We start from the raw sequence: 115,343 nt of genomic DNA on the forward strand, positions 1-115,343 counted from the left end.
CCTCCAGCTATGTTTTCTACGCATTGCGTAGGCAACGAATAAAACTTTACTACGCTTTTGCGAAACGTGCAAGCCCTGGATGGGAAAAGTAACAGAAAGCACATTTGTGGTTGCTTGTGTCCTCGCTTTTGGACGAGGCGCAGGCGGAGCGGGCACGTAGTGCATATGACGGGTGCGAGCTACCCAGGTACCCGTTTTTGGGTAAAAAAAGACCTCCTACGCACCCGTCATAGCTCGAATACCCTTGCTACCTTCCGGTCCTGGGGGAGTTTTCCAAGATAACGCCACGTAAGAGGCAAGAACCAGTGTACCGGATTTTTGGGTTCTTGGGAATTCGGTGCGTCCGCGGTATTTCTGTGAGCGTACTTGCTACCCGGGTAAGCGTCCATAGTAGGTGTCACGGTGGCGGTGGTGCGGTGACGTGTTCGCCGGTGACTGTCGGCCACTCGGGCTGAGGGGTAAAGCGTCTAAAATGGTAGGGATTGTCCTATCCGCACCCCCGAGTTGAAGAGGTTGCCGTGAGCACTGCCCTTTATCGTCGTTATCGCCCCGAGACCTTTGCTGAGGTTATCGGGCAGGAGCACGTGACCGAACCTCTTATGGTCGCTTTGGAGAAGAACCGTGTGAATCACGCGTACCTGTTTTCGGGTCCGCGTGGTTGCGGTAAGACCACGTCGGCGCGTATTTTGGCGCGTTGTTTGAACTGTGCGCAGGGTCCGACTCCTACTCCGTGTGGTGTATGCGATTCGTGCCGTGAGCTCTCGCGTGATGGTGGCGGTTCTCTTGACGTGATTGAGATGGATGCGGCGAGCCACGGCGGCGTGGATCATGCCCGTGACCTGCGTGAGCGCGCTACTTTGGCGCCGGTGCGTGACCGTTACAAAATCTTCATTATTGATGAGGCGCATATGGTGACCCGTGAGGGTTTCAATGCGCTGCTGAAGATTGTGGAGGAGCCGCCGGAGCACGTGAAGTTTATCTTCGCGACGACTGAGCCGAATAAGGTGCTGGGTACGATTCGTTCGCGCACTCACCATTACCCGTTCCGTCTGGTTCCGCCGGAGGTTCTTCTGCCGTTCCTGCAGGGCCTGTGCGATCAGGAGCAGGTGGCTGTGGAGCCGGGTGTGCTGCAGCTGGTGATTCGTGCTGGCGGCGGTTCGGTGCGTGATTCGCTGTCGATTCTTGATCAGCTGATGGCTGGTGCGTCTTCGCAGAGCGGTATTGAGTATGACCGTGCGGTGGCGCTGCTGGGTTATACCCACGCGCAGCTTCTGGATGAGGTCATTGAGGCGTTGGGTGCGAAGGATGCGCCGACTCTCTTTGGCGCGGTGTCGCGTGTGGTGGCGACCGGTCAGGATCCTCGCCGTTTTGTGGAGGATCTGCTGGAGCGTCTGCGTGATTTGATTGTGGTGAAGGCTGTTCCGCAGGCTGCCGGCCAGATTTTGCAGGGTGTTCCGCAGGATCAGTTGGAGCGCCTGGGCCAGCAGGCTCAGGCTCTGGGTGAGCGTGAGCTGACGGTTGCTGCGGGTACGGTCAATGAGACTCTGAATGGTATGACGGGTGCGGCGAATCCGCAGCTTCAGCTGGAGTTGCTGTGTGCTCGTCTGCTTCTGCCTGCGGCGGAGGGTTCTGCCGGTGGCGCTGAGGTTGCGGCGTTGGCTTCTCGCCTGCAGGTTTTGGAGCGCCGCGTGGCTTCTGGTACTGCTGGTTCCTCGGGTTCCGCTGGTTCTGCCCCGGCGCAGGGCGGCATGTCTGCGGCTCGTGCGGCGGGTATGGCGGCGGCTGGTCTGACGCCTAAGACCCAGGCTTCTAGCGCCCCGGTTCAGGAGGCGGCTCAGCCCGCGCAGCAGGTAGCCCCTCAGCAGAGCGGCTCTCAGCAGGGCAGTTCTCAGCATGCCAGCGCAGGTGCTCCCCCGCTGGCTGGCGCGCCCCTTAGCGCCGCCCCCTTGGCACAGACCGCGCAGGCTCCTGCAACTCAGGCACCTGTAGCTCCGGCCGGTGCTCCCCTGGCGGGTAACGCCCCGGCGGCACCTCATGCTCCGGAGGCGCCTCATGCCCCGGCTTCTGCAGTAGCTGCGGCGGATACCCCCTCCGCGCCTCTGAAGCTTGACCCGAACGATCCGCTGGCGGCGGTTCAGGGTAATTGGCGTGCCATTCTTAACCGAATGAGCGTTCCCGGTGCGGCGGAGCAGCTGATGAAGGTTCGCCCCGCCTGCATGGACGGCGCGACCCTGTACGTGAGCGCCGACATTGCGACTTTGCGCGCGGTCAAGGGCTTTGTGCCCGAGCTGACCGCCCGCGTGAGTGAGTTCCTGCGCCGCCAGGTGACCATTCACGCTCAGGTGGCGAAGCCCGGCGAACAGGTCAAACCCGTAGCTCAGCCTGCTGCGCCCAGTGCTCCCGCAGCTCAGCCTGCAGTTCCGGCGGCTGTTGCCCCGCAGGCGCCTCAGCAACCCGTTCAGCAGACTCCCCCGCAGCCCGCTCAGCCGGCCCCGCTGGCTGATGGTCCGCGCGGCGGTGAGGATGCGTGGCGTCGCCACGGTCAGCCGCTGACCGGCGCAAACACCCCCGAGTCTACGAGCGTGGATGCGCCCCTGGGTGCGTGGGAGGTTGCCCCGATTCCGCAGAGCGCCCCCGAGGAAGCACCTCAGCAGGCTGCCCCGGCTGTACCGGCTACGCCGCAGGCACCGGCTGGTCCGCTTGCGCCTGAGCCCCCGGCAGCCCAGCAGGTTCCGGCTGGTCAACAAGTTCCGGCAGCCCAGCAGGTTCCGGTTGCTCCGGCGGGCGGTTTTGGTGAGCGTGATTCCTTTGCGGCCTCCGGTAGTGGAGTTCCGCAGCAGGAGAGCGCTACTGAACCCCAGCATGTACAAGAGCCCCCGTTCTCGCAGGAGCCCCCTCACATGGAGGAACCTCCGTATGAGGAGGAGCCCCCTTTTGAGGATGAGCCTGCCTACGCTGAACCGGTTGAGGCACCCACCGCGCCCGCAATGCCTGCTCAGCCTGTAGCACCGGCAGGCCCACTTGCTACTCCGGTTGAGCCTGCTGGTCCGCTCGCTACTCCGGTTGAGCCTGCTGGTCCGTTGGCAGAGGCACCGCAGGCGGCACCGGCTGATACTGCTCCGGCAAGCGATGAGAAGCCCGCAGCACAGGCTTCTAACGCACCTGCCACACCGACTCCTAATGCGCCGACTCCCAGCGCACCGGCGGCACCGGCTCACCCGGCACGCGCCGCGTCCGATGAGGACTACGTCTCTGAGGATGACGAGAAGGTCGAAAACAGCACCTTCATCGGTCTGCGCGCTATCGAAAAAATTATTGGTGGCACCGTCATCGACGAACGCCCCCTGCACCAGCCCTAATCCAGGGTTGTAGGTGCCGCGCCCGCCATCGCACCGATGGCGGGCGCACTCATTCCAGCCGCATACTCGCTACGCGAAACGCCCCTAAACTGTCAGGGTTTGGGTGCATACTCATAACGTCGCCCAAGAACAGCGCACCAACGCACCAGCACAACACACCGCACCTGAAGGAGAAGCCATGTACGAGGGAGCAGTTCAAAACCTCATTGATGAGCTCGGCCGCCTGCCGGGCGTGGGCCCCAAGTCGGCTCAGCGCATCGCTTTTCACATTCTGAATGCGGATGCTGCCGATATGGCGCGCCTAGCCAACGCCATTTCCACGGTGAAGACCAGCGTCAGCTTCTGTGAGGAGTGCGGTAACGTCTCCGAGACGAAGCTGTGCACAATCTGTCGTGATGAGCGCCGCGACCCGTCCGTGCTGTGTGTGGTCGAAGAATCGAAGGACGTGGTGGCGATTGAGCGCACCCGTTCCTTTACCGGCCGCTACCATGTGCTCGGCGGCGCTATTAACCCGCTGGCGGGTGTGGGCCCGGAGCAGCTGCGTATTCGTGAGCTAGTGTCCCGCCTGGCGGATGAGCGTATCCAAGAGATTATTCTGGCGATGGACCCGAATCTTGAGGGTGAGGCGACCGCAACCTACCTCTCGCGCATGCTCGTGCCACTGGGTGTGCGTCTGTCGCGTCTCGCGTCGGGTCTACCGGTCGGTGGCGACCTGGAGTACGCGGACGAGATTACCCTGGGCCGCGCGCTGGAGGGCCGCCGCGTCATTAGCGAGGGCACGGCGGTGGCTCATACTGCCGCCGAGGATTTTGAGCGCGTGAACCGTGAGGAGGAGCAGGAGCGTGAGCAGGCGGCTCAGGTTCAGGCTCAGGAGGCGAAGCAGAGTCGTCGCCGCTGGAATTCGAGCATGTTTGATGACCTGGATTCTGAGGATTCTGCAGGTTCCCGCACGGAGGCGCCCGCCGGCGTGCAAGGTACGGTGGATGAGCAGCTGATTGAGCGGGTCCTGCAGGAGGCTGAGGAATCCAGCGACAAGGAATCCGGCGCGGAAGAATCCCGCCGTGAGGGCTCCCCCACCGATTCTGGTGCGGGCTCTACACCTGAATTGGCAGAAGCAGAAGCAACCCCTGACTTGGGCGAAAACTCCGGCGAGGAGGCTCCGGCGAGCGCCGCCTCCGAACCCACTGAGGCACCCGCAACCGAGCAGGCGGAAGATGCGCCGGAGGTGTTCCGCACCCCCGACTATGAGGAGAAGATCCGCACTATTCAGAACGCCCCGTTGCGCACCCCGAAGCCGGATGTTCCGCCGCTGCCGGGTGTCACTTATGTGAACCCGTGGACCTAAAAACTCGCCTCCGCGGGCGTGCTGTACCCGCCTCCGCATCCCGCGTCACCACCGCGTAATACTACGTAATATTTCACGGGGCAATACATACGGGTGCACAGTTCGCCGCTTGCGCTGAACGCCGTTTACTATAAATGAGGAGCCGGCGCCTGCCGGTAGCACACAAGTAACTGACCTGGAGATATCAATGAGCCTGATCGTCCAAAAGTTCGGCGGTTCCTCCGTAGCTGATGCGGAGGGTGTAAAGCGCGTTGCCCGCCGCGTCGTGGACACTCAGAAGGCAGGTAACGATGTGGTCGTCGTGGTGTCCGCTATGGGTGACACCACCGATGAGTTGCTCGACCTTGCCGCAGAGGTCACCAGCAATGTCGTTCCCTCGCGTGAGCTGGACATGCTGCTGACCGCCGGTGAACGCATTTCGACCGCCGTCCTGTCGATGGCCATTAACGACCTGGGCGCTAAGGCGCAGTCCTTCACCGGTTCGCAGGCTGGCATGATTACCGACGGCGTGCACGGTTCGGCGCGCCTCGTGGAGGTTCGCCCCGATCGCATCCGTGAGTCCGTCGAGGCCGGAAATATCGCGATTGTGGCCGGTTTCCAGGGCATGAACCGTCAGAGCGGCGACATTACGACCCTGGGCCGCGGCGGCTCCGATACGACCGCCGTTGCGCTGGCCGCCGCGCTGAACGCCGATGTGTGCGAGATTTACTCGGACGTGGACGGCGTGTTCACCGCCGACCCGCGCATCGTGCCGACCGCGCACAAGCTGGATACCATCACCAGCGAGGAGATGCTGGAGATGGCGGCGAACGGTGCAAAGATTCTGCACCTGCGTAGCGTCGAGTATGCTCGTCGCTTTAACTTGAAGCTTCACGTGCGTTCTTCGTTCTCGGACCTTGAAGGCACTATCGTGGTTCCGGAGGAGTCCGCGGAACTGACCCCCATTCATCTGAAGGAGATTCCCTTGGAGCAGCCCCTGATTTCCGGTGTCGCGCACGATCGCACCCGCGCAAAGATTACCGTTGTTGGCGTTCCGGACGTTCCCGGTTCGGCCGCTAAGGTGTTCGGCCTGATTAACGAGGCGAAGGTAAACCTGGACATGATTGTTCAGAACGTTCCCACCGACCGCCCGAACGTGACCGACATTTCCTTCACTCTGGATCAGGCTCAGGGCGACGCTGCGCTGAAGGCGCTGAAGGCTGCGCAGGCTGAGTTGGGTTTCCAGGAGGTTATTTACAACGAGTCTGTGGGTAAGCTGTCGCTGGTTGGCGCGGGCATGAAGACCAACCCCGGCGTTTCGTTCACCTTCTTCGAGGCTCTGTCCTCGGCGGGCGTAAACATCGACATGATTTCGACCTCTGAGATCCGTATTTCGGTGATTACTGAGCTGAGCAAGCTGGATGAGGCTGTTCGCGCGGTGCACACTGCGTTCGGTCTGGATGCTGAGGGTGAGGCTACTGTTTACGGTGGTACTGGCCGCTAGAGTTTAGCTCGTTTGTGAGCTGTACGCTTCGGGAGGGGCGGTGCTGGTTTGGTCCGGCGCCGCCCCTCCCTTTTGTCGATGTATAGGTGAAATAACTGAAACACTTTACAGTTATTTCAGATAGGGGTAAGGTTGTGTCAACCGTGGATGAGCCTCCCCCGAATGACATACGCCCCATCGACGTGGTGTCTTCAGGCGCTTATTCACCCAACCCCAAGGAGAAGATGATGACCACCACCCTAACCACCCCTCTGGAGGAAGATACCCTCAACCAGGCTCGCGCAGAGGCGCGGGAGATTCTCAAGAACTCTGAAGAAACCACCATTGAGCTGACTGTTTCAGGTCGAGAAAGCCAGCAACTTGGTGATGCCCTTAACCAGGTCATTCAGCACGTTCTCCATGCCCTAGCGCAGGGTCAGAGTATTGACGTTCAGGTTGTCCCTCACGATTTGACGACGACCGTTGCGGCTCAGCGTATCGGTATTTCCCGCCCCACGCTTATGAAGGCTATTCGTTCTGGTGACCTTCCGGCGCATAAGGTGGGTAGCCACTTCCGTATCCGTACTGAGGACGCTGACGCTTTCCGCAAGACCCTTTTGGAGAAGACTATCGCGCAGAAGGAACAAGCTCTCAAAGATCTTTGGAAATTTGAGGAAGAGAACAATCTCAACGACATTATCGGAGGACCTGCGTGGTAAAAGAGAGCACATTATCAGATGCTGAATCTGTCCTACTGGATACGAACATTCTGATGTCTAAGACTCTTCGCGATTGGATTCTCCTTTTGACAAAGGAGAGTGACTACAGATTTTTCGCTCCATACGTATCCACCCGAATCATGGATGAGTTTGGATACCACACACGCCGAAAGGACCCAATGATTCATGATGCAAAAATTGAGAAATGGAAACAACAAATCCTGACATCCTGCAAGTCCCTAATCGCAGGTTCCCCTGTTGAACCAGTTGCTGGCTTTCCCGATATAAACGATCTTCATGTGCATGCTGCCGCCCAACACGGCGGCATGCACGCATTAGTCACCGATGACCGCAAACTGCTCGATTATGCTTCCACGGAAGAAGCTCAGAATATTCAAAATTATGAGACACTCAGCGCGGATGATTTTCTGATGTAATTCACCGAATACGCTCATCCCTCCTTATTTGCCGAGGTCTATCTTTCCCAGGAATCTTATGCTCACTCTAAGGGATTCACGGAGACTGATATTCCTCGCGCACTTGAACGAGCAGGAGCGGGTCAATTTGCCCGTTATCTTCGAACTGCAGTGATTAATAGCCCACAGTTTGACGATTATGAACGTGAGTTTAAAGCCCGGTCTTCTAGTAACTAGATAGACATTGCTACGTCCACTACCTTGTCACAGCATCGTTTAGGCTAGAAGCATGAGTAGTGTTGTGTTTTCCCAGGTGATGGATGCCCGCGAATGGCGTGCCGCCGCTGCCGCCCATGAGGCGCGTGCCGGCCGCTACGCCGACCCGTTTGCGCAGCGTCGCGCCCGCCACGAAGTGCACCCCGTGGAGGACTTCCTCTTCACCTACTACACGCTCAAGCCCGGCCAGTTTAAGCGCTGGCACCCCGGCGCCGGCATCATCCTGCTGGATGCGCCCGAGCGCGCCTCCTGGCGTTTTTACCGACCCGCCACCGAGCAGGAGCTCCTTGACGCTGGCTGCACCCTGCAGGTTGCGCGCGCCCAGGCGGATGCCGCCTCCGCCGTCACCGTGGACGTCACCGACTTCGTGGAGCGCCGCGCCACCGCCCTCGCCTTCACCCACGAGATCCTGCGTAACACGGCCGCAAAGAAGGGCCAGTTCGGTTGCTTCGGCATGCACGAGTGGGCGATGGCGTACAAGTCGGTGGAGAACAATATCCGCCACGACTACCTACAGCTGCGCCTGGGTGCGGAGGGCACGGACCGTGTGGTGGAGGAGCACCGCATCCGCTGCTCGCACTTTGATGCGTTCCGTTTCTTCATGCCGCAGGCGGCACCGATGAACGAACTGCAGCCGACCCGCGAGTTGCAGCGCGTCCTGGAGCAGCCCGCGTGCCTGCACGCGAATATGGACGTGTACAAGTGGGCGTATAAGTTGCTACCGCTGGTTGATTCGACCCTGGTCATGGATTGTTTCGACCTGGCGTGGGATGCGCGCGAACTGGATATGCGCGCAGCCCCCTACGATATTCGCAGCTGGGGGTACGAGCCGATTCCGGTGGAGACCACCGAGGGTAAGGCCGAATACGTGCGGATTCAGCGTGAGCTGTCGGAGCGTTCGATTGAGCTGCGTGAGCGCCTGTTGCAGGTGTGCGAGCGCTATCTTCCACCCCTCGAGGCGTAAAAGACGTGATTCGAGCCTCTTAGGGTATCCACCAACCGAACACATACCCCCGTTACGGTCGTTAGTACGGTAAGATGAGATACGGCTCATACAGAACCCACGCACCCAAGGAGTGCCCACACATGGCCCGTATTGTTGTTGATGTTATGCTCAAGCCCGAAATTCTTGACCCGCAGGGTAAGGCTATTTCTCACGAGCTGCCCCGTATCGGCGTTGATTCCTTCGTGGATGTTCGCCAGGGTAAGCGCTTCGAGCTGACCGTCGAGGGTGAGGCTACTGAGGAGCACCTCGCAGCTGCCCGCAAGGCTGCTGAAGAGCTGCTGTCGAACCCTGTCATCGAAGACGTTGTGAACGTTTCGGTTCTGGAGGACTAAGACTTATGGCTGAGTCCCTCGCACCTACTGAAGTCCCCCTGGTTGGCGACTTTTCTACTTATTCTCCGAACCCCGCTTTCGCTGATGCACGCGTTGGCGTGGTGACTTTCCCCGGCACCCTGGATGACCGTGACGCTGCACGTGCTGTCCGTCTGGCTGGCGGTACCGTCGTTGAGCTGTGGCACGACGACGCTGATTTGAAGAACGTTGATGCCGTCATTATTCCTGGCGGTTTCTCCTACGGTGACTACCTGCGTGCTGGCGCTATTGCTGCGAAGGCTCCTGTGATGCGTTCGGTGATTGATGCCGCTAACGCTGCTGGTACCTCCGGTTCCGCTCCCCTGCCTGTTCTGGGTATTTGCAATGGTTTCCAGATTCTGACTGAGTCTCACCTGCTGCCCGGTTCGATGATTAAGAACGATCACCGCAAGTTCATTTGCCGTGACCAGATTCTGCGCATTGAGAATAACTCCACCTCCTGGACGAGCAACTATGCTGCTGGCCAGGAGATTGTTGTCCCTCTGAAGAACCAGGACGGTCAGTATGTTGCTGACCAGAAGACTCTGGAGGCGCTGGAGGCTGAGGGTCGCGTGGTGTTCCGCTACGTTGGTTTCAACCCGAACGGTTCCCGTAACGACATTGCTGGTATCAGCAATGAGCGCGGTAACGTGGTCGGTCTGATGCCGCACCCGGAGCACGCTGTGGAGCCTGGCTTCGGTCCTTCCTCTTCTGGTTTTGGTGAGGTTTCTCTGCGCGGTGGCGCCGATGGTCTCGGCGTGTTCACCTCCGTTCTTGCCAACCTGATTAACGCCCGCTAACGCACGACAAGGATTCTAAGAAGTTATGAGCGAAAAGCAGTTTAACCTCGACACCGTCGAGCACGCGGCGGCAACCCCGGACACCGAACTCCCCTGGGCTGAGCTGGGCCTGAAGGAGAACGAGTTCGAGGATATTAAGGAGATTCTTGGTCGCCGTCCTACCGCGGCTGAGCTGGCAATGTACTCGGTCATGTGGTCCGAGCACTGCTCCTACAAGTCTTCTAAGGTTCATCTGAAGCAGTTCGGTGCGAAGGTCACCGATGAGATGAAGAAGGACCTGATGGTCGGTATCGGTGAGAACGCCGGTGTGACCGATATTGGTGACGGCTGGGCTGTTACCTTCAAGATTGAGTCCCACAACCACCCCTCGTACGTGGAGCCCTACCAGGGTGCTGCGACCGGTGTGGGCGGTATTGTGCGTGACATTATTTCCATGGGTGCACGCCCGATTGCTGTGATGGATCCGCTGCGTTTCGGCGCGATTGATCACCCGGACACCGCCCGCGTTATTGGCGGCGTGGTTGCCGGTATTGGTGGTTACGGTAACTCCCTGGGCCTGCCGAACATCGGCGGCGAGGTTGAGTTCGACTCCTGCTACCAGGCAAACCCGCTGGTCAACGCACTGGCTGTGGGCATTATGCGCCACGAGGATATCCGCCTGGCGAACGCATCGGGCGTGGGCAACAAGGTTGTTCTGTTCGGTGCGCGCACCGGTGGCGACGGCATCGGCGGTGCGTCGGTGCTGGCGTCCGAGTCTTTCGATGACACCAAGCCTTCGAAGCGTCCTGCCGTTCAGGTGGGCGACCCCTTCGCTGAGAAGGTTCTGATTGAGTGCTGCCTGGAGCTGTTCAAGGGCTCCGTGGTGGAGGGTATTCAGGACCTGGGTGCTGCGGGTATTTCCTGCGCAACCAGCGAGCTGGCTTCTAACGGTGAGGGCGGCATGCACGTGGACCTGACCAAGGTTCTGCTGCGTGACCCCACCCTGACCCCGGGCGAGATTCTGATGTCTGAGTCTCAGGAACGCATGATGGCTGTGGTCTCCCCCGAGAACGTGGAGCGCTTCGAAGCGATCATGAACAAGTGGGGCGTGGAGTACTCCTTCCTCGGTGAGGTCACCAACTCTGGCCGCCTGGTCATCGAGTGGGACGGCGAGGTCATCGTGGATGTTGACCCCCGCACTGTTGCACACGACGGCCCGACTTACGAGCGTCCTTACGCACGCCCGGAGTGGCAGGATGACGTTCAGGCTAACCACTTCACCGGTTCGGCTGCTGACGATTCCCGCCCGCGCGGTAAGGAGCTGGGCGAGGCAATCAAGGCGTTCATGGCGTCCCCGAACATGTGCTCCAAGTCCTGGATCACTAACCAGTACGACCGCTACGTTCAGGGCAACACCGCCCTGTCCATGCCGGACGACGGCGGTGTGGTGCGCGTGGACGAGAACACCAACCTCGGTGTTGCTCTGGCGACCGACGCCTCCCCTCGTTTCACCTACCTGGATCCGTACGAGGGTGCTCGCGCGTCCTTGGCTGAGGCGTACCGTAACGTTGCGACCGTTGGTGCACGCCCCGTGGCTGTGTCTGACTGCCTGAACTTCGGTTCTCCCGAGGATCCGGATGTCATGTGGCAGTTCGCTGAGGCTGTTCGCGGCCTGGCTGATGGCTGCATGGAGCTGGGTGTTCCGGTGACCGGCGGTAACGTGTCCCTGTACAACCAGACCGGTGGCAAGGCTATTAACCCGACCCCCGTGGTCGCGATGATGGGCGTGATGGATGACGTCACCCGCCGCACCCCGTCGGGTTGGGCTCCTGAGCATGACGGTCAGGCTATCTACCTGCTGGGTACCACTCGCGATGAGCTGGACGGCTCCGAGTGGGCTCGCTTCAAGGGTCACCTGGGCGGTCAGCCGCCGAAGGTTGATCTGGCTCTGGAGCGTCAGCTGGGTGACATGCTGGTGAACATGTCTCGTGACGGCATGATTGATGCTGCACACGACGTGGCTGCCGGCGGTCTGGCTGCAACTCTGGTTGAGGCTTGCCTGCGTTTCAACACCGGTGCCCGCATTGGTCTGGGTGAGGTTGCTGAGCGTGACGGTCTGGACCTGTTCACTCTGCTGTTCTCGGAGTCCCTGGGCCGCGTTGTGGTTTCGGTTCCGCGTTCTGAGGAGGTGCGCTTCAAGGATATGTGCACCGCTCGCCAGTTCCCCTTCGCACGTATTGGTGTGGTGGATGCTGAGTCGAACGCTCTGGACTTCCAGGATGAGGTTTCCATTGACCTGGATGAGTTGCGTGCAGCTCACGAGGGCACTCTTGCAGCTCACTTCGGTGAGGTTGCGAAGGGCTAGTTTTCGACTCGTTTGAGACTAACGCCGAAAGGGGCGGATGCTTGTGAAAGCATCCGCCCCTTTTGTTATGCCCGCTGGCTTGTGCGTTGAGCGGTGAGAGGTTGTGCGTTGAGGCGTTCCTGTTTATGCGCGTTCTGGGTTTATGCCTCGGCGACCTTGCGGCCCAGCTGCGCGAACAGGGAGGCGTTAATGCGGAAGCCTTCGATGCATTCTTCGATGAGGGCTTCGCGCTGTTCGTCGGTCAGGGGTGCGTTGTCGAGCAGTTCGCGGTAGCCGTCCTTAAAGACCTTGGGCTTGGGCAGTTCGGTGAAGCGGTACATGCTCAGCGCTTCGGCGGGGATGCCGTAGTGGCGGTTGACGAGCGCTGCGACTGCCTGGCCGCCGGAGAGGTCACCGAGGTAGCGCAGGTAGTGGTGTGCGAGGTAGCGTTCGGGGGAGTTGATGGTGGCGCGGATACGCTCTACGTATTCTGCGGTTGCGGGCAGGGGCGCGTCGATGTCGCCTTCCTGGCCGAGTGCGCGGATGTCTGCACGGATGTATTCTGCGCGGTCGAGGCCGGGGTGGGTGAAGGGTTCGGTGATGGGGCTGGGTTCTGCGCGGTAGTGTTCGGAGACTGCTTCGAGTGCTTCGTAGATGTGCACGTACTGGTTGATGAGGCGCAGGTATGCCTCGGTGTTGAGGGAGCCGCCCATGAGATCTTCCATGAAGGTGGAGTGTTCGGCGTTGTCGTGGACGTGCTTGGTGCTTTCCTTCAGGCGTGCGGAGAAGCGTTCCTGGGTGGTTTCGGGGGCGGTAATAGTCATTGTGAGTTCCTAAAGTGGCTTGTGGGTGAACAATAAATGTTTTAGTGACACCATGTCACCAAAACCTGTTAATGACATATTGTCACCAAAAACCGGTTTTGGCAATAGCTCTCGCAAAAAATTTGCTAAGGTAAACCTCATACACAAGTCACCCCAGGCATTAAGTTACACAAACATAGGCTAATAGGGCTAGACTTGATACGAACACCACAATCACAAAATTCAAGGAGACACCGAAATGTCTACCCCCTCTCTCACCAAGCGCACTTGGGCGTTCTTGGCTTCAGCAACCATCGGCCTCAGCGGCGTCGCTGGCGTACCCGCGGCCTTCGCAGCTGAAACCAACTCCCACGTCAGCGCCGGTGAGGTAGCCGCAGCCTCAGAGCAGAGCCTGCAGGACGTCACCGTCAACTGGGGCCTGAAGAAGTCCTTCCGTTCCTACATCAACGGTCCCTTCTCCCAGGGCTCCCAGGAACTGACCGGCGTCACCACCAACGAAGACGGCTCCTACCACTTCACCTCCGCCAAAGGCACCGTAGCCAACGGCGAATACTCGGTCACCTTCACCGGCTCCTCGATTCACTACACCGCTCACCACGGTCTGCTGGAAGTCATCATCTCCGACCTCTCCGTCACCATTAAGGACGGCGTGGGCACCGTGCGCGCCAACGTTCAGTCGCGCCCCTACAACGGCAACACCACCCCGAACGACCTGGTCGAAACCAAGAACATGACCCTCGGCACTTTCAATGCCTCCGGTCTGAAGGTTGAGGGTAACACCATCACCCTGCCCAGCGTTGACGAGGAAAACGGCACCCGCGTCAAGCTTTCCGAAGAGGCAACCGGCGCCTTCGCGGGCTTCTACAAGGCAGGTCAGGAGCTGGATGCGCTCGGCTTCTCCGCAACCATCGTGACCAAGGAAGCACCCGCGCCGAGCCCTGAGCCCAGCACTGAACCCAGCGCCGAGCCGAGTGCTGCGCCGACCGCAGAGCCCAGTAGCGAGCCCTCCTCCGCACCGACCAGCGAGGCACCCAAGCCCGCCGAGCCCACTTCTGCAGCACCGAGCGCAGCTCCCACCTCCGCGGCCCCCTCCTCCCCCGCCGCAACCACCGAGCCCAAGCGTGAAGAAAAGGTCACCGGCAACGTCGTCGAGTCCGGCACTCTCAGCTGGGATATCCGCGAGTCCTTCCTGAAGTACCTGACCGGCTTCGCGCACGGCTCCGTGAACGTTGAGGGCATGGAGAAGACCGCAGCTGGCGGCTTCAAGTACACTCAGGCATCCGGCGTGTACAACCCCGAGACCAAGACCGGTCAGATCAACTTCGCGGGCACCGCAGAGTTCACCGGCCACAACGGTCAGCTCAAGAGCACCATCAAGAACATGCGCCTGGTCGTCGTCAACGGCAAGGGCACCCTGGTCGCTGATGTTGACGCACTGACCCGCGACGGCAAGTCCGTTTCTAAGACCGGCCTGGCTATCGCCGAGGTGGACCTCTCCGGCGCGAGCGTGAAGGACGGCGTTTTCTCCGCACAGAACGCAGCAGTCGCGCTCACCGCTGAAGGTTCCGAGGTGCTCTTCGCGGGCCAGTACCGCGGTGCCGACAACGCTATGGCACCGCTGAGCTTCTCCGTAAAGCTCAGCGAGCAGACCGCGGAGAACACCGTTGAGGTTCCCCGCGTCTCTGAGAGCAAGTCCTCCGATAACAAGGGTTCTGAGAACGGCTCTTCCGATAACAGCTCCTCGAACTCCTCCGGTAACTCCGGCGCTAACGGCTCCGGTTCTAACGGTTCGGCAGGCACCTCCGGCAGCGTCTCTAACGGCGGTTCTTCCTCGAACGGCTCTGTCAGCAACAACCCGGCACAGCCGGTCTGCGTACCCGTCACCCGCACCCGCGAGGTGCAGGAGCAGGGCGCGTCCGACGGCACCATTAAGAGCGCAAACCTTGGCTGGGGCGTGCGTGATTCCTTCCGCAACTACGTGCGCGGCGGCATCGCGAACGGTAGCTGGGAGCTGAACGGCACCTCCTACTCTTCGGATGCGTTCAACTGGTCTAACGGTACCGGCACTTTCAAGGGCGGTAAGGGTTCCATCTCCTTCAGCGGTTCGGTTCGTTTCACCGGTCACCACGGCATTCTGGACACCACCATTGCGAACCCGCGCCTTGAGATTAACGGCAATTCCGGCACTCTCTACGCAACCATGAACAGCAATGACCCCTCCGGCAAGGCAACTAACTACGGTGAGGTGGCACTGCTGAAGGTGGATCTTTCGGGTCTGCAGAGCTCCTCTGACGCTGTGAGCGTCAACGGTGCGGCAACCACCCTGACCGCTGAGGGCGCGAAGGCGTTCGCTGGCTTCTACGATGCCGGTAAGGACATGGCTCCGCTGAGTTTCTCCGCGGCGATTAACGGCGCGAAGACCACCACCAAGACCGTGTCCGAGACCGTCTACGAGGGTGAGGGTTGCGACCCGGTCACCGGCAAGCCTCTGGCTTCCACCGGCGCCTCCGGTGTTGAGGGCACCCTAGTTGCAGGCTTCATCGCTGTTGCAGCCGGCGCGGGTACCGTCGTGTACACTCGCCGCCGCAAGAAGGCATAACGGTACCTCACGAGGATGCCCACACTGTCGGCTCGCCCGTGAGACTCAACCATGAGGTTCACCGGTAAGCCGACACGGCCCGTGCGGGGGTGCAGATTTTCACTGCACCCCCGCTTCAGGTGCCAGGTTTTACCCCGGCGCCTACCCCAGTTTTTCTAACTCCCTTTTTTCTGTGAGACGACGATGTTTTCTTCCCTTTCTTCTTCTGCCCTGAACCGCCGCGATGCAATGAAGTATGCAGCGTTCTCCATCACTTCCGCTTTTCTGCTGAGCTCTTGCGGTGTGGGTACTCAGAACCCGGCCGCTTCTTCAAGCACTTCGCAGGCTGTGGTGGATGAGCAGAGCACCCGCACCGTTTTGGAGAACCTTGCCGATCAGCTGCGTTCTTCTATTGCCCCTGATCAGAAGGCTCTGCGCGGCCCCAATAGCGCCGCAGATACCCCCGAAATTCAGCCGATGGTCGATACCCCCACTCCGGCTTTCCCCGTGACGTTCAAGGACTTCAACGGCACCGAGGTGACCGTTAAGTCTGCTGACCGCGTGCTGGCACTGGACCTGTACGGCACTCTGGCTCAGCAGATGATTGCGCTGGGTCTGGGCGGTCGTCTGGTCGGTCGTGTCACCTCCTCGACGGAGCAGTCGCTGGCTCACCTGCCGCTGGTGACCCAGAACGGTCACGACCTGAACGCTGAGGCGATTCTGGCGACCTCCCCGGACCTGGTGCTGTGGGATAAGAGCAACGGCCCGATTGAGATTGTGGATCAGCTACGCGCAGCGGGCGTGACCGTGGTGGTCTTCGATCATGAGCGTCGTATGGATAAGATCATTCCGCAGCTCAAGGCTGTTGCGCAGGCGCTGGGTGTTCCGGAGGCGGGCGAGCAGGTTGCTGCCCGCGTGCAGAAGGACCTGGATTATGCCCTGCAGGTACTCAAGGACGTCGCCCCGAAGGGTGCACAGCAGGTGTCGTTCGCGTTCCTGTACGTGCGCGGTACCGCTGGCGTGTTCTTCGTGCTCGGCAAGGGTTCGGGCGCTGACGATTTGATTCAGGCTATTGGCGGCAAAGATGTGGCGTCTGAGCAGAACGCGACGAATATTATTCCGGCGACCAGTGAAGCGCTGGTGAAGCTGAACCCGGACGTCATTCTGACCATGAGCGGCGGCATTAAATCCACCGGCGGTTTGGATGGTTTCTTGGCTCGCCCGGGTGTGGGTGAGACGAATGCCGGTAAGAATAAGCGCATTATCGATATGGGTGACGGCCAGATTCTGTCCTATGGCCCGAATACTCCGGCAGTGTTGCTCTCGCTCGCTAAGGCTGCGTACTCCACTCCTGCGGGGGGCCAGTAGTGGCTGCCGTGAAGAGTGCGGCGGGTGCGCGGGATTATCGTGCTTCGCGTCGGCGTCGTGCCGGTCTGACGTTTACGTTTTTGGCGGTGGCACTGTGCGTTGTGATGGTGCTGTCTGCGGGTTTGGGTCAGTACAATATCCCGACTGATCAGGTGGTTGCTTCTGTGGGCCGCCGCCTGGGTCTTGCGCCGGAGAACCCGGCGATGCAGCTGGCGGATAGCACTCTGTGGAATATCCGTTTCCCGCGTGTGCTGTTGGGCGTGCTGGTGGGTGCCGCTTTGGGTACTTCCGGTGCGGTGATGCAGTCGGTGTTTGGTAACCCGTTGGCTGAGCCGGGCGTGATTGGTGTTTCCTCGGGTGCGGCGGTTGGCGCGTGTTTGTCGATTGTGTTGAACCTGCAGTTCTTCGGTATTTTCACGACTCCTGCATTCGCGTTTGTGGGTGCGTTGGCGGCTACTGCGCTGGTGTATTTCCTGTCGCGTTCTTCGGGTCGTGCGAAGGTCCTGTCGATGATTTTGACGGGTATTGCGGTGACCGCGGTGGCGAATGCGATTATTGCGTTCCTCATGTTCATTGCTGATACGACGAGCCGCGATCAGATTGTGTTCTGGCAGATGGGTTCGCTGAACGGCGCCACGTGGAAGGCTGTTGCGAGCGTGTGGCCGGTTATTCTGATTGGCTTGGTGGCGTGTTTTGTGATGGCTTCTTCGCTGGATGTTCTGGCGTTGGGTGAGCGTGCGGCGCAGCATTCGGGCGTGAACGTGGAGCGTCTGCGTGCGGTGTCTATTGCGGCGACGGCTTTGTTGACGGGTGCTGCGGTGGCGTATGCGGGCATTATTGCGTTTATTGGCCTGATTATTCCTCACCTGTTGCGCATGATTTTGGGTCCGTCGAATCGTGTGTTGTTGCCGGCTTCGGCATTGGGTGGCGCGCTGTTGATTGCGCTGTCTGATTTGGGTGCGCGTACGCTGGTGCCTTTTGCTGATTTGCCGATTGGTATTTTTACGGCTTTGGTGGGCGGCCCGACGTTCTTCGTGTTGTTGCGTCGTTCCCTGGGTCAGGGCGGAGGTGCTTCGTGAGTGAGTTGTTGAGCCTGTCCGGTGTGTGTTTTAACGCTGGTGGGCGTCAGATTTTGAATGACGTGTCTCTGTCGGTTGCTGCGGGCGAGGTTGTGTCGCTGATTGGTCCTAATGGTGCCGGTAAGTCGACTCTGTTGGGTGTGATTGCTGGTGATATTGCGCCCAGTGGCGGTGAGATTCTGTTGGATGGCGCCCCTCTGGGTTCGATTCCTGCCCGTCAGATGGCGCGTCAGCGTGCGATGCTGCTGCAGAAGTTGAATGTGGCGTTTTCGTACACGGTGTATGAGGTGGTTCAGATGGGCCGTACCCCGTGGAAGGGCACGGAGCGCGCTGAAGAGGATGACGCCGTGGTTGCTTCGATGATGGAGCGTACGTCGGTGACTCATTTGTCAGATCGCGATATTACGACTCTGTCCGGTGGTGAGAGCGGTCGTGCGCATTTGGCGCGTGTGTTTGCTCAGCAGACTCCGCTGATTCTTTTGGATGAGCCGACTGCGGCGTTGGATATTACGCATCAGGAGCAGACGTTGCGGGTGAGCCGTGAGTTGGCTGCTGAGGGTGCTGCGGTGTTGACGGTGCTTCATGACTTGGATGTTGCGGCTGCGTATTCTGACCGTATGGTGTTGTTGCGTGGTGGCGAGGTGGTTGCTTCGGGCGCCCCTGAGCAGGTGTGTTCGGCGGAGTTGTTGTCTGAGGTGTATCAGCATCCGATTGAGGTGTTGAGGCATCCGGTGACGAATCGTTTGTTGATTCTGCCAGAACGCTGAGTCTGCTGGCGCGCTGATTTTACGGGGCGTTAGCGAACCATCCCGCAAACACTTTCCACATCAAAATATGCCAGTATTCGCATATATTAAATCTCCGTTCTGGAATGACTGTAAATATCAGTTCATTACAGGGCGGAGATTATCTTTATCCCCTCCTGCACGGATACACTGAAAGGTAGTGTCCGCAATACTGAACTCTATTCAGTTCAGCATTCCATCCATTCGAGAAAGAGACCCCCGCATGGATCCTCAGCAGAAAACGGCAGCGCCTGCCGTTGCCGGCTACATTCCCGAATATTCTGAAACACCGCATAGCGGATCTTTCGATATTGCCCAGCACGGTTTGAGCAGCGATGATGTTGCTCGCCTGACTGCTGAAGGTAGGGTCAATACCCAGAATAATAAGTCTTCTCGCACGCTGTGGAGCATTATGCGTGCGCACCTGTTCACGGTCTTCAACTTTGTGTTGGGTGCCTGTGGTGCCGTGGTGATCATGTACCAGCGTTGGGCTGATCTGCTCTTCCTGGGGGCTGTTATCGCTAACGTGGTGATTGGTTTTGTGCAGGAGTACAAGGCGAAGCTTGAGCTGGACCGCATCTCCCTGCTGGACCGCTCCCCCGCTACTGCCGTGCGTGACGGTAAGAGCGTTGAGGTTCCGATGGAGCAGCTGGTTGAGGGTGACGTTGTCATCCTCAAGCGCGGCGATCAGGTTCCGGCGGATGCTGTTGTGCTCACCTCCGATTCTTTGGAGCTGGACGAGTCCCTGCTGACCGGTGAGAACGACCCGATTGCTAAGCGCCCCGGCGATATGGTGCTGTCGGCGTCGAGTGTGCTGGGTGGTACCGGCCGCGTCCTACTCTCTCACGTGGGTGCGAATTCTCGTGCAAGTAAGATTTCTGATGAGGCGCGCCAGTTCTCGCGTATTCAGTCTGAGCTGCGTGATGCGCTGAACCGTGTGGTCCGCTGGATTACGGTGGGTCTTGCGGTCATTATTCCTGTGGTGTCGTGGGGTCAGATTCAGGCTGCTGGTGGCCTGGAGACCGTGCAGCAGAACCACCTGTGGGAGCAGGTTTCTATTGCTGTGGTGTCCTCGGTTGCTTCGATGATTCCGCAGGGTCTGGCGCTGATGACTACTCTGGCGTTTGCGGCGGCGGCTGTGGCGCTGGGCCGTAAGCACAACATCCTGGTGCAGGAGCAGCCTGCGGTTGAGGTTCTGGCTCGTGTGGATGTGGTCTGCTTCGATAAGACCGGCACCCTGACTGAGGGTGGCGTGATTTTTGATTCGGTGCGCCCGCTGGACACCGTTGCTGAGGCTGAGGGCCCGGATGCTGACTCGGCGGAGCACACTTCCTGGCGTGCTTCTCTGCCTGCCGGTTGGAATGAGGCGCTGGCGTGGTTTGGTCACGATGAGAACGCGAACCCGACCGCTGCGGCTCTGACCGGTGGTTTCCCGGATGCTTCTTCGGCGTCGGTGAGCGGTATTGTGCCGTTCTCGTCGGCTCTGCGTTTTAGCGCGATTGAGTTTAAGGATTCGGGTGCGTGGCTTCTGGGCGCTCCGGAGGCGCTTCTCGCCAAGGGTACCGCTGAGCGTGAGCGTGCCGCTGAGCTGGCGGCGCTGGGTCTGCGCACGATGGTTTTGGCGCATGCTTCTGCGGTGGTTCGCAATGAGAAGGATGAGCCGATCCAGAAGATCCCGTCCGATGCTGCCCCGGTTCTGTTCGTGATTTTCCGTGAGAATGTGCGTGCGGATGCGCCTGAAATTGTGGAGTATTTCCACCGTCAGGGTGTGACTCTGAAGGTCTTCTCGGGTGATAACCCGTTCACTGTGGCTGCGGCTGCGAAGACTGCGGGCATGGATACGTCTGCGGGTGCGGTTGATGCGTCGACTCTGCCTGAGGACGGTCCGGAGCTTGCTGAGGCTGCGGCTACTCACAATATTTTCGGTCGTGTGTCGCCCGAGCAGAAGAAGAACATGGTGATTGCCCTGAAGGAGCGCGGCCATGTGGTGGCGATGACCGGTGACGGCATTAATGACGCTCTGGCGCTTAAGCATGCAAGCTTGGGTATTGCGATGGGTAACGCTGCTCCGGCAACGAAGGCTGTTTCTCGCCTGGTTCTTCTGGACGGTAAGTTCTCGTCCCTGCCGGCTGCGTTGGAGCAGGGCCGTCAGGTCATTACGAACATTGAGATGGTGGCAAACCTGTTCTTGACGAAGACTGGTTTCGCGATTCTTCTGGGTGTTCTGTTCAGTATTTTCGGTTTGACCTTCCCGTTCTTGCCGCGTCAGTACTCGACTGCTGACTTCTTGATTGTGGGTGCGTCGTCCTTCGCGTTGACTCTGTTGCCGAATTCGCGCCGTTACGTGCCGGGCTTCTTGCGTCGCGTGCTGAATTACACGGTTCCGAACTCAATTATTGTGGTTGCGATGCTGTTGGCGGTGACGTTCACGGCTCGCGGCATGGGTGTTGAGGATATCCGTCAGGTTCAGACGGCTTCGTTCATCACCCTGGTGATGATGGGTCTGTGGAACTTGGCTGCGGTGGCTCGCCCGTTCAACCGTGCTCGTGTTCTGCTGTTTGGTGCGTTGCTGGCGGTGTTCTTCGCGGCGTTGTTCGTGCCGATTCTGGTGGAGTACCACCAGTTCGTTACTGTGCTTCCGCATCTGCTGTGGACGGCTCTGGGCGCCGGTGCTCTGGGTGCCGCGCTGATTGAGGTGAATGCGCATCGTAATCGCCGTTGGCAGAAGCGTAATTACCCTGAGCTGGAGGTTGCTCCGCTGAATTTCTTCCCGGCTAAGTAGTTAGTCGGAAGGTAGCTGCTTTGGTAGCGCGTGGGCCCCGTATCCTGTGGATGCGGGGCCCTTCCGCATCTTCGAAAGCACCCCTCCGTAGTGTTCCGGAACCAGCCGGAGTACTCCTACTAGCAGCACCGAGGGTGTGTCTCAGCTATCACTTGGGTGAAACATTTAACAGCTTCTGATAGCTTTTGCCTCTCACCTTGCTCTTAACCTGGGAAAACCCTTAGAGTTACAGGGAACTATTTGAGAAGGGAAACCTTCTTCAGGGTTGTTACTGGTTTGGCAGGCAAGACCTGAGTTACTCAACACCGTATGGGACGGCAGCATATATCTGCCGAGAATCCCCTCTATTTGCTGTACCGAAGCTCCATAGCGGGCACGAGTGTAGTGCTTCCGGTGGTCGAGAGACTCGGGTCTTTTGTGTTTTCTGGACGTGTTTTCCGGGGCTTTTTCGGCTACCGCAACGTCAGGTAGGCACAGCCTCCGGCAACAACCGTATAGACATTGACCGCATATCTAAGGAAGTATCGTGAATAACCGCGAACTTGGCGAGAAGATTCTTGACGGCCTGGGTGGCCCCGAGAACATCGCGCACATTACTCACTGTGCAACCCGCCTTCGTGTCACTCCTGTGTCTAACGATGCAGTGCAGAACAAGAAGATTGAGGGCCTGCCCGGCGTTCTCTCTGTGATTGAGCAGTCCGGCCAGACTCAGGTTGTTCTGGGCGAGCGCGTTGAGGCTGTGTACAACGAGATCAACGCTCTGCCTTCTATGTCCGGCCACGCTGAGGGTGACACCAAGGTTGAGGCTGAGGGCAAGAAGTCCGGCTGGCTTACCAACGTCTTCGACGTTCTGTCTGACTCCTTCCGTCCTCTGCTGTGGGCACTTCTGGGTACCTCGATGATTCTGACCCTGATTGTGTTCATGCAGCAGCTGGGCTTCTTCGGCCAGTACACTGACTTGACCGGTCAGAGCGTGAACATCGACATCATTAACGGTGCTCGTGTGGCTGACCCGGAGGAAGCTAAGGCTCTGAACACCCAGTGGATGCAGCAGTTTGCTTTCTGGTACATCCTGAAGGCTGCTTCGCTGTCTGTTCTGAACTTCATGCCCATCATGCTGGGTGCTACCGCTGCTAAGCGTCTGGGCGCGAACATGTGGGTTGGTGCAGCTATCCCCGCTGCACTGATGACCGGTACCTTCACCGATCTGACTGCTCTTGCTGACCCCGCCACCAAGGTTCTGAACGTTCCGTTCTTCGGTCTGGATCTGCCGCTGTACGCATTCAGCTACACCGGCCAGGTCTTCCCCCCGCTGCTTGCTGTTGCTCTGCTGGCTCCGCTTGAGCGCTTCCTGAAGAAGGTTATTCCTTCGATGCTGCAGATGGTGTTCGTGCCGATGATTTCGGTCATCATTCTGGTTCCGATGACCGCGTTCCTGGTTGGCCCCATCGGTATTGGTGTGGCTATGGGTATCTCTGACTTCCTGAAGATGGTTAACGACCAGGCTCCGGCTCTGGTTGGTGCTCTGATTGCTGGCCTGTACCTGTTCATGGTTCCGCTGGGTCTGCACTGGCCGCTGAACGCTGTCATGATTAACAACCTGCAGACCATGGGTACTGACTTCATTCAGTCCCCCATGGGTGCTTACAACTTCGCTGTGTTCGGCCTGGTCACCGGTGTGGCTATTAAGGCTAAGCACGACCGCGAGCTGCGCCAGACCGCTGTTGGTGCGTCGATGTCCGGTCTGCTCGGTGGTATTTCTGAGCCGTCCCTGTACGGTGTTGTGCTCCGCTACAAGCGCGTGATCCCGATTATTCTGGTTCCCGCTGTTATTGGTGGCGCTACCATTTCCTTCCTGGGCGTTAAGTCCTACGCATTCGCGTTCACCTCGCTGCTGTCGATTCCGGCTATGCAGCCTTCCTACCTGTACGTGATTGGTCTGGCTATTGCGTTCTTCGGCGCTATGACCGGTGTTCTGATTTTCGGTTACGAGTCGAAGGCTGACGCTGTAAGGCACGCTGCGGAGCGTAAGGCTGAGGCTGCTGAGGACGCTCCCAAGGCTGAGGCTGTTGCCGTTAAGGCTGCTCCGGCTGCTGCCGCTACTGCGACCGCCGCTGCTGCACCCGCTACTTCCGCTGGTGAGGTCATTGAGCTGCACGCTCCGATTGAGGGTACTGCTGTTGCTCTGTCTGATGTTCCGGACCCGATTTTCGCTGCAGGCAAGCTGGGCGAGGGTGTGGCGATTGAGCCGACCGGTACCACTGTTGTTGCTCCCGCAGCCGGTAAGGTTGCTGCAACCTACCCCTCGGGCCACGCTGTGGGTCTGAAGCTGGAGAACGGCATTGAGCTGCTGATTCACGTTGGTCTGGATACCGTGAACCTGGACGGTAAGGGCTTCAGCGTGAAGGTTGCTAAGGGCGATGTTGTTGCTGCTGGCGACGCTCTGATTGAGTTCGATCCTGAGGTTATCAAGGAGGCGGGTTACCCGCTGATTACCCCGGTTATCGTGACCAACACCCGCAAGTTCGCTGAGGTTAAGGGTCTGCCGGGCGTTGCTCACCAGAACCTGAGCACTGTCCTGAAGGTGACCACTAAGTAGTTCCCTTTATAGGCTCTAAGGGGCCCCACCATTGTGGTGGGGCCCCTTTCCTTATGCCCTGTTTCCTTATGCCCTGTTTCCTGATGTGCTGATTCTTTGAGCCGGGTTTGCTGGGCAGGGTTTGCTGGGGTTTAGGCACTACCCTGGGGTATTTCTGCTAATGTAAGAATACGCTCAACAAGGAAGTTCTCAAGTGATAGGGAGTACGATGATGTCTTCTGATACTAGGACATGGGATACCGGAGCGTGGGAAGAGCAGCAAAAAGAGCTACGCGCTCTTTCTCCTGTTCGGCGGCTGATGCGCCGGCTCAATCTTGAGGCGCTCGTCTATGAGTCCGCGCCGTTTCCGGTTCTGTTGCGTAAGCTCTCCGCGCTGATTCCAGCCTGCCTTCTGTGGTGGGTTATCTACGAGCCGCACCGGCTTGCTTCCTCCACCAGCCTCCCCGAGGGTACTCACGCTATTACACTGCTCCCCGGAGCCTGGGGTGACCCCGCTACGGGGGCTTATGGAGGTCTTCCTGAGCTACCGGGGGTCCTCGTGCGCTGGGTGCTGTGCATCGCGGCAATGGTGGCTGTCGTTCATGTCTGCGGCGTCAAGGCGAAGGGTCAGAGCTTCACCATTCCTCACGATGCCCGTTCACGGCTGATTGCTCTGATGCAGGCTCTCGGCATTTTCGGTGCCTTCGCTCTGGTGGTCTGGATTGAGTACATGATGACTCCGCTGACCCTCATGTTTGAAACCGTGTACGCTGGCCCGACCGCCGTCTATAGCGGCGACGGCGTGATTCCCCTGCACCTGTTCCTATCTTCGTCGTTGAGCGCTATTTTCTTGGGCTATTTTTGTGTGAACATTCTTGCCTCGCTGAATATCCCCGGGTACCTGGGCATCCCCGCAATTATTTACGTGGGGGCGCTCCCTTGGGCTCAGGCGGAGCGGCACCAGTTCACGTTGGCGCTGGCGTGGGTTATTGCGGTGGCGCTGGTGAGTTGGCTCGTGCGCGGCATGTGGGGCACTCTGCTCGCCTGCGTGGGCTATTCTCTCTGGATTGTGCTGGTGGCAACCAGCGGTGATCCTTTTGACCTGTCCGCCAATATGAGCCGTGTGCTCGTGATTTTGGGTTTCCCGCTGGCTTTCATCGTCGCTGGAGGCGGCATTTACCGTATCTTCTATCTGCGGCAGAACCCGAAGATGTTGAGGTACCTGCAGGAGCGCGCCCTGTACCTGGGCGAGTGGTAGCAGCCGGTTAGAGTGGCGCTTCCCTAGTTTTTGTAATTACATATCCCGCTAATGTATCCAGCTAAAGGACGCAGAACAAGCGGGACAGAAAAATCCCGGGCACTCTCTCGTGAGAGTACCCGGGATTCTGTTGTCCTACAGGACGGCTAGAGCGTTACCGCAAGCGGTACTACTCCTGCCAGCCAACGTTGACCCAGTAGTCAGCGCTGGTGTAGCTCTGCTTGAACAGGGACGGACCGTAGTTCGCAACCTTAGCCTTGACAGCGGCGTACATCGGGCCGTTTGCGTAGGGCAGGTACACTGCGACCTTCTCGTAGTAGAGCTTCTCCGCCTCGTTAGCGATCTTGATGCGCTCGTCTTCCTTCTCGGTGTTCTGCAGCTTCTCGATGAGCTTATCAACTTCGGGGTCGCCGACTCCGAACACCTCGGTGGTGAAGAAGTAGGGTGCCGAGGAAGCCAGGTCGGGCAGAACGCCCCAACCGGTGAAGATTGCTTCGTAGCTCTTCTGGCCGAGCACGGAGTTGGAGTTCGACTGCGGCTGGTTGTCAGCGCTCAGGCGGATACCTGCGGACTTCAGCTGCTGCTCCAGAATCTGGTAGACCGCCTGGTAGACCGCCTCGGAACCGAAAGAGGTCAGAGCGAAGCCAGCAACCTTGCCGTTCTTAGCGTAGTAGTCGCCGGACTTGGAGTAGCCTGCGGCCTCCAGAATCTTGCCAGCTGCCTGTGCACCGGTGTCACCAGCGTAGTTGTTCTGGTAACCCTTCTGGAACGGCATTGCGATGATGGAGCCGGGCAGCGGCTCGGTCCAGCCGAGCTGCGAGAAGTATGCCTTAGCGATCTGCTCGCGGTCCACAGAAGCAAGGATTGCGCGGCGCAGTGCCAGATCCTCGATGCGCTTGGGGTTCAGCTGAATGATGTTGACGTTGGTGTTCTGGCTCTGGCGAATCTCGGTGCCAGCCTGGCCCTTCACAGCGTTGTAGCTGGTTGCACCCACGAAGGTGAAGGCGTCCAGTTCGCCGTTCTTGAAGCTTGCACGGATTGCTTCGGAGTCCATCTGACGCCAGATGATGCGGTCCAGGATCGGCTTCTCGCCCCACCACTTGTCGTTCTTGACCAGGGTGAGCACCTTCTGGGAGGAGTTCCACTCGCCAACCTTGAAGGGGCCAGCCCAGTACTGGTCGAGGGGCTTGTCAACGAAGCCTTCGTTGAAGAGGTTGACGTCTTCCAGGGCGGGGTGGATTGCGAAGGCGCACAGACCCTCGGAGGGGTAATACGGAGCCTTCATGGTGACCTTGACGTGGAAGTTGTCGCCGTCCACAGCCTCGATGCTCTCAACCTGCTGCCACATGGTGTTATCGGTGATGTGGTAGGGGTTGTCGGTGACTGCGCTGTAGACCTTCCACATGGCGCGAACAGCGTTCACGTCCATGGGAGTGCCGTCGTTGAAGGCAGCCTTGGGGTTGATCTTGAAGGTCGCGGTCTGCACGCCATTGACGGTCTCGGTCTTGTGTTCGGTGCAGAACTCGGGGTTGAGGGTGCCTTCGCCTTCGGGGCTCATGGTGTAGAAGCCCATCACGGCGGGAATGTTGCAGGGTGCCAGAGCGTCCAGGTTGCTGGAGGTGTAGCCGCTCTGGGTCTGCAGGTTGAAGTTGGGGCCCAGGGCGGTAGCCGCGAGGGTCAGGGTGCCACCCTGCTTGAGGGAGGAACGGTCCTGCTTGTTGACCTGAAGGTTCTTCAGAATATCTTCAGCGTTGTTAGCGGCGCTACCGCCAACCTTTTCCTTCGAGCTGCCGCAGGCAGCCAGTAGACCAACGGTGCCGAGGGCAACGGTGCCGGTCAGGAGGGTACGGCGAGAGACAGACATGCTCTTCATGGAATTTCTCCTAGAGTATTCGCAGTGTTGTGGAGGCGGTACGCGAACGGTGCGTAACCCACACTCCAACCCGGCGGGAGGACAGTCTCTGCCGGGGTTGCGGGCAGAATGCCCACATTTGTTTTAAGTATATCCGTGCGACTCTCTTAGGAACGGGAAAGCGGCGTGCTACAGAAGGTTTTAATCCTTTTGTAACACGCCGCTGTAGCGCTTTTACCCCTTATGGAGTGTGTGAGCGGTGCTCAACGCTTAGTTTTGCTTCTCCCAACCGACGTTGATCCATACGTTCGGGTTGTAGTAGGGCAGGCCGAAGAGCATGGGGCCGTAGTTCGCCAGGCCCTTACGGCACGCCTTGAAGTTCGGGCCGTTGTGGGTGGGCACGTAGATGGCGACCTCGTCCAGGTGGCGCTTCTCCAGCTCGTTCATGATCTTGAGCTGTTCCTTCGGGTCCTCGGTGGACATCATGGTTGCTGCCAGCGAGTCCAGATCCTTACCGTGACCGTTGTTGGTCTCGGAGATGTAGAAGTAGTTCGCCGCATCCACCGGGGAGGTGGTGATGCCGTAGCCACCGGTCTTAATCGCGAAGTTCTTCGAGGAGATGATGCTCGACATTTCAGAGGCACCGTGGTTCTCGATGGTCAGTTCAACGCCGATTTCCTTCATCTGCTGAACGAGGAACTGCGCGGTGGAGCTGACAACCGGGTCGCTACCGAAGGTGATGACCGGGTAGGAGACCTTAGCGCCGTCCTTGGTGTAGTAGTCACCGGACTTGGTGTAGCCTGCGTCCTCAAGGATCTTGGTAGCGACGTCCTTGCCGAGCTTGGTCGGGTAGTTGTCCTGGTAGCCTTCCTGCATGGGCAGCATGCACATGGAGCCGGGCAGGGTTTCCTTCCAGCCGAGCTTCTCGTAGCGCAGCTTCTGCAGCTGCTCACGGTTCAGGGCTGCAACGAATGCGCGGCGGACGGGCAGGGGCACCTTTTCGGGGTTGATTTCGTAGTTGCCCACGCTGAGAGCGCTACCCTTGCGAATGTCGGTGTTTGCCACGCCGGAGAGCTCGTTGTAGGAGCTGAGGGTGCTGGCGTCCACATAGTCGATTTCGCCGTTCTTGTAAGCTGCCTGCTCTGCCTGGGAGCTCATTTCACGCCAGGTGATGCGCTCAAGAGCGGGCTTGGTGCCCCACCACTTCTCGTTGCGGACGACGGTGAGCACCTTGGAGGAGGAGTTCCACTCGCCGACCTTGAAGGGGCCTGCCCAGTACTGGTCGAGGGGCTTGTCGTTCAGGCCGTCGTTGAAGAACTTGGGCTCGACGAATACCGGGTGCAGGAACGAGGTGAAGCTGCCTTCGATGGGGTACCAGGGCTTGGACATGGTGACCTTCACGTGGCGGGTATCGCCGTCCACAGCCTCGACGCTTGCGACCTGCTCCCAGATGGGCGAGGGGGTGATCTGGTAGTCCGAACCGGATGCCGCGGCGGTGTAGATGGTCTGGTAGCTCTTGACGGCGTTCACGTCGATGGGGGTACCGTCGTTGAAGGCTGCCTTGGGGTTGATCTTGAAGGTCACGGTCTGCACGCCGTCAACGGTCTGCGCCTTGTATTCGGTGACGTAGTCCTTGTTCATGTGCGACTCGCCGCGGAAGTCAGCGTAGAAGCCGCCGGTGAAGGCAGAGTTGATAGCCGCCTGAATATTCAGGTTACCGGCGGTGTAGCCGTTGGTGTTGAGGATGTTGAAGTTCGGGCCGATGCCGTCAGCGCTCAGTCGCAGCTCGCCGCCGTCCTTGAGGGCGGAGCGGTCCTTCTCGTTGTAGGAGACTGCCTTGGAGAGGTCGTCGCCGGCGGAGAGAGCGCTGGTTTCGTTCTTGGAGGAGTTGCCGCCGCAGGCTGCGAGCAGGCCGACGGTACCCAGGGCAACGGTGCCGGTGAGCAGGGTACGACGGTTGAGGGTGAAAGTGGTCATTAGTTTTCCTCAGTTAGGTGGGATGCTGCTTTGCTGTACGCGGGGGAACACAACCCGCACACCTTTGTGACAGCACGCACATTTTGCATTGAGATTAGTATACACACATTTCCCACGCACTATGACCTAGTTCACCGTTTTAGGGAAAATATTTCAGCCAATCCCCGAAACCACCCCACCACAAACCCCCCATCAAAAACACAGAAAAGCCCCGCAGTACCCCGCCACTGAGGCGGAATACCGCGGGACTTTACCCTCCAGAGCCTTATACCGGCGCCTCCGAAAATTCAGCAACTACCGAATAGGAATCCAGAAAATTAACATGTGGCTTTAGTTCTGCCAACCCACATTGGTCCAGCGCTTGGGGTCGGTGTAACTGGTTGCGAAGAGGGAAGGACCGTAGTTAGCCAGCTTCTCCTTCACAGCTGCGTAGCTGGGGCCGTTAGCGTAGGGGAAGTAAATAGCGACCTTCTCCATGTGCTGCTTCTCAGCCTCAGCAGCCATCTTCAACTGCTCCTCGTGGGATTCCTTCTCGTAAATGGACGCGATGAACTTATCCAGCTCGGGATCGCCCACACCTTCGTTGATTTCGCTGGTGTAGAAGTACTGAACACTGTCTGCGGGGTCAGCACCAATACCCCAGCCGGAGAAGGCGCAGTCGTACTGCTTAGAGCCCATCACGGAGTTGAACTGGGACTGCGGCTGGTTGTCCTGCTCGAGCTTAATACCTGCTGCCTTGAGCTGCTGCTCGAGGTTCTGGAACTGAGCCAGGGAGGTTGCATCCGAACCGAAGTAGGTGATGGAGAAGCCTGCAGTCTTACCGTCCTTGGCGTAGTAGTCGCCATTCTTGGAGTAGCCTGCTGCTTCCAGGATCTTTGCCGCAGCCTCGGGGCCGGGGTTAGAAGGCATAGCGTCCTGGTAGCCCTTCTGGAAGGGCATAGCAATCATGGAGCCGGTCAGGGGCTCTTCCCAGTTGATCTGGCCGAACTTGACCTTAGCCAGCTGAGAGCGGTCAACCGCGGCGAAGACTGCACGGCGCAGGGCGGTGTCGGTCACGCGGGTCGGGTTGAACTGCAGGTTGATCACGCCGACGCTCTGGCCGGAGCGAATCTGGACACCGGGCTGACCCTTGACGGCGTTGTAGGTTGCCAGGCCAGCAAAGCCGATGCTGTCCAGCTCGCCGTTCTTGAACGCTGCGCGCTCTGCTTCGTCGCCCATTTCGCGCCAGATGATGCGATCCAGCAGAGGCTTCTCGCCCCACCACTTGTCGTTGGGCACGAGGGTGAGGGTCTTAGCCGAAGAGTTCCACTCGCCAATCTTGAAGGGGCCGGACCAGTACTGATCCATGGGCTTGTTCACGAAGCCGTTATTGAAGAGCTCCTTGTCGGTCAGTGCGGGGTGCAGACCGAGCAGGCCGAGGGTCTCAGCGGGGTACAGGGGCTTGGACATGACGATCTTGACGCGGGTCTTGTCGCCATCCACGGGGTCGATGGATGCTACCTGCTGCCAGAAGGGAGCGGCGATAACGTTGTAGCCGTCATCAGGGTTGCGGTAGACGGTCCACGCGGCGCGGATTGCCTCAACGTCAACGGGGGTGCCGTCATTGAAGACAGCCTTAGAGTTGAGCTTGAAGGTGATGGTCTGCACGCCGCCAACGGTCTCTGCCTTGTAGTCGCTGACATAGTCGTCGTTGAGGCTGTATTCGCCAGCAGGGCTTAGGGAGGTGAAGCCGATAGCGGAGGGGATGTTGCAGGCGCCACCGAATGCGGTGAGGTTCTCGGTGGTGTAGCCGCTCTGAGTCAGAATGTTGAAGTTCGGGCCGACTGCGGAGACGCTACCGCGGAACTCGCCACCCTGCTTGAGGGAGGAGCGGTCCTGCTTGTTGATTTCGAGGTTCTTGACGATTTCCTCGGTGCTTGATGCAGCCTTACCGCTGATCTTCTTGTCAGAGCCGCCGCCGCATGCAGCGAGCAGGCCGACGGTACCCAGGGCAACGGTGCCGGTCAGCAGGGTACGGCGATTAATACGTAGATGAGTCATGTATTCTCCTCATGCCGGAGGGCTCGGGTGCTATTCGATAAGCGCACCGTGTTGTGCGCTGATTTTTCGGGAGCGCCGAAGCTCCCGCCCATCACCTTTGTGAGAGCCCCCACATTGTTTGTGGTTGAAACACAGTATACCCCCAAAAGAAGCGACGCAGACCACAGTCCAATCCGTGGAAGAACTATACACCGTCTAAAAATCACGGGTTCAGCGCCTGAAACCGCATCATCATGCGGAAGCCGCGTGCGAAAACTAAAAAATGAAATATTATGTAGCATTGGCGCGCGAGCGCGTCACACCCGGTACTTTGAGAGTCGTTACAAGTTACAAGCACAGCGTCGGGGCAACTAAAGCGCGCTGAACCCTCCACAAGAAAAAGCTCCCCACCCCTATACGACACTGCGAAAACGTATAGGGGGCAGGGAGCTTAAAACTGCGGCTTATGCCATCCAGCCGACGGTAGACCAGTCGGTGGTCTTGAAGAGGAACGCACCGTAGTTAGCGAGCTTCGGGCGGCATGCCTTGAAGTCCGGGCCATTGAGGAAGGGGATGAAGAGGCAAACCTCGCTCATGTGCTTCTTCTCAATTTCGTTGCACTTCTCGGCGCGCTTAGCGTCATCGAGGATGGTGACCATCTCGTCGACCATAGCGTCGATTTCGGGGGTGCCGACGCCGTTCCAGTTCTTGGAGTGGTAGAAGTACTCGGCTGCACTGGTCGGCTCGGAGGTCACGCCGAAGCCCGAAATGCTTACGTCGTACTCGCGGTTACCAACAACCTTCGAGAATTCAGACTGTGCACGCGAATCGAGCTCGAAGTTAATGCCGATTTCCTTCATGCTCTGGATGAAGGTCTGTGCCTGGCCCTTGGTGGTGGCGTCATCACCGAAGGTGGTCAGCTTCAAGGTGATGGTCTTGCCGTCCTTCGCGTAGAAGTCGCCGGACTTGGTGTAGCCTGCCTTCTCCAGGACCTTGCGTGCTTCCTCCGGGTTACGTGCCGGGTAGTTGTCGCGGTAGTACTGGGAGGAACCCAACAGAAGCATCGAGCCGGGAACTTCTTCTTCGTAGGGCAGACCCTGGAAGCGAATCTTTGCCAGAGCACCACGGTCGATACCCAGGAAGATTGCCTTACGGACAGCAACATCGGTGATGTGCTGTGCGTTCAGGTTCATACCACCGGCGAAGAGGCGGCGACCGCGGCGGATTTCAGAGTTCGCAACGTCCTTCATCTCGTTGTAGGCGCTGAGGGTACGTGATTCCACGACGTCCAGTTCGCCGTTCTTGTAGGCGGCGCGTGCTGCGGCGTCTGCCATTTCACGCACGACGATGCGGTCCAGCTTGGGCTTGTCACCCCACCACTTGTCGTTGGGCACAGCAGTGAAGGTCTTCTCGGAGGAGTTCCAGCCGTTGGGTGCCAGGGTGAAGGGGCCGCAACCGAGCTCGGGGTGGGGGTTGTCCACGAAGCCTTCGTTGAAGAGGGTGACGTCGAGCATTGCCGGGTGCAGGATTCCACCAAAGAGCAGACCCTTGACGGGGTTGTGCGCAGTCTTGAAAACAACGCGTGCGTGGTAGCGGTCGCCATCGATAGCTTCAACGCTTTCGATGAATTCGTAGATACCCGCTGCGGCAATCTTGTATTCACCGTCGGGGTCACGCTGGATCTGCCAGGTTGCCTTGAGGGCGTCGATGTCGATGGGGGTTCCGTCGTTGAAGACTGCCTTGGGGTTCAGGCGAACCTCTGCGGTGATCTTGCCGTCTACTTCCTTAGCTTCGAAGCCGAGGCAGTAGTTGGGGTCGAGCTCGTCTTCACCCTTGAAGGTGCTGCGCCAGATGCCGGCACCGGCGATAACGCCCATGGTTTCGGAGACGGAGGTGCTCGAGCCGTTCTGGGAGAAGCGGTTGAAGTCCGGGCCCAGGGAGTAGGTGCTCAGGTTCAGGGTACCGCCCTGCTTGAGCTTCGAGGCATCCTGCTCGTTGATTTCATAGAACGGGGTTTCGCTTGCCTTGTGCTCGGTCTTGGGGGACGAGGAGCCACAAGCGCTCAGTACGCCGGCAGCAGCGACGGCGGTTGCGCCGCCGAACAGTACGCGGCGGCTCATGATCGGGTTGAATCCGGAGAGGGAGGGGATGGGGTGGGGGCTCATGACGGGCTCCTTGGGGGTGTGGACTGCACTGATGCAGTGTTTGCAGTGTAAAGTGGGTGGCTCGCGTGCTCTGGAGGCGGGGTTTCCGCCTACAGGAGCGTCTGCCATCTGCGGTGATGGGCGGGCAGGTCAAGCCATGCAAAATAATGTGACCTAAAGCTATGTTCTAAGCCACATTTAATATTTTTTAGTAGTGTACACCACACGCATCACCACAAGTGCGCAACACGATAAATATTTCTTAATTATTACGCCCGACCCTAAGGCCGCAGGCCTAAATCCATGTCGGCACAACCCCACCACCCTTCGCGCAACGTCCCTCCCCCACCTCAAGAAATAGCCAGCGGGCACAGCAAAGCGGGCCGAATGTGCACATACACATTCGACCCGCTCGTAGGGCAGGCGTCTTTTAGGAGTTCATCCAGCCCACAGCAGTCCAGTCCATCGACTTGTACAGGTGCGGGCCATAGTTAGCCAGGGTCTTCTTGACCATCACAAAGTCAGGGCCGTTCGTAATGGTACCCAGGAAGGCGAACTCAGCCATGTGCTTCTTCTCAATCTCGTTACAGGCAAGGTTACGTTCCTTGTCATCCTCAATGAGGGTCATGGCGTCGATGAGGGCATCGATTTCCTTGCTGCCGATACCTTCGTTGTTCTCGGAGTAGTAGAACTGCTTGGTACCCTCGGTTGCGTCAGCAGAGACCGAGTAGCCGCTGAAGGAAATATCGTAGTCCCAGTTGCCCAGAATGGTGGCGAACTCACTATCGGCGTGCTGATCGATCCGGATCTCAATGCCGACATCCTTCATCTGCTGAGTGAAGGTCTGAGCCTTACCCTTGTTGGTCGGATCGTCACCGAAGACCACCACTGCACAGCCAGCCTTCGTGCCGTCCTTCTCGTAGTAGTCGCCGTTCTTGGTGTAACCGGCGGCCTCCAGAATCTTCTGCGCCTCCGAGACACTGTTATTCGGGGTCGGGTAAGAATCCTGGTAGTAGGGCGAGAAGGGCATGTGAATCATCGAACCGGGGATAGCTTCCTCGTAGGGCAGACCCTGGAACTGAATCTTTGCGAGTGCTTCACGGTTGGTGCCGACGAAGATTGCCTTACGCAGGGCAGCGTCCTTGACGCGGCGGGGATTAATATCCAGGCCGCCGGCGTAGAGGCGGGTACCCTTACGCAGTTCGGTACCCGCAATGTTCTTCACCTCGGCATAGGTGGAGGAGGTGCTTGCACCGATAGCGTCAATTTCGTCATTCTTGAATGCGGCACGTGCAGCGCTGGACTCCATCTGGGTAAACACAATCTTGTCCAGCAGGGGCTTGGCGCCCCACCACTTGTCATTGGGTACAACACTGAAGGTCTTCGCAGTGGAGTCCCAGCCCTTATCCGCCAGAGTGAAGGGGCCAGCCCAGTACTCGGGGTGGGGCGCATCCACGAAGCCGTTATTGAAGAGCTCAACATCCTCCAGGGCGGGGTGCAGAATCTCAGAGAAGAGGCTCTGCAGCGGGTAGAAGGGCTTGGAGAAGGTGACGGTTGCACTGTAGTCGTCTTCGCCCTTTTCTACGGATTCAACGAATTCGTAGATGCCGCTGGAGACAATGTTGTAGCCGTTGTCCAGGCTCTTGAAGATATTCCAGGTGGACTGGAGCGCCTTGTAGGTGATGGGGGTGCCATCATTGAAGACAGCCTTGGGGTTGAGCTTGACGGCAACCTGAATCTTGTCGCCCTTCTTGCTGTGTTCGAAGGAGACAGCGAAGTCAGTGTTCAGCTTGTAGGTGCCATCAAAGTCGAGGTTCCACATGCCAGCCTGACTGATGGTGCTCATAACGTTGACGTTATCGCTGGTGTTACCGCTCTGGGTGTAGAAGTTGAAGTTCGGACCGATAGATCCGGCGGGCAGGCGTAGGATGCCGCCCTTCTTCAGGCTGTTCACGTCCTGAGCGTTGATATTGTAGAGGTCTTCGATATTGGCACCGGCACCGGCAGCCTTGGTCTTTTCAGAGCTTGCACTGCCGTTGCCGCAGGCGCTGAGCAGACCTACAGCTCCCAGAGCCGCAGTGCCGCCAATGAGGGCGCGGCGGCTGAAGCTGTTCTTGGTCGCTTCGTGGCTACTCGCGGTGTATGCGGTGTTGGCGGTCATGGGAGTGGTTTCCTTCTGTCTTGTGTGGGCGGGTGTATCCCGTATCCCCGAAGTAATGATTATTTATGCAGAGCACTGCATAATTTTGTATAACTCCACTGTAGCGCGCCTCGGGAGCAAAAACCAAGCATTTTTACAATATTTCTTAATATTTATCGTGTTTTTTGAATATTCATACCATGAATACGCTGTTTTTGTGCGAATTTTTCGGATTTTGCCGGATAGCTATGCCACCGCTCCCCTGCACCGGTACACAAAATGCCCAAAGCAATTCCTCCAGATATGCAAAAAGTGTCCACCCGGATAATCCGGGTGGACACTTTCAGTAGCTCTAGACTATTCACCTATTAGGTGAAGGGATAAGGACTTACTTAGCCCAACCAACCTTCTGCCAGTGAATACCGGTGCCCTGGAAGAGGGACACGCCGTAGTTGCGCAGACCCTTCTTCACGAACTTGTACTCGGGGCCGTTGATGAGCGGAATCAGCACTGCGAACTCAGCCAGGTGCTTCTTCTCGATCTCGCTGCAAGCCCGGTTGCGTTCCTTGTCGTCAGCAATGAGCTTCATCTTTGCAATCATCTCATTGATCTCATCGGAACCGGCTTCCTCGGGCTTACGACGCATGTAGAACTGCTCGGTAGCCTCGGTAGCATCCGGGGAGGTCGGAGCAAAACCGGAGGAGGTTGCGTCGTAATCCTTGGATGCCATGGTCTTGTTGAACTCGCTCACAGCACGGGAGTCGAGCTCAGCATTAATACCGACGGACTTCAGCTGCTGAACCAGGGTCTGACCGACAGCCTTGGCAGTGGGGTCCTCACCGAAGATGGAGAACTTGAAGGCAGCCTGCTTGCCGTCCTTCTCGTAGAACTCACCGTTCTTGGTGTAGCCTGCCTCTTCCAGAATCTTGGATGCAGCAGTAGCATCGTTGTTCGGGGTCGGGTAGTCGTCCTGGTAGTACTCGGTGAAGGGCATATGAATAACCGAGTTGGGGAGCTTCTCTTCGTAATCCAGACCCTGGAAACGAACCTTAGCGAGAGCCTCACGGTTCAGACCAACAACCACAGCGCGACGCAGAGCAACATCCTGCATGCGGGCGGGGTTCATGGTCAGACCGCCGGCGAAGAGGCGAGCACCGCGACGAATCTCGGTGTTAGCAACTTCCTTGAGCTCCTTGTATGCAGAAGCGGTGGTAGCGCCAATCGCGTCAAGCTCATCGTTCTTGAATGCCGCGCGCTCAGCAGCGGTATCCATCTGACGGAAGACGATGCGCTCCAGAACGGGCTTCTCGCCCCACCACTTCTCATTGCGGGTCAGGGTCAGGGTCTTCTCGGTGGAGTTCCAGCCACCTTCAGCAATGGTGAAGGGGCCAACCCAGTACTCGGGGTGCGGCTTGTCAACGAAACCAGTGTTGAAGAGTTCCTTGTCCAGCAGAGCCGGGTGCATAATGCCAGCGAAGAGGGTATCCAGCGGGTAGTAAGGTGCGGAGAAAGTTACCTTCACCTTGAAGTCATCACCGTCGCGCTCCACGGAAGCAATGCTGCTGTAGATGCCGCTGGTACCAATCTTGTAGCCGCCATCGGTGCTCTTGAGGACCTCCCAGGTAGCCTGCAGAGCCTTGTAGTCGATGGGGGTACCGTCGTTGAACTTAGCCTGGGGGTTCAGCTCAATGGAGACAACGGGCAGACCGTTTTCTTCGGAAACATCGAAGCTCTTCGCGAAATCGGGAGCCAGAGTGCGCTTACCCATGGGGTCACCCTGCCACAGGCCTGCGTAAGCCACGGGGCTCATAGCAGTCTGGGTGTACAGGGAGTTGCCGTCCGCGCTGAAAAGGTTGAAGTCCGGACCAATACCGGGAATAGCCAGGCGCAGAGTGCCGCCATCCTTCAGCTCAGATACAGCTGCCTCAGCAAGGTCATAAAGCTCCTTGGCATCGGTGCCCACGGTTGCACCCTGGGTGGTTGCCTTGGAGTCCTTGGACGAGCCGCACGCAGCCAGTACGCCCACGGTACCCAGTGCTGCAGCGCCACCGAGAACGGTACGACGGTTCAGGATGAAATTCTTCTCCATGAGAGTGTCCTCTTATACGTTTGACCCTCAATAATCCCGCAGGAAAGCGTCAAGGATTCCCTGCTCATGCGCCGCAATTAGGGTGCGGTGAGCGATGAATTAGTGCCGGTCTATGAATGTGTTCCTTGAGGCACGCCCCTAGCGGCGCACCCACAGGCTTAATTATGGCTTACCCGCGGTATAGAAGCTCGCCTATAAATATTCATATCTTGAATGGTGAGAAAGGTTACGCCTAGTCAGTGCAGTTTTTCCTGTTTTCTTGCTGGTTTCAGTGCCAAGCGCCACATTCTGAGGCTCCCGCCGTCTCACCAGGTGACAATCTCAAGCTGCACGCGCCTCACCAGTACCGGGCATTAAAAAACCCGAGGGGCGAATATTCAACGAATATTCGCCCCTCGGCACACATGCGACTTATTCAGCCGACTCTAGAGCTACACCGTAGCGGCCTCAGCCTCAGGGTAGTAGCAAGCATAACCGTGATCCTCACCCTCAACGGGGGTCAGCTCCGGCATCTCCTCCAGGCAACGACGCTTCTTGTCCTCAGGCAGCAGCTTGAAGACCGGGCAACGGCTCGAGAAGCCACAACCCTTAGGCGCGTTCACCGGAGTGGGCAGGTCGCCCTCAAGCATAATGCGGTGGCGCTTTGCCTCAACCTCGGGATCCGGAACCGGAATCGCCGAGAGCAGTGCACGGGTGTACGGGTGAATCGGGTTGTCGAACACCTGGTCGACGTCACCAATCTCAACAATACGACCCAGGTACATCACTGCAACGCGGTCGGATGCGTGGCGAATCACCGCGAGGTCGTGAGCAACCATCAGGTAGCTCAGGCCCAGGTTTGCACGCAGCTCCTCCAGCAGGTTGATCACACCAGCCTGGACGGACACGTCCAGTGCGGACACCGGCTCATCCAGAACCACGAGCTTGGGGTTCACGGCAAGCGCACGAGCAATACCGATACGCTGACGCTGACCACCAGAGAACTGGTTCGGGAAGCGGTTCACGTGGTCAGGCTGCAGACCCACAATGTGCATCAGCTCGATGACGCGCTTCTTGATGTCTGCCTTGTTCATGCCCTGGTTTTCCAGGGGCTCAGCAAGCACCTCGTAAACGGTGAAGCGCGGATCCAAAGCACCGGTGGGGTCCTGGAACACCATCTGCTGGTTCTTACGCAGCTCAAGAATCTCACCTGCGGACTTGCCGTCCTTGGTGGAGGTTCCGTTAATCAGAATCTCACCGTCGGTGTTCTTGTTGAACTCCATGATTTCCAGCAGGGTGGTGGTCTTACCACAACCGGACTCACCCACGATGGAGAAGCACTCGCCCTCACGAATATCGAAGGACAGGCCGTTCACAGCCTTCACAGTGCCCACGCGGCGCTTAATCAGCGCACCCTTCATGAGCGGGAAGTGCTTCTTGACGTTGCGGACCTCCAGGACGGGGGCACGCTCCTCACGCGGAATACCGTCGTACTTCGATACCGGGGGTTCCGGAACCGGGTACAGCTCGTCTGCGGTCTTACCGACCAGCTCCTGAGAGATGGTGCAGGAGGAGTAGTGGCCCTCGCCAACGCCTTCCAGCAGCTGCAGATCGGGCTCGCCGTTGGAGTCCTGGCAGCACTGGCCACCGCTCTTAGCGATGGGGCAACGCGGGCGGAAGGAGCACGCGGTCACCGGGTTAATCAGGTTCGGAGGGGTACCCTCAATCGGAACCAGGGAGACCTTCTCGGAACGGTCCACACGCGGGACCGCACCCAGCAGACCGATGGTGTACGGGTGGGAGGGATGCTTGTACAGGTCTTCTGCCTTCGCAATCTCCACCGGCTTACCGGCGTACATCACCAGAATGTCGTCAGCCATACCAGCCACAACACCGAGGTCGTGGGTAATCATGATGGTCGCTGCGCCGGTCTCTTCCTGGGCCTTCTGCATAACCTCCAACACCTGCGCCTGAATGGTCACATCCAGTGCGGTGGTGGGCTCATCGGCGATGAGCACGCGGGGGTCATTCGCAATCGCCATAGCGATCATGATGCGCTGACGCATACCACCGGAGAACTCGTGCGGGAAGGAACGCAGGCGGTCAGCCGGCGAAGGAATACCCACCATACGCATCAGCTCGATGGAGCGGTCCTTGATAGCCTGCTTGCTCATGCCCTTGTTGTGGACCTTGAGCACCTCAGCAATCTGATCACCAATGGTGTACACGGGGGTCAGCGAGGACAGCGGATCCTGGAAGATCATAGAGATCTCCTTGCCGCGGTATGCGCACATTTCCTTATCGCTCAAGCCCAGCAGCTCGGTGCCGTTGTACTTGACCGAACCGGTGATGTCAGCGGTAGTCGGGTGCAGACCCATAATCGCCATGGAGGCAACGGACTTACCGGAACCGGACTCACCCACAATACCCAGGGTCTTACCGGGGTACAGGTCAAAGTTCACACCGCGAACAGCATGCACGATGCCATTCTCAGTGTTGAAGCGGACGTTGAGGTCCTTAACGCTCAGAACGGGAGAGGTACTCATTAGTTCTTCGCCTCCTTTGCAGCGGCAGCAGGTGCCTCTGCCTTCTCGTTCTTCTTGGACTTCTTGATCTTACCGACCGACATCGAAGTCGGGTCGAATGCGTCACGCAGACCGTCGTTCATGAGGGCCAGCGGACCAACCAGCAGGAAGAAGAACAGAACCGGGAACCAGAACATGTGCGGCAGGGTGTTAATCTGCTGCGAAGCATCCGAAATCAGCGAGCCCAGCGAGTAGTTGGGGTACTTAATACCGATGCCGATGAAGGAGTAAGCGACCTCAGAGAGCACAGCGCCCATGATGCCGCTGGTGAAGTTCAGAACCAGCAGGGAGCCAATGTTCGGAACCAGGTGGCGCATCACAATCTTGAAGGGGTGCACACCCATGTAGCGTGCAGCCTTCACGAAGTCGCGGTTGATGAGGGACTGCGCCATTGCACGAATAACACGGGCGCTACCCATCCAGCCGAAGGCAATCAGCACTGCAGAGAGCAGAACCCAGGTGGGGACGCTCTTCTGAATCTGCTTACCAACCTGACCGTTAATCAGAATTGCCAGAATCAGCAGCGAGGGAACCATGATCAGGGTCTCGAGGATGAACAGCATAATCTTGTCAATCCAGCCACCGAAGTACGCCATCACACAACCGTAAACTGCGGAGATGAACACAGTGGCCAAACCGACGACCACACCAATCTGGAGAGAGGTCCAGACGGCCTCAGACATCATGGCGAACACGTCATTACCCGCGATGGTGGTACCGAACCAGTGCTCGGCCGAGGGGCCTTCACCCAGCGCCATGTAGTCAATGTCGTTGGGCTTGTACTTGGTCAGGTACTTACCGAACAGACCGAACAGACCCATGCCGATGAACACGCACAGACCGAAGACTGCAGCCTTGTTACGCAGGAAGCGGCGCAGAATAATAACGCTCTTGTTGATGACCTTGAAGTCACCGTTCTCCTGTACCACCGGTACGGAGGAAGTTGCAGTTACCTGACTCATGAGATCCTCACTCGGGGGTCGACGATGGTGGTAGCGATATCAGCGATGATCGCACCGACAGCGAACAGTGCAGAACCGTACGCGAGGGTCACGGTCGCAGCGTTCACGTCCTGCGCGGAAATGGAGTCAATCGACCACTTACCGATACCGGGCCATGCAAAGACGGTCTCGGCGAAGAATGCACCCGCAAAAATCATCGGAATCTGGTACGCGATGGACTGTGCCACGGGGATGAAGGAGACGCGCAGTGCGTGGCGAGTAATCGCCTGGTTACGGGTCAAGCCCTTAGCACGAGCGGTACGCACGAAGTCAGCGTTCACGTTATCGAGCAGGTACTGACGCTGTGCAATCTGGTAACCAGCCCAACCGAAGATGGTCATACAGAAGGTCGGCACGACGTAGTGCGCCGCCATATCCATGGTGATTTCCCAGAATCCGGTCAGACCCGGAGTCGAAATACCGGTCACATAGAAAATCTTCTCTCCACCATTAGCAACGGCGATGTTGTTGATAGTGGTCGCGCCCTGCTGCACCACGAAGTAAGCAACGGGAGCGGGGATGATGTAGACCAGGTAGGAGTAACCGGTGATAACACGGTCAGAGAACTTGTACTGGCGAGCTGCCGAGTACACACCCAGGGCAATACCAATCACAATCGAGAGAATGGTAGCCACCAGCAGCAGGCGGGTAGAAACCCACACGCGCTGGCCAAATTCCTGGTTAATGTACGCGCCGTTGGGGCTACGGCCCCAATCGAACTTGGTGACCACATTGGTCAGCCACTGAACGTAGCGGTCCCAGGGGTTCATTTCGGGATCGAGACCCAGGGATGCGAAGTTACGGTTCACCTGCTCGGGGCTAGGCTTCGGAACCTTTTCCTGCTCCAAGAGGGCAGGCTTCAGGGCAGTAACCGCTGCAAAGTAACCCATCGTGGTCGTAATAAAGACCATGACGAGGTACGTCAGCGATCGCTGGAGGATGTACCTAAACATGGGACGGTTCCCCTCCTTGTGTAGATGTCGGTGTTAAGGCATGTGTGTCATGCTGTCCTAGCGCACTGCTTCGTGATGACTGTCACTAGGAGCATATGTACTTTATCTTATATAGCCTGTAACACTTCCACCAAACCCACATTGGGCACTTTCACCCCTTAGAACAGCCTGTATGCAAGCTAAAAGGGAGCTGGGTAAAAAAATGCCCCGGAATACCGGGGAAAAGGGGCGGATTAACAATTTTTACGAAAATTTTACATCCGAAACAATTCTCTCGACATAGGGACGTAATAACCTTTTCGATAAGCGCTTTAACGGGGTAAAACACCACGTAAACCCACCATTTAGGGGACTAAACCAACACTTCCAACCCCTAAACCAAGCACTAAGGCACACCTCTTAAGCGCGCTATTTAAGGCAACTCAGCCAAAAACAGCGCCCCGACACGAGCACACGACTCGCACCGGGGCGCCACTTATATAGGAAGGCAACGCCTCCGCGTTTAGTGCTAAGACCCTAGCTCTTAGCGTTAGGCTCCGAATCAGGCGAAGCCTCCGAGCTCAACGACTCATCAATACGAGCACGAGCAGAGGCGTGCATGCTCTTCAGAGCCTGCGCATCCTTAGCCGCCATCTCCGGAGTAATCACCGGAATCGCACCGGTCGCCGCACGGGCAATATCAACAGCCGGCTCAGTCTCCAGGGTCGTCGCCAGCGCATCCTCACGAATGAAGAACAGAAGCAGCGTAGACACCAGGCCCAGCGGCACCAGGTACAGGAACAGCGGAATCAGCGCATCGTTATACGCATTCACAATGATGCCGTGCACCGGCTCCGGCAAAGACGCCACCAGCTCAGGAGTCAGAGACGAAGACGCATGGCTACCCGAAGACTGTAGCGCTTGCTGCGGCATACGCTCAGAAATCAGCGAGGTCAGACGCGAGGTAAACAGACCACCCACCAGCGAGGCACCCACAGTAGCACCCACCTGACGGAAGAAGTTATTCGACGCCGTCGCGGTACCAACCACACTCACCGGGAACGCATTCTGAACAATCAGAGTCAAGAACTGCATAGACATACCCAGACCGGCACCCATCACCGCGAGGTACACACAGAACAGCCAGGTCGGAGTCTCAACAGTCACAGTCGACAGCAGGAACAGGCCCAGCGCCACAATCGCGGTACCGCTCGTCACATAACGCTTATAGCGACCGGTCTTCGACACCACGCGGCCCGTCACAATCGACACCACCAGCATGACGCCCATCATCGGGATCATCAGCAGACCAGCCACCGTAGCGCTAACACCCAGCGCCATCTGCAGATAAGTCGGGATATACTCCACCGCACCGAACATTGCCACACCCAGCGCCAGCGAAGCACCCAGAGTCAGCAGGAAGTTACGATTCTTGAACAGGTACATGGGCATGACCGGCTCAGCCGCACGGTTCTCCACCGGGATAAACACCAGCGCAGCAACCACAGAGAAGACCAGCAGACCAATAATCTCGGGCGAAGTCCACTCGTACTGGTTGCCACCCCAAATCGTGGCAAGCACCAGCGCACTCGTACCCGCCATCAGAATCAGCGAACCAAGGTAGTCGATGCTGTGCTTCTCACGCTCACGGAACGGGCGGTGCGGCAGCAAGAAAATCACCGCAAGAATCGACAGGATAGCCAACGGCAGATTCAGCCAGAACGCCCAACGCCAACCCGGACCCTCAGTAATCCAGCCACCAATCAGCGGACCAGCCACCGACGAGAAAGCAAAAACGCCACCGATAATACCCATGTAGCGGCCACGGTCGCGGGGAGGAATCACATCAGCAATCACAGCCTGAGAAAGAATCATCAGACCGCCGCCGCCCAGACCCTGCAGGCCACGAGCAAAAATCAGCCAGTTCATGCTCTGCGCGAGCGCACCAACAATCGAACCCGCCATGAAAGCGACAATCGCAAAAATCAGGAAGGGCTTGCGTCCGAACTGGTCAGAAAGCTTGCCGTAGACCGGCATCGTAATCGTCGAAAGCAGGATGAAAATGGTAATCACCCAGCTCATGTGCTCCACGCCGTGAAGCTCACCCACAATCGTGGGCAGCGACGGCGCCAGAATCGTCTGGTTCAGCGAGGACATGAGCATCACAATGACCAGGCCCAGGAACATGGCGCGGATGCGGTTTTTACTTTCCTGCTTAGCCTCACCGGCTGGCGGCTGAGGTAGCTTCTTTTCCTCTGTACTCATCGTTTAATCCTTAGTTACGTTCAATATGTGTCTGTTGTGTGTCCGCCGGGTTCTTGATTCGGTTGCCCCGATTCAATCGCCCCGATTTGGTTGTTCCGTTTCAGGTCCGGCGGGCTTTGTCGTTTGCTGTAGCGAACCGCCGCTAGATTGCCGGTCGGTTCTGCTCAAAAAGCAGGAACTGGAAGGTCTTCACCGTCTGGCGGATATGGCGGGCAATATCCTCTTTATCTTCCAGGTCGCGGGCGAACTCCAGCTGACGAAGCACCGCGGAGGCAAGCTGGACCTTTGCGCGTGATCGCTCCCGGAAGTGATCGGTCAGCGGGTCAGCGGGGGTTCGGCGCGGGAAGGGGCCGCGGCGACCGGCCGCGTCAAAAGCCACCCAGTCAATAGTGTTCAGGTAATCGGTGAGCACCTGTTCGCACTTCATGTAGTGCATTTTCATTCGTTTCGCGGACTCGGGGAACTCCTGAAAGGGAGCTCGGGGGTCCTTGCCATTGGCGTAGTGGAAGCTCTGGAAAATGACCTCCCAGAGAAGGTGGGTTACACGAATGATGGTGTTGTCATCCTCGTGGGCGCGGTCTGTTTCGAGGATTTCCTCGCTGACCACCGGTTCGCGCAGACCCAGAACGGCGTCCTCTTTGGAGGGGAAGTAGTTGAAGAAGGTACGCGGGGAGACGCCCGCCTCCTGGGCGATTTCTTCAACGGTGGTTCCGCGCATCCCGTGTTCGCGGACGCGTTTGAGGGCTGCTTCGTGGATTGCCGTCCAGGTTTGTTCGCGGCGGCGTTCGCGAAGGCTCTGTTCCTTTTTCTGCATAACTGCAATTATTTCACCACTGCACACAATGCTCAAGTGCATTTTTAGCGTTAAGGCCCACAGCATAGCCAGCTAAGCTCCAGCCCCACACAAAACATCGGCATAATAGAGGGATGAACTTGTTTGCCCCCACCTCCCTCGATTTCCTGCCAGACTGGCTACGCCTCGCACTCGGCATCGCCGATATCCTCATCCGACTCGCAGCCCTCTGTTGGCTCCCCTACAACCGCAAACCCGTGGTTGCCCTGGGCTGGCTCATGGCCATCTTCTTCATCCCCTTCGTAGGGTTCATCGCATTCCTCGTCTTCGGCTCCTCGCGCCTGCCCGCCTACCGCCGCGCACGCCAACACGCCATGAACGACTTGATTCGCGAAGTCAGCGAGAACAAGCCCTTCCTCACCCGCACCGACGACCTCTCCGACCCCGCAAAGGCAGCCAGCCAGCTCAACTACACCCTGGGCTCACTCCCCCTGGTCGGCGGCAACCAATTCACCCTCCACACCGACAACCACGAGGCAATGGTCGCCATGGCGGAAGAAGTCGACCGCGCCACCAAATACGTGCACTTCGAGTTCTACATCACCGCCTACGACGAGGCGAGCGCAGTCCTCTGGGACGCCCTCTTCGCAGCCCACGAACGCGGTGTACAGGTGCGCGTACTCCTCGACCACATCGGCTCCTGCAAATACCCGTCCTATAAGAAACTCGTGAAAATGCTCAACGACTCGGGTATGCAGTGGCGCCTCATGCTGCCGCTCAAACCGTGGAAACTCAAGTGGCAGCGACCCGACCTGCGTAACCACCGCAAGGTCCTCGTCGTGGACGGACGCGTCGCGTTCTCCGGTTCGCAGAACGCTATTCACCGCTCCTACGACATGCCCGAAAACATTAAGAAGGGCTTGGAGTGGAAGGACCTGACCTTCTCCTGCACCGGCCCCATCGTTGAAGAGCTCAACGCCGTTTTCGTCTCCGACTGGTACTCCGAAACGAACCAGCTGATCCTGGCAGAAATTAACACCAATATCCCCTACTACAAGGATGGGATGCGCGCCCAGGTTGTGCCCTCCGGCCCCGGTTTTGAAACCGAAAACAACCTGCGCCTCATTAACTACCTGATCTACAACGCCGAGCGGCGTATTACCATCTGCTCGCCCTACTTCGTGCCCGAAGAGACCCTACTGCAGGCACTCACGAACGCCGCATACTCCGGTATTGAAACCACCGTGATTGTGTGCGAGAAGGGCGACCAGTTCCTGCCGAACATGGCGCAGCGTTCCTACTACGAGCAGCTGTTGCAGGCGGGTGTGCGTATTCTGCAGTACCCCAGCCCGACCGTGCTGCACTCCAAGTTCATGATGGTCGACGACGAAATCGCGTTCATTGGCTCGTCCAATATGGACCCGCGTTCCTTCTCACTGAACATGGAAGTGTCAACGTTCGTCATTGACCGCAAAATGGTGGCGATGCTGGATGAAGTATGCGCCGAATACGAGCAGGTCTGCACCGAGCTGCTGTACACCCAGTGGGCGGAGCGCCCGCGCCGCATCAAGATGACGGAGAACCTCTGCCGACTGTGGTCATCGCTCCTCTAAACTATTTTTCGCACACTCGCAGGGTCTGAGTTTTCATCCCCGCACTCGCCAAAGGACTATCGGTTGCCCCTTCTAATTCGTAAAGCACGGCGCAAATTCGCTGAACTCGATGCACACGATGTAGCCCACCGCATCTCCGCGTACACCTACGGTAATTTCTTGGTGCTGGCGGCTCTGCTGAGCGTCTACGACGCGAACGCTATCTTTGACGGCACCGCGATTCTCTACATTACGGGTACCGGTCTGACCACCTACATTGCCCACGTCATCGCAGAAATGCAGGAGTACCGGGTACTGCACGGCGGCACCCCGCCGCGAGAATTCGTCAAGCACGCGCTGGGCAACGCAAGCCCGATTCTGGGTACGACCGTATACCCCGTGCTGTTGCTGATTCTGGCGGCAATCCTACCGCCCGGCGCCACCTACGAGATCATTTTTGACTACACTATTCTCCTCTGTCTTGCGACCGTGGTGTGGCGTATTTTTAGCCTCAACTTCGCGATTGCTCGCTACCGCGGCGAACCGCTCTGCTGGCGTACCTTCCGAAGCGCTGTGTGGCTCACCCTCGCCGTTATTGTTCTTGCGATTGTGAAGATTATGTTCACTCACGCTGGTAAATAACCTCAAAGCTCCCCTGAAGCTCAGATTAACCGAGATCAGGGGAGCTTTTGTATGCACCATCGCTGGGATGCGCCGGGCCACATGCTAGAGCAGCGCTATACATTAGGACGGGGCTACCGGCTAGAGCCGCAGCTGGATGCTACATCGGTTCGCCCGGGCCCTTCAAATCGGCGGAGTACAAATACCACACGAAGAGCGCCACTGCAATGTAGAGAACCGTGCACAGGCTCAAAGTGATGATGTGGCGACGGCGAGTAATACTCAAATACCCAATAAACTCACGGATAAAAGCATTCACCGCAAAATACAGCTTCGTACGAGCCCCCGCACCCCAGCATTCCAGACCCAGCGAACGTGCCAACAGCAACGCACGGAACAGGTGGTAGCTGGTTGTTACCACAGCAACTTTCGGGGTTTTACCCTCGGCAACCTCCGGCATCAAGGCGTAAGAGAAGAGCAGGTTCTCGCGGGTGTTCACCGCGCGGTCCTCCACAATAATGTCCGCCTCGGGAATGCCGCGGGATACAGCGTAGCGAGTCATCGCCACGCCCTCGGGCACCTCCTCATCCGCGCCCTGACCGCCAGACATAATCAGCTTCGAGCCGGGGTTCTTACGGTAAATTTCAATGCCGCGATCGATACGACCCGCCAACAGCGGAGTCACCTGGTCACCAATAAGACCCGAACCAAGCACCACCACATAGTCAGCCTGCTGGCGGAAATTTACCAGGTTCAACGCTGCCGCCACAGTAAAGCCCACCGCGTAGATAGTGAAATAGGTCAGCACCAGCGAAAAATAGAAATAAATAGTGCCCCACACGCCGCCAAACGGAACATTCTCCACCGAACCGGGAACAAAGAACGGCCCCACAATAAGAGCGACACCGGCAGCCAATGCCAAAGAATTAGTGAGCGAAAAACCCTCACGAGCAATAAGGCGCACACCGCTATAAAGGAACAGACCGGTCAAACCCAGAGGCGTAAAAAGCGAAAGAATCACCGGAATGATAACAATGAGGAGCGCCAGCACCAGCAAAATCTGGTTCTCTGACACAACCGCCATTGCGCCCAGGCTCGTACCCAGCAACCCCACGGTCACAATCAGTAGCCAGCCGACAAACACGCTACGGCGTTCCCGCAGGTAGAGGCAGATAAAAAGCACCGGCGAAAGCGCCGTCAGCGCGTACAGCACCACCAGCGGGATATATAGAGAAGAACCGGGAGGAGGAAGAAACTGCATAAATTGGATCCCAAAGAATAAGTAAAGTGTGCGCCCGCTGAAAATCGGGAGAATCAAAAAAATTCTTCACACAATTCTATCCCCACCGCTGTACATCTATCGCTGCAGGCCCGCCGCACACAAGCGCATGCAGAAAAGGCAAAAGGGCAAAAAGAAACACGCGACACCTCCGACATCGCATACCCTCGTATGCGGCGAATGCATCGCGCGTTCATTTCTACCCTGGACTAGTTTAGCGCCATAAACGGTTTCCCGTGTGGATTGAAGAAGGTTTAATCTGCAACCACTCCGGCGCAAGCAGGCGAACAGCCTTCGCACAACCCGACAAAGCAGTAATAATCGACTCGCAACGCTGATTAAACTCGCTCTGGTGACGCTTATCCACAATCTGCCCCGGAAAATGGCGATGCATCTTCGACACAGAGTCGCTACTCTCCTGCAAACCGTGGCCCGTATGGCCCGGAACATGCTTCACCAGCACACGCTTCTCGCGGATAGCCTCCGTCAAAGCACGCATCTGAGCCACAACACGCTCATCCTGAATGCCCTCAGAAACCCAGGCTTCAAAAGCCCAACGGCTATGCGCCAAACGCAACACAAACGTCAACGCACCCAAAGAATCCGTATGAATAATCAGGCGGCGCGAACCGCTATGGAACACCGTATAAGCCGCCAACATTGCAGACAGCTCACCGGTCATAATGTTCACGCCATCATAGTGGGCATGAAAATAGAAGCCGTCCTCACTCACGCCGGCGATACCCATACGGCCGCCACGCTGATACTTCTTATTGTGAGTCGAACGGAACGAACAATCCGTGAAAACGCTATAGTCCTGCAGCTGAGCCAGCGGACGAGGGGTCAGTGCCTCCTCCACCATCTCATCCACAGCGGTACGTGCCGCACACACCTCAGCCTGCATCCGCTCATACGCGGGCGTGCCAGCAAGCTTCACATGCACTTCACCCAAAGAATGGTTATCGTACGGGTCCAGCACCTTCTCAAAGGCGCGGTACTCCATAATCCCCTTCAACTGGTCGCAATCACGGAAAAGATGCTTCAAATTCTTACGGTCAGCAGCAATCGTCACCAGGTTCTGACGGTACTGCTCAGGAACCACATCCCACGCAGAAAGCACGGCACGGCCCAGCAGACGCGGATGCACCTCATCACAGCACTCCATCAGGGAATGAACGTGAGTGAAAAGCATCAGCTCCTCATTCACCACCGTGCGGGTGCCGTCCTGCTTAGAAATAAAAACCACCGTCGACAACGCCGAATAGCAAAAACCCTGCGCCGTACGATGCTCCTGAGCCACCGCAATCACAGCAACGCCCTGATTCGTGTACCCGGCAGGGTACGAGGCGCTATAGTCGGGAGCCTCCCAAGTCAGGGTGCATCGTTTGATATGCGCCGGTGAAAATCCCATGAGTGTCACCCCCCATGTGTGCCATACCGCTTCTCCTTCCATTCATGCGGTGTATCGTCCTCATTCTTTTATAGGTCGAAAAGAAAGGGGCACGCAAATATAAAACACCTTTTTTACGGTGAGCGAATGGGCCAGCCGAAAATCCTCTCACCCGCCGCCACAGCGCAAGAAAACCACGACCAATGCCTCCCCGAACCGGGGGTGAAGGTGTACGGTAAAAGAGTCATATACAACGCGGCCTCACGCCGCCCACCCCATAAGGAGAGCCCCATGATTGGTGTTTACGCCGGAGTATCCGTCAAGCCCGAGCACGTCGAAGAATTCCTCAAGACCATCGAACCGCTCGTGACCGCAAGCCGCCAGGACGAAGGCAACGTCAGCTACGACTTCGGTGCCGTCTCCGACACCGACTTCGCATTCATCGAGCGATGGGAATCCCAGGAACTACTCGAAAAGCACATGGGCGCCGAGCACTTCCAGAAGGCTGTTGCCGCATGGGAGCCGCTGCTCTCCTCCGAGCTGGACGTTCGCATCGTCAACTTCCGCTAAGCGACGTTAAATACCGAAGGTGCCCGGCACCCCCTCTGTGAGGGGCGCCGGGCACCTTCGTATATCACCCTTGGAGACGAGCGCAGCTACTCGCGGCGCGCCTTTATGCTCGGTCTAGCGGCGTTCCAAACCGACCTCCACCGAATCAAGCGTGAAACCATTCGTCGCGCTCACGCAATGCACCTTACCGCTATTCACCGACTTGCAGGTGTAACCATACGCGGTCACCACCTGACCGGTCGGCAGTGCAGTAATACCCTCGGTATTCACCGGCTCCGGGGTGGCAGTCTGACCGACCAGGCTCACCTCAGGAGCCTGACCCTGCACCATGTGCACGCGCTGCTGCGCGGCACCGGAGGCGGCATCCCAACCCTCCAGGGTCACACCCACCAGCGCCTGGCAATCCACACCCGACGGGGTCACCGAGCACGCGACCTTAGAGTCCGGGCTGGTGAAACGCAGCGCCTCAACAGTCTTCGCCGAATCGCCCTGACCGAAAGTGCCGCCGCCGTACGCTTCAGCGAAAGTCAGCGTACCCGACAGCATGCGGGTCTGCGCCGGAATCAACGCCAGGCGAGGCTTCTCAACGCTACCGCCCTGCGTGAAGCAGGCACCCGTAATGTAGTCGCGGCCCTGCACCTTCGTGGCGCACTGATACCACTCAACACTCGCCGAACCGTCCTGGTTCTTGCGGCTGTTGAACAGACGCACCGCCTCCTGAGCCTTCGCACAATCCGAACCGTCATACACGTAAATACCGGCGGAACCACCCAGCAGGCTGGTCACGCCGCAGCGGGTGCCCGCATCAATAGTGTTCGCGGAGCCGCTTGCCGTAGCGTATGCCGCCTCATACTCAGCGTCCGTGCTCGGCTCATTGGTCGGGGTTGCTACAGCATCAAAAGTTGCCGGCGCATCCAGGCCGGCAGAAATCTGCACAGTATTCGGCTTCCAGGAGCCGTCCGCCGCTTTAAACAGGGTCTTCGCATCAACGGACGCTGAGGAAGTCGCGACCTTCATGGGAGTGGTTTCAGACTCATCAGCCTGCGGCTGAGCGGAGCAAGAGCTCAAAGCGAGCGCACCGATGCAGGCAAGAGCCGTCAGGGCACGACGAGTAAAAGCACGCTGTGCGCGTGCGGGCAGGGTAACCATGAATACGTCCTTGTGAGGGTTGCGAATTGCGTTGTGTCGAGTGGTTGTGCTGAGTCGGTGAAGCGGGTACCTAAATACCCTCTTACACCCTACTGCACCGCAACTGACAAGGCAATACGCCGCACCGGGTATCCCACGACGGCAGACGAAGACACGGACAAAGACGCGGACAAAGAACAGCGCCCCGCCCGCAGAAAAACCGCGGAACGGGGCGCCAGCCCATCAGGGCAAATATTAAATTCTCACACGATACGTGAGGGGCTTATGCGTCCTCGGGCAGGATGCGCACGCCGCCCTTATCAGCCGAAGCAGCCAGCATGCCGTACACCTTCAGGGCGTTCGACACCTGACGCTCACGCGGCTTCGTCGGACGCCACGGTGCAGCGCCCTTCGCCTCGCGGCGAGCAGCCAGCTCCTCATCCGAAACGTTCACACGCAGGATGCGGTTGTTCACGTCGATCTCAATCTCGTCACCGGTCTGCACCAGGCCGATAGCGCCGCCAGCAGCCGCCTCCGGGGAGACGTGACCAATCGAAATGCCCGAAGTACCGCCGGAGAAACGACCGTCAGTGATCAGTGCACACTTCTTGCCAAGGCCCAGACCCTTCAGGTAGGAGGTCGGGTACAGCATCTCCTGCATGCCGGGGCCACCCTTCGGACCCTCGTACTGGATGACGACAACGTCGCCTTCCTTCACGTTCTTCGACAGGATCTCGTACACAGCCTCGTCCTGCGACTCAACCACAAAAGCGCGGCCCTTGAAGTGGAACAGCTCCTCATCAATACCAGCGGACTTGATGATTGCGCCGTCCTGGGCGATGTTGCCGTACAGGACCGCCAGGCCGCCGTCCTTGGTGTACGCGTGCTCCACGGCGCGGATGCAGCCGTTCTCAGCGTCAGTCTCGTGGGACTCGTACTTGTTCGCGGTGGAGAACGCGTGGGTGGTGCGCACGCCACCGGGAGCAGCGAGGAACAGTTCCTTCGCCTTCTCGCTCGCCTTGCCGCTGCGGATATCCCACTCGTCCAGCCACTCGTCCAGCGAATCAGCGTGAACAGAATGAACGTTCTTGTGCAGCAGGCCGGCACGGTTCAGCTCACCCAGCAGGGCGGGAATACCACCGGCACGGTGCACGTGCTCAATGTGGTACTTGGTGGAGTTCGGGGCAACCTTCGCCAGGCAGGGAACCTGACGCGAAATGCGGTCAATATCCTTCAGGGTGAAGTCAGCACCCGCCTCGTGCGCAATCGCCAGGGTGTGCAGCACGGTGTTGGTCGAACCGCCCATCGCCACATCCAGCGCCATAGCGTTCTCGAACGCCTCCTTGGTCGCAATGGAGCGGGGCAGAACCGACTCGTCATCCTGCTCGTAGTAGCGCTTAGCCAGCTCAACGATGCGGCGGCCAGCATCCAGGAACAGCTCCTTACGAGCAACCTGAGTAGCCAGGGTGGTACCGTTACCGGGCAGCGCCAGACCAATCGCCTCATTCAGGCAGTTCATGGAGTTCGCGGTGAACATACCCGCACACGAACCGCAGGTCGGGCACGCATTCTTCTCAACCTGAGCGAGCGCAGCGTCACTGACGCTATCGTCAACAGCCATCACCATGGCGTCAATCAGGTCGAGGCGGTGCTCAACAATACCCTCAATGCCCTCGCCGGACTCCATGGGGCCGCCAGAGACAAAGATGGTGGGGATGTTCAGGCGCATAGCCGCCAGAAGCATACCGGGGGTGATCTTGTCACAGTTAGAGATGCAGACCAGCGCGTCGGCACGGTGCGCGTTGACCATGTACTCGACCGAGTCAGCAATCAGATCGCGGGAAGGCAGCGAGTAGAGCATACCGTCGTGACCCATCGCGATACCGTCATCAACAGCGATGGTGTTAAATTCCTTGGCGACACCGCCAGCCTCACGAATCGCGCCGGCGACCAGCTCACCCATGTCCTTCAGGTGCACGTGGCCGGGCACGAACTGGGTGAAGGAGTTCGCGATAGCAATAATGGGCTTGCCGAAGTCGTCATCGCCCATGCCGGTGGCACGCCACAGGGCGCGGGCACCAGCCATGTTACGGCCGTGAGTTGAAGTACGTGAACGCAGTTCTGGCATTGTTTTACCTTCCGTAGTGATGCAAGTACTGATTTTACGCGCGGCGTCCAACGCTCTTCAGCTCAGGGTCACTTTGGTTTCATGCATCGAAACGCGCACGAGCCTGCAACCGCCTATCGGTGGGAGGGTTGAGGCCACGGGGTTGTGCCGGATCTGCGGCAGATTTGCCCCCTTTGGGGTAGATGGGGGACATCACCCCATTATGCCCCCTAATCTGGAATGAGCCCAGGTTGCGGGCGGCGATATTCAATCGGCGAACGCACCGGGAGGCGGCGGGCTGCTGTGCCTGCCGCGTACGGGCCTCGCTGTGCATACGTAGCAGCACACGTAGCACCGGCGCGGTTCGTTTCCAACGCACTGATTTATACACACTGAACCCTGCATACGTTTCAGAAGGTTTCCATGACACAGGCACCCACCGCATCGCTCACCCTCACGCCGGCAATCAGCCCGGCAACCACCCCGGCAGGCGGCAAGGATTTCGCGTCCTCCGTCATCTACCAGGTGTACCCCAAGTCCTTCTACTCCTCGGCGGGTGGCGCCTACGGCGACCTGCGCGGCGTCATCGAGAAGGTGCCCTACATTGCCTCCCTGGGCGTGGACATGGTGTGGTTCAACCCGTTCTTCGCCTCCCCGCAGAACGACAATGGCTACGACATCTCCGACTACTACGCCATCAACCCCGACCTGGGCACCATGAAGGACGTCGAAGAGATGATTGCCGCCCTTGCCAAGCACGGTGTGGGCGTCATGTTCGACATGGTGCTCAACCATGTTTCGACCGAGCACGAGTGGTTCCAGCGTGCGCTCGCCGGTGAACGCGAGTACTGGGATTATTTCTACATTCGCCCCGGCAAATACGCCGAGGACGGTCAGCTGCGCGAACCGACCAACTGGGAATCGAAGTTCGGCGGCTCCTGCTGGTCCCGCTTTGGCGAGTACACGGATGAACACGGCACTCCCCTGTTCTACATGCACCTGTACGACCGCACCCAGGCTGACGTGAATTGGTACAACCCTGTTGTGCGCGACGAGCTGTTTAAGGTCGTGAACTTCTGGTACGAGAAGGGCGTGCGCGGCTTCCGTTTTGACGTCATTAACGTCATCGGCAAGGGTGAAGAGCTGCTCGACGCCCCCGAAGGCACCGTGGACAAGGCACAATACACCGACACCCCGATTGTGCACACCCGCATTCAGCAGCTGAACCGCGCCTCCTTCGGTCAGCATGATGACACCGTGACCGTGGGCGAAATGTCCTCGACCAGCATCGAGAACTGCGTGGGCTACTCCAACCCGGCGAACCACGAGCTGGATATGGTGTTCAGCTTCCACCACCTGAAGGTGGACTACGAGAACGGCGAGAAGTGGTCGAAGGTTCCGTTCCGTTTTGCCGAGTTGAAGCAGATTCTGAACGATTGGGCACTGGGTATGCAGGCCGGCGGCGGCTGGAACGCGCTGTTCTGGAATAACCACGACCAGCCGCGCGCGCTGAACCGTTTTGGTGACGTTGAGCGTTACCGTGCCGAGTCGGCAACCATGCTGGCGACCGTGATTCACCTGCTACGCGGCACCCCGTACGTGTACCAGGGTGAGGAAATCGGCATGATTGACCCGGTCTACTCCTCGATCGAGCAGTACGTGGATGTGGAGGCACACAACGCCTACGCGATGCTGCGTGAGCGCGGTCTGAGCGAGCAGCAGGCTCTGGAAATTGTGGCGTCGAAGGCTCGCGATAATTCGCGTGTGCCGATGCAGTGGACCGCGGATCCGGTGACTGCCGGTTTCGGCTCCGAGTCGCCGTGGCTGGCTCCCGGCCCGGTACGTGATGCGGCGACCGGCGCCGGTATTTCGGTGGAGGATGAGGAGCGCGACGGTGTGATTCTTCCGTACTACCGCAACCTGATTGCCCTGCGTAAGCAGTACCCGGTCATTTCTGTGGGTTCGTACGCGCCCTACGCGCTGAATCACGAGCGGGTTTTTGCGTACCTGCGTGAGCTGCCCGCTGAGGCTGGCTCCGAGGACGGTAGCCCAGCACAGCGTCTGCTGGTGCTGACGAACTTCTACGGTGAGCCGACCGAGGTTGAGGTTCCGGCTGAGTTCGTTCGTTCCGGTCGCGTGCTGGTGTGTAATTACAAGAATTCTACGGTCGATTCCGCTGCGGCGGATTCTGCTGTATCTGATTCAGCTGAGACGGTGACGCTGAGCCTGCGCCCCTACGAGGCTCTGGCGTTGCTGATTGAGGGCTAAAAGCTACTATATGCCCCTCCCCTAACGTGTGGGATAAGGGCAATATAAACCGACCTGGCAATATTCTATTTCTAGAATATTCCCAGGTCGGTTTTGTTTATAGACATTCCTATAGAGGAATTAATATGGAATATCAGGAAGAATCTTAGAAGCCGTGCTCGTTCAGCCAGGTAGCCGCCGCCTGCGCGGGCTCCTGCTTAGAGGTACCCGAAACACGGTCATTCAAAGTACGCAAATCAGCGGTAGTGAGCTTCGCCGAAACGCGGTTCAGAACCTCCGCCGCAGAGTCGGGAACTCGCGACGTATTGATAATGGGCAGCACCTGCTGAGCCAGAATCATGTTCTTCGGATCCTCCAGCACCACCAGCTGATTCTGCTCAATTGCGGGGGTGGTCGAGTAGAGGTCAACCACCTGCACGGTGTCATCCAGCAGGGCCTTGACGGTCAGCGCGCCGCCGCCATCCGAGAGGGGCACAAACTCGGCGGGGACGCATCCGTACTTCTCTTTTAGACCCGGGATGCCGTAGGCGCGCTCGGCGAACTCCGGGGCGGCGCCAAGCTTCAGATTCGTACAGCGGGAGGCGAGGTCCTCAAGGCTTCGCAGACCGTACTTCTGGGCGGTCTGCTCGGTAACGACGAGCGAGTCCTTATCCTCCGCCTCGGAGGCGTTCAGGGCGCGGATTTCAGCCCCGGAGCCACCCGTGGTGAGGGTGCCGAGGGCGGCGGGTAGCGCCTGCAGAATCTCCTGCGCAGTGTTAGCTGTAGCCTTCGGGTCGAGGTAAAGCAGCAGGTTGCCGGAGTAGTCCGGGATAACGTCCACCGCACCGGAGGCGAGTGCCCCCAGGTACGCCTCGCGGGCGCCGATGCTCAGCTGGGTGCGGGCGTTGAATCCCGCTCGGGCGAGGGCTCCGGCGTAGATTTCGGCGAGGATTTGGGATTCGGCGAAGGCCGCTGAGCCGACGATGATTCCTTCGTGTTCGCCGCTGAAGACTTTGTCGCCGCTGAGCCCGCAGGCGCTGAGAATACCCGCCATGCCGAGCGCTCCGGCGGCGGTTAGGGCAGTGCGACGAGATACGGTAGGGCGCGTGAAGGTTTGATGCGTCTGATTCATCGGGTTCATGCCTTCTTCCGGTTGATGGTGAGCCCCGCGGGGGTGAGCGCACGCTGCACAAGGCCCATGAGCGCATCCACGGCGAAGGCGAGAAGCGCCACGAGCAGGGTTGCGACGAGCATGCGCGGGTAGTCGCGCACGGCGAGCCCGTCGAAGAGGTACCTGCCGAGGGTTCCGCCGCTCAGGTAGGCGACGATGGTCGCGGTTGCGATGACCTGCACGAGTGCGGAGCGGAGTCCGCCGAGCATCATGTTGGCGGCGAGCGGGATTTCGAGGCGGGTCAGAATCTGCCATTCGGTCAGGCCTTGGGCGCGGGCTGCGTCCACGAGATCTTCGGGTACGGCGGCGAGGCCTTCAAGAACTCCTGCGAGCAGAGGTGCCGCCGCAATAATAATGAGCACGATGAGGGCAGGCAGGGTTGAGACGCCCAGCCAGAGCGCCAGGATGGTGAGCAGACCGAGCGCGGGTAGCGCGCGGGTGGCGGCTACGGCGCTCATGAGCAGGTTGCTGCGGCGGCGGTTAGTGCCGTCGGAGGATCGGTGGTGCCCAGCCCAGAGGCCGAGGGGCACGACGATGAGTGCCGCGCAGGCGGTGGCGAGGGCGGTGACGCTCAGGTGTTCGAGCAGACGCACGAGGATTCCGCCGCTTCCCTGCCAATTGGAGCCGTCCATGAGGTAGGCGAAGGTTCGTTCTATGACGTTCACGGGTTATGCCTTCCTTTCGGGGCTGTGGCGGTTCGCAACCGTAGCCGCCTGCCAGGGCGTAAGTGCCCTCGTCAGAAGGATAAGGAGCAGGTCGAGGACCAGTGCCAGCATCAGGCTAAGGATCACGCCAGCCAGGATTTCCGAAGGGATATTACGCGCGAGCCCGTCGGTGAAGAGCGTGCCGAGCGAGGGCACACCGATGAGAGCACCCACGGACACCATCGCAATATTTGCCACGGTTGCCACGCGGATTCCCGCCATAATGACGGGCGTAGCGAGGGGCAGGTAGAGCTCCATCAGCGCCTGTCGGGGCGTGTATCCGAGGGCGCGTGCAGATTCGTGCACGCTATCGGGTACGGAGTCGAAGGCATCCACACCGGAGCGCACCATGAGCGAGAAGGAGTATACGCTCAGGGCGACGAGCACGTTCAGCGGGGAAATAATGGAGGTTCCCAGAATGAGCGGCATCAGCACGAACAGTGCGATCGAGGGAATGGTGTACAGCAGCGAGGAGAGGTGCATGAGGGTTCGCGCACCGATGCGGTGTTCGGAACCGCGGTCACGGCGACGGCTCGCGTAGTAGGCGACCGGTAGCGCGACGAGGGTGCCAATCACGACGGGTACAACGCCCTGGTAGAGGTGGCTGAGGGTTAGCTCGAGGATGCGCTGACTATTGGTGGCGACCCACTCCCAGTGCATATCGCTTGCGGCGAGGGGTGATGCCACTAGGGGATGCGCGGCGAGAGGTGGTTCCGCGAGCACAATATTTTCCAGAAGACTCATTCGCTTTTCTCGCCTTCTGCCGCACTATTCTGCGCTTCTCGGGAGACGGCAAGTCGGCGTGCGCGCGCTTGGCGTACCGTCTGCTCATCCAGCAGACCGGCAACGGAGCGGCTCACGAAGGAGCGCACAAAATCATCGGCGGGGCTGTAGAGAATCTCTTCGGGAGTACCGAACTGTGCGAGGCGACCGCCCTCCGCGAAGACGGCGATTGTATCGCCGAGCAGAAGCGCCTCATCAATGTCGTGGGTGACGAACACGATCGTCTTGGCGAGTTGCCCCTGTAGGCGCAGCAGCTCTTTCTGTAGGTCGGTACGCACCACCGGATCCACCGCGGAGAACGGCTCGTCCATCAGCAGGACGGGCGCATCGGCGGCGAGAGCACGCGCCACACCAACGCGCTGGACCTGACCGCCCGAAAGCTGGGAGGGGTAGCGCTTGGCGTACGAAGAATCCAGACCGACCACGTTGAGCAGTTCGAGGGCGCGTGCCTGCGCCTCCTTGCGGGAGGCACCGAGCAGGCGCGGTACGGTGGCAATATTCTGCGCGACAGTGCGGTGCGGCATGAGCCCGCCCTGCTGCATCACGTAGCCAATGCCGCGGCGCAACTCGTAGGGGTTCTTCTCGTGCACGTTCACGCCGTCAATGGTGATGGTTCCGCTATTGGGCTCCACCATGCGGTTAATCATGCGTAGACTAGTGGTTTTACCGCAGCCGGAGGGGCCGACGAACACGGTAATCTGCCCGGCGGGAATATGCAGGTTCAGGTTCTGCAGCACCGTGGTGGGTTCACCGGTACGGCTCGGGTAGCTCTTGGTGATGTTCTCGAAGCGAATTCCGCCCGCCTGCACGCTACCAGTGGCAGGATTTTTTGCCCAGGGAATCTGAGGCGAGTCCTCTTGGTGCGGGTGAGTTGAATTTTGGGCGGCTGAATTTTGGGCGGTCATGGGTCGGTGGTGCTTTCTGCAGTGACTATAGGGCAGGTGCCTCTGTATACAATCTGTATACAAAAAGGCGGCACCTCGGGGTTTTATTCCCAAGATACCGCCTTTTCGACGGGCTTGCAGTATCTGCAACCGCAAAGTTTTTTTAAAAACAAAACCCGCCCCACTGTAGAAGCCTGGAGGCGGATTTCGTGGCTCCGACCGGCGTCGATCCGGTGACCTTACGATTTTCAGTCGTACGCTCTACCAACTGAGCTACAGAGCCTTGCGTATTTACTTTTAGATACGCAATGACCGCGTCTTCGGATGAATAATCATCTGAACTTACGCGGCCAGAGCGACCCCGACGGGACTTGAACCCGCGACCTCCGCCGTGACAGGGCGGCGCGCTAACCAACTGCGCTACGGGGCCTTGTTGGAATCAACAGAAGTAAATTCTATATCATCTAACTTGGCTTTGCAAATCGTAAGATTTGCAAGTACCCCCAACGGGATTTGAACCCGTGCTACCGCCGTGAAAGGGCGGCGTCCTAGGCCGCTAGACGATGGGGGCCTAGTCGATCGAACAGGTTCCGTTTTCTTCATCCCGTCGTTCGAACCTCCACTAGTCTATGACAGGTTTGCGGAGGCGTGCAAACCGTTTTGTTCGATTTTGCCCGATTTTGACCCCCATTTTCGACCATTTATAGCCTGGCACATATGTATTTAAGCTAGTCAATGACGATTCAGAAAAACTTCAAAAAATTTTAAAATTTCTTCACAACACCCCATATCAGGAGCTTTTGGAGGGGTTTTAGCGACTTTTGGGCACCCGCAGAGGCCTCGAAGAAGCCCTATTTCCCGCTCTGATTTCTACAGATTTTCTACAAACTCCTCCGAAACTCCTCCGAAATTTTGTTTCGAAGATGCCGGCATCAGTCCCGCAAGAATTCCGAAAACCCACCTTCACATCTCTTATACACCCCTCTTATGCGCATCGCAGCGGCCAAAAAACTCCACAATATCTCCAAAAAATTTTCGACAACTTTCTACGCGCTTATATAGGACATGCAGGCAAGACGCTACCCTGGGCGCAAATATCTGCAAGAGAGTGCACAGCAACACCTCTCTAGAGGGTTCACCCCAGCACCCCCGGAACCCTCAAAAATGTGCCGCGCAAAGCAACTACAGGCCAGAATGCACGTAGATGCAAATATTCATTCTTGGGAATACAATAAACCTGCTTGTCAGACGCTTATTTTTCTCTCAGTGCAGATATCTACGCAATTATGACGACGCAGAAATATAAAGATTTGATAAACCTCTAGCGATTGACAAGGAGAGATGAAAGCTGGCTGAAAATACCCCCTGAAATAGCTTGAAGCCCCCTCTTTGAGCACCGTACTATAGAGGGCGTGAGGTCACTTCCGGACCTTGCACGGGGCCACTTCCGGAGCCCCAGACGTAAAGTCACCGCACATTACAGCACCGATAAACCGCATAGAGATCCAAAGGGGGATCCAGTGTCCGCAACGATGAATCGCCGCATGGCATTCCGTGCACTCGGCGTAGGCACCGCAACCATCGCTCTCGGCTGTGTAGCTGCACCCGCAGCGCAGGCACAGCAGATGGCGCACCCGCAGAAGGCAATGACTGCCGACCAGCAGCTCAAGCTGATCCTGCGCCGCCTAGAGCAGGTACCTGCCCGTTTGAAGTATGCGAAGCCTGGATCCTCCAACCGCGTTAATAGCGGCATTGAGAGCGCACTGGGCAACCTGACCACCGTCCAGGGCACTGACGCAGGCCGTCAGATTGCAAGCGCTAAGGCCGCTGTTCGTAAGTCTGATGGACGCGCCCACGCAGCTCTCTCCCCCGTTGGTGTTATTGCCTGCGTTGTCAGTATTGCAAAGTTTGTCATTCAGCTGGGCATCGCCATTTACAAGCTTATTAAGGCACTCGTTAACGCCTTCAAGCAGTGGAAGACCTTCAAGAACATCGTGAAGGCCGTCATTTCTGGTGAAGCCCGCAAGAAGCTGGGTACTGAAACTGAAACCGTACTCAAGGCCATTTTGGGCATTGAAGACGTCCTCAAAAAGTGTGCATAGTCTACACACCGTACGGCTATGCGCTTGTTTAGAGAGCTAATCTTGGTGTTTCTTTAGCTTTCTAGACCCCGTTAAGGGATGCGCCGCACGTGGAGTCACTGCATGGGCTCGCTGCGCGTCCGGGTAGCCGGAGGGTATGTCCTCGAGTGTCTTCGGCGCCTACCCAGCCCACCCCGCATGACCTCATGGTGCGGGGTGGGTTTCTTTAACCGCTCTTTCGACGGCTCTTCCGGGCGAGCGCTTCTTGAGCTTCCTCCCCCGCTACTCCCCTACTTCTTATTACCTCCTTATATATAGACAAAAATCGACCCCGCACCGGTTCACGGTACGGGTCGATTTCTATACTCTACGTACTCAACGTAAGGATTACTCGCCGCGGGAGACGTTAATCATCTCGTCGCGGTCCACAACCTTCACACGGGCGCGAGGCTCACCGGCTGCATCCTTGGATGCGGCGCCCAGTGCCTTCTCGTGGTCGTCCAGACGGTGCCAGCCTTCCCAGGTGGTGTACTTGATGCCCTTGGAGTCCAGGTAGGCGCTGAATGCCTCTGCCTCCGGCTCGGGTGCGGTGTAGAGGTTCTCGCGGTCCTCGAGCAGGTGGGTGATGGTCTCGAGTGCATCAGACTTGGTGGAGCCGATCAGGCCGACGGGGCCGCGCTTAATCCAACCGGATGCGTACAGGCCGGGAACGACCTCGCCGTTCTCGTCCACGACGCGACCCTCAACGTTGGTGATGACGCCGCGCTTGTCGTCGTAACCGATTTCGGGCAGTTCGGAACCGAAGTAGCCGATTGCGCGGTAGACAGCCTGTACGGGGTAGTCCACGTACTCGCCGGTGCCGATGATGCCGCCGTTGCCGTCGAGCTTGTTGCGTTCCATGCGCAGGCCCACGACCTTGCCGTCTTCGCCGAGGATCTCGTGCGGGGACTGCAGGAAGTGCAGGTGCAGGCGGCGGGATGCGGTCTGCTCATTGGTCTTCTGGTCTTCCAGCCAGCCGCGCAGGGTCTTCATCATGACCTTGGTCTGTGCGTTCTTCTCCATTGCTTCTTCGGAAGCAGCGTCGAACTGGAAGTCCTCTTCGTACAGGACGATGTCCACGTCGCGGGAGTGTGCGAGTTCGCGCAGCTCGAGCGGGGTGAACTTCATCTGTGCGGGGCCGCGGCGACCGAAGACGTGCACGTCGGTCACGGGGGAAGCCTTCAGACCCTCGTAGACGTTGTCGGGGATTTCGGTGACGAGCAGGTCGTCAGCGTGCTTGGAGAGGATGCGGGAGACGTCCAGAGCGACGTTGCCGTTACCGAGCACTGCAACCTGCTCAGCTTCGAGCGGCCAGGTGCGGGGGTAGTCGGGGTGGCCGTCGTACCAGGAGACGAAGTCTGCTGCGCCGTAGGAGCCGTCCAGGTCGATGCCCTTAATGTTCAGGGGTGCATCAAAAATCGCGCCGGTTGCGAAGATGATGGCGTCGTAGTGTTCGCGCAGGTCGGCGAGGGTCAGGTCCTTGCCGTATTCAACGTTGCCGAAGAAACGGATGTCGCCGCGGTCCAAGACCTTGTGCAGCGCGGTGATGATGCCCTTGATGCGGGGGTGATCCGGTGCCACACCGTAGCGGATCAGGCCGAAGGGGGCGGGGTAGCGGTCGAAGATGTCGATGGCGACCTCGACGGCGCCGGTGCGGACCTCTTCAGACTTGGTGAGGATGTCGGCGGTGTAAATACCGGCGGGACCTGCACCAATAACGGCGACGCGCAGGGGGCGTGCTGCTTCAGACACGAAAATCTTCCTTTCGAAGTTCACCGTCCGGCGCCCGGTGCGGCGCGAACAGGCGGTGAGCTTAGTGTTCACTTCTTGCCTATTTTACCGGGGATTGACGGGTGTTCGGGGGCTTATATGTCTTCGCCCACTAAATAGGACAATTTTCTGTCACCTAATCCGGGCGGGGTCACTTATTTCAGGAGGGGTGGCGCTTCCGGCCCCGGGCACCTCCGCACGCAGCGGGCATAGAACTGCCCCGCCCTCCGAGGTGCAGGAGGGCGGGGCAGGGTAACGAAGACTAGAAAGCAGGGACTAGGAGGCGGGTACCGCCTCGAAGGTTACGACCAGTTCGTCACGCTCACCGAAGCGGACCAGGTGGCGATCCAGCACATCCGCCAGACCAGCAGCCAACTCGTCGCTTTCAGCGCGCACCTCCAGGACGAGGGCACCGTCGGTTTCACGCAGGTCACCGTAGCCGCGGAAAATACCGTCGCGGTTGAAGGTGAGGCGCAGTCCGTCGGGCAGTTCTGCGGTGCCGAGCTTGCGGCCCATGTGCGAGCCGAGCTGTTTGATGTATCGGGCGGGGCGGTCGGTTGCTACGATGGCGCGCTGGCGTACCGGCAGGGATTCTGCGGCGGGATAGTTCTCAACAGTGTTTTCTTGGGGAGTTTCAGTCACGGTGGGTTCCTTCTCATCTATGCCGAATTCTCATCTATGCCGAAAAAGGCTCACCACACAGAACCTGGCATCCGGCGACACTTTGTTTCACCTCGAATATAGCAGGAACTTAGGGTTCACTAACCTAATAAACTATTATTGTTCGCGCAGAGGCGAGAGATAGTTACCGCTATTACGCCTCCCACAAAAAATCTCTGAACGAAAGCTGGGAATTTCCTGGATTAACGCTTAGAGAAACTTTAACCGTAGAATATTTCGGTACAACAGTGTCACCTCCCCAACACACCGGGAAGTGGCACTTTTTTATGCGGGCTCGGAACCCCGAGTCACGCCCCGACTATGAGTATCTACGGATTTTCACGAATGTCTTCTGAGAACACCGCGGCTCCCCAGACCCCCAAGGCAGAAGCCAAGGGCGCACTGGACCGTTACTTCAAAATCACTGAGCGAGGCTCCACCATCGCCGCAGAATTCCGCGGCGGCCTCGCCACCTTCTTCGCGATGAGCTACATCGTCGTGCTGAACCCCCTCATCATCGGCCTCGGCAAGGACGCATCCGGCAACGCCCTCGGCGTACCGCAGGTCGCAGCAATGACCGCACTGGTCGCAGGCGTCATGACCATCCTCATGGGCGTCATCGCCAAGCAGCCCTTCGCCATGGCGGCAGGCCTCGGCGTGAACGCGCTGCTGGCAACCACCATCGCCTCCACCCCCAACCTGACCTGGCCCGCCATCATGGGCCTCGTCGTCTGGGCTGGTGTGCTGATGACCATCCTCGTGCTGACCGGCTTCCGCACCGCAGTGTTCAACGCGGTTCCCGAATCGCTCAAGGTTGCAATCGTCGTCGGTATCGGCTTCTTCATCGCCTTCATCGGCCTCGTTAACGCAGGCATCATCCGCCGTATGCCCGACGCAGCCGGCACCACCGTGCCCGTCTCCTTCGGCGTGAGCGGCCACCTGCTCGGCTGGCCCACCCTGGTCTTCCTGTTCGGCCTGTTCCTCACCATTGCGCTGTTCATCCGTAATGTGAAGGGTGCAATCCTCTACGGTGTGCTCGCCTCCACCGCCCTCTCCATCATCCTGGAGAAGGTCGTGCCCTCCGGCAGCTCGCTTCAGTCCCCCACCGGCTGGTCTCTGAACGTCCCCGTCTGGGACTCCAACACCAGCAAGCTGCCCGACTTCTCCCTGTTCGGCTCCGCTGACCTGTTTGGCGCCTTCGGCACCCTCGGCGGCATGGCTGCAGTTCTGCTGATCTTCACCATCCTCATCTCCGCGTTCTTCGACGCAATGGGCACCTCCGTCGGTCTCGCAACCGAAGCAGGCACCATCAAGGACGGCCAGATCGAGAACGTCGACAAGGTCCTGCTCGTGGACGCTCTCGGCTCCGTAGCCGGCGGTGGCACCTCCTCCTCCGCAAGCCAGATCTTCGTGGAGTCCGCAACCGGTATCGGCGCGGGCGCACGCACCGGCTTCGCGAACGTCGTCACCGGCGCACTGTTCCTCGTCGCGATCTTCCTGTCCCCGCTGGTCACCATCGTGCCCTTCGAAGCTGTTGCACCCGCAATGGTGTTCGTTGGCTTCCTGATGATCCGCCAGGCAGTGAACATCGACTGGAACGACTGGGGTCTGGGTATCCCCGCGTTCATGACCATCATCTTCATGCCGCTGGCATACTCCATCGCGGACGGTATCGGTGCAGGCTTCCTGTCCTACGTCTTCATCCGCCTGGTGCAGGGTCGCGGCAAGGAAGTTCACTGGCTCATGTACGTGGTTTCCGCAGTGTTCCTCATCTTCTTCGCTAACGGCCTGATTACCGGCTGGATGCACTAAATACATCGGGTGCCTCACCCTCCACACGTGGAGGAGCGGGCGCCATCAGGGCGGGGTATCGGCACCTTCGGGTTGCCGGTACCCCGCCCTGCGCTATTCTTCCCTCTACCCCAACTACCCAATTCTGGTTGCAGGGGTCGGGGAAACACCACATCACCGACTGAACCGCCGCACACAACGCGTTTCAACGGCACAAGCTAAGCGGCGGCGCCTACAATGGTTGAACCATCGTGGCGCCCAACCCGAGACTTACCCGCGAGCCTAGCCCGTGAAATTTACCTGCGAGCTTTACCCGCGAAACCGGCGGCGCAACAGTACACACCGAACAACATCAACGGATCCTCACATGTCTGAACCCCAGAAGGCGGCAGCGCCCACCAGCGCACTCGACCGCTACTTCAAGATTTCCGAACGCGGCTCCTCCATCGCCGCAGAATTCCGCGGCGGCCTCGCCGCATTCTTCGCCATGAGCTACATCGTGGTGCTGAACCCCCTCGTCATCGGCCTCGGCAAGGACGCATCCGAACGCACCCTCGGTATCGCACCCGTCGCGGCTGTGACCGCGCTGGTTGCCGGCGTGATGACCATCCTCATGGGTGTTATCGCCAAGCAGCCCTTCGCCATGGCGGCTGGCCTGGGCGTGAACGCGCTGCTCGCCTCCACCATTGCCACCACCCCGAACCTGACCTGGGCAGACATCATGGGCCTGGTCGTTCTTGCCGGTCTGATCATGACCGTTCTGGTGCTGACCGGCTTCCGCACCGCGGTGTTTGAAGCGGTCCCCGAGTCGCTCAAGACCGCGATTGTGGTCGGTATCGGCTTCTTCATTTCCTTCATCGGTCTGGTCGACTCCGGCATTATCCGCCGCATGCCTGACGCAGCTGGCACCACCGTTCCGGTGAGCCTCGGCGCGGGCGGTCACCTGCTCGGCTGGCCCACCCTCGTCTTCCTGTTCGGCCTGTTCCTCACCATTGCGCTGTTCATCCGCAACGTGAAGGGCGCAATCCTGTGGGGTGTGCTCGCTTCCACCGCGCTGTCCCTGATTCTGGAGGCGGTTGTCCCCTCCGGTTCCGTGAAGGAGGCGGCGACCGGCTGGTCCCTGAACGTGCCTTCCCTGGCGGACATGGAGTTCACCACCCCGAACTTCTCCCTCATCGGTTCCGCTGACCTGTTCGGCGCGTTCACCCACATCGGTCCGCTGGCCGCATCGCTGCTGGTGTTCACCATTCTGCTGTCCGTGTTCTTTGACGCGATGGGCGTTTCGGTTGGCCTTGCCGCCGAGGCTGGCACCATGAAGGACGGCAAGGTTGAGGACATTGACAAGGTCCTGCTCGTGGACGCTTTCGGTTCCGTTGTCGGTGGTGGCGCGTCCGGTTCGGCGAACCAGATTTTCGTGGAATCCGCTACCGGTATTGGTGCGGGTGCACGCACCGGCTTTGCGAACATTGTGACCGGTGTGCTGTTCCTGCTGGCGATTTTCATTTCGCCGCTGGTCACCATCGTTCCTTTCGAGGCGGTTGCTCCGGCGCTGGTCGTGGTCGGCTTCCTGATGATTCGCCAGGCCGTGAATATTGACTGGACCGATTGGGGTCTGGGTATTCCGGCGTTCTTGACCATTATTTTCATGCCGCTGTCGTACTCGATTGCGAACGGTATTGGTGCCGGCTTCGTGGCGTACACTTTCATTCGCCTGGTGCAGGGCCGCGGTAAGGACGTGCACTGGCTGATGTACCTGGTGTCTGCGGTGTTCGTGATCTACTTCGGTATGGGCATCATTAACGGCTGGACTAGCTAAGTCCAACAGTCCCGATAGTTAGCCTCGTTGAGAGGCGTCAACAAAGAATGGCAGAATCGTTCCGGTTTCGGAATGATTCTGCCATTTCTTCTATGCCCACACTCTGCACGTATGAGAGGCAGGGAAAGTTACGAGATTTAGCGGACGTCTCCATCCACATAGAGCCAGGTGCCGCCCACCTTCTCAAAGCGCGACAGCTCATGCATGCTGCCCTTCACCCGCTCCTCCGCAGGGACACCCGGCACCGAACGGTAATACGCAACGAACTCCACCGTACCGGACGCATCAAACGGGCCACCCGAAGCACCCAGAATATCCAGGCGATACCAGCGGATATCATCCTCCAACTCCAAGGTAGCCGGGCGAGTACTCGGATGCCAGCTCGCCAGCAGGTACGCCGCATCCCCGGTCGCAAACGCGGTAAAACGCGAGCGCATCAGCTGCTCCGGCGCGGGAGCAGTCAGCGTGCCGGAGGCGGCAAACTCGCCCAGGAACCTGCCGCAGCAGGTGCCGTACACCTCGCCGCTCGAGCAGGGGCAGCGGTCATCATGGTTAAGTTCAATCATGCCAACCAGTATAAAGAAAGCGCCGCGTCAAGAAGGTGCCCTGTATCAAGAAAGCGACGGCGGCACAGCGCAAAGAAACGCCCGCCCTGCCGGGGATACAAATCCTCCAGCAGAACGGGCGTTCTTGTTTTCAATCGTTAAGTTTGAGCGAACCTACACGGCACGCTTCAGCGGCAACGCTTATTCAGCGATCGCGCGAGCCGGGGTGTCAGCAGCCGAAGGCTTACCCACGTATGCGCCGCGGTACTTAGCAGCCGGGTGGGAGTCAGCAACCTTGGTGTGGCCCTTACCGAAGATGTTCTCACGCAGGGTGTTGCCCTCGTACTCGGTGCGGTAGCGGCCGCGCTTCTGCAGCTCGGGAACAACGTACTCGATGAAGTCCTCGAAGGAACCCGGGGAGACGTGGTACGCCAGGTTGATGCCGTCCAGGCCACCCTCGTCGATCCAGCGCTCAAGCTCGTCAGCAACCTGAACCGGGTCACCAACAATGACATCGCCCATGCCGCCGAGGGTGGTGTGCTCAGCGATGGCCTTGCGGGTCCACTTCTTGTCCTTCGCCTGCAGGGTGAAGGGGGTCAGGAAGGACTGAATCGACTCGGTCTGCACGTAGTTCAGAACCTCGTCCTCGTCGAACTGGGACAGGTCAACACCGGACCAGCCGCCGATGATAGCCTGTGCAGAGTCGAGGTTGATGTACTTCTTGTACTCCTCGTACTTTGCCTTTGCCTTCTCCTCGGTCTCATCCACGATGACGGAGAGCATTGCGAGGATCTTGACGTCGTCGCGGCTACGGCCCTGCTCCTCTGCAGCGGCGCGAATACGGTCGGTCACAACGCGGGTCAGGTCCGGGCGCAGGGCGCTGATGAACACAGCCTCAGCGTGCTTGCCGGAGAACTGCTGGCCGCGGCTGGATGCGCCAGCCTGGAAGATCACGGGGGTGCGCTGCGGGCTCGGCTCAGTCAGGGAGATGCCGGGCACGGAGAAGTACTTGCCCTTGTGGCCAATCGGGTGGACCTTGGAGGGGTCAGCGTACACGCCGCGCTCGCGGTCCTTGACTACTGCGCCGTCTTCCCAGGAGCCTTCCCACAGCTTGTAGCAGACGTCCAGGAACTCGTCGGCGATCTCGTAGCGCTCGTCGTGCGGAATCTGGGTGGGCAGACCCTGGTTCTCAGCAGCCGAAGGCAGGTAAGAAGTCACAACGTTGAAGCCGACGCGGCCCTCAGTGAGGTGGTCGAGGGAGGCGTAGCGGCGAGCCAGGGTGTAGGGCTGCTCGAAAGTAGCGGCAGCAGTCACACCGAAGCCGAGGTGCTCGGTCACTGCAGCCATTGCAGAAATCTGGGTTGCGGGGTCATTCACGGGAACCTGAGCGGCACCCTCAATGGCGGGAGCGGCAGAGTTCTTGTACACGTCGTAGATGCCGACCACGTCAGCGATGAACACGGCGTCGAACAGGCCGCGCTCAAGGGTCTTAGCCAGGTCAGTCCAGTACTTGATGGTGTTGTACTCGGTTGCGCGGGAGCGCGGGTGACGCCAGAGGTCGAAGCTCTGGTGACCGATGCAGGTCATCTCGAATGCGTTAACTACGATGCGCTTCTTCTGCTCAGCCATCGATTTTCCTTTCGCGAATGATCGGGGACGATCGGGTTTGTACCCTGCACCCCGCGCGCCGCCTCCTGATGCCTTCTGCGTTCGGTGGTGGCCTTCGTGCAGGTGGCGCGTTCGCGCCGTACTTGCCTCTTTCCGTTGAGGCCAGATCATCATCTGGGGCACCCCGCTACGGGAGAGGGTTGCCGCCCGGCTAGCCAGAGCTTAGCGCCGGGACTCATGATCTCGTGGTTTGAGTGTACGGGGCGCGCGGGAGGGAGGTCACGTTTGTGACGAAAAAATCTTTTTGTGACGTAGAACCGAAATATTTCGTGATAAATGCGAAATATACGGTCATAGAAATTCATACGCGCCCGCAGGGTTGATTGAGGCACACCACAGCCCATAGGGTGGGAGAAGCAAACCATCCAGAGCGACTGAGAGACCTGGCTCCACGACGTCGCAGCAACCGGCACGGATTCTTCCGCCCCCGGTGCTAACGCCAGGAACGATGGAAGTGACATGACACTCAACAGTGCAGTAACTGACGTACCCACCAGTGAAAAGAACGGCCGCCGTGCCGTATCCACCGCCGCCGTCCCCTTGAGCTTTGAAGACGTCGGACAATCTTTCCCCGTGCCCGGCGGAACCCACGAAGTTCTTCGCGGAGTCTCCTTCACCGCAGCCCCCGGCGAGATTATCTCCGTCATCGGCTCCTCCGGATGCGGCAAATCCACCCTCCTGCGTGCAGCGGCAGGCCTGAACCGCATCACCGCAGGTACCGTGCGTATCGGCGAGAAGGCAGTGACCGGCCTCGACCCCCGCGTAGCTATCGGCTTTCAGGAACCGCGCCTGCTCCCCTGGCGCACCGTCGCCGACAACGTGGCGCTCGGACTGCCGCAGGGCACCAAAAAATCTGAAGGCGCAGCATCCGTAGCGAGCCTGCTCGACCTGGTCGGCCTGGGCGAATACGCAACCCACCGTCCCAAGGAAATTTCAGGCGGTATGGCTCAGCGCGTGTCCCTGGCACGAGCGCTCGCACGCAACCCCGGCGTGCTGCTGCTCGACGAGCCCTTCGGTGCTCTGGATGCGCTGACCCGCATCAACATGCAGGATTTGCTGTTGGACGTGCACCGTCAAGACCCGACCACGATTCTGCTGGTCACCCACGATGTGGAAGAGGCGCTGTACCTCTCTGACCGGGTGATTGTCCTCGGTAAGGACACCCCGGAGGCGCCCGCCACCATCCAGCGCATCGTGACCGTTGACCGTTCTCACCCGCGTGACCGCGCCGATGCAGAGATCACGGCGCTGCGTAGCGAACTGTTGGCTGAGCTCGGCGTGGAAGATAACGCCTAAAGCCGCCACGAAACGCATTTCTTACACATCACATCATCATCTTCAGAAGCGAAAAGATTTCATCATGACTTACTCCCCGTCTCGCCGTACCGCCCTCAAGTCCCTTGCCGCAGCCGCCGCTTTTGCTACTCTGCTCAGCGCCTGCGCCGGTGAAGGGTCCGGTTCCGCTAACGCCTCCGGTGCTGCCGGTGGTGGCGACCAGAACACCGTGACCATTGACTACGCGACCTACAACCCGCTGTCCCTGATTATCCGCAAGAAGGGTTGGCTTGAGACTGCCCTCGCCGCGGAGGGTAAGAAGGTTGAGTGGGTCAAGTCGGCCGGTTCGAACAAGGCGAATGAGGCGCTGCGTAGCGGCAATATTGATGTCGGCTCGACCGCCGGTTCGGCGGCGCTGCTGGCACGTGCTAATGGCTCTCCCATCAAGGTCATTAGCCTCTACTCGCAGCCGGAGTGGTCGGCTCTGGTGACCCGCAAGGATTCGGGCATCACTAAGGTTGCGGATTTGAAGGGTAAGACCGTTGCCGTGACCAAGGGTACCGACCCGTACTTCCTGCTGCTGCAGGCACTCAAGCAGGAGGGTATCTCTGCTTCGGACCTGACCATTCAGAACCTGCAGCACGCTGACGGCCGCACCGCCCTGGATAACGGTCAGGTCAACGCGTGGAGCGGCCTGGACCCGATCATGGCTGCCGCCGAGGTGGAAAGCGGCGACGTGCTCTTCTACCGCAACCTGAACTTCAACACCTACGGCTTCCTGAACGCCACCGAGAAGTTCATTCAGTCCAACCCGACCGCCGCACAGACCATCGTGGACGTGTACGAGTACGCTCGCGCCTGGGCTAAGAAGAACCCCGAAGAGGCTGTGAAGATTGTCGAGGAGGAGTCCGGCATTAAGCACGAGACCGCCCAGGTCGTCATGGAGCGCACCCACCTGGATATCGACCCGGTTCCGGGCGCTAAGCAGGTTGAGGTTCTCAAGGGTGTCGGCCCGATCCTGGTGGAGTCCGGCGACGTTCCCTCCCAGTCCGACGTGGACAAGGCACTGAACAGCATTGTGGACGACCAGTTCGCAAAGAAGGCTGACAGCGCAGCCGTTGAGAAGATCGCAAAGGTGGTTGAGAAGTAATGACCGCCGCAACGATTACCGCCGCCTCCAGCGCTCGCGCTGAGCGTGCCGAGAAGCGTGTCTCTTCCGTGAAGCTGCCGTCGAACCCGTTCGCCGGTAAGCAGTACCTGGGCCTGATTCTTCCCCTGGCGCTGATTGCCCTCTGGTACATCCTGAGCACCAACGGCGTGTTCACCCAGGTTCAGTTGCCCTCCCCCGACCGTGTGGTCAATGCCGGTATTGAGCTGGCGCAGCGCGGCGAGTTGGGCCGCCACGTGGCGATTTCTACTCAGCGTGTGCTGATTGGTTTCGGTATTGGTGCCGTACTCGGCCTGGTGCTGGGTGCGCTGATTGGCTTGTCTGCACCGGTGCGTCTGATTGCCGCACCGACCATTGGTGCGCTGCGTGCCGTGCCCTCCCTGGCGTGGGTTCCGCTGCTTCTGCTGTGGATTGGTATTGGTGAGAATTCCAAGGTGACCCTGGTTGCTATTGGTGCGTTCTTCCCGGTGTACACCACGGTTTCTGCGGCTCTGGCGCACGTTGACCCGAAGCTCGTGGAGGCGGCACGCGCCTTCGGCCTGAAGGGTCTGCGCCTGTTCACCACGGTTCAGCTTCCCGCGGTTCTGCCGTCGGTTGTTTCGGGTCTGCGTCTGGCGCTGGCTCAGGCGTGGCTGTTCCTGGTCGCCGCTGAGCTGCTGGGTGCATCCATGGGTCTGGGTTACCTGCTGACCGACTCGCAGAACAACGGCCGCACCGACCGCCTGCTGCTGGCTATTGTGGCGCTGGCGGTGCTCGGTAAGATTACCGACGCGCTGGTGGGCGTGTTCGAGCGCTGGGTGAAGGCGAAGTACCCCAGCAACTAACGCCACCAGCAACTAGCACCACAGCTAAACGTAACACTCAGCACGCGCTGAGTTTTAGGAGAGATGTCCGCCGCGTGGCTGCTCCCCAAAGGTGAGCTAATCATCGCTACGCGCCGGAGAAAGAAGTCGGCGGGGAAACCTGTCGCCTACTGAATGATGATGATGAATCCCGCCCCGCGCCCCACAGCAGTGAGCGCGGGGCGGGGTCTTTAAATATGTCGTTATATTACGAACTGGTACTCACCATTCCGAATATGACGGTCCCCTTTGCGTCCACCCCCTCGAGCGCGCTTTACTAAGAAGGCAAACCATCCAGAGCGACCGAGAGACCTGGCTCCGTGACGTCGCAGCAACCCCCTCGCCAACGCACACACAGACCCCACGGTCACACAGACAGCGGCGCGGCGAGCAAGGGTGCTAATGCCAGCAACCGATGGGAGAATAATGGGACTGCCCACCCCCTACTCGTTCACCGACCCGCTGAACCCCACTCCGAACCCCGCGCTCGAATCTGACGAGGCACGCGTCGAGTTCTGGGAGAAGCAGGCGCAGCGCCTCACCTGGGCTGAGCCCTGGCACACCGCGCACCGCTTCGAGAAGCCGAAGTCCCTCGGCTTCGATGAGGACGGCATCGAACAGTTCACGATTCCCGAAATTAAGTGGTTCGAGGGCGGTAAGCTGAACGTCGCCTACAACTGCGTAGACCGCCACGTGGAGGCAGGCCGCGGCGACAAGGTAGCCCTCTACTTCGAGGGTGAGCCCGGCGACCGTGAGGTCATCACCTACTCCGAACTGCAGCGCCGCATCGCGAAAGCAGCAAACGGCCTGCTGTCCCTGGGCGTGCGCAAGGGTGACCGTGTGGTCATCTACCTGCCCGTCATCCCCGAAACCATTATTTTCACCCTCGCCTGCGCGCGTATTGGCGCGATCCACTCCCTCGTCTTCGGTGGTTTCTCCGCCGAGGCGCTGAAGTTCCGTGTGGAAGACACCGGCGCGAAGGTTCTCATCACCACCGATGGCCAGAACCGCCGCGGCAAGGTCGTTCCCGTGAAGGTCAACGCCGACGAAGCATGCTCCGGTGAGAACAATATTGAGCACGTAATCGTGGTGGACCGCACCAGCGCCTCCGACCCGGTAGCGCACGCCGCTGTGCCGTGGACTGAGGGCCGCGACGTCTGGTACCACGACCTGGTGGACGACCAGCCGGACACCCACGCCTACGAACTGCACGACGCAGAAGATCCGCTGTTCATTATTTACACCTCCGGCACGACCGGTAAGCCCAAGGGCCTGGTGCACACCATGGCTGGATACCTGGTGCAGACCGCGTACACCCACGCGCTGCTCTACGATCTGCTGCCGGATTACGTGGACGAGAACGGCGTGTTGCGCCCCGACGAGCTGTCGGCTGTTAATGACCCGGAAAAGGTTGAGTCCACCGTTCACTGGTGCACCGCTGACCTCGCTTGGGTGACCGCACACACCTACGAAATTTACGGCCCGCTGGTCAACGGCGTGTCCGAGGTGATTTACGAGGGTACCCCGAACACCCCGCACTACGGTCGCCACTTCGAGGTCATCGAACGCTACGGCGTGACCAACTACTACACCGCGCCGACCCTGATTCGTTCCCTCATGGGTGCGTTCCCGAACGGCCCGGAGCCCGGCAAGTACGACTTCTCGACCGTGCGTCTGCTCGGCTCGGTGGGCGAGTCCATTAACCCGGAGGCGTGGCGTTGGCTGCGTCAGCACGTGGGCGGCGGCACCGCGGCGTTCATCGACACCTGGTGGCAGTCGGAGACCGGCTCGACCGTGTGCTCCCCGCGCCCGCACGACCCCGCGTTCGCACCCGAGGGCACCTACCCGGAGGGTACCCCGCACTGCACTCCCCTGCCCGGTTGCGCTACCCGCGCTGTTCCCGGCGTGTCCACCCGCGTGGTGGATGAGCACGGCGACCCGGTCGAGCCCGGTAAGCAGGGCTTCATCGTGGTCGATAAGATTGGCCCCTCGATGGCTCGTACCGTGTGGCAGAACCCGCAGCGTTTCCTGGATTCTTATTGGCGTCACTACGGCGAGCGCGGCTGGTTCCTGGCCGGCGACGGCGCGAAGGAAGACGAAGAGGGTAACGTGTACATCCTCGGCCGTATTGATGACGTGATTAACATTTCGGGTCACCGCCTGTCCACGATTGAGATTGAGTCGGCTCTGGTGACTCACCCGGCTGTGGTTGAGGCTGGTGTCTGCCCCGTGGAGGATGAGCTGACCGGTCACCAGGCGGTCGCTTACGTGACGCTCACCGATGAGGGTAAGGGCCTGACTGAGGATGAGCTGAAGGCGGCGCTGACCGCACACGTGCGTGAGCACATTGGCCCGATTGCTAAGCCGAAGGACGTTGTGGCGGTTGCCGATATCCCGAAGACCCGTTCGGGTAAGATTACTCGCCGTCTGCTCGGTGAGCTGTACCAGGGCCGTTCTTTGGGTGATGTTTCTTCGCTGCAGAATGAGGAGGCGCTGGGCCACATTGCGCAGGTGCTGGTGGATACCGGCCGCGTGAGCGAGGCTGTCTAGGCTCTGTTGCTGAGCTGAGCACTGTGCCGAGCTGCACGCTGCGCTGAGCTGAAAGCTACATAGAGTAAAGGTGCGGATACCGAATGATGATTCGGTATCCGCACCTTTTGCTATGCCATTTTACTGAGCTGACAAGGCTCTCTGTTGGCGTTGCGCCACCTATTCAGCCTACTTAATCAGGCCCAGCGAACGAGCGTGTTCGGCGGTAATACCGCTCGGCTCAATGTGCTCGGGGCCCTTGTCCTTCTCGGGGTGCTCGGTCGCCTGGAAGCGGATCATCTTCACATCGTTTGCGGCACCCAGGTTCGTGATCATGCCGTCACCGTTCAGGTCCACGGACACCGGCTCGGTGTCGATTTTGCCGTTGCCGTTGAAGTCAATCGGCTGGTTGGCGGGCTTGCCCTTGTACAGGAAGCCAGCCGCGCGGGGACCGAAGCCACGCGCCTCGTACAGCTTCGCCTCGTTGAGCATGCGGTATTCGGCGGTGGAGTAGCCGAAGTAGCGGCTACCGTCAGCCATGGGCACGCCGGTGAGGGTGTACTGGTAGTTCATGACGCTGTAGTAGTTGGGCTTGTAGTTGATTTCGTCCCAGCCGCCGTGGCTCAGTGCGAGGTTGTGGCCGAGCTCGTGCACGAACACTGCCACGCGGATGTTGCTGCTTGCCTCGCCCCAGAAGGTCGGGCCGACGGTGACCATAAAGTTACGACCGCCAAAGTTAGCGATACCGGAGGAGTAGCTGTTGTCGTAGTAGTCGCCCCAGATCATGTAGTGGAAGGTGCCTTCGCGGGCGGGGTTGAACTTACCTTCGGTTGCCTTGATTCGGTGGAGCGCCTTGAATTCGCTGTCGAGTGCCTGGTAGCTGATTTCGTTGCCGCCGCCCAGGTTGTACTTGGCGCTGCGGGCGCTACCGGCGTCCAGGTGGATGTTCACGCCGGTAGTGCCGTCGGGGTTGCGCAGGGGCAGGTCGGCATAAATCTTGGTGATGCGGTCCAGTTCGTCTTCGCTGGGCAACAGGCCTGCCATGTAGTCCATCTCGACGAAGATGTCCTTGTGGTTGGGGTCTGCGCCCATTGCGGGGAAGTCGACGTCGATTTTGCCGTCGCCGTCGGCGTCGTAGCCCTTCAGTTCCCAGGTATTGGGGATGCCGTCGCCGTCGATGTCGGGGCTGTAGGCGTTTGCTGCGGGGGCTGCGATAGTGCCCAGGCAGAGCACTGCGAGGGAGGCAAGCGTGACGCGTGCGCTCTTCAGAAATGCCATGTTGTGTTCCTTAAGTGTGTGGTGACCGGTGGTGTTTCTGTGGAGTTTTCCGGGAGGGCGTTCTCCACGGTTTCCATGATGCTCCCATTTCACCCGTTAGGTGAGCTGGGTGCCGCAATGTACATACATTGAAGTAAAAGTTGAGATAATTTTGAAGATGAGCTGAATTACATTAGAGTATCAGTAATTCAAATCACATGCATCACCACATTTTTCACAACAAGAGAGATCCCATGACTTCTTCCTCGAACACCACTAACGGTCTGAACCGCCGCGCACTCATCAAGGGTGCCGCATGGAGCACCCCCGTCATCGCAACCGCCGCAGCGGTACCCGCCTACGCGGCATCCACCGACGCGCAGGAAACCCCGACCCTGAAGTTCGGTGTCTTCACCCAGGCGTTCAACTCGAACCCCTCCAACGACTTTGATACCCGCTACGGTCTGGACTCCTACACCGTGCAGGTTCCCAACATCAGCGCAACCTCCACCACCCCGCAGAGCCGCGGCGGCGGCACCTTCACCCCCGGAGGTAGCGTCGGTGCCGGCCTGTACGGTGGCGCGGGTCTGTGGATTTCCGCACCCATCAACTCCAAGGGCGAGTTCCAGGGCAGCTCCTGGCTGTACCCTCAGGCGCATCTGCAGGTGACCTTCGAGTTCACTTTCCCCACCGCCGAGGATGTCACCGACCCGCTGCTGTGGGATGTCGATAACGACGTTGAGATCCCGGCACTCGCCAAGAGTGCGGGCGGCGCAAAGACCAACAACCCCGCCGTGGCGGCGTTCAACGGCATCGCATACACTGCGAAGTTCTACGAGCCGGTCATCGAGGACAACGTCTGGACCGGCGTGCTGGATATCCGCACCTCCGACTACCTGGAAGCCACCGCGAAGGACGGCGTGAGCTACGCGCAGGTGCTGGCTTCGCTGGTTCCGGTGTACTTTACCAAGGTGACCTCCAGCTACACCCTGACCACCACCGCTCAGATCACCAGCGGTAGCGTCGCAATGCAGCTGACCGAGGGTGGCGAGTACACCTTCAAGGATCTGGCTGGTTTGCGCGCTTCGGCGACCATCACCCGCTAAAGTACCGAGCATAAACAAGGGGGCCCGGCATCCATAACGGATGCCGGGCCCCTCGCCGTGTTTAAGGCTTGGACTATCGGGCACCGCCGGTAGCTGCTAGAGGCTAGTCCTTCGCGGGAACCAGACCCTCAGCTGGTAGCAATAGTTCATGACGCTCAGGTAGTTCGGCTTGTCGTTCACGTCATCGGTGCCGCCGGGCAATAAAAACCTAGCACTTCATCATAACGCCGTCTTGAGCCCCGCACGAGAATTCTCATCATGCGGTACTGTTTGAGCGCATCAGCACAGGGAATGCGGGTATCTGTCGTTCTCGGGAAGCATAAGAAAAACCATAGACGTTGCGGCACAGCAAGCCTATTCTGGATATACAAGTATTTTTCAACATACAGGAGGATACGATGGCTAACGTTACGATCATTGGCGGGCACGGCAAGGTTGCTCTTCTGGCCGAGCCGCTGCTGGTGGAGCGCGGGCATGCGGTCAATGCGCTTATTCGCAGGCCGGAGCAGTCAGAGGATATTGTCACGCGCGGGGCGAACCCTGTGGTCGCTGACATTACCGCGTTGAGCACCGAGGAGATGGCGAAGCTCTTCAAGGATTTACATACAGAAGTGCTGGTGTGGTCCGCGGGTGCGGGCGGTGTAGGTGGCCCCGAACGCACCTATGCGATTGACCGTGACGCTGCGATCCGGTCGATGGATGCGGCGCGGCTGGCCGGTATTAAACGGTACGTGATGGTATCGTACCTGGGCGCGGGTTCCGGGCACAGCATCGACCCTGATGACAGTTTTTACGCCTACGCCGAGTCGAAGACGATCGCCGATGAGCACCTGCGCGGCTCGGGGCTGGATTACACGATTCTGGGGCCGGGGACGCTCACCCTTGAGGAGGCAGGCGGCATTACTCTGGGGATTGAGCCCGCCCACACGCCCGGCGCCGAATCTAATACTCCGCGGGCCACCGTTGCCCAGGTGCTGGCGGCGGTTCTTGAGGACCCGTCCACGGTTGGGAAGGCGCTCCCGTTTATTGGCGGGCCCACCCCGATAGCTCAGGCTCTCGCATCGGCGCCTAACAGCAATAAGCTGCGCTAGGGTTTGCCGGATGCACCCGCCCCGGCTGAGTGCGGACGCGTCCCGAGCCTCTTCACGGGTTTGGGGCGTGTTTTTCTCTCACGCAAGGTTGGTGCCGCATCGCTCAGTATCCTAAAGTACCATGTATTTTTAGAGCAACTGCAAGAGGTTCCCGTGGGATTCTTCGATCTCTTCGCCGACAAAACCCCGGACGAGCCCGCCGAGGCGTAGCTTACCAGGACATTTCTGGTCTGACTGCTTCGGCGACCATTACCCGCTAAGGGGCATGAGCCGCTAAGACAGCGAATTTAAAACACCAGGGGCCCGGCATCCATATTGGATGCCGGGCCCCTTTGCTTTCGGGCTCAGCCTATCGGCTGCCGCCGAGGTAAATTGTCGCAAAAAGTAGTTCCCAAAAAAAGAGAACTGTATTACAATGTATATATAGTCTTTAGGAACGAGGTACCAACTATGGAAAACCTAGTAATTTCAGTCTTTAACACCGAAAGCGAAGCTTATCAGTCCTTTGCAGATTTGAAGGCTTTCCGCCAAACTCAGACGACCAAGGTTGCTCAAATCGCCCTGGTCAAAAATGAAAACGGTCATATCGTTGAAAAAGAACGCTATGATTTTGAAGATTCAACGACGGATGCAACCCTAAAAGGTGGCTTGCTCGGTGCAGTTATCGGGCTTTTGGGTGGTCCTATCGGCGTCTTGTTTGGTTATGGTATTGGTAGCCTCAATGGTTTGGTTGCTGGTGCTACCGTTGATACGGCAGAAGCTGGCCTGATTGACGTTGTTTCTCAAAAATTGACTAACGGTGAAACAGCCGTTGTTGCCTTGGTGCAAGAAGACAACGAAGCAGTCATCGATGCTTACTTCACCAAGTACGACACCCAAATCGTGCGTTGGGATGTAGCAACCGTCGTAGCCGAAATCGAAGCAGCTCTGCAAGTCCAAGAAGACCTCTACAACCAGGCGCGTGCACAGATGAAGGCTGAACGTAAAGCCGAACGCAAGGCTAAGCTTGAAGAATTCAAGGCGAATGTCAAAGCAAAGTTTGACAAATTGAAAGCGTAAGCACCCAAGCATCTCATAAAAAATAGGCTATCTACTTCTGGTAGATAGCCTATTTTTTTAAAAACTAGATTTTAGAAAGAGGAAGTGAGGATTTTGGCTCAAGATCTTGAACAAATCAAGGAAGACAATGGCAAAAATACCAAACTCAAGGTGGGGATTTTAGCCATCTCTCTTTCTCCAGGTGGATGTTGATGCCGGTGGTGCCGTTCGGGTTGCGGAGGGGAAGCTGGGCGAAGGATTCGGTGATGCGGTCGAGCTCTTCTTCGCTAGCGAGCAGGCCCGGCATGTAATCCATCTCCACGAAGATGTCCTTCTACAGCGGGTTATTGCGCTCTCACGAGGTTTCAACACCTCAGGGCAACAATAACCCGCTTCATCATACACAGAGTGCATATAGATTTTCTCCGGTATAGCACCATATCTCAGGTTATGCACCGCTTATGCCGTAAAAGCGCTCTGATAAGCCTTCTACTTGGTGGTCTCCACCCCAGCGTTCTGCGCGGCAGCCTTCGCCTCGGAGGTCTTCTTGGAGGCATAGAACAGGCACACGACCGCGCCCACCGCCGCGGCAACCAGGGGCAGCATCATGGAATCAGCCATTGCCGCCGCGTAGGGTTCACGCAGGACCTGCGGAAGCACGCCTCCAGCAGCGCTGCCGTGAGAGCTACCGCCCGCTGCGGCAGCCGGACCCAACGCGGACAGGTGCGAGGTAATCGCAGAAGCCATAATCGTCGTAATCGCAGCCGAACCCAGCACCGACGCCATCTGGCGGGTCTCGTTGTACACGCCCGAACCGGCACCGGCACGCTGCGGCGGCAGGTTACGGGTCGCAGACACCGACAGCGGACCCCAAATGCAGGAGTTCGCCGCACCCAGAATAATCATCGGACCAACCATCAGCCACAGGTTGCCTTCCGCAACCATCGTCGGGCGGAGCAGAGCAAAACCAACAACCATCAGCGTAAAGCCAATCACGGCAATCCACTTCGGGTCGTTACGGTTCAGACGCGCACCCACCACCGGCGCCAACGCGCCCGAGAACAACGCCATCGGGGCGGTCATCAGCGCAGCCTGGGTCGGGTCCAGGCCCTCCACCTGCTGCAGGTACAGGGTCAGCGGGAATGCCATGCTGATAGCGACCACACCCATAGCGGAGATAGCCACATTCGACACGGAGAAGTTACGGTCACTGAACAGGCTCAGCGGAACCAGCGGCTCACGCGGGTTAATAGCCTGCCAACCAATGAACAGACCCAGCACCAGAATGCCGGCAATAATCAGACCCCACACGCTCACCGCAATACCGGTGCCCAGGAACGAATCGGTCATGGTGCCCCAGTCGTAGGTGGCACCTTCCTGAATACCGAAAACTAGCAGGAACAGACCGACCGCCGAAAGCACCACGCCCAACCAGTCGAAGCTGTGCTTCTTCTGCTCAAACACCGGCACGTTACGCCACGCCAAGAACAGACCGACCAAACCCACCGGAATGTTCACGAAGAAAATCCAGCTCCAATTCAGGGCATCCACGAGCACGCCGCCCAGAATCGGGCCAACCAGCGAGGCGACACCCGCCGTCGCACCCCAAATACTCATCGCAACACCGCGCGCATTCGGCGGGAACATCAGCGTAATCAGAGACATGGTCTGCGGGGTCATCAGCGACGCACCCAGGCCCTGCACCACGCGGGCAGTAATCAGCGATTCAACGTTCGGTGCCAGACCACACCACAGGGAGGCGAGCGTAAAAATAGCCATACCGATCATGTACAGGTTCTTCTGACCGAAGCGGTCACCCATACGGCCGGTAATGAGCAGCGGCACCGCATACGCCAGCAGGTAGGCGCTCGTCACCCACATGCCCGCCGACAGCGACGCATCCAAATCCTGCAGCATGTGCGGCAGGGCGATGGTGACAATATTGCCGTCCACCAGAATCATGAAGAAGCCAACAACCAGGGACCAGAGAGCAGGCCAGGGCTTGTACGGTGCCTTCGCCGGGTTACCGACGAGGGGCTCTTTCTTGGGGCGGGAATTCATGATCCTCCAGTGGATGAGCGTTGCGGGTACAGTCTGCGTGTTCAGCGTTGCCGCTAATAAATATCACCCCATCTTACTCCCCTTGTGGGCACGGCTCCGGTTGCTCTACCCTAATTCAGCTGTTCACGACGCGTGCGCGAGGCAACCAGGCAACAGGCGCCCTGATGCCACCCCGAAGCACTCTGAACCCACTAGACTGAAGCTATAGAAACTGACAGGGCGCCGCCAATGCTGGCGCGCCCCCCATCAGACCACCCTCAACGAGACGACCACGGGAGGACCCATGGGTTTCTTTGATTTCTTCACCGACCGCACCCCGGCAGAACCCGCCGAAATCCGCCTCGTCGCTTTCGTCAGCGGCAAAGTGCAGGGTGTCGGTTTCCGTTGGTGGTGCGCCGGAACCGCCAAGCCCATGGGCCTAACCGGCTACGCCGAGAACCTCGACGACGGGCGCGTGAAGGTCGTTGCGGAAGGTACTGCCGCCTCCTGCGCACGCCTGGTGGATGTGCTGCGCGGTGACGACACCGCCGGGCGCGTGGATGAGGTTCTCGTCGAGTGGGAGGAGCCGAACGGCTCGTTCCGCGGCTTCGGCATCAGGTAGCGCGGACTAAAGTAGCGCGGTTTAGCTAGCCCAGAGCTAGTCAGACCAGAGCGCCGCGAACTGGGCGCGGGTCATATCGGCGCGGCGCACCCGATGCTGCACCGGGTGGCCGTTCTCGTCGGGGCGGCCGGAGCTCGGGTCAATATCGTCGTAGATGCCGGTGAAACCCGCCTTAACCGCCACCCGTTCCGAGGGCTCGTTACCCGCCAGGGCGGTCCAGCGCACACTCTCAAGACCCAAGCCAAGCGGGTCGAAAGCGTAGCCGAGGACGGCACGCAGCGCCTCGGTCATGTAGCCCTTGCCGCGCACTTTCGGGGCGGCATAATAGCCCAGTTCGGCGCGGGTTCCGGGGCTTTCGGGGGTGCCCTCGGGCAGGCGCAGTTCAATGGTCCCGGCAAACACGCCGGAGGCGTCAATCGCCCAGCGTTGAATCTGCCCGGCGGCAATCTGGCGGGCGGTGGTGAGCAGGTAGTCTTCGGCGTCGGCGCGCGTGTAGTTCAACGGGAGGCGGGTGTAGCGGAGGGTTTCTTCGTCGCGGCAGGATTCCACGATGTCGGGGATGTCCGCCTCGCACAGGTGGCGGAGGGTGAGGCGCTCGGTAATGAGTTCGGGCTGGTTGGGCTCTACGTGTTCGCTGTGCTCAGAAAAGTCGCTGTGTTCGGGGGTCATGGTTCGAGCTTAAACCCTCGGGTTTGTGCGTCGGAAAAGCTTTTGTGAACATCCCAGAATATTCAGTGACGCAAATCACGACTTAATACTCGCATTTTCACCCGTCATCACTTGATTATTATGAATTATTCATAATAGAATAGTCATCGAGCCCGCCCATTGGGCACCACTTAGAACAAGCGCCGCGCAACGAATCAGCGCGGCACGAAATAGAAAGAAGAACACCATGGCAGTTCTGACCATCGGCGACCAGTTCCCCGCATACGAGCTCACCGGCGTTGTCCCCGGTAAGCTGGCTGACATCGAAGCAACCAAGCCCGAAGACTACTTCACCACCGTCTCCTCCGAGGGTCTGGACGAAGGCACCTGGCGCGTCGTCTTCTTCTGGCCGAAGGACTTCACCTTCGTTTGCCCCACCGAGATTGCAGCATTCGGCAAGCTCGCTGACGAGTTCGAGGCGCGCGACACCCAGGTAGTCGGTGTTTCCGTTGACAACGAGTACACCCACTACGCATGGCGCCGCTCCCACGAAGAGCTCCTGGACCTGCCCATCGTCATGGCATCCGACCTCAAGCGTGAGCTGGTCAGCGCACTGGGCATCCTGAACAAGGAAGGCGTTGCAGACCGCGCAACCTTCATCATCGACCCCCACAACACCATCCAGTCGGTCTCCATTACCGCTGACTCCGTCGGCCGTAACACCGACGAGGTGCTCCGCCAGCTGGACGCACTGCAGTCCGACGAGCTGTGCGCATGCAACTGGCAGAAGGGTGCAGCAACCATCGACGCATTCAAGGAGATGAAGTAATCCATGAGCATCGATAACCTGCGTTCCGCTCTGCCTTCCTACGCGAAGGACATGAACCTCAACCTGTCCTCCCTGCCCCGCATCACCTCCCTGACCGAGCAGCAGCTCTGGGGCGCAATCCTCGCAACCGCAGCAGCAACCAAGGTTGACTCTGTTGTTGTTGAGATTGCTGCAGAGGCTAAGGAGCACCTGAGCGACACCGCTTACGAGGCTGCTCTGGGTGCTGCGACCATCATGGGCATGAACAACATCTTCTACCGCACCCGTGGCTTCCTGCACGGTGCATACGATGACCAGCGTGCAAACCTGCGCATGCAGATTATCGGTAAGAACGGCGGCATTGAGAAGATGGACTTCGAAATGTTCGCGCTGGCAGTGTCCGCAGTCAACGGCTGCTCCCACTGCGTTGAGGCTCACGAGCACACCGTGCGTGAAGAGGGCGCAACCAAGGAGCAGGTCAACGACCTGATCCGTATTGCTGCAACCCTCGGTGGCGTGGCACAGGGCATTCAGCTGGCTGAGGCACTGGGCTAAACCCGCTAAGCGTTAGAGCACACACAGAAGCGGCGCATCCTTCCCTTCACGGGTCGGATGCGCCGCTTTTATGTGCGCGTCAAGCCCCGCAACGTGTTGGGCGGCAGTTTCCTAACTCCTCCGATTTGGCGCTATACAATGCCTGTATGCGGTACTGTATTTTGGGCTCCACCAGCCCCCTTCCCAGCGTGGAAGAACTCACTGAGCTTTACGATTCTGTCGGCTGGAGCGCCTATACCAAAACGCCCGAACGCCTCCTCCCGATGCTGGAAGGCTCACGCTATCTCTACACCGCACGAGAGACAACGCCTGAAGGAACGGGACGGCTCATCGGGCTAGTACGCGCCGTCGGAGACGGTCAATCTATCGCCTACATTCAGGACCTTCTGGTACATCCGCACGCCCAGCGTCAGGGCATTGGTTCTGCGCTTCTAAAGCGTGCCATTGATGACTTTGACCGAGAAGACATCCGACAGCGACTCATTACCACCGACGTTGCTAGTGAACACGCCATTGCGCTCTACAAACGCTACGGTTACGCCCCCGTAGAGGCGGCAGGATGCATCACCCTTGCATACTATCGATAAGGCAATATCGCATGCGGCTTGATACGGATTGACTCGTTCAAGCTGGCTGAGACGCTGGGCTAAACCCACTAAGCGTCAGAGCTTACACAGAAGCGGCACATCCTTCCCTTTTCGGGTCGGATGCGCCGCTTTGTTGTACCTGCTTTTGTTTCAGCTGGTCGCCGAGCCAGTGCGCAGGGCGGTATCCCAGCTACTCGCCAGGCGCGTCGCCGCGGCAACCAGAGACGCCAGGTCCTCGGCGTACACCGGGGTCGAGCGCACGCCCGCGCACCAGTCAATTGTGCCCAAACCCAGCCAGGGCTTACCCGGAAAGAACTCGCGGCGTAGCGCCACGCGGCGCTTACCCAGGGCGCGGCGACCGGGCACGTACCCGCCGCGGCTGATGAACAGCGCCTCGCGGCCCTCGGACTCCACTAGAGCCTCCAGTGCCCTCAACGCGGGAACCCAGCTCGGCTCCCCCACGCTCGCCAGGTCGGCCGACTCGGGGTATTCACTCTTGTGCTCGGCCACGCTCACGCCCAGGATGTACTGGTAACGCACTTGCCCGAGCTCCTGCGGCAGGCCGCGGTCGGCGGTCTGAATCGTGCCGCACAGGTGGCGGGCGACCGGCTTACCCTCGACAGTCACGCCGGCCAGGGGCTCGCCGTCCCGGTAGATTGCGGGGCCGTCCAGGTAGAGCCCCACCGCGCCGGTACCCGTGATGTTGGGGCGCACCGACCAGCCGGGAAGCGCCTCCTCCAGACGGGGTACAATCCCCTGCAGGACCCCGAAAACTTCGCCGCGAGATACCGCCACAGCGGCTCCTTTCACCTTACGCAGATTTCGTCTAGTCCCAGCTTAGCGAGCGTTCCGGCTACGCGATGGCAACCACACCATGAGCGCCGACAGCGCCGTGCCAGCAATGGCACACCATGTGGCGCCAAGCGCAAAAACAATCCTGACAGCATTGGGGGTGGAGATTCACTCATTCTACGCCCATCTTTTAGCACGTCCACAGGCTTCTTAGTTCCGTCTCAGAGCTCGTCATGAGCACCTTTCAAATAGGAGTAGGAGCGGCGGCGGGTCTACAATAAATCGGTGCCAATTCAGGTACGCGCACAGGCAAACAGAGCCGGATGCGGTGATAACGTCGTCACCCGACCCCCCCCCCGTTGCGCGCGCCTCCCCCTACCGGCACCCGTAGCACACGCATCACGTACGCAGGAGAACGCCCATGCACGAGCTCTTTGACCCAGATCAGGTATTCCGCATCGTCGACATTGCCGCCGTTGTTGCTAACGGCCTGCTCGGCGGTGCTGTGGCGCGCGCCTTCCGATTCGACATCGTGGGCTTCCTGCTGCTCGCGGTCGCCTGCGGCATGGGTGGTGGTATGATCCGTGACATCCTGCTGAACTCTGGTCTGCCCGTGGCGCTCACCGACGGCGGCTACTGGGTGGGTGCTATCGGCTCCTCGATTCTGGCGTACAGTATCGATTTGAGTGCCCGCTGGGCGACCCGAACCATGCTCATCATTGACTTCATCGGTATGGGCGCGTGGGCGGCAACCGGCACCATTAAGTCCCTGAACCTGGGTCTGCACTGGCTGCCCGCTATCGCGCTGGGTGTGACCACCGCGGTCGGTGGCGGCGTTATTCGTGACATCATGGTCAACCGTATTCCGGCAATCTTTGGTGGTAACTCTCTGTACGCTACTGTGGCGTTTGTGGGTGCCGCTGAGACCGCCCTCGTGACCGGCCTATTCCACCGCCCGAACCTGGCGATGGGTCTGTCCATTCTGCTGTGTTTGGTGCTGGGTGTGCTCGCCCATATGAAGAATTGGCAGCTGCCGACCACTCCGGCTGAGCTTCGTGTGCCTCGCCCGCGCCTCTTCAATTTTGGTAAGCAGGAGGACCGCACCGTTGCTAATGAGGGCTGGTCGCCCGGTGAGCCGCTCACTGAGCAGCTTGAGGTTATTAACGCTGAGCAGCTGGAGGAGTACCGCCGCTCTAAGGGGCTTTCGGAATAAAAGCCAATATATGCTGAATATAGAATATGGGCTGGTTTCCGCTGGTTAGATGCTTATCTGACGGGCAGAAACCAGCCCATATTTACTATGTACAGTACAACTAAATCGTGTACTCAGTGCTGTCGTACACGGTCAGGAACTTGCGGATACGCTCATCGTCCGAGGCGAAGAAGCCATTCGGCTCACCGTTATAGCGCAGGGTACCGTTCTCCAGGAACACGATGCGGTCCGCGACCTTCTTCGCAAACGCCATATTGTGCGTCACGATGACCAGAGAGCGGCCCTCCTTCGCCAGCTGCATGAGCACGCGAATCACCTCGGCCTCAAGCTCGGGGTCCAGGGCGCTCGTCGGCTCGTCGAAGAGCAGGTATGCCGGTTCCAGCGCCAGGGCGCGGGCAATCGCCACGCGCTGCTGCTGACCACCAGAGAGGGCGTCCGGGTAGGAATCTACCTTGTCGGCGAGGCCCACCTTCGCCAGCAGCTCGCGGGCACGCTCCTGCGCCTGCTGAGTATTCAGGGTGCCGTTGAGGGTCGGGGCGAGCGCCACGTTCTTCAACGCCGTGTAGTTCGGGAACAGGTTGAACTGCTGGAACACCATCGCCGAGCGGGAACGAATATCACGCACCTGCGCGTCGGTGAGCTTCTGACTGTAATCCACCTGCGCGTCATCAATGGTGAGCGTGCCGGACTGCGGGGTTTCCAGCAGGTTCAGGCAGCGCAGCAGAGTGGACTTACCGCTACCGGACGGGCCCAGAATCACCGTGGTCTCACCGTCGGGGATGTCCAGGCTGATGTTCTTGAGCACCTGCGTCTCACCGAAGCTCTTCGACAGGGAATCAACGCTAAGCATTGTTGCTCCTCACGTAACGGTTGCTGTACTTCTCCAGCGCCGACTGCGCGGCGGTCAGCAGAGTGAAAATCACCAGGTAAATAATGGCGACTTCGGAGTACATTGCCAGCGGCTCGAAGGTACGCGACGCGATCTGCTTACCGGTCTGGAACAGGTCAACCATCGAAATAACCGACACCAGCGAAGTGCCCTTAATCAGGTCAATAAAGTTGTTGCCCAGGTTCGGCAGCGCGATGCGCACCGCCTGCGGAATCACCACGTGGCGCAGGGTCTGCATGCGGGTGAAGTTCAGGGTTGCCGCCGCCTCAAACTGGCCACGGGGAATAGCCGCCACCGCGGAGCGGAAGGTTTCCGCCACGTACGCGCCGGTGTGCAGGCTCATCGTGATGATCGCGGCACTCCATACGTCCAGTGCGATACCGACCTTCGGCAGGCCGTAGAAGACGATGAACAGCTGAACCAGCAGCGGGGTGCCACGGAAAACCCAAATGTACACCCACGCCAGCCAGTTCACCGGCGCAAAGCGGCTCGTGCGCGCGCCGGCGGAGATGATGCCCACCAGCAGTGCCACCGCGAAAGAAATCAGCGACAGCGGAATAGTCACTGCCAGGGTCGAGCCCAGCAGCTGAGGCAGGGACTCAGCCCAAAGATTCAGGTAGCGTTCCATGCGCGGAACTCAGCTCCTTATGAGAGTGTTAGTTCTTCGGGGAGAGGTCTTCGCCCACGTACTTCTCGTAAATCGCCTTGATGTCACCGTTCTGCAGGTGCTTCTTCAGCGACTCGTCGATAGCGTTACGCAGGGCGTCCTGGCCCTTAGCCATCAGGATGGAGGAGTTGCTTCCGGTGCCCAGGTCACCGGAGAGCAGGCGCAGGTTAGCGTTCGGGTGCTCCTTGAGGTACTCAGCGAAGGACACGGAGTCGTTCGCGGTCATCTCTGCACGGCCCGAGAGGACCTGTTCGATAGCCTCATCGAAACCGGAAACAACCACAATCGAGGCGCCCTTCGCCTCCACCATCTTGCGGAAGTTCGAGGTCTCAGACTGCGCCGAGGAGTGACCGGAAATCTCGCTTACGTTCTGCAGGGAAGAATCCTTCTTCACGGCAATCTTCGGCTCGGAGTACAGGTAGGGTACGGAGAAGTCGTACTTCTGCTTACGCTCATCGGTTGCAGAAACGTTGTTGATGACGATGTCGTAGCGGTCAGCGTCCACGCCAGCAATCAGCGAATCCCAGGGGGTCTCGATGAACTCGGCGGTCACGCCCAGGTCCTTAGCGATCAGGTCGGCGATTTCCTTCTCGAAGCCGACCAGGGTGCCGTTCGAGTCGTGGAAGGAGAAGGGGCGGTAGGTGCCCTCCAGGCCCACACGAATCTTGCCGGCAGACTTGATAGCCTCCAGCTTGTTGGTGCTGGATGCGGTGCTGCTGCCGTTGGAGCCGCACGCTGCGAGCAGTGCAGCCAGGCCGGTGAATGCGGAGCCTGCGAGGACGGTACGGCGGTTAATCATTGCGGACATAGTGTTCTTCTTTCGTGTGGTGGTTGATGCTCTTGTAGTTGCGGGTTGTCACCCTGCGGTAACCCGGGGGCATCGTGCGGTGTGCCCCTCTCTGCGGGTGCAACGCTGGCTATCCTACAGTTATTCCAGACCCGAGAGAATTCAACGTAATATTCCGTCACAATCTGTGAGAGAGGAAAACCCGGCGGTCGGTACGCGTGTGTGCTGTGTACCGGCCGCCGGGCTCCACACTAGGATACCGGCTTAGCACCCCAGAACATAGGGGTCAGGTTTACCTTAAAGCTGAACTGCTCTCGACAAGGGGCGATGCTACGCCCTCAATCTCGCCCACAACGCGCCGAATGCTCCACCGGGCACAGATTAGGGGCGCCCCGGGAATCACCCCGGGTACGCCCCCTCTCTTAGTCCAATGAGAACGCCAGCGTCATAATGCGAGGTGCCTGCGGGACTGTCGCTGTTTTCAGAAGATTTTCTGCGAACCTACGCCAATGTAGTAGCTCTCATTCTGCTTCACTAAAGCTTTTATCGCTTTCCAGGCCTCCCTCTGACGACAGGTGTTTCCCTGCAAAAGAGCAACATTGGCGAAGCTGACCAACATACCTTTCGGGTCCGCTTCGCGGAGGTCCTTAGCAAAAATTTTAGGCTTTGCAGAGGTATCAGTCGTTGGCATCATCCAGAGGCGAGAACCATGAGCTACACGGTTTCTCAGAGTGGTCAGAGACTTAAGACGGCCCTCAAAGTGCTTATGGTTCACCCCCATATACCCTGCGGTCTTTTTGTAGAGCAGCAACTTTTCAGAACCTCCAGACTCAGTGGAGGTTTCTGAAGCATAACTTTGGACCACTGCGTGGGAGAGAAGTCCCAAAGAAAACGAATCAACAATAGACCACAGGGGAAGCTCTTTTTGCATCATCTCTCGAAGCGCCTCAACATCTTCCCAGTCTTCCAAGCTTTCAGAGGGATTTTTAGAGGAACTTTTAGCGCAAGATTTCCACCACTCCTCAATACGCTCACGAACATACGGTTCACGGTATCGCAGGATATGCCGCATCATATCTTTGATAAGCGCATCTACTGGCCTGTCCTGATTTATGCAGACATATACATCCGGGTTGAGGTACTCATGGGGACTACGATAAGTACAGAATGCTTCCACCCATGCAGCTCGAATCGCCTGTTCGCTCTGCCTCATGTATCCGTACAGGAGGGAAGAGACCTCCACATCCATACGCACAATATCTAAAATATCTGAGATGTCTGGCTTCTCAGGCAGAAATCCCTCGCTCTTGTATTTGTTGTAATTACGAAAGTATCCCAGAAGGTAGTGGAAATTAGAGCATGCAAGCATGTCTCGGTCATCATCGCTCAGGGTCGTTCCCTGAGGAAAATACCTCTTAGCAACAAGGTATTCCTTCTGGTCCTCTATTGAAGGCAGAAATACGCACGATTCCTTGGGCAAAACCACTGCTCTCCTTACTCGGTTCGCCGTAGAACCGAACATAAAAAAGGACCCCCTCGAGATGCGCTTGAATCAGAGGCGGAGGGGGGACTGTTAGTACAACCATAACATTGAAGCTACACGCTCTCAAGGAATCTGGGCGTTTTCCCTGGTTATCTTCTGGTTGCTTATATCGCTACATCGTCCTTAATGAAGGAGGGGCGCACCCGGGAATCGCCCCGGGTACGCCCCTCCATTCAAACGCTGACAAGCGCCTGATTTTTGTAATTACAAGCTACGGTAGCCGCGGCTTATACAGCACAACTTACTTCGACAGCACCTGACGCTTCGAAGAAATCACGCCCGTGTTGAAACCGGCCAAGTGCAGGCCACCGTGGAAACGCGCGTGCTCTATCTTCACGCACTTATCCATCACCACGTTCAGGCCGGCGGCCTCACCGATTGCGGCAGCCTCCTCACTCCAGGAGCCCAGCTGCATCCAGACGGTCTTCGCGCCCAGATCCACAGCCTCCTGAACCACGCCCGGCAGGTCCTCATTACGGCGGAAAATCTCCACCAGATCCGGGACCTCCGGCAGGTCCTGCAGCGACGGGTACACCGGCTGACCCAGCACAAGCTTGCCCTTCGCCGCCAGAATCGGGTTCACAAAATACAGCTTGTACGGCGACGCCGACTGCAGGTACGTTGCCACAAAGTACGAGGCACGCGAAATCTTATCGCTCATACCCACAATCGCGATCGTGCGGGTATTACGCAGAATGTTCAGACGCTCAGGGGCGGAAGGACCCACCCAGGTACGCTTCTCAGTCATTACTTCTCCTCCTGAGTGGTAGTAGGCAGGGAGCAGGATGCGCCAGCAGCAGCCTCAGCGGCGGCAGCGTCCTCGGCGGCCTTAGCGGCGGCAACCGCCTCCTCAGCCTCCACAATCTTGTCTGCACTGGACTCGCCCACACGCTCACCGGCGTGGTTCAGGCCAGTCGCGTAAGTCAGCGCCTGGTCCAGGTCCCAAATGATGTCTTCGACGTCTTCCAGACCCACCGAGATACGGATCAGGTCCTCACCCACGCCGGCAGCCTCAAGCTGCTCACGCGACAGCTGCTGGTGCGTGGTCGAACCCGGGTGCAGCACGAGAGTGCGGGAGTCACCAATGTTTGCCAGGTGGCTTGCCAGCTGCAGGGCGCCAATGAACTCGCCACCGACCAGACGGCCGGACGCCTTCTCGGTGCCCTTCACACCGAAGGAGAACACGGAACCGACACCCAGCGGCAGAAGCTTCTTCGCACGCTCGTGGTGCGGGTGGTCTTCCAGGCCGGCGTAGTTCACGTAGGCGATACGCTGATCCTCAACCAGCCAGGCAACAACCTGCTTAGCGTTCGCCAGGTGCGCGTCCATGCGCTGCGGCAAGGTCTCAACGCCCTGCAGCAGGTTGAACGCGGACTGCGGGCTCAGCGACGGACCGAAGTCACGCAGCTGCTCAGAACGCAGCTTAGTCAGGAAACCGAACTCACCGAAGTTACCCCACCAGGACACGCCGTTGTAGGAGGGAACCGGCTCGGTCATGGACGGGAAGTTGCCGTTACCCCAGTTGAAACGACCGGACTCGACGACGATACCGCCGAGGGTGGTGCCGTGACCGCCCAGGAACTTGGTGACCGAGTGAATGACGATGTCCGCGCCGTGCTCGATGGGGCGGATCAGGTAGGGGGTGGACAGGGTTGCGTCCACGACCAGGGGGATACCCGCCTCGTGTGCGACCTCTGCGAGGCCTTCCAGGTCGGCAACCTCACCGGAGGGGTTCGCCACGATCTCGGTGTAGATTGCCTTGGTGTTCTCGGTCAGTGCCGCCTTGTAGTCGGCGGGGTCGGTGCCGGGCACGAAGGTGGTTTCAATGCCGAAGCGGCGCAGGGATACGTCCAGCTGGGTGACGGTGCCGCCGTACAGCTGCGAAGAAGCCACAATGTGGTCGCCCTGCTGGCACAGAGCCGCGAAGGTGATGAACTCGGCAGCCATGCCGGAGGCGGTCGCTACCGCGCCGATGCCGCCTTCGAGGGAGGCGATGCGCTCCTCCAGCGCGGCGACGGTGGGGTTGGACAGGCGCGAGTAGATGTTGCCGTACTTCTGCAGGGAGAAGAGGTTCGCGGCGTCGTCAGCGTCTTTGAAGACGAAGGAGGTGGTCTGGTAGATGGGGACCGCGCGGGCACCGTGCTCGGCGTCGGGGGTGCCGCCCGCGTGTAGTGCGCGGGTGCGGAAGCCGAAAGTGTGTTCAGCCATTGGTTTGCTCCTGTGTATCTGCCCGCCTGTGTGCGGGGAGTCGATAGTGGCTCGACTTTATACTGTGCCACCGGCGGCGGGGCGCACCAAGTGCGGGTACCTATATGTCGTTTATTGCGGATTATGACGGGGTATCATATCAGCCGTCATAACAACTTCTGTTATGACGGCTGATATGATGCGCGATTAATGAGACTGATAAAAATACCCGGTTTTAGCCTGCAATTCCGGGGTTTTTAAGATCCTAAGAATGGTGAGAATACCGCATCATAACAACATCATCGCAGGATCATAACAACATCATCGCAGAAATTGTTATGATGCTGTTATGACGTTCACCAAGAAGTAGCCATCGGGAGCATGCATGGAAACAAACACCGCCGAACTCATCGATAACCTACGCCGTAGCCAGGCTGAAAACGGACAGGTAGAAGTCAAAGCTGCAGCTGGCGGGTTCCCCAAGTCTGTTCTTGAAACCGTTAGCGCTTTCGCTAATGGAGACGGTGGCACCATTCTTCTCGGCCTCACCGACCCGGCAGAAGGTCTACAGCCGGTTGAAGGTTTCAACGCACAGGCAGTCCATGATGCATCCGTTGAGGCAATCCGTTCCAAGATTACGCCTCGACCTCCGGCAGATATTCACATTGAGGCGGTAGAGGGCCAGCACCGTATCGTGCGCATCGATGTACTCCCTGGCGACCCGACGCAGAAGCCCTACTACATCGAAGCACACGGCATGTATAACGGCTCCTATCAGCGTGTTGGTGAGGCGGATATTCGCCTCACCAAGTACGAGATTGACCGCCTCCTAGAGAACCGCAGTCAGCCCCGCTACGACGAGGAGCTGGTCAGCGAGGCAAGCTTCAAGGACCTCTCCCCCACCCTTGTGAGTGCCTATGTCGCTCGCCTGCGCGAGGAGCAGCCTCGTGTTTTTGCGGCGCTTTCTGACCGTGAGGTTCTTCTGCAGGCACGCATTCTACGCATCGATTCTGAGGGCCGAGAAGTACCCACTCTTGGAGCGCTTCTCGCCATGGGCTCATACCCGCAGGCGTTCTTCCCGCAGCTGATGATGAGCGTTGTTGTTCTTCCCGGTGAAGAGCTTGGTGAGGTTACTGAGGACGGTCGACGCTTCCTGGACAATCACAGCTGTACCGGCCCTATCCCCTCCATGTTGGATGAAGCTATGGGCGTTTTAGTTCGCAATATGCGCAAAACGTCCACGATGGAGGGCCTCAACAGCAGCGGTATCGGGCGGGTTGAGCGCTACGAGTATCCGCTGGAGGCTATCCGCGAGCTCCTGGTCAACGCCCTCATGCACCGCGACTACTCGCCGGGTGCGCGCGGCTCGCAGGTGCAGGTTGAGCTCTACACCAACCGCCTGGTGGTGCGTAGCCCGGGCGGTATCTACGGTGCTGTGACTATCCGAGATTTCGGTCAGCCCGGTGTTTCTTCAACCCGCAACAGCTACTTGGCAAGCATTCTGACTGATCTGCCCGATCCGGGTACGGGGCGTTTGATTGCAGAGAATAGGGCTTCCGGTATTCCCACGGTTCTGCGCGCGCTGAAGGAGGCGGGTCTGCCCGCTCCCCAGTTTGCTGACCGTCTACTCTATGTGCAGGTCACTCTGATGCAGCCCCCGCAGGGTGCGTCTTCTACGGAACAGAAGACCGCGCCTGAGGATAAGACTCAGCAAGCAACCCATTCCACGGGCAAACATTCAGCCGACGCCGTCGAACCGGCGGGGGCCGATGCGTCGCTTGACGGCCTCAGCGAACGCCAGGCTGGTATTGTGCGTGGCCTGCGTGCACAGGGCGAGGCTGTTTCCACGACATATATCCAAGAGCATTGGGGTCGGGGTGCTTCACGTACCTCCATCACGAATGATCTGCGCCGTCTTGTGGAGGCGAAGCTGATTGTTCCTACGGCTCCGCCGCGTAGTAAGAACCGTAAGTATCGCGCTGCTTAGACGTACCCGATAAAAGGTACACAAAAAGGGGAGGGAAATAGAGCGGTTATTCTCTATTTCCCTCCCCATTCGACTATTCAGCCAAAACCACGTTTAGCCGCAGGCCCACTCAAAGACGACCTGCGAGAAGTCGCGGGCGGCAAGCGCCTCCGGAGTAATCAGCCAGTTCGCCGCACCGGCATCACCCCACATCACGTACACGCCCTCCTCGGCGTCCTCACCCCACTCCGATTCGATGGTCAGCAGGTTCACCGTGTGGCCGCGCAGCTCCTCAAACTCGTCGCGCGGGTCATTCTGCACGAACGAGGGGTAGCCGCCGATATGCGAGTAATCCCTCTCCTCCGATTCGAAGGGCTCCAGCAGGTTATAGGAGGCGTCATCGCGTGCGTTCGGTTCCTCGGGCAGCTTCTGGTCCGGGTACATCTCGTCCCAGGCGTCAGCGAACCGGTCGTAGATTTCGTAGCCGCCATCCAGGAAGCCCTGCTCCCAGGTCTCGAAGGCGAGCGCGTACTCGACAACCTCCTCGGCGGTGCCCTTACCGTCACGTCCGAAGGGCCAACCGTAGTCATCCCAGTTCACGGTCGGGTACGGCGCATCCGGGTTCGGCTCGCCCAGCGTCTCGTAGTAGATAACGCGGTGGTTCTTCTGCGAGAGCGGGTTCTCGTAGTCGTAACCCCACATGCACTCTTCGTCGTTCGGGTCGATCCAGAACTGCAGCATGCCGGTCGCCGGGTAGATGTCGTTTTCGGGCAGGTCGGCGCAGTTAATCTGCGCAATCATGCCCAGCGGCTCACCCTTCTCATTAGTCGGTGCAGACTCGCCTGCGGGCAGGTACGGTCGGCCACCAAACTTGGATGCGGTCTGCGGCAGCGGCGCGTCCGGGCTGCTGACCTTCAGGCGAATCGCCTGCTTACGCGCGCCACGCTCGTTGAGCGCGTCGATGACGCGGCGTGCCTGCGCCAGGGTCTCTTCGGAGGGGTTATTCATCGGCATGATGTGCTCGTTTCGTCGGTGAATTAATCGGTGTGAAAGGTTCGGTGTGAAGGCGCGAGGCAACGGTACCGCGGCGCCTTCTACCCCCATTAGACCCTATTTCGGGCAGGCGCGCACCGGTTTCGGTCACGAGTGCATCCGGCAGGCAGAAACGCTGGTGCAGAGCGTGCAGAAAGCCCCGCCTCCTCACCCTCACGCGCAGGACGTGAAAGATACAGATGCGGGGCTTCCAGCGAAAACGAATCTCTACACGAGACGAGAAAGGCTTAGAGCGCCTTCTCAATGGTCTCCAGAACACCGAGCGCAGCAGCCGGGCCAGCGTTCAGGAAGAACATGTCGGGATCCACGCTGTGTGCGTGCTTCTCGGTGACAGCCTTGAGGGTGCTCCACAGGGCTTCCTTGGTCAGCTTGGACTCGTCGCCACCCTGCACGCCGTAGAACAGGTAGTCGCCGTCAGCCTGGTCGAGCTGCTCGGAGCTCAAGTCGATGGAGGTCTTCGCAACCTGCGCAGCTGCGGGACGTGCCAGGGACGCATCCGCGCAGATGGAGCCCACGAACGAGGACTTCGCGAAGATGCGGGTGCGGTCAGCGGAAGTGTACAGGAAGGAGAAGGTCTTCTCGCTGCCAGCCTTCTGACCGACCGACTTCGCCTTGGTGTTGTACTCCTCCATGAGCTTCTCAGCCTTCTCGGTGGTGCCCAGCGCGGCGGCAATCAGCAGGAAGTCCTGCTTCCAGTTGATGCCGGTGCCCTCGGTGACCACGGTCGGCGCGATCTTGGCGAGGGACTCGTACAGCTCGTCCTTCTTGTTGGTGTTGTTGATGAGGATCAGGTCGGGCTTGAGGTTTGCGATGGCCTCAACGTCCGGGTCGGTGCGCTTGCCGACCTTGGCAATCTTGTCGAGCTCTGCGGACTTATTGGAGAACTTGGTCTTCAGGTAGGTGGGGACCAGGTCGGCGTCGCCTGCGGTTGCCGCGCCGACCGGCACGACGCCCAGGGAGAGCACACCGTCGAGCTGACCGGTGGAGAGAATCACGACCTTGGAGGGTGCGGATTTGATGGTGGTTTCACCGCGGAAGTGCTTGACGGTGCGGGGGAATTCGCCGTCAACGGTGGTGGTGCCCATGCCGGAGGGCAGGGCGGAGGGTGCCACCTTCTTACCGGTCGCAGAAGCAGACGCGGAGGAGGAAGAGCCGGAAGTGTTGGAGGAGCCGCATGCCGCCAGGGCGAGGGCGCCGAAAGAACCGAGTGCGAGTGCGCCGAAGGAGCGGCGGGTGATCTTGTTCGTCATATTTGCCATATTATTAGGATAACCTCATATATGCATATGCGATACTTAATACTTATCTATTGATACGTTAAGCATCCTCCGTCCGCACGGAAGCACACCGCTCCCCCACCACCTCCAAAGCCTATGACACCACAGACCTCCCCCTCTTCCGGACCCGCCGTTAGCGCTGCTTCCCTGGCGAAAATTCGTGCCCTCTCCGCTTCTTCGGACGCCGTATCTGGCGCCTCCTCTGGCGGTCAGGGTGGCAAGTCTATCTCGCGTCTGGCGGTTGCGCTCATTATCGGCGGCGTTCTGCTAGTGCTGCTTTGCGCCCTGTCGTTTACGGTGGGTTCGCGCCTGTTCACCCTGGACCGCTCGATTGACGGTTTCCTCCACCCGGAGGCGAACACCATCGAGTCGAAGCTGATTTGGGCGAAGCGTGCCCCGCGTACCGCCGCGGCGTTGCTGGTGGGTGCCGCGTTGGCGGTGTCGGGTGTGCTCATGCAGGCGTTGAGCCGTAACCCGCTGGCTGAGCCGGGTCTGCTGGGTGTGAACTCGGGTGCTGCCGCCTCCGTGGTGGTCGGTGTGGGCGTTTTTGGGGTGTCGTCCCCGTTCGTTCAGCTCTGGCTGGCGCTGGCCGGTTCGGGTCTGGCGGCGGCGCTGGTGTTCGTCATGGGCCTGGTGGATTCTAAACCGAACCTGGATTCGACGGCGCGTCTGGTGCTGACGGGTGTGGCGGTGAATGCCTGCCTGGGCACGATTACCGGCATTATCACGATGTTTAATTCGAAGGCTTTTGATTCGCACCGTTTCTGGGTGGTGGGTTCGCTGGAGAACCGCACCTTTGAGCAGGTGCTGTCTGCGCTGCCCTTTGTTGCGTTGGGTTTGGTGCTGTCGTTCATGCTGATCGGTCCTCTGCGTGCCCTGGCACTCGGTGAGGATGCGGCAGCCGGCTTGGGCGTGCCGGTGACGATGGTGCGTGGCGCGACGATTATTGCGATTATGGCGCTGTGCGGTGCAGCGACTGCGGTTGCGGGCCCGATTGGTTTTGTGGGTCTGGTCGTGCCGCATGTGGTGCGTCTGCTGGTGGGTTCCGATATTGCGCGCGTGCTGCCGCTGTCGCTGGTGTACGGCCCGGTGTTGGTACTTGCCTCCGATATTCTGGGTCGCGTTCTGGTGATGCCGAGTGAGCTTGAGGTGGGTATTGTGACCGCCTTTATTGGTGCCCCGGTGCTGATGGTTCTGGTGCTGCGTTTGAGCACCGGTGCGCGCGGTGCGAAGAAGGGCCGCATGGGTTCGAAGGCGCAGGCGCACGATGAGTCGGGTCCGGCTCACGTGTCGGAGCACGGTCCGCATCGTGCTCAGCGCCCTGTTGCGCGTGGTTCGTCTGGTTCGACTGGCGTATCTGGTTTGTAGGCCCCGGTTTCTGAGAGGTTTTATTGTGAGCGTTGTGTCTCGTTCTGTAGCCGGGTCTGCTGTTGCCGGGTCTGTGCGTATCCCTGGGCGTTACCGCACCCCTATTCCGCGTACCCTGCTGGTGGTGGCGGTGCTTGTGGTGGCGGCGGTCGCCTCCCTGGTGTTTGGTAGTTATCAGATGAGCCCTGATCAGGTGTTTCGCCTGATTTTTCAGGGTGAGGGCACGGAGATTGAGCGTCAGCTGGTGTTGAATCAGCGTCTGCCGCGTATGCTTGCCGCAGTGGTGGTGGGTGCGGCTTTGGGCTTGTCGGGCGCTATTTTTCAGTCAGTTTCGCGTAATGCTCTGGGTTCGCCGGATATTATCGGTTTCACGGTGGGTTCGGCGACCGGTGCCCTGTCTGTGGTGCTGATTGGGTCGTTGAGTTCTACCGGCGTGGGTATGGGCCTGGGCGCTATTATTGGCGGTTTTGCGACGGCGGCTGTGGTGATGCTTCTGGCGGGTGTGCGCGGTGGTGCAACGATGGGTCAGAAAATGGTGCTGATTGGTATTGCGGTGAGTGCGATGCTCAGTTCCGTGAATGATTACCTGATTACGCGCGGTGATTTGGAGAAGGCGGAGGCGGCGAAGACCTGGCAACACGGTTCGCTAAATGCCCTGTCGTGGAACCAGATGTCGGTGCAGGCGGTGCTGCTGCTGGTGGCGATTCCGCTGGTGCTGATGCTGACGCATCGCCTGCGCGTCTTGGAGCTCGGCGACGATTTGGCGGCAGGTTTGGGTTTGCCGGTGAAGAGGACCGTAAACATGCTGGTGGCGGCTGCCGTGCTCCTGGTGGCTGTGGCGATTTCTGTTGCCGGCCCGATTGGTTTCTTGGCGCTGGTTGCCCCGCAGATTGCGCGCCGCCTGTGGAACACTCCGGGTATGGCGATGTGGCATTCGGCGCTGTTGGGTTCGGTGATTTTGGTGCTGGCTGATTTTGTGTCGGCTCGTGCGTTGGCGCCGTTCCAGATTCCGGTGGGCCTGGTGACGGGCGCGTTGGGTGGCGTGTATATGCTGTGGTTGCTGTACCGTCAGCGCTAGTTGCGCCGTCTATTCCGTATGAGTGACCGGGTGTTCCCGACTGTGGGGGCACCCGGTTTTCTCTATTTCGCTAGGTTTCATGAGCGGTTTCACTGGGTTTCACGGGTGGTTTCAGAATTTTTCAGAATTTTCTCAGTTTTACCCCGGGGTAGATTAAAAACTGCTTATCGTGTCAGGGGTCGCTCATAGAGTGTAGGTGTTGGAAGGGACGATCCTTCCAACCGGGCACACCGTCTCCTGCGGTGTTGCCGCTAGGTTGATTCAGCATCTACGGAAGGAACGGTCATGGAAAACACCACTCACGAGAGCCAGTACGCAAACGCAGAGATTTCCTGTACCGCCGATGAGCAGCTGTGCCGTGATGCAGAGTTCAACCTGCTGATGCAGGCGGGCACCATCGTCCGTATGGAGCGTTTCAACGTGGAGGAGCTCCGCGGCGTTCTGGAGCAGCTGGTGGCGGACGGTTCGTGCTTCCGCACCGCACCGGCGTCTTCGACGATGGGCCGCGTGATGCGTCACCTGACTCAGGGTGCTTCCGGTTACGAGGCGAACCTGGCTGAGCTGCGTGCGGCGGCGCAGAACGCGCTGCTGTTCGTGTTCCCCCTGGAAAAGGACCTGGAGATGTGCCTGCGCTTTGAGCGTGTGCAGGGTACCGGCCTGGCGCTAACTCGCCTGGGCGTGAGCCCGGTCAATGGTGACCTGTGGACTCAGCACTGGGCGATGCGCGCGCTGGAGTGCACCGGCGGCGTGTTTGCGGTGGAGTCCGCTCCGGGTGCCTGCAATTTTGAGCTGCGCCGCGAGATGTTCTACGCGATGCTGTCGCTGGTTCACTTGTCGACTTTGGGTCTGTCGGCTGAGCCGGAGGACTTCTACATGTTTGCCGATTCGGAGGCTGTGTGTAAGAAGTTCAAGCGTGAGCGTCGCGATTGCCGCCGAGCAATGCGTGCCCAGTACGACCGCGCCGCATAAGGTATATCGTGTATGCCTTATGCGGCATACGCGCATATCAGAGCCATTTGTTCTTCTTGAAGAACCAGTAGAGGAGCAGACAGGAGACCAGCATCAGCAGCAGGGCCGCCGGGTAGCCGAACTCCCACTTGAGCTCGGGCATGACCTCAAAGTTCATGCCGTACACCGAGCCAACAATGGTGGGCACCATGAGTAGCGCCGCATAGGCGGAAATTTTCTTGGTGTCGTCGTTCTGTTGCTGACCGAGCAGGGTGTCGTGCACGCGCAGGGCGTTTTCGAGGGAGCTACGAAGATCCTCAAGGCGTTCCTTCGTGTGCACCACGTGGTCGAGCACATTACGGAACTGGCGGGCAAGTTCCACGGCCTCGTCTTCAACCTCGCCCTGGCTCGCGCCCGGGTAGGGGGACGGGTCGAGCGCGCCGGTGCGTAGGCCTTCAATGATGCGACCCATCATCGGTTCGAGGGGTCGGCAGGCTCGCTGAAAGTCAATCACCTGGTTGAGTAGCTCGTATATGCGCTGCGCCAGGGAGTTGGCGTCTTGGCGGTCGTGCGCGGAGAACAGGATGTCTTCAATCTCGTCGTTGTCGTTCTCGAGTCCCTCGAGCACGGGGGCGTACCTGTCGACGGTGCTGTCGAGGATGCGGTGCAGCAGTCGGGCGGGGGATGCATCGGGGGTGGCGTAGAGCAGGTTGAACTTGTCGTTGATGCGCTGTTCGTCGCGAACGAGTGCGAGGGTGTAGCGGGGGCCGGTGAAGAGGTGCAGTTCGCTGAGGCGCACTTCTTCTTCTTTGTCGAGGTAGATGGCGGGGCGGATGACGGTGAAGAGGGAGTCGCCGTATCGTTCTAGTTTGGCGCGCTGGTGGCCTCGTCCGGCGTCTTCGATGGCGAGTTCGTGCAGGTTGAAGGTTTTTTGCAGGGCGTGTAGTTCGTGGATGTCGGGGTTGGCGTATCCGAGGGCTACGGCGGTGTTCTCGTCCGCGTAGGCGCGGAGGGTTTCTTCCTCGGTGGCACCCAGCTGAGGGCGGTCCGAGCTCGGGTAGATAGCTCCGGTGATATAGGACATCGTTTTTCTCCTCTGAACGCTTTGGCGCCACGTGTGTGGGCGCTCTTTCCAGCATACGGCACACGCCCCGCCTGGTCATGTGCACCGCGTGTGCACCTGGCATGGAAAAGCCCCCGGAAGGCACCTGTAAGGCACCCTCCGGGGGCTTTCACGTATTGAGCTTATTAGCTTAGTCTTCGTTGATGAGGTCGCGGACCACGATGGTCTGGTCGCGGTCCGGGCCCACACCAATCGCAGAAATACGGCAGCCAGAAATCTCTTCCAGCTTCAGCACGTACTTGCGGGCGTTTTCGGGCAGCTCATCCAGGCTCTTCGCATCCGAAATGTTCTCGGTCCAGCCATCGTAGTACTCGAAAATCGGCTTAGCGTGGTGGAACTCGGTCTGAGTCATCGGCATCTCGTCGTGGCGCACACCGTCAACGTCGTAAGCCACGCAGACCGGGATCTTATCCAGGCCAGTCAGCACGTCCAGCTTGGTGATGAACAGGTCGGTGAAACCGTTGATGCGCACAGCCTGACGCGCCAGCACGGCGTCGTACCAGCCGCAACGACGCGGGCGGCCAGTGTTCACGCCGAACTCGCCGCCGGTGGTGCGCAGGAACTCGCCCATCTCATCGAACAGCTCAGTCGGGAAGGGGCCAGCACCCACGCGAGTGGTGTACGCCTTCTGAATACCAATCACACGGGAGATGCGGGTCGGGCCCACCCCCGAACCGACGCACGCGCCGCCGGAGGTCGGGTTGGAGGAGGTCACGAACGGGTAGGTGCCGTGGTCAACGTCCAGGAAGGTTGCCTGGCCGCCCTCCATCAGCAGGGTCTTACCCTCGTCCAGTGCCTTGTTCAGCAGCTGGGTGGTGTCCACAATCATCGGCTTCAGACGCTCAGCGTAAGACATGAAGTACTCAACGATCTCGTCAACCTCAACGTGGCGGCGGTTGTAGACCTTCACCAGCAGTTCGTTCTTCTGGCGCAGTGCGCCTTCAACCTTCTGACGCAGGATCGACTCGTCCAGGATGTCCTGAACACGGATGCCGAGGCGGCCAACCTTATCCATATAGGTCGGGCCGATACCGCGGCCGGTGGTGCCGATAGCGCGCTTGCCGAGGAAACGCTCAGTCACCTTGTCCATGGTCTGGTGGTAGGGTGCGACCAGGTGTGCGTTAGCGGAAATCTTCAGGCGGGAGGTGTCAGCGCCGCGGGCCTCAAGGCCGTCAATCTCAGCGAAAAGAGCCTCGGGGTTAACAACCACGCCGTTACCAATCACGGGGACGGCGTTCTCGCTCAGAATACCCGCGGGCAGCAGCTTCAGCTCAAACTTCTGGCCGTTCACCACCACGGTGTGACCGGCGTTGTTACCGCCGTTGGGCTTGACCACGTAGTCTACGCGGGGGCCGAGCAGGTCGGTTGCCTTACCCTTACCCTCATCGCCCCACTGGGCGCCCACAATCACGACAGCTGACATTTTGTGCTCCTTGAAAGCCTTGAAGATACGCACCGGATTTCACGGCGCGGCGGCGACCTACCGCCTCATGATCCGGGTAGGCATACCTCTTCTAATGATACCGTGCCCGCCCCTTTAAGTCCCGTGTGACGGGGCGGTAGGCGTGCCGGATACGGTGCCGGTGAGCCTCACCGGGCACGGCAACGCCCCCATCCGATATTTGGACGGGGGCGCTACCGGTATGAGCTTATGAAGACTACTTGATGATCTCGATGAAGGTCATCGGGTAGGTGTACTGCTCACCGCGGTTTGCGGCCAGAGCAGCCAGGCTGTGGAAGATAACCATCAGGATAGCCACAACCATCGGGACGACCCACAGGATGATGCCCAGGATGCCGAAGGTCAGAATAATCAGCAGCCAGGAAGCCATGCTGATGACCCACAGGGAGAAGTTGAAGTTGAACGCGCGGCGGGATGCTTCCTTAGTGAAGGAGTAACCGGGCTTGTCCTTGTAGATGAACCACATGACCAGCGGCGCGAGAATACTTGCGGATGCGAAGGACAGCAGAGACAGAATTGCAGAAGCCAGGTGCGCGAGCATCGCCATGTTCTGGTCGTCCTTGGAGGAGACTACGTAACCGTTGGGCTGCTGACCCGGCGCCTGCGAGTAGGAGGGTGCCTGCTGGGAGTACTGGTTGTACTGTTCAGGGTTCGGGTTCTGGGACATCGTTCTTTTCCTAATCTATCGATGAGTGGATACAGCTAATCGTTGAGGTGCGGCGGCAGGCTAACTCGCCGTTCTCGGAGGGTGCCCGCCTCGCTCTACTTGGTCGCAACGCTCGTGATGGTTTCACCCTATCAAGGCAAAGTAAATGGAATATTAACCCTCGCCGGACAGCAGGCGAAGAAACCCGAATATGACACAAAAAGACGCCCCTGCCCCTCCACGCGGTGTTACGTACGTGGAGGGGCAGGTCGTTATACGGTGTGGGCTGGCCGAGGTTAGTCCTGTTTCTCTTCATCAGCGAGCGCAGGATGCGCGGCGGGCTTATGTAGTGCGGCAGCCTCGCGCTGTGCGGCGGCCTCGTGTAGCTTTGCGTGTTCTTGCTTTTTCAGAAACTCGTACACCGAGAAAGAATCCTCTTCTTCCTTCGTGAAGCCATTGACGCCCGTGTAGCCGTCCGGCAGGCGGTTGTACACGAGGTAGTACCAGAACTCGGCATGTGCCGTCTCTATTTTCTGGAGGAGTTCCCTCAGCTGATTCTTACGCTTCACCGCCTGAACAATACCCACAATCCATAGGATCGGCACCACAAACAACGATCCCACGCCGATAGTGATGAAGAAGAGCAGCATCGACATGCCAGCACTACTATCGAACATACTCACCAGAGGAACCAGCACAAACGGGTTCAGTATCAGCAGGACAATAAGCACGGTCTTCCAGAATGTGCGCTGACTCTCGATCTCTTCAATGTTGGAGCCAGCAAACGGATTATTGATGGGAACGTAGCCTACCGGCTGGATCATTGCCGCCCGCGAGGTGGGGTTCTCCTCATTCTTGACCGGGTTCAGGTGGGCAGCGCACGCCTGCATGGGTGCGGACTCGTCGTGGGAGCGGTCCAGTAGGCGCATTTCGATGAGTTTTGAGTCGGGGGTGCCGAAGAGCGGGTCGGGGATGACCGGCAGAATAGCGCCCGGTTGCAGACCGAGGTGTTCCAGCCGAACGTACTCGCCGTAGGCGTGCGTTGCCTGAGTCTGCTCTTGCTGAGCCTGTTCAGTGGAGGCGAGCGCTACCGGGTGGTTCGCCTCGTCGTCCTTGCGAGATTCGTGAGTATCTTCCGGGGTGTCTTCCGGCTCGTCGATTTTGTCGGTGTCATGAGAGTCTTCGGGTTCGTCTTCTGAGTCTTTCCGCGCGGAGTCGTAGCGCTTGGGGGCACCCGGGTAGACGTATTCATAATCGGGGTCGGGGTGTTCTAGCTCTTCGTCGTCGGATTCTTCATATAGCTCAGCGTCTTCATTTTTCTGCGTCTGCTCGCCCATGAGTAGCGTCATGTATTCCGGGACGGACTGGTCGGTGTCCCAGAGGGGCTGGTACGCCTCGTCCTTCTTTGCAGTTTCCTTCTTTTCAGTGGGGCGGTCTGCCATGGTCGTCTCCTTCGCTTACCAGACATACTCCTAGTGGCACCACCGTACCAGCGGGCGCTGGGCAGTCCCTTGAAACCTGCCTGATAAAAGCTGAGAAAAAGCCCCCGACAAGCGCCAACACGCACGTGTTAACACTGCCGGGGGTTCAGCGCTACCAGAGTCCAGGGGCTCACGGGAAGTCGACTACGATACATCCGCTGAGTTTGGATCAGAGCTTGAGGTAGGGCTCGGGGCACTCAGCGGCTGAGGGGCTGACGCCACCGAAGACATCGAAGACGCTGCACCCAGGATTCCCTGCATTTCCTCGGAGTCCCTAGGCAGGCGGTCATACACCAGATAGAACCAGAACGGCCCAAGCGGCATAGCCTCCCACTTCAGTGCCCGGTACTTTCGGCTAACTCGGACTAGCGCAAAAAACAGTGCCCCACCCCACAAGAACATGGGAAGACCCATCGTCAGCAGAGAAAGCATCAAGAAGTAGTAGAAGACATACCCACCGATCTGAGGGTCCCCTGTAACGGTAGCCAACAGAAGATAAGTCAGGGGATTTAACACCACACCCACGAAGAAGAGGGCAATGAGCTCAGGCCAGGCCTTCTTCCACAGGTCTGATCCGCGCACCTTGCCCGCAAGTGGGGTTGCTGAGATATACCCGATAGGTCGCGGAGTACCGACTACTTTCTCATCCATCCAGGCAGGAAAAGCGGTCGGCACCTGCCGGTGTGCAAATGCGCCAGCATCCGTGCCCATGGGGGACATTCGGCACATCGTGGGGCCCGGGCGGCCATACAGCGGCCGGTTCAGCACCGGGTGACCCGTCGCCGAAGGGAAAAAGTACGCAGCCTGCGCTGACGGCGCAGGAGCAGAAACCGGCAGAATAGACGCTGCAGGAGCGGGCACAGCGGGACTGGGCGCTGTCAGGGCGGGTGTAACCGTATCGGCAGGCGCGGATGCAGAACGAGCCTTCTGTATTTCCAAGACCTCCTTCACCGGCTCGGGAATCTCCCCGGTCGGCGCGGGAACGGGCGTTCCGTGAAGTAGCAAAGCCGAGTAATCGGGGGCGGGCTGTTCCATATCCCACAGGGGCTGATACTCGCTATCGCTCTTCTCGGTTGGGTTCTGAGGGTTTTTCGGTGCTTCGCTATGCTCCGCCACGGTGACCTCCTCCAATGCTTGTCTGCTGTTATGTGTCTGTTGTGTTGTCTACATTGTGTGTTCGATGCGCGGGGGCTATCCCCCGGCTACTATCGGCGGTCATGATTCCTCCTCATGATGCGATTCAAGGATGCGGTGCAGCAACGCCGTGGCTGAACCACCGTCAAGCGGGGTGCACTCGTACACCTGCCGGAACTCAAAATCGTGCTGAATCTTGTGCTGCCCAATGAACAGGCGCATCGACTCGACGGCATCCTCAACGGCCTTCAGAAACTTTCCTGCACTGAGAAACAGCAACCAGATTCCTACAACGACCCCAACCAGAATCAGCGGCGGAAAGTAAAAGAACGGCGCGAAGATATTTATCAGCGCCAGCTCCATGCCTTCACTGATTTCTATATGGCTCTGGGAGAGGAGCACCGGACTCACCAGCGCGATAAAAAGAGACGACCAGAACGCCATCCGCAGTACCGGTCCCAGCACATACAAGGTGAAGCCGTCCCAATCGGTGAAGAAGCCCTTCCCGTCGAAGGTTTCGCGCGACTTCTCGATGGGAACATAGCCCACCACCTTGCCAACTTTCCAGGCAGATGACGTGCCCTCGGTCAGGATGCCCTGTACCTCTCCCCTGTCGATGCACCGCAGCCTCGGGCGGGGGCGACCGTGGATGACCTTCGGTGACATCAGCAGAACCGGCTCATCCGAGAACTCCAGCTGGTCCTCGATGGGCTGGTTGTTATTAGTGGTCATGACGACTCCTGAGAGCTCAATGCGGCATGTGTTTTTGGGCCAATAATTTTCTGATTGGGTTCTTCGTCCAGCTCGTACCGGTACATGGAGCTCTTGTCGACAGGGCGGTTATACACGAGGTAAAACCAGAAATCCTCATAGGTCGTGCCCTCACACAACGCAGCACTAATCTTTCGTACTGCTTTACTCACCACAGAGATCAGCAAACCCGCCCAAAGAATAGGGATAAGCCAGAGAACTATAACGCCCCCAGAAAATACCAGGAAGAGAACGATTGTTTCAAGGAATTCAGTGTCTGTAGCACGGGAATTAAAGAGCAAAGAAGCGAGCGTAAACGGGTTCAGCAGAATCACCAGGAGAACCACGACCAAGGACTCCAGACAAGGCCAAATCGCCCTGGTGTACCGCACGTTTTTCAACTGTTCACTCAGCGGAACATAGCCCACCGGGTGTTCCGGGCCAGCCAAGATTTTCTCGACGATTTTCCGTTGCGGGCCTATCCCGTCGGGGAGGTGCTGCTGAATGGCGACCGCGCTCATCTGCCCCTGATGGCCGGAGGGGTCGTTGAGCAGTTTCATGGGAATTAGGAGGGGGCCCGGTCGACCGTACTGCGGGACCGGTTCGACCTCCAGCGCGCCGCCGGCTGCCAGCAGGTGGGAGCTGTGCATGACAGACTCTTTCGGGGAAATGCGTCGCTTGACCATGGTTCGACCCTCCCTATCCCATCATTTTTGATAGATGTTCAATAGATGGTTTTACAGTAACAACCGAACCTGAAAAGAACCTGAACCCAAATGCAAATGAAAAACGTGAAAAAGAAAAGAGTCGAACATGTCCACAATTTGATGCATTTAGAAGTAATAAACGCTTCACAAGCCACTTTGAGGTGTATCCTAGTTCACATCTAGTGTGTTCAAGCCCAGCTGGAACCCACTAGAAAAACACACCAGCCTCCCAGAAACACCCCGGGAGCCAAGCAAAGGAGCACCGTGACACACACCGCCTCCCCAAACCCCCGCGGCCGGTCGCATCGACGCCGAATCGGCAGCGGGCTACTCACCCTCAGCATGGCGCTGAGCCCCCTCGCAGCACTGGGCACCACCGCCCACGCCGCAGAAGACCCCGACGCCGTCAAGCAGGTACTCAGCGAAAGCATGAAGAACGCCAGCGGCACCGTCACCGCCTTCGTCCGCTTCAAGGGTAAGGGCGCCTTTGAACAGACCCAGCCCGCAGGCGTACGCGCCGGCGTGCAGGCACCCGTCAACACCAGCTCGCAGGTGCAGGCAATCGCCTCCCAGGTGCAGAGCCAGGCACAGCAGGTCAGCAGCCAGTCCGGCGCGCAGGTCCTCTACACCACCCACAACGCAGTACGCGGCGTGGCAGTGCGCGGTGACGCCGAGTCCATCAAGGCACTCGCCAACCGCTCCGACGTAGAGAAGATCTCGCCCATCCTGCCCAAGTACCGCCAGAACGCGGGCGCCGCCGTTGACGCAGGCTCCCTCGCCACCTGGACCGGCACCACCAACCCCGCCGGCGCGGGCGGATACACCGGCAAGGGCGTGAAGATCGCCGTCATCGACTCCGGCATCGACTACACCCACACCGACTTCGGCGGTAGCGGCAAGCTCGAAGACTACGAGAAGGCATCCAAGCTCACCGAGCTGCCCTCCGCAGACTCCGGACTCATCAACCGCACCAAGGTTGCTGGCGGCTACGACCTCGTTGGTGACGCTTACGACGGCAGCAACACCGCAACCCCCGACGGCAACCCGCTCGACTGCACCACCGGCGGCCACGGCACCCACGTGGCGGGCACCGCGGCAGGCTACGGCGTGAACGCCGACGGCACCACCTTCACCGGCGACTACAGCAAGCTCACCGCAGAGCAGCTCAAGACCATGAAGATCGGCCCCGGTGTCGCCCCCGACGCTGAAATCTACGCCTTCCGCGTCTTCGGCTGCAGCGGCAGCACCAACGTGGTGATCGAGGCGCTCGACCGTGCCCTCGACCCCAACGGTGACGGCGACTTCTCCGACCGCGTGAACGTGGTCAACATGTCCCTGGGTGGCGAATTCTCCCCGCAGGATGACCCCGAAGCCTACGCCGTTGACGCGCTCACCCGCGCCGGCGTGCTCTCCGTGATCTCCGCGGGTAACGCCAACGACTACAGCCTGCGCGGCGACACCTACTCCAACTCCGGTCACCCCGCCACCGCAGCCAGCGCAATCACCGTAGCTAACGCCTACGGTTCCACCCGCGCTGTCGATGCGGCAGAGCTGACCGACCCCGCCACCGGCACCACCCGCAAGGTACGCGGCGACTACAGCGTCTCCTACCCCTGGGCACAGGCGGGTAGCAAGGAGTTCACCGGTGAACTCACCGCAATCTCCGAGAACAACCGCTACGCCTGCAACGCCCTCAGCGCCACCGAAGCGGCAGCTGTAAAGGGCAAGTGGGTGCTCATCGACTGGGCTAAAGATGACGGTGAACTCGCCTGCGGCTCCAAGGTGCGCTTCGACAACCTGGAGGCGGCAGGCGCCAAGGGCGTACTGCTTGCAGGCAATGACGAAGAGCCCGGCCTGGGCATCGCGGGTAACGATACCCTGCCCGGTTTCCGACTGGCGGCATCCGCCGCTAAGGACCTGCGCGCACAGATCACCGCAGCAGAAGCGGCAGGTAAGCCCCTGACCGTGCGCCTCGGCAACGAGCTGAAGTCCTCCCTGCGCGTGGACACCGATAAGCTGGATCAGCTGAACCCCATGAGTGCCCGCGGCTTCCACGGCAGCTACGGCTACACCAAGCCCGACATTGCGGCACCCGGCTCGTACATCACCTCCGCGGCGGTGGCGACCGGTAACAACTCTGTGACCTTCAGCGGCACCTCCATGGCGGCACCCTACGTGACTGGCTCCGCCGCCCTGGTCATGCAGAGCCACCCGACCTACACCCCCGCACAGGTCAAGTCCGCCCTCATGAACACCGCGACCCACGATGTGCGCACCGAATCCGGTGCCGCGTACGCGGTGGACCGTGTGGGCGCCGGACGAGTCGACACCCTCGCTGCCGTGCAGTCGAAGTCCCTCGTCTACAACGCTGACAAGAGCGGTACCGTGTCCCTGAGCTTCGGTGTGCTCGAGTACGCACCGGATGCTGGCGTTCAGACCCTCACCCGTGAGGTGACGGTCGAGAACACCGACTCCGTGGCGCACACCTACGCCCTGTCCTACGCTGAAAGCACTAATATTCCCGGTGTGGAATACTCCTTCCCCTCCGCGGTCACCCTCGCACCCGGTGAAACTAAGAAGTTCGAAGTCACCGTGCGCATCGACCCGTCCAAGCTGGAGAAGACCCGCGACGCAGCAATGGACACCACCCAGAACGCAACTGACTACTACACCGGCAACGAAACCGTTCCCGAACAGTACCGTCAGTACATTGCCAGCGCATCCGGCCGACTCGTCCTCACCGAAGACGGCACCAAGGCACTGCGCCTGCCCGTTCACGTGGCACCCAAGCCTGTGAGCACCATGCACGCTGCCGAAGACACCGTCACCTTCACCCAGAAGCCCTCCAGCGACGAGGCTCAGAAGGCAGACACCGGCTGGACCAAGTCCCAGATCTCGCTGCGCGGCACCGAGGTCAACCAGGGCGGCTACCGCTCCCTGCTCGGCGCTTTCGAGTACGGTGCGAGCGTGGACCGTGTGGCTCCCACCTCCCTGTCGCTGAACAGCAACGTTAAGGCGAACCTGCAGTACGTCGGTGCTTCCTCGGATGCACCCGCGCTGAAGGCAGCGGGCGGCAACGCCGATGACGGCACCCTGCGCTTCGGTATCTCCACCTGGGCGAACTGGGATGTTGTCTCCTACGAGAACACCTTCACCGTAGAAATCGACACCGACGGCAACAACCGCGCCGACTACAAGCTGGTCACCGACCGTGCTAAGGGCCTGGACTACCCGCTGGTTCGCCTCTACGGCTACAAGAACGGCAACCTCGTCGAGCTCGGCTACTACCCGCTCAACGGCGCCTGGGGTGATGTGGACACCAACATGATGGACACCAACACCCTCATCATGGGTGCACCCCTCAAGGACCTGGGCCTGACCAGCGCAAACAACCCGGACATCCAGTACCGAGTCAGCGCAACCACCCAGTACGAGTGGGGTAACGTCAGCGAAACCGGTTGGATCAAGTACCGCCCCTTCAGCCCCAAGCTGTGGTTCAGCGGCGACTCCTCCGCCGTGGCTGGCCTCCACCCGGATGCCCCCACCACCACCCTGACGGCGCACCGCTCCGCTGACGCGATTCCCGCGCTCGGCGAATCCGGTGCCCCCGCCAAGGCGCTGCTGCTGCACCTGCACAACGGCACCGGCGACCTCTCCGGCACCAACGGCGCCAAGGGCAACCGCGCCGAGGTACTGAGCATCAAGGAGCAGCAGACCGAGTACATCACTCCGTCCCGCTTCACCGATGTGAAGAACACCGACCAGTTCTACACTGAGATTTCTTGGTTGGCTCAGCGCGGCATCACCACCGGCTACCCGGACGGCACCTACCGCCCGCTGGAGTCCGTGGAACGTGGCGCAATGGCGGCGTTCTTCTACCGCATGCAAGGTTCCCCGCAGTTCACTGCCCCCTCCACCCCGAGCTTCAAGGATGTGCCCACCACACACCCCTTCTACAAGGAGATTGAGTGGATGAAGGCTCAGGGCATCACCACCGGCTACTCGGACGGCACGTTCCGCCCCTCCGCACCGGTGAACCGTGACGCGATGGCTGCGTTCTTCTACCGTGCAGCGGGTTCCCCGCACGTGGATCTGCCCGCAACCAGCCACTTCAGCGATGTTTCCACCGATAACCAGTTCTACCGTGAAATCACGTGGCTGGCTTCGAAGGGCATCAGCACCGGCTGGCCGGACGGCACCTACCGCCCGGTGACCCCCATTGCCCGCGACGCGATGGCGGCGTTCATCTACCGCTACACCGAGAAGGTTGCTAACCAGACCGGCCGCTAGACGGTAGTGAACCGGTAGCGAACAGTTCGGGTCCCCTCCCCCCTGCATGGGGTGGGAGGGGTACCCAGAACCGACAGGCTCCGGGGCCTGAAGACCCCGGAACCTCTCAAGTTTTGGTGGCGGTTTCACCGGCGGATGCACTCACTCGTCGTCTGCCGGTGGGGCCGCCTCCGCGTATCACCGATATACAACCACAGAGCACACAGCACTATCGAAAAACAGAAAATCCGAAGGAGGATTCCATGACAACGCCTCATGCGCCACGCCGCAGAATGAAGGCTGTCGGTGCGACCGGTTTGAGTGCAGCTCTTGCCCTTACTCTCGGCGTTCCCGCCACTTTCTCTGCAGCTCACGCTCAGAGCCCCCAGCAGGTCGAAGGAAGCACTGCGAGCGCATCCGGTGACGCTGCCTCGCGTATCAGCCCGGGTCTGCAGAAGGCTGAAGGCCAAATCACCGTGTATGTGCAGTTCAAGGGCAAGGGCGCGTATGAGCAGACCCAGTCCGCGGCTGTTCTGGCACGTAAGGAGGCGCCGGCGAACCGTCAGGCGCAGGTGCAGGCTATTGCAGCTCAGGTGCAGTCGCAGGCTCAGTCTGTGGCGGCTGCTTCTGGCGCGAAGCTGATGTACACCACGCATAATGCGATGCGTGGTGCGGCGATTACTGGTGATGCTGCGCAGATTCGTGCGTTGGCGGAGCGCCCTGATGTGGAGCGTATTTCGCCGATTATCGCGAAGGAGCGCATGAACTCCGGTAGCGAGATTGATACGAAGACTCTTGCCACGTGGACTCGTGAGAATACGGGGTACACGGGTAAGGGCGTGAAGATTGCGGTTGTTGACTCCGGTGTTGACTATACGCACGCTGATTTTGGTGGCCCCGGTACGGTGGATTCGTACCTGAAGGCTAAGGCGATGACGGAGCTTCCGTCCGCTGATTCGGGTCTGATTGATCGTAATAAGTTCATTGGCGGCATTGACTTGGTCGGTGATGACTACAATGCGTCGGTGGCTGAGAAGTCGACTCCGCAGCCGGATAATAACCCGCTGGATTGCCGCCCGGATGGTTTCGGTTCTGGCGGTCACGGCACGCACGTGGCGGGTACTGCCGCCGGTTATGGTGTGACGGCGAACGGTACGACTTACCGTGGCGATTACAAGAACCTGACGGAGGAGCAGCTGAAGGGCATGTCTATTGGCCCCGGTACTGCTCCTGATGCTCAGATTTTGGCGATTCGTGTGTTCGGTTGCTACGGCAATTCGAGTGTTGTGATGAAGGCGCTCGATACCGTGATGGACCCGAATGGTGACGGTGATTTCTCTGACCGCGCCGACATTGTGAACCTGTCGCTCGGTGGCGAGTTCGCCCCGGCTGACGACCCTGAGTCGTACATGATTAATACGATGGCGCGCCAGGGTGTGTTCACTGTGGCTGCTGCCGGTAACGCCAATAACTACAACGGTGTGGGTGACACCTACTCCGATTCGGGTAGCCCCGCGAATGCGGCTGCGGCGCTGTCGGTGGCGAACGCCTACGGTTCGACTCAGCCGATTGACCGTGTCCGCGCGACCACGAAGACTGGTTTGGAGTGGTTGCAGGGTGATTACTCGGTGAACTTCGATTATTCGAAGGCGTCCGCTGATCAGCTGCGCGGCGAGGTTGTTGCCGCACCGAAGCGTAACCGTTACGCTTGCGAGGCTTTCACCGCTGAAGAGGCGAAGGCTTTGAAGGGTAAGTGGGTTTACTTCGAGTGGGATCAGGACGATTTGACGTTCCCGTGCGGTTCGAAGGTGCGTTTCGATAACGTTCAGGCTGCCGGCGGTGTTGGTGTGGTGATGGCCGGTAAGGCTGAGCGCTACACGATCGGCATTGGTGGTAATGCGACCATTCCGGGTCTGCGTCTGACTGCTTCTTCGACGAAGGACCTGGAGAAGGCCCTGGCTGCCGGTCCGGTAACCGTCGAGATGAACCTGGACTACAAGGCTTCGGGCCGCGGTCCTCACTCGCACGCTTTTGATTTGAATTCCTCGAGCGCTCGCGGCCAGCACGGTTCTGATGGCTTCATTAAGCCTGACCTTGCGGCACCGGGTACTGAGATTGTCTCTGCCGCTGTGGGCACGGGTAATAAGGGTGTTTCCTTCACCGGTACCTCCATGGCGACCCCGCATGTGACCGGTATTGCCGCTCTGGTGATGCAGGCGCATCAGGATTACAACCCGCAGATGATTAAGGCTGCGCTGATGAACGGCGCGTCCACCCCGATTAAGAATGAGCAGGGTGCGCAGTACGCGGTGGATCGTGTGGGTACGGGCATGGTGAATGCTCGCGCAGCCGTGGACGCGAAGGTCATTGCGTACGATGCGAAGACCCCCGAGCGTGTTTCGACCGCGTTTGGTGTGCTGGAGTACACCCCCGATTCGGGTATTCAGACTGTTCAGCGTGAAATCGTGCTGGACAACACCGATTCGCAGGCTCACACCTACACTCTG

General features: G+C 59.1%; 84 protein-coding genes, 3 tRNA genes, 1 other RNA gene, 1 pseudogene and 2 riboswitches (1 of these 91 running past the window's edge). Of the genes and pseudogenes, 41 read left to right on the plus strand and 48 right to left on the minus strand.

Annotation, left to right across the window (positions count from 1 at the left end):
- Positions 1-204: 204 nt before the first annotated feature.
- Positions 205-301: signal recognition particle sRNA small type (ffs, locus tag HMPREF2710_RS01470), an RNA gene on the minus strand.
- A gap of 217 nt (positions 302-518) precedes the next feature.
- Here ffs and HMPREF2710_RS01475 point away from each other — a divergent pair.
- From HMPREF2710_RS01475 to purL, 9 genes are all read left to right on the plus strand, one after another.
- Positions 519-3,359 carry a DNA polymerase III subunit gamma and tau gene (locus HMPREF2710_RS01475; RefSeq protein ID WP_070599140.1) on the plus strand — a complete coding sequence of 947 codons (2,841 nt, stop codon included), beginning with the start codon at positions 519-521 and terminating at the stop codon, positions 3,357-3,359.
- A 178-nt stretch (positions 3,360-3,537) separates the two neighbouring features.
- On the plus strand, positions 3,538-4,704 hold the full coding sequence (recR, locus tag HMPREF2710_RS01480) for a recombination mediator RecR (RefSeq protein ID WP_070599142.1): 1,167 nt from the start codon (positions 3,538-3,540) through the stop codon (positions 4,702-4,704).
- A 187-nt stretch (positions 4,705-4,891) separates the two neighbouring features.
- Complete coding sequence (locus HMPREF2710_RS01485; RefSeq protein ID WP_070505882.1) at positions 4,892-6,187, plus strand: aspartate kinase; 1,296 nt, start codon at positions 4,892-4,894, stop codon at positions 6,185-6,187.
- A gap of 227 nt (positions 6,188-6,414) precedes the next feature.
- Complete coding sequence (locus HMPREF2710_RS01490; RefSeq protein ID WP_070505880.1) at positions 6,415-6,885, plus strand: helix-turn-helix domain-containing protein; 471 nt, start codon at positions 6,415-6,417, stop codon at positions 6,883-6,885.
- A complete protein-coding gene (locus HMPREF2710_RS09525) occupies positions 6,879-7,322 on the plus strand; it encodes a PIN domain-containing protein (protein ID WP_256387945.1) in 444 nt (147 codons plus the stop codon). The genes HMPREF2710_RS01490 and HMPREF2710_RS09525 overlap by 7 nt, the downstream gene beginning before the upstream one ends.
- 268 nt (positions 7,323-7,590) lie before the next feature.
- Positions 7,591-8,541, plus strand: coding sequence for a 3-methyladenine DNA glycosylase (locus HMPREF2710_RS01500; protein ID WP_070599144.1), 951 nt, complete (start codon positions 7,591-7,593; stop codon positions 8,539-8,541).
- A gap of 122 nt (positions 8,542-8,663) precedes the next feature.
- On the plus strand, positions 8,664-8,915 hold the full coding sequence (gene purS / locus HMPREF2710_RS01505; RefSeq protein ID WP_005507194.1) for a phosphoribosylformylglycinamidine synthase subunit PurS: 252 nt from the start codon (positions 8,664-8,666) through the stop codon (positions 8,913-8,915).
- Between the two features lie 5 nt (positions 8,916-8,920).
- Positions 8,921-9,733, plus strand: a complete 813-nt coding sequence (purQ, locus tag HMPREF2710_RS01510) for a phosphoribosylformylglycinamidine synthase subunit PurQ (RefSeq protein ID WP_012904196.1) — start codon at positions 8,921-8,923, stop codon at positions 9,731-9,733.
- A 25-nt stretch (positions 9,734-9,758) separates the two neighbouring features.
- Positions 9,759-12,077, plus strand: a complete 2,319-nt coding sequence (gene purL / locus HMPREF2710_RS01515) for a phosphoribosylformylglycinamidine synthase subunit PurL (protein WP_012904198.1) — start codon at positions 9,759-9,761, stop codon at positions 12,075-12,077.
- 140 nt (positions 12,078-12,217) lie between these two features.
- On the opposite strand, the gene HMPREF2710_RS01520 is transcribed toward purL, so the two are convergent.
- On the minus strand, positions 12,218-12,880 hold the full coding sequence (locus HMPREF2710_RS01520; RefSeq protein WP_070599145.1) for a biliverdin-producing heme oxygenase: 663 nt from the start codon (positions 12,878-12,880) through the stop codon (positions 12,218-12,220).
- A 238-nt stretch (positions 12,881-13,118) separates the two neighbouring features.
- Between HMPREF2710_RS01520 and HMPREF2710_RS01525 the strand changes: the two genes are divergently transcribed.
- The 7 genes from HMPREF2710_RS01525 (at position 13,119) to HMPREF2710_RS01555 (ending at position 25,308) form a co-directional block, all read left to right on the plus strand.
- On the plus strand, positions 13,119-15,479 hold the full coding sequence (locus tag HMPREF2710_RS01525; RefSeq protein ID WP_070599147.1) for an HtaA domain-containing protein: 2,361 nt from the start codon (positions 13,119-13,121) through the stop codon (positions 15,477-15,479).
- A 183-nt stretch (positions 15,480-15,662) separates the two neighbouring features.
- The gene (locus HMPREF2710_RS01530; protein WP_049361834.1) at positions 15,663-16,826 is read left to right on the plus strand and encodes a heme/hemin ABC transporter substrate-binding protein; all 1,164 of its coding nucleotides are present in this window, start codon (positions 15,663-15,665) and stop codon (positions 16,824-16,826) included.
- Positions 16,826-17,905, plus strand: coding sequence for a FecCD family ABC transporter permease (locus HMPREF2710_RS01535; protein WP_049340275.1), 1,080 nt, complete (start codon positions 16,826-16,828; stop codon positions 17,903-17,905). Before HMPREF2710_RS01530 ends, HMPREF2710_RS01535 begins: the two co-directional genes overlap by 1 nt.
- Positions 17,902-18,672 (plus strand): heme ABC transporter ATP-binding protein, encoded by a 771-nt coding sequence (locus tag HMPREF2710_RS01540; protein ID WP_070599151.1) that lies wholly within the window; start codon positions 17,902-17,904, stop codon positions 18,670-18,672. The genes HMPREF2710_RS01535 and HMPREF2710_RS01540 overlap by 4 nt, the downstream gene beginning before the upstream one ends.
- Before the next feature lie 241 nt (positions 18,673-18,913).
- Entirely contained in the window at positions 18,914-21,472 is a 2,559-nt protein-coding gene (locus HMPREF2710_RS01545; protein WP_070593559.1) for an HAD-IC family P-type ATPase, read from the plus strand.
- Between the two features lie 526 nt (positions 21,473-21,998).
- Positions 21,999-24,071, plus strand: a complete 2,073-nt coding sequence (locus HMPREF2710_RS01550; protein WP_070599152.1) for a glucose PTS transporter subunit IIA — start codon at positions 21,999-22,001, stop codon at positions 24,069-24,071.
- A 298-nt stretch (positions 24,072-24,369) separates the two neighbouring features.
- Positions 24,370-25,308 (plus strand): dihydrodipicolinate synthase, encoded by a 939-nt coding sequence (locus tag HMPREF2710_RS01555; RefSeq protein ID WP_246823595.1) that lies wholly within the window; start codon positions 24,370-24,372, stop codon positions 25,306-25,308.
- A 169-nt stretch (positions 25,309-25,477) separates the two neighbouring features.
- Here HMPREF2710_RS01555 and HMPREF2710_RS01560 read toward each other — a convergent pair whose 3' ends face one another.
- From HMPREF2710_RS01560 to HMPREF2710_RS01610, 11 genes are all read right to left on the minus strand, one after another.
- Positions 25,478-27,181: an ABC transporter family substrate-binding protein gene (locus HMPREF2710_RS01560; RefSeq protein WP_070599157.1), complete on the minus strand. Its 1,704-nt coding sequence runs from the start codon at positions 27,179-27,181 to the stop codon at positions 25,478-25,480.
- Positions 27,182-27,430: 249 nt separating this feature from the next.
- On the minus strand, positions 27,431-29,137 hold the full coding sequence (locus HMPREF2710_RS01565; RefSeq protein WP_049353423.1) for an ABC transporter family substrate-binding protein: 1,707 nt from the start codon (positions 29,135-29,137) through the stop codon (positions 27,431-27,433).
- Positions 29,138-29,467: 330 nt separating this feature from the next.
- Positions 29,468-31,177 carry an ABC transporter family substrate-binding protein gene (locus HMPREF2710_RS01570; RefSeq protein WP_049353424.1) on the minus strand — a complete coding sequence of 570 codons (1,710 nt, stop codon included), beginning with the start codon at positions 31,175-31,177 and terminating at the stop codon, positions 29,468-29,470.
- A gap of 443 nt (positions 31,178-31,620) precedes the next feature.
- On the minus strand, positions 31,621-33,321 hold the full coding sequence (locus tag HMPREF2710_RS01575) for an ABC transporter family substrate-binding protein (RefSeq protein ID WP_070599158.1): 1,701 nt from the start codon (positions 33,319-33,321) through the stop codon (positions 31,621-31,623).
- 409 nt (positions 33,322-33,730) lie between these two features.
- Positions 33,731-35,461, minus strand: coding sequence for an ABC transporter family substrate-binding protein (locus HMPREF2710_RS01580; RefSeq protein ID WP_070599162.1), 1,731 nt, complete (start codon positions 35,459-35,461; stop codon positions 33,731-33,733).
- A 367-nt stretch (positions 35,462-35,828) separates the two neighbouring features.
- Positions 35,829-37,529 (minus strand): ABC transporter family substrate-binding protein, encoded by a 1,701-nt coding sequence (locus tag HMPREF2710_RS01585; protein WP_049353427.1) that lies wholly within the window; start codon positions 37,527-37,529, stop codon positions 35,829-35,831.
- 431 nt (positions 37,530-37,960) lie between these two features.
- Entirely contained in the window at positions 37,961-40,054 is a 2,094-nt protein-coding gene (locus HMPREF2710_RS01590) for an ABC transporter ATP-binding protein (RefSeq protein ID WP_070599164.1), read from the minus strand.
- Positions 40,054-41,055: an ABC transporter permease gene (locus HMPREF2710_RS01595; RefSeq protein WP_005507216.1), complete on the minus strand. Its 1,002-nt coding sequence runs from the start codon at positions 41,053-41,055 to the stop codon at positions 40,054-40,056. Before HMPREF2710_RS01595 ends, HMPREF2710_RS01590 begins: the two co-directional genes overlap by 1 nt.
- On the minus strand, positions 41,052-42,047 hold the full coding sequence (locus HMPREF2710_RS01600) for an ABC transporter permease (RefSeq protein ID WP_005507218.1): 996 nt from the start codon (positions 42,045-42,047) through the stop codon (positions 41,052-41,054). The genes HMPREF2710_RS01595 and HMPREF2710_RS01600 overlap by 4 nt, the downstream gene beginning before the upstream one ends.
- Before the next feature lie 516 nt (positions 42,048-42,563).
- Complete coding sequence (locus HMPREF2710_RS01605; RefSeq protein WP_070599165.1) at positions 42,564-44,291, minus strand: MDR family MFS transporter; 1,728 nt, start codon at positions 44,289-44,291, stop codon at positions 42,564-42,566.
- A gap of 142 nt (positions 44,292-44,433) precedes the next feature.
- Complete coding sequence (locus tag HMPREF2710_RS01610) at positions 44,434-45,105, minus strand: TetR/AcrR family transcriptional regulator (RefSeq protein ID WP_239669157.1); 672 nt, start codon at positions 45,103-45,105, stop codon at positions 44,434-44,436.
- 113 nt (positions 45,106-45,218) lie between these two features.
- Between HMPREF2710_RS01610 and cls the strand changes: the two genes are divergently transcribed.
- Together cls and HMPREF2710_RS01620 are read left to right on the plus strand one after the other, a co-directional pair.
- Complete coding sequence (gene cls / locus HMPREF2710_RS01615) at positions 45,219-46,697, plus strand: cardiolipin synthase (RefSeq protein WP_049353431.1); 1,479 nt, start codon at positions 45,219-45,221, stop codon at positions 46,695-46,697.
- A gap of 63 nt (positions 46,698-46,760) precedes the next feature.
- Positions 46,761-47,318, plus strand: a complete 558-nt coding sequence (locus HMPREF2710_RS01620; RefSeq protein ID WP_070599167.1) for a hypothetical protein — start codon at positions 46,761-46,763, stop codon at positions 47,316-47,318.
- Between the two features lie 139 nt (positions 47,319-47,457).
- Here the strand turns inward: HMPREF2710_RS01620 and HMPREF2710_RS01625 are convergent, their stop codons facing one another.
- Complete coding sequence (locus HMPREF2710_RS01625) at positions 47,458-48,558, minus strand: YdcF family protein (protein WP_239661596.1); 1,101 nt, start codon at positions 48,556-48,558, stop codon at positions 47,458-47,460.
- A gap of 232 nt (positions 48,559-48,790) precedes the next feature.
- The gene (locus tag HMPREF2710_RS01630; protein WP_049338251.1) at positions 48,791-49,987 is read right to left on the minus strand and encodes an RNase H family protein; all 1,197 of its coding nucleotides are present in this window, start codon (positions 49,985-49,987) and stop codon (positions 48,791-48,793) included.
- Between the two features lie 270 nt (positions 49,988-50,257).
- On the opposite strand from HMPREF2710_RS01630, the gene HMPREF2710_RS01635 reads away from it, so the two are divergent.
- Positions 50,258-50,536: a putative quinol monooxygenase gene (locus HMPREF2710_RS01635; RefSeq protein ID WP_049338252.1), complete on the plus strand. Its 279-nt coding sequence runs from the start codon at positions 50,258-50,260 to the stop codon at positions 50,534-50,536.
- A 114-nt stretch (positions 50,537-50,650) separates the two neighbouring features.
- On the opposite strand, the gene HMPREF2710_RS01640 is transcribed toward HMPREF2710_RS01635, so the two are convergent.
- Together HMPREF2710_RS01640 and ilvD are read right to left on the minus strand one after the other, a co-directional pair.
- Complete coding sequence (locus HMPREF2710_RS01640; protein ID WP_070599169.1) at positions 50,651-51,685, minus strand: 2-oxoglutarate dehydrogenase; 1,035 nt, start codon at positions 51,683-51,685, stop codon at positions 50,651-50,653.
- Between the two features lie 262 nt (positions 51,686-51,947).
- The gene (gene ilvD, locus HMPREF2710_RS01645) at positions 51,948-53,792 is read right to left on the minus strand and encodes a dihydroxy-acid dehydratase (RefSeq protein ID WP_070599172.1); all 1,845 of its coding nucleotides are present in this window, start codon (positions 53,790-53,792) and stop codon (positions 51,948-51,950) included.
- 402 nt (positions 53,793-54,194) lie between these two features.
- Between ilvD and HMPREF2710_RS01650 the strand changes: the two genes are divergently transcribed.
- Positions 54,195-56,039, plus strand: a complete 1,845-nt coding sequence (locus HMPREF2710_RS01650) for an alpha,alpha-phosphotrehalase (protein ID WP_070599174.1) — start codon at positions 54,195-54,197, stop codon at positions 56,037-56,039.
- Positions 56,040-56,184: 145 nt separating this feature from the next.
- Here the strand turns inward: HMPREF2710_RS01650 and HMPREF2710_RS01655 are convergent, their stop codons facing one another.
- The 7 genes from HMPREF2710_RS01655 to HMPREF2710_RS01685 form a co-directional block, all read right to left on the minus strand.
- Positions 56,185-57,150, minus strand: a complete 966-nt coding sequence (locus tag HMPREF2710_RS01655) for an ABC transporter substrate-binding protein (RefSeq protein WP_070599258.1) — start codon at positions 57,148-57,150, stop codon at positions 56,185-56,187.
- Positions 57,151-57,155: 5 nt separating this feature from the next.
- Positions 57,156-57,854, minus strand: a complete 699-nt coding sequence (locus HMPREF2710_RS01660) for an ABC transporter permease (RefSeq protein ID WP_070599176.1) — start codon at positions 57,852-57,854, stop codon at positions 57,156-57,158.
- A gap of 3 nt (positions 57,855-57,857) precedes the next feature.
- Complete coding sequence (locus HMPREF2710_RS01665; protein WP_070599178.1) at positions 57,858-58,637, minus strand: ABC transporter permease; 780 nt, start codon at positions 58,635-58,637, stop codon at positions 57,858-57,860.
- Positions 58,634-59,485, minus strand: coding sequence for an ABC transporter ATP-binding protein (locus tag HMPREF2710_RS01670; RefSeq protein ID WP_371326369.1), 852 nt, complete (start codon positions 59,483-59,485; stop codon positions 58,634-58,636). Before HMPREF2710_RS01670 ends, HMPREF2710_RS01665 begins: the two co-directional genes overlap by 4 nt.
- Before the next feature lie 285 nt (positions 59,486-59,770).
- A tRNA-Phe gene (locus tag HMPREF2710_RS01675) sits at positions 59,771-59,843 on the minus strand.
- 73 nt (positions 59,844-59,916) lie between these two features.
- A tRNA-Asp gene (locus HMPREF2710_RS01680) sits at positions 59,917-59,990 on the minus strand.
- Between the two features lie 68 nt (positions 59,991-60,058).
- A tRNA-Glu gene (locus HMPREF2710_RS01685) sits at positions 60,059-60,131 on the minus strand.
- A gap of 949 nt (positions 60,132-61,080) precedes the next feature.
- On the opposite strand from HMPREF2710_RS01685, the gene HMPREF2710_RS01690 reads away from it, so the two are divergent.
- A complete protein-coding gene (locus tag HMPREF2710_RS01690) occupies positions 61,081-61,662 on the plus strand; it encodes a hypothetical protein (RefSeq protein ID WP_049358906.1) in 582 nt (193 codons plus the stop codon).
- Positions 61,663-62,028: 366 nt separating this feature from the next.
- On the opposite strand, the gene HMPREF2710_RS01695 is transcribed toward HMPREF2710_RS01690, so the two are convergent.
- Both HMPREF2710_RS01695 and HMPREF2710_RS01700 read right to left on the minus strand, forming a co-directional pair.
- Entirely contained in the window at positions 62,029-63,432 is a 1,404-nt protein-coding gene (locus HMPREF2710_RS01695) for an FAD-dependent oxidoreductase (RefSeq protein WP_070599180.1), read from the minus strand.
- A 294-nt stretch (positions 63,433-63,726) separates the two neighbouring features.
- Positions 63,727-64,092, minus strand: coding sequence for a DUF2218 domain-containing protein (locus tag HMPREF2710_RS01700; RefSeq protein WP_070599187.1), 366 nt, complete (start codon positions 64,090-64,092; stop codon positions 63,727-63,729).
- A gap of 363 nt (positions 64,093-64,455) precedes the next feature.
- Between HMPREF2710_RS01700 and HMPREF2710_RS01705 the strand changes: the two genes are divergently transcribed.
- A complete protein-coding gene (locus HMPREF2710_RS01705) occupies positions 64,456-65,922 on the plus strand; it encodes an NCS2 family permease (RefSeq protein WP_070599188.1) in 1,467 nt (488 codons plus the stop codon).
- A 346-nt stretch (positions 65,923-66,268) separates the two neighbouring features.
- A complete protein-coding gene (locus HMPREF2710_RS01710; RefSeq protein WP_070599190.1) occupies positions 66,269-67,717 on the plus strand; it encodes an NCS2 family permease in 1,449 nt (482 codons plus the stop codon).
- A gap of 137 nt (positions 67,718-67,854) precedes the next feature.
- Here HMPREF2710_RS01710 and HMPREF2710_RS01715 read toward each other — a convergent pair whose 3' ends face one another.
- Complete coding sequence (locus tag HMPREF2710_RS01715; RefSeq protein WP_070505814.1) at positions 67,855-68,283, minus strand: YchJ family protein; 429 nt, start codon at positions 68,281-68,283, stop codon at positions 67,855-67,857.
- A 180-nt stretch (positions 68,284-68,463) separates the two neighbouring features.
- The gene (locus HMPREF2710_RS01720; protein ID WP_070599192.1) at positions 68,464-69,891 is read right to left on the minus strand and encodes an LLM class flavin-dependent oxidoreductase; all 1,428 of its coding nucleotides are present in this window, start codon (positions 69,889-69,891) and stop codon (positions 68,464-68,466) included.
- 113 nt (positions 69,892-70,004) lie between these two features.
- A riboswitch (SAM riboswitch) is annotated at positions 70,005-70,113 on the minus strand.
- A 175-nt stretch (positions 70,114-70,288) separates the two neighbouring features.
- Positions 70,289-70,385, plus strand: a riboswitch (SAM riboswitch).
- A 4-nt stretch (positions 70,386-70,389) separates the two neighbouring features.
- Here HMPREF2710_RS01720 and HMPREF2710_RS01725 point away from each other — a divergent pair.
- The 4 genes from HMPREF2710_RS01725 (at position 70,390) to HMPREF2710_RS01740 (ending at position 75,765) form a co-directional block, all read left to right on the plus strand.
- A complete protein-coding gene (locus tag HMPREF2710_RS01725) occupies positions 70,390-71,226 on the plus strand; it encodes an ABC transporter ATP-binding protein (RefSeq protein ID WP_049353440.1) in 837 nt (278 codons plus the stop codon).
- Between the two features lie 64 nt (positions 71,227-71,290).
- Positions 71,291-72,355, plus strand: coding sequence for an aliphatic sulfonate ABC transporter substrate-binding protein (locus HMPREF2710_RS01730; protein WP_049340218.1), 1,065 nt, complete (start codon positions 71,291-71,293; stop codon positions 72,353-72,355).
- Positions 72,355-73,197, plus strand: a complete 843-nt coding sequence (locus HMPREF2710_RS01735; RefSeq protein ID WP_049361868.1) for an ABC transporter permease — start codon at positions 72,355-72,357, stop codon at positions 73,195-73,197. Before HMPREF2710_RS01730 ends, HMPREF2710_RS01735 begins: the two co-directional genes overlap by 1 nt.
- A gap of 444 nt (positions 73,198-73,641) precedes the next feature.
- On the plus strand, positions 73,642-75,765 hold the full coding sequence (locus HMPREF2710_RS01740) for an AMP-binding protein (protein ID WP_070599194.1): 2,124 nt from the start codon (positions 73,642-73,644) through the stop codon (positions 75,763-75,765).
- A 168-nt stretch (positions 75,766-75,933) separates the two neighbouring features.
- Here the strand turns inward: HMPREF2710_RS01740 and HMPREF2710_RS01745 are convergent, their stop codons facing one another.
- Positions 75,934-77,022: a C4-dicarboxylate ABC transporter substrate-binding protein gene (locus HMPREF2710_RS01745; protein WP_070599195.1), complete on the minus strand. Its 1,089-nt coding sequence runs from the start codon at positions 77,020-77,022 to the stop codon at positions 75,934-75,936.
- 233 nt (positions 77,023-77,255) lie between these two features.
- Here HMPREF2710_RS01745 and HMPREF2710_RS01750 point away from each other — a divergent pair, with 233 nt between their 5' ends.
- From HMPREF2710_RS01750 to HMPREF2710_RS01760, 3 genes are all read left to right on the plus strand, one after another.
- Positions 77,256-78,107: a transcriptional initiation protein Tat gene (locus HMPREF2710_RS01750; protein WP_070599198.1), complete on the plus strand. Its 852-nt coding sequence runs from the start codon at positions 77,256-77,258 to the stop codon at positions 78,105-78,107.
- Positions 78,108-78,505: 398 nt separating this feature from the next.
- Entirely contained in the window at positions 78,506-79,198 is a 693-nt protein-coding gene (locus HMPREF2710_RS01755; protein WP_070599260.1) for an SDR family oxidoreductase, read from the plus strand.
- A 450-nt stretch (positions 79,199-79,648) separates the two neighbouring features.
- Complete coding sequence (locus tag HMPREF2710_RS01760) at positions 79,649-80,257, plus strand: DUF1269 domain-containing protein (RefSeq protein WP_044150839.1); 609 nt, start codon at positions 79,649-79,651, stop codon at positions 80,255-80,257.
- Between the two features lie 175 nt (positions 80,258-80,432).
- On the opposite strand, the pseudogene HMPREF2710_RS01765 reads toward HMPREF2710_RS01760, so the two are convergent.
- Both HMPREF2710_RS01765 and HMPREF2710_RS01770 read right to left on the minus strand, forming a co-directional pair.
- Positions 80,433-80,570 (minus strand): annotated as a pseudogene (locus tag HMPREF2710_RS01765) (C4-dicarboxylate ABC transporter substrate-binding protein); the annotation flags it as partial.
- A gap of 155 nt (positions 80,571-80,725) precedes the next feature.
- The gene (locus HMPREF2710_RS01770) at positions 80,726-82,297 is read right to left on the minus strand and encodes a DHA2 family efflux MFS transporter permease subunit (RefSeq protein ID WP_070599200.1); all 1,572 of its coding nucleotides are present in this window, start codon (positions 82,295-82,297) and stop codon (positions 80,726-80,728) included.
- A gap of 283 nt (positions 82,298-82,580) precedes the next feature.
- Here HMPREF2710_RS01770 and HMPREF2710_RS01775 point away from each other — a divergent pair, with 283 nt between their 5' ends.
- Positions 82,581-82,898 carry an acylphosphatase gene (locus tag HMPREF2710_RS01775; RefSeq protein ID WP_005509193.1) on the plus strand — a complete coding sequence of 106 codons (318 nt, stop codon included), beginning with the start codon at positions 82,581-82,583 and terminating at the stop codon, positions 82,896-82,898.
- A 36-nt stretch (positions 82,899-82,934) separates the two neighbouring features.
- On the opposite strand, the gene HMPREF2710_RS01780 is transcribed toward HMPREF2710_RS01775, so the two are convergent.
- On the minus strand, positions 82,935-83,567 hold the full coding sequence (locus HMPREF2710_RS01780; protein WP_005507261.1) for a GNAT family N-acetyltransferase: 633 nt from the start codon (positions 83,565-83,567) through the stop codon (positions 82,935-82,937).
- Positions 83,568-83,793: 226 nt separating this feature from the next.
- On the opposite strand from HMPREF2710_RS01780, the gene HMPREF2710_RS01785 reads away from it, so the two are divergent.
- The 3 genes from HMPREF2710_RS01785 to HMPREF2710_RS01795 all read left to right on the plus strand — a co-directional run bounded on the left by HMPREF2710_RS01785 (position 83,794) and on the right by HMPREF2710_RS01795 (position 85,496).
- Positions 83,794-84,375 (plus strand): peroxiredoxin, encoded by a 582-nt coding sequence (locus HMPREF2710_RS01785; protein WP_049358875.1) that lies wholly within the window; start codon positions 83,794-83,796, stop codon positions 84,373-84,375.
- Positions 84,376-84,378: 3 nt separating this feature from the next.
- Entirely contained in the window at positions 84,379-84,909 is a 531-nt protein-coding gene (locus HMPREF2710_RS01790) for an alkylhydroperoxidase, AhpD family (RefSeq protein WP_049340203.1), read from the plus strand.
- A 161-nt stretch (positions 84,910-85,070) separates the two neighbouring features.
- Positions 85,071-85,496: a GNAT family N-acetyltransferase gene (locus tag HMPREF2710_RS01795; RefSeq protein ID WP_246823840.1), complete on the plus strand. Its 426-nt coding sequence runs from the start codon at positions 85,071-85,073 to the stop codon at positions 85,494-85,496.
- Positions 85,497-85,646: 150 nt separating this feature from the next.
- Here the strand turns inward: HMPREF2710_RS01795 and HMPREF2710_RS01800 are convergent, their stop codons facing one another.
- Positions 85,647-86,291: an L-alanine-DL-glutamate epimerase gene (locus HMPREF2710_RS01800; protein WP_070599202.1), complete on the minus strand. Its 645-nt coding sequence runs from the start codon at positions 86,289-86,291 to the stop codon at positions 85,647-85,649.
- Positions 86,292-86,709: 418 nt separating this feature from the next.
- Here HMPREF2710_RS01800 and HMPREF2710_RS01805 point away from each other — a divergent pair, with 418 nt between their 5' ends.
- Entirely contained in the window at positions 86,710-87,501 is a 792-nt protein-coding gene (locus HMPREF2710_RS01805) for a trimeric intracellular cation channel family protein (RefSeq protein ID WP_049357874.1), read from the plus strand.
- 100 nt (positions 87,502-87,601) lie between these two features.
- Here HMPREF2710_RS01805 and HMPREF2710_RS01810 read toward each other — a convergent pair whose 3' ends face one another.
- The 6 genes from HMPREF2710_RS01810 to HMPREF2710_RS01835 all read right to left on the minus strand — a co-directional run bounded on the left by HMPREF2710_RS01810 (position 87,602) and on the right by HMPREF2710_RS01835 (position 93,595).
- Positions 87,602-88,351, minus strand: a complete 750-nt coding sequence (locus HMPREF2710_RS01810; protein ID WP_070599204.1) for an amino acid ABC transporter ATP-binding protein — start codon at positions 88,349-88,351, stop codon at positions 87,602-87,604.
- Complete coding sequence (locus HMPREF2710_RS01815; protein ID WP_070505784.1) at positions 88,344-89,018, minus strand: amino acid ABC transporter permease; 675 nt, start codon at positions 89,016-89,018, stop codon at positions 88,344-88,346. The genes HMPREF2710_RS01810 and HMPREF2710_RS01815 overlap by 8 nt, the downstream gene beginning before the upstream one ends.
- A 28-nt stretch (positions 89,019-89,046) precedes the next feature.
- Positions 89,047-89,865 (minus strand): transporter substrate-binding domain-containing protein, encoded by an 819-nt coding sequence (locus HMPREF2710_RS01820; protein ID WP_049357881.1) that lies wholly within the window; start codon positions 89,863-89,865, stop codon positions 89,047-89,049.
- Positions 89,866-90,325: 460 nt separating this feature from the next.
- Positions 90,326-91,330, minus strand: a complete 1,005-nt coding sequence (locus HMPREF2710_RS01825; RefSeq protein ID WP_070599207.1) for an Abi family protein — start codon at positions 91,328-91,330, stop codon at positions 90,326-90,328.
- Between the two features lie 298 nt (positions 91,331-91,628).
- The gene (locus tag HMPREF2710_RS01830; protein WP_005509183.1) at positions 91,629-92,135 is read right to left on the minus strand and encodes a CoA-binding protein; all 507 of its coding nucleotides are present in this window, start codon (positions 92,133-92,135) and stop codon (positions 91,629-91,631) included.
- Positions 92,135-93,595: an O-acetylhomoserine aminocarboxypropyltransferase/cysteine synthase family protein gene (locus tag HMPREF2710_RS01835; RefSeq protein WP_070599209.1), complete on the minus strand. Its 1,461-nt coding sequence runs from the start codon at positions 93,593-93,595 to the stop codon at positions 92,135-92,137. Before HMPREF2710_RS01835 ends, HMPREF2710_RS01830 begins: the two co-directional genes overlap by 1 nt.
- Before the next feature lie 364 nt (positions 93,596-93,959).
- On the opposite strand from HMPREF2710_RS01835, the gene HMPREF2710_RS01840 reads away from it, so the two are divergent.
- Entirely contained in the window at positions 93,960-95,561 is a 1,602-nt protein-coding gene (locus HMPREF2710_RS01840) for an ATP-binding protein (RefSeq protein WP_070541730.1), read from the plus strand.
- 93 nt (positions 95,562-95,654) lie between these two features.
- On the opposite strand, the gene HMPREF2710_RS01845 is transcribed toward HMPREF2710_RS01840, so the two are convergent.
- Entirely contained in the window at positions 95,655-96,554 is a 900-nt protein-coding gene (locus HMPREF2710_RS01845) for a YwqG family protein (protein ID WP_070505778.1), read from the minus strand.
- A gap of 266 nt (positions 96,555-96,820) precedes the next feature.
- Positions 96,821-97,843: an ABC transporter substrate-binding protein gene (locus HMPREF2710_RS01850; RefSeq protein ID WP_070599263.1), complete on the minus strand. Its 1,023-nt coding sequence runs from the start codon at positions 97,841-97,843 to the stop codon at positions 96,821-96,823.
- A 123-nt stretch (positions 97,844-97,966) separates the two neighbouring features.
- Here HMPREF2710_RS01850 and HMPREF2710_RS01855 point away from each other — a divergent pair, with 123 nt between their 5' ends.
- From HMPREF2710_RS01855 to HMPREF2710_RS01865, 3 genes are all read left to right on the plus strand, one after another.
- Positions 97,967-99,238 (plus strand): FecCD family ABC transporter permease, encoded by a 1,272-nt coding sequence (locus HMPREF2710_RS01855; RefSeq protein ID WP_012904282.1) that lies wholly within the window; start codon positions 97,967-97,969, stop codon positions 99,236-99,238.
- A 25-nt stretch (positions 99,239-99,263) separates the two neighbouring features.
- Complete coding sequence (locus HMPREF2710_RS01860; RefSeq protein WP_070599210.1) at positions 99,264-100,316, plus strand: FecCD family ABC transporter permease; 1,053 nt, start codon at positions 99,264-99,266, stop codon at positions 100,314-100,316.
- Positions 100,317-100,601: 285 nt separating this feature from the next.
- On the plus strand, positions 100,602-101,285 hold the full coding sequence (locus tag HMPREF2710_RS01865; RefSeq protein ID WP_070599212.1) for an integrase: 684 nt from the start codon (positions 100,602-100,604) through the stop codon (positions 101,283-101,285).
- A 37-nt stretch (positions 101,286-101,322) separates the two neighbouring features.
- Here the strand turns inward: HMPREF2710_RS01865 and HMPREF2710_RS01870 are convergent, their stop codons facing one another.
- From HMPREF2710_RS01870 to HMPREF2710_RS01900, 7 genes are all read right to left on the minus strand, one after another.
- A complete protein-coding gene (locus HMPREF2710_RS01870) occupies positions 101,323-102,348 on the minus strand; it encodes a magnesium and cobalt transport protein CorA (RefSeq protein ID WP_049357905.1) in 1,026 nt (341 codons plus the stop codon).
- A 169-nt stretch (positions 102,349-102,517) separates the two neighbouring features.
- Positions 102,518-103,810, minus strand: coding sequence for an adenylosuccinate synthase (locus tag HMPREF2710_RS01875; protein ID WP_049340360.1), 1,293 nt, complete (start codon positions 103,808-103,810; stop codon positions 102,518-102,520).
- 235 nt (positions 103,811-104,045) lie between these two features.
- Entirely contained in the window at positions 104,046-104,516 is a 471-nt protein-coding gene (locus tag HMPREF2710_RS01880) for a DUF4870 domain-containing protein (RefSeq protein ID WP_012904287.1), read from the minus strand.
- A gap of 275 nt (positions 104,517-104,791) precedes the next feature.
- The gene (locus tag HMPREF2710_RS01885) at positions 104,792-105,937 is read right to left on the minus strand and encodes a pyruvate ferredoxin oxidoreductase (RefSeq protein WP_070599215.1); all 1,146 of its coding nucleotides are present in this window, start codon (positions 105,935-105,937) and stop codon (positions 104,792-104,794) included.
- Between the two features lie 183 nt (positions 105,938-106,120).
- Positions 106,121-107,092, minus strand: a complete 972-nt coding sequence (locus HMPREF2710_RS01890) for a magnesium transporter (protein ID WP_070599220.1) — start codon at positions 107,090-107,092, stop codon at positions 106,121-106,123.
- 99 nt (positions 107,093-107,191) lie between these two features.
- Positions 107,192-107,842, minus strand: coding sequence for a hypothetical protein (locus HMPREF2710_RS01895; RefSeq protein WP_070599222.1), 651 nt, complete (start codon positions 107,840-107,842; stop codon positions 107,192-107,194).
- Positions 107,839-108,546: a hypothetical protein gene (locus tag HMPREF2710_RS01900; RefSeq protein WP_141746588.1), complete on the minus strand. Its 708-nt coding sequence runs from the start codon at positions 108,544-108,546 to the stop codon at positions 107,839-107,841. Before HMPREF2710_RS01900 ends, HMPREF2710_RS01895 begins: the two co-directional genes overlap by 4 nt.
- A 363-nt stretch (positions 108,547-108,909) precedes the next feature.
- On the opposite strand from HMPREF2710_RS01900, the gene HMPREF2710_RS01905 reads away from it, so the two are divergent.
- Positions 108,910-112,857 carry a S8 family serine peptidase gene (locus HMPREF2710_RS01905; protein ID WP_141746590.1) on the plus strand — a complete coding sequence of 1,316 codons (3,948 nt, stop codon included), beginning with the start codon at positions 108,910-108,912 and terminating at the stop codon, positions 112,855-112,857.
- 242 nt (positions 112,858-113,099) lie between these two features.
- Positions 113,100-115,343 carry part of the coding region annotated (locus HMPREF2710_RS01910) for a S8 family serine peptidase (protein WP_070599227.1) on the plus strand (this coding region is incomplete at its 3' end). The annotated region continues 1,512 nt past the right edge of the window, so 2,244 of the 3,756 annotated nt are shown.

Origin of the sequence: Rothia sp. HMSC069D01, assembly GCF_001810135.1 — a bacterium.
Taxonomy (GTDB): Bacteria; Actinomycetota; Actinomycetes; order Actinomycetales; family Micrococcaceae; genus Rothia.

Excerpts from the sequence above, each read along its gene's own strand:
- HMPREF2710_RS01710 (WP_070599190.1), top strand. The coding sequence starts at position 66,269 with ATGTCTGAACCCCAGAAGGCGGCAGCGCCCACCAGCGCACTCGACCGC.
- HMPREF2710_RS01500 (WP_070599144.1), top strand. The coding sequence starts at position 7,591 with ATGAGTAGTGTTGTGTTTTCCCAGGTGATGGATGCCCGCGAATGGCGT.
- HMPREF2710_RS01740 (WP_070599194.1), top strand. The coding sequence starts at position 73,642 with ATGGGACTGCCCACCCCCTACTCGTTCACCGACCCGCTGAACCCCACT.
- HMPREF2710_RS01705 (WP_070599188.1), top strand. The coding sequence starts at position 64,456 with ATGTCTTCTGAGAACACCGCGGCTCCCCAGACCCCCAAGGCAGAAGCC.
- HMPREF2710_RS01735 (WP_049361868.1), top strand. The coding sequence starts at position 72,355 with ATGACCGCCGCAACGATTACCGCCGCCTCCAGCGCTCGCGCTGAGCGT.
- HMPREF2710_RS01595 (WP_005507216.1), bottom strand. The coding sequence starts at position 41,055 with ATGAGTCAGGTAACTGCAACTTCCTCCGTACCGGTGGTACAGGAGAAC.
- HMPREF2710_RS01555 (WP_246823595.1), top strand. The coding sequence starts at position 24,370 with ATGCGCCGGCTCAATCTTGAGGCGCTCGTCTATGAGTCCGCGCCGTTT.
- HMPREF2710_RS01900 (WP_141746588.1), bottom strand. The coding sequence starts at position 108,546 with ATGGTCAAGCGACGCATTTCCCCGAAAGAGTCTGTCATGCACAGCTCC.
- HMPREF2710_RS01810 (WP_070599204.1), bottom strand. The coding sequence starts at position 88,351 with ATGCTTAGCGTTGATTCCCTGTCGAAGAGCTTCGGTGAGACGCAGGTG.
- HMPREF2710_RS01490 (WP_070505880.1), top strand. The coding sequence starts at position 6,415 with ATGACCACCACCCTAACCACCCCTCTGGAGGAAGATACCCTCAACCAG.
- HMPREF2710_RS01770 (WP_070599200.1), bottom strand. The coding sequence starts at position 82,297 with ATGAATTCCCGCCCCAAGAAAGAGCCCCTCGTCGGTAACCCGGCGAAG.
- HMPREF2710_RS01845 (WP_070505778.1), bottom strand. The coding sequence starts at position 96,554 with ATGCCGATGAATAACCCCTCCGAAGAGACCCTGGCGCAGGCACGCCGC.
- HMPREF2710_RS01830 (WP_005509183.1), bottom strand. The coding sequence starts at position 92,135 with ATGACTGAGAAGCGTACCTGGGTGGGTCCTTCCGCCCCTGAGCGTCTG.
- HMPREF2710_RS01525 (WP_070599147.1), top strand. The coding sequence starts at position 13,119 with ATGTCTACCCCCTCTCTCACCAAGCGCACTTGGGCGTTCTTGGCTTCA.
- HMPREF2710_RS01905 (WP_141746590.1), top strand. The coding sequence starts at position 108,910 with ATGGCGCTGAGCCCCCTCGCAGCACTGGGCACCACCGCCCACGCCGCA.
- HMPREF2710_RS01805 (WP_049357874.1), top strand. The coding sequence starts at position 86,710 with ATGCACGAGCTCTTTGACCCAGATCAGGTATTCCGCATCGTCGACATT.
- HMPREF2710_RS01785 (WP_049358875.1), top strand. The coding sequence starts at position 83,794 with ATGGCAGTTCTGACCATCGGCGACCAGTTCCCCGCATACGAGCTCACC.
- HMPREF2710_RS01545 (WP_070593559.1), top strand. The coding sequence starts at position 18,914 with ATGGATCCTCAGCAGAAAACGGCAGCGCCTGCCGTTGCCGGCTACATT.
- cls (WP_049353431.1), top strand. The coding sequence starts at position 45,219 with ATGAACTTGTTTGCCCCCACCTCCCTCGATTTCCTGCCAGACTGGCTA.
- HMPREF2710_RS01580 (WP_070599162.1), bottom strand. The coding sequence starts at position 35,461 with ATGACCGCCAACACCGCATACACCGCGAGTAGCCACGAAGCGACCAAG.
- HMPREF2710_RS01880 (WP_012904287.1), bottom strand. The coding sequence starts at position 104,516 with ATGTCCCAGAACCCGAACCCTGAACAGTACAACCAGTACTCCCAGCAG.
- HMPREF2710_RS01635 (WP_049338252.1), top strand. The coding sequence starts at position 50,258 with ATGATTGGTGTTTACGCCGGAGTATCCGTCAAGCCCGAGCACGTCGAA.
- HMPREF2710_RS01755 (WP_070599260.1), top strand. The coding sequence starts at position 78,506 with ATGGCTAACGTTACGATCATTGGCGGGCACGGCAAGGTTGCTCTTCTG.
- ilvD (WP_070599172.1), bottom strand. The coding sequence starts at position 53,792 with ATGCCAGAACTGCGTTCACGTACTTCAACTCACGGCCGTAACATGGCT.
- HMPREF2710_RS01520 (WP_070599145.1), bottom strand. The coding sequence starts at position 12,880 with ATGACTATTACCGCCCCCGAAACCACCCAGGAACGCTTCTCCGCACGC.
- HMPREF2710_RS01720 (WP_070599192.1), bottom strand. The coding sequence starts at position 69,891 with ATGGCTGAGCAGAAGAAGCGCATCGTAGTTAACGCATTCGAGATGACC.
- HMPREF2710_RS01885 (WP_070599215.1), bottom strand. The coding sequence starts at position 105,937 with ATGGCAGACCGCCCCACTGAAAAGAAGGAAACTGCAAAGAAGGACGAG.
- HMPREF2710_RS01870 (WP_049357905.1), bottom strand. The coding sequence starts at position 102,348 with ATGTCCTATATCACCGGAGCTATCTACCCGAGCTCGGACCGCCCTCAG.
- HMPREF2710_RS01865 (WP_070599212.1), top strand. The coding sequence starts at position 100,602 with ATGGAAAACACCACTCACGAGAGCCAGTACGCAAACGCAGAGATTTCC.
- purL (WP_012904198.1), top strand. The coding sequence starts at position 9,759 with ATGAGCGAAAAGCAGTTTAACCTCGACACCGTCGAGCACGCGGCGGCA.
- HMPREF2710_RS01745 (WP_070599195.1), bottom strand. The coding sequence starts at position 77,022 with ATGGCATTTCTGAAGAGCGCACGCGTCACGCTTGCCTCCCTCGCAGTG.
- HMPREF2710_RS01855 (WP_012904282.1), top strand. The coding sequence starts at position 97,967 with ATGACACCACAGACCTCCCCCTCTTCCGGACCCGCCGTTAGCGCTGCT.
- HMPREF2710_RS01665 (WP_070599178.1), bottom strand. The coding sequence starts at position 58,637 with ATGAGTCTTCTGGAAAATATTGTGCTCGCGGAACCACCTCTCGCCGCG.
- HMPREF2710_RS01640 (WP_070599169.1), bottom strand. The coding sequence starts at position 51,685 with ATGGTTACCCTGCCCGCACGCGCACAGCGTGCTTTTACTCGTCGTGCC.
- HMPREF2710_RS01750 (WP_070599198.1), top strand. The coding sequence starts at position 77,256 with ATGACTTCTTCCTCGAACACCACTAACGGTCTGAACCGCCGCGCACTC.
- HMPREF2710_RS01840 (WP_070541730.1), top strand. The coding sequence starts at position 93,960 with ATGGAAACAAACACCGCCGAACTCATCGATAACCTACGCCGTAGCCAG.
- HMPREF2710_RS01655 (WP_070599258.1), bottom strand. The coding sequence starts at position 57,150 with ATGAATCAGACGCATCAAACCTTCACGCGCCCTACCGTATCTCGTCGC.
- HMPREF2710_RS01715 (WP_070505814.1), bottom strand. The coding sequence starts at position 68,283 with ATGATTGAACTTAACCATGATGACCGCTGCCCCTGCTCGAGCGGCGAG.
- HMPREF2710_RS01875 (WP_049340360.1), bottom strand. The coding sequence starts at position 103,810 with ATGTCAGCTGTCGTGATTGTGGGCGCCCAGTGGGGCGATGAGGGTAAG.
- HMPREF2710_RS01565 (WP_049353423.1), bottom strand. The coding sequence starts at position 29,137 with ATGACCACTTTCACCCTCAACCGTCGTACCCTGCTCACCGGCACCGTT.
- HMPREF2710_RS01560 (WP_070599157.1), bottom strand. The coding sequence starts at position 27,181 with ATGAAGAGCATGTCTGTCTCTCGCCGTACCCTCCTGACCGGCACCGTT.
- HMPREF2710_RS01650 (WP_070599174.1), top strand. The coding sequence starts at position 54,195 with ATGACACAGGCACCCACCGCATCGCTCACCCTCACGCCGGCAATCAGC.
- HMPREF2710_RS01605 (WP_070599165.1), bottom strand. The coding sequence starts at position 44,291 with ATGAGTACAGAGGAAAAGAAGCTACCTCAGCCGCCAGCCGGTGAGGCT.
- HMPREF2710_RS01570 (WP_049353424.1), bottom strand. The coding sequence starts at position 31,177 with ATGACTCATCTACGTATTAATCGCCGTACCCTGCTGACCGGCACCGTT.
- HMPREF2710_RS01530 (WP_049361834.1), top strand. The coding sequence starts at position 15,663 with ATGTTTTCTTCCCTTTCTTCTTCTGCCCTGAACCGCCGCGATGCAATG.
- HMPREF2710_RS01600 (WP_005507218.1), bottom strand. The coding sequence starts at position 42,047 with ATGTTTAGGTACATCCTCCAGCGATCGCTGACGTACCTCGTCATGGTC.
- HMPREF2710_RS01725 (WP_049353440.1), top strand. The coding sequence starts at position 70,390 with ATGACACTCAACAGTGCAGTAACTGACGTACCCACCAGTGAAAAGAAC.
- HMPREF2710_RS01760 (WP_044150839.1), top strand. The coding sequence starts at position 79,649 with ATGGAAAACCTAGTAATTTCAGTCTTTAACACCGAAAGCGAAGCTTAT.
- purQ (WP_012904196.1), top strand. The coding sequence starts at position 8,921 with ATGGCTGAGTCCCTCGCACCTACTGAAGTCCCCCTGGTTGGCGACTTT.
- HMPREF2710_RS01575 (WP_070599158.1), bottom strand. The coding sequence starts at position 33,321 with ATGAGCCCCCACCCCATCCCCTCCCTCTCCGGATTCAACCCGATCATG.
- HMPREF2710_RS01895 (WP_070599222.1), bottom strand. The coding sequence starts at position 107,842 with ATGACCACTAATAACAACCAGCCCATCGAGGACCAGCTGGAGTTCTCG.
- HMPREF2710_RS01780 (WP_005507261.1), bottom strand. The coding sequence starts at position 83,567 with ATGACCCCCGAACACAGCGACTTTTCTGAGCACAGCGAACACGTAGAG.
- HMPREF2710_RS01820 (WP_049357881.1), bottom strand. The coding sequence starts at position 89,865 with ATGTCCGCAATGATTAACCGCCGTACCGTCCTCGCAGGCTCCGCATTC.
- HMPREF2710_RS01775 (WP_005509193.1), top strand. The coding sequence starts at position 82,581 with ATGGGTTTCTTTGATTTCTTCACCGACCGCACCCCGGCAGAACCCGCC.
- HMPREF2710_RS01590 (WP_070599164.1), bottom strand. The coding sequence starts at position 40,054 with ATGAGTACCTCTCCCGTTCTGAGCGTTAAGGACCTCAACGTCCGCTTC.
- HMPREF2710_RS01610 (WP_239669157.1), bottom strand. The coding sequence starts at position 45,105 with ATGCAGAAAAAGGAACAGAGCCTTCGCGAACGCCGCCGCGAACAAACC.
- HMPREF2710_RS01585 (WP_049353427.1), bottom strand. The coding sequence starts at position 37,529 with ATGGAGAAGAATTTCATCCTGAACCGTCGTACCGTTCTCGGTGGCGCT.
- HMPREF2710_RS01625 (WP_239661596.1), bottom strand. The coding sequence starts at position 48,558 with ATGCAGTTTCTTCCTCCTCCCGGTTCTTCTCTATATATCCCGCTGGTG.
- recR (WP_070599142.1), top strand. The coding sequence starts at position 3,538 with ATGTACGAGGGAGCAGTTCAAAACCTCATTGATGAGCTCGGCCGCCTG.
- HMPREF2710_RS01835 (WP_070599209.1), bottom strand. The coding sequence starts at position 93,595 with ATGGCTGAACACACTTTCGGCTTCCGCACCCGCGCACTACACGCGGGC.
- HMPREF2710_RS01850 (WP_070599263.1), bottom strand. The coding sequence starts at position 97,843 with ATGACGAACAAGATCACCCGCCGCTCCTTCGGCGCACTCGCACTCGGT.
- HMPREF2710_RS01790 (WP_049340203.1), top strand. The coding sequence starts at position 84,379 with ATGAGCATCGATAACCTGCGTTCCGCTCTGCCTTCCTACGCGAAGGAC.
- HMPREF2710_RS01630 (WP_049338251.1), bottom strand. The coding sequence starts at position 49,987 with ATGGGATTTTCACCGGCGCATATCAAACGATGCACCCTGACTTGGGAG.
- purS (WP_005507194.1), top strand. The coding sequence starts at position 8,664 with ATGGCCCGTATTGTTGTTGATGTTATGCTCAAGCCCGAAATTCTTGAC.
- HMPREF2710_RS01485 (WP_070505882.1), top strand. The coding sequence starts at position 4,892 with ATGAGCCTGATCGTCCAAAAGTTCGGCGGTTCCTCCGTAGCTGATGCG.
- HMPREF2710_RS01730 (WP_049340218.1), top strand. The coding sequence starts at position 71,291 with ATGACTTACTCCCCGTCTCGCCGTACCGCCCTCAAGTCCCTTGCCGCA.
- HMPREF2710_RS01815 (WP_070505784.1), bottom strand. The coding sequence starts at position 89,018 with ATGGAACGCTACCTGAATCTTTGGGCTGAGTCCCTGCCTCAGCTGCTG.